Genomic DNA, 111,673 nt, shown 5'->3' with positions numbered 1-111,673 from the left:
CGTTTCGGTCGACAACCGCGTGGTCTCGGTGAAGGGCCCCAAGGGTGAGCTCACCCTCACGGTGGCCAACCCCATCGAGGTCGCGGTCGAGGAGAACCAGGTTCTGGTCTCCCGTCCCGACGACGAGCGCGAGTCGCGGTCGCTTCACGGCCTGACCCGCACGCTCATCAACAACAACATCATCGGCGTGACCCAGGGCTACACCAAGGGTCTCGAGGTCGTCGGCACCGGTTACCGCGTGCAGCAGAAGGGCAGCTCGGTCGAGTTCGCCCTCGGCTTCTCGCACCCGGTCCTGATCGACCCGCCCGCCGGCATCACGCTCACGGTCGAGGGAACTACCAAGCTCACCGTCAGCGGGATCGACAAGCAGGCTGTCGGTGAGGCAGCTGCGAACATCCGCAAGATCCGCAAGCCCGAGCCGTACAAGGGCAAGGGTGTGCGCTACGCCGGCGAGAACGTGCGTCGCAAGGCCGGAAAGAGTGGTAAGTAACCATGGCTCTCAAGTCAAAGTCTGACGCCCGCGCGCGTCGTCACGCCCGCCTTCGCAAGAAGGTCGTCGGCACCGAGGCGCGTCCGCGTCTCGTCGTCAACCGTTCGGCCCGCCACGTCTTCGTGCAGCTGGTCGACGACAGCAAGGGTCACACCGTGGCGTCGGCTTCGACGCTCGAGACCGACCTGCGCTCGCTCGAGGGTGACAAGACCGCCAAGGCCCGCAAGGTCGGCGAGCTCCTCGCCGAGCGTGCGAAGGCCGCTGGCGTTTCCGAGGCAGTGTTCGACCGTGGCGGCAACCGCTACGCTGGTCGTGTCGCCGCCATCGCCGACGGCGCCCGCGAGGGGGTCTGGCACTGTGGTGACAACAAGGAGAACGAAGTGACCGAAGCGGCTGCTGCCACTTCCGAGACGGCTGCCGGCACCACGCAGGCAGAGCCGGCTCGCGATCAGCGTGATGGCCGCCGCGGTGGCCGCGGTGACCGCAACCAGGGTGGCCGCGACCGCAACTCGCGCGACCGTGGAGACAACCAGTTCCTGGAGCGCGTCGTCACCATCAACCGCGTCTCGAAGGTCGTGAAGGGTGGTCGTCGCTTCAGCTTCACCGCCCTCGTGGTCGTCGGTGACGGCAACGGTCTGGTGGGCGTCGGCTACGGCAAGGCCCGTGAGGTCCCCCTGGCGATCTCGAAGGGTGTCGAAGAGGCCAAGCGCAACTTCTTCCGCGTCCCGCGCGTCGGTAGCACCATCCCGCACCCGGTGCAGGGTGAGGCCGCCGCAGGCGTCGTCCTGCTCCGTCCGGCCGCTGCCGGTACCGGTGTCATCGCCGGTGGTCCGGTCCGCGCCGTGCTCGAGTGCGCCGGTATCCACGACGTGCTGTCGAAGTCGCTCGGCTCGTCGAACACGATCAACATCGTGCACGCGACGGTCACCGCCCTGAAGCAGCTCGAGGAGCCTCGTGCGGTCGCCGCTCGTCGTGGCCTCGAGTTCGATCAGGTCGCCCCTGCACGCCTCGTGCGCGCAGAGGCCGACGCCATCGCCGCACAGAAGGTAGGTGCCTGATGGCCGCGCGACTGAAGGTCACGCAGATCAAGTCCAAGGTGAGCGAGAAGCAGAACCAGCGCGACACGCTGCGCAGCCTCGGTCTGAAGCGGATCGGTGACACCACCGTCCGCCCCGACGACGCGCAGACGCGCGGTTACGTCAAGACCGTCGCACACCTCGTCAAGGTTGAGGAGATCGACTAATGGCTGAGAAGAACGAGGCCGTCGAGGCTGAGAAGGCCACGAAGAAGGCTGCAGCTCCCAAGGCTGCCGCCGCGAAGAAGCCGGCTGAGAAGAAGCCGGCCGCGAAGAAGGCTCCGGCCAAGACCTCCGCGGCCGACGCCAAGGCTGAGGCTCCTGCTAAGAAGCCCGCCGCCAAGAAGGCAGCGCCGGCGAAGGATGCTCCCGCGTCCCGCCCCGGCGTGCTGAAGGTGCACCACCTGCGTCCGGTCCCCGGATCCAACACCGCCAAGACTCGCGTCGGCCGTGGTGAGGGCTCCAAGGGCAAGACCGCGGGTCGTGGTACCAAGGGCACCAAGGCGCGCAACACCGTTCGCGTCGGCTTCGAGGGTGGGCAGATGCCGCTGCACATGCGCACCCCGAAGCTGCGCGGGTTCAAGAACCCGTTCCGCGTGGAGTACCAGGTCGTGAACCTGGAGAAGCTCGCGGAGCTGTACCCGAAGGGTGGCGAGGTCACCATCGGTGACCTGGTCGCCAAGGGTGCCGTTCGCAAGAACGAGAAGGTCAAGGTTCTCGGAGGCGGCGACATCGCCGTGAAGCTCACCGTCTCGGTCGACAAGGTCTCGGGTTCTGCCGAGCAGAAGATCGTGGCGGCAGGCGGATCCGTCAAGTAACCGCAGCACAAGAGGGGCCGGAGATTCTCCGGCCCCTCTTGTGGTTGCACACCTCGAGCCCAGGCTCCGGCGCCGCATCCCGCGGCCTGGATATCGGTGACGCGATTCGGCAACCCCGGTTTGCGTTACCCTGGTCTTTCAGCCGTCCTTCGGGAATCGGCAACCTTTTCAGGAGGAACGTCCTTGTTTAGCGCCATCGCGCGGATCTTCCGCACTCCAGACCTGCGTCGGAAGATCGGTTTCACCCTCGCCATCATCGCGATCTACCGACTGGGCTCCAACGTCCCGGCTCCGTTCGTGAACTTCCCGAACGTCGAGGCATGTCTCGCCGAGAACGCGGGCACCGAAGGTCTGCTCGGACTCGTCAACCTCTTCTCCGGTGGCGCACTGCTGCAGCTGTCGATCTTCGCCCTCGGTGTGATGCCTTACATCACCGCGACGATCATCACGCAGCTCCTCCGCGTGGTCATCCCGCACTTCGAAGCGCTGCACAAAGAGGGTCAGGCCGGCCAGGCTCGTCTGACCCAGTACACGCGCTACCTCACCATCGCCCTCGCGCTGCTCCAGTCCACGACCCTCGTGACCGTGGCGCGCAGCGGGCAGCTGTTCGGGTCGACGGATCTCGCCGCCTGCCAGCAGCTGCTCACGAACGACGTCTGGTGGGCACAGCTGCTCATCATCATGGCGATGACCGCCGGTACCGGCCTCATCATGTGGTTCGCCGAGCTCGTCACCGAGCGCGGCATCGGCAACGGCATGTCCCTCCTCATCTTCACGTCGATCGCTGCGACGTTCCCCGGCGCGATGGGCCTCATCTGGCAGACCAAGGGCTTCGAGATCTTCCTCCTCGTGCTCCTCGTCGGAATCGTCGTGATGGGACTGGTCGTCTTCGTCGAGCAGTCGCAGCGCCGCATCCCCGTGCAATACGCCAAGCGCATGGTCGGTCGTCGCACGTACGGCGGCACGAACACCTACATCCCGATCAAGGTGAACATGGCCGGCGTGATCCCCGTGATCTTCGCCTCGTCGCTGCTGTACATCCCGGCTCTCATCGCGCAGTTCAACACTCCGCAGGACGGTTCGACGCCGCCCGAGTGGGTCACCTGGATCAGCACGCACTTCACGACGGGCAACAGCCCCGTCTACATGGCGGCGTACTTCCTGTTGATCATCGGCTTCACGTACTTCTACGTGGCGATCACCTTCAACCCGGTCGAGGTCGCCGACAACATGAAGAAGTACGGTGGGTTCATCCCCGGCATCCGTGCCGGGCGTCCGACCGCTGAGTACCTCGACTACGTGCTCACCCGCATCACGCTTCCCGGTTCGCTGTACCTCGGTCTGATCGCCCTCATCCCGCTGATCGCGCTGGCCACGGTCGGCGCCAACCAGAACTTCCCGTTCGGCGGCGCGTCGATCCTCATCATCGTGGGTGTCGGTCTCGAGACCGTCAAGCAGATCGATGCTCAGCTGCAGCAGCGTCACTATGAAGGGCTTCTCCGATGACAGCTACCGCACGTCTTCTCATCGTCGGCCCGCAGGGCTCAGGCAAGGGCACGCAGGGCGTGCGCATCGCGGAGTCCTACGGCATCCCGGTCGTCTCGACCGGCGACATCTTCCGCGCGAACATCAAGGAGGGGACGCCGCTGGGCCAGCAGGTCACGGCCATCCTCGACAAGGGTGACCTCGTTCCGGACGAGCTGACGAGCGAGATCGTGCGCGACCGGCTCTCCCAGCCCGATGCGGCGCAGGGCTTCCTGCTCGACGGGTACCCGCGCAACACCGCGCAGGTCGAGCACCTCGAGTCGTTCCTCGCCGAGCGGGGGGAGGCGCTCGACGCCGTCATCCTCCTCGACGTACCGCGCGAGGAGAGCCTCTCCCGCCTGTCGCTCCGCGCGACGGAGCAGGGGCGGTCCGACGACACCCCCGAGGCGATCGGCCATCGACTCGACATCTACGAGCGCGAGACCGCGCCGATCCTCGAGGTATACGGGGCCAAGGGCATCGTCGACCGGATCGACGGCGTCGGCAGCCTCGACGAGATCACCGAGCGGATCGCCAAGGCTCTCGCCGCGCGCGGTCTGCGCCTCGCAGCCTGAGATGTTCCGGCGGTCGATCTACAAGACCCCGGCTCAACTGCGAGCTATGGTCGAACCCGGACTCATCACCGCGGCAGCGCTCGACGCGGTGCGACCGCTGATCACCGCCGGGATCACCACGCTCGAGCTGGATGCGGTCGCCAACCGGACGATCCTCGAGCGCGGGGCGGAGTCGAACTTCCAGCTCGTGCGGGGCTATCACCACACGACGTGCATCTCGGTCAACGAGCAGGTCGTCCATGGGATCCCCGGCGACAGGGTCCTGCAGCCTGGCGATATCGTCTCCGTCGACTGCGGAGCGCAGTACCACGGGTGGAACGGTGACAGCGCGATCACGGTGGTCGTGCCCGACCCGGAGCGACCTGAGCTCGTGGCGCAGCGCGAGGAGCTCTCGCGTGTCACCGAGGGCTCCATGTGGGCCGGTATCGCCGCGATGGCATCCGTGGCGCACATCGATGAGATCGGGGCCGCGATCCAGGACTACATCGAAGCTCAGGGCCCCTCGGCGGTCTCGGGCGAGCCGTACGGCATCCTCCGCGAGTATGTCGGCCACGGCATCGGTCGGAAGATGCACGAAGCACCCAGCGTCTTCAACTACCGCACTCCGGACCGCGGCGAAGAGGTCAAGCCGGGCCTGGTGCTCGCCATCGAGCCGATGGTGACAGCAGGCGGCGATGCGACGTTCATCGAAGACGACGACTGGACGGTCACGACCGTCGACGGCACAGACGGCTCTCATTGGGAACATAGCGTCGCCCTGCATGATGGTGGTATCTGGGTGCTCACCGCGCCCGATGGTGGAAGAGCCGGACTCGCCCCGTTCGGGGTCGAGCCTCGAGAGATCGGAAAGTAATGGCAGCGGCGAAGAGCAACACCAACTGGTTCGCGATCGGCGTCTCCATCGCCGTGGTCGTGGTGCTGGTGGCGATCGGTGGACTCGTGGTGTTCCTCAACAACCAGGCGACCGCGCCCGGCGCTGCCCCGAAGAGCGACATCATCAACGAGGACACCGGCGCGATCTCCTTCGGCGACGGCGAGGATGAGGTCGACACGTTCGTCGACTTCATGTGCCCCATCTGCGGTGACTTCGAGAAGCAGTACGGCGAGCAGCTGCAGGCCGCGGCCGCCGACGGCAAGATCACGCTGAACCTGCACCCGATCTCGATCCTCGACCGCTACTCGCAGAACACCAAGTACTCGACGCGCGCGGCCGCAGCCGTGTACTGCGTGGCGGAGAAGGCGCCGGAGGCGGCGCTGGACTACTTCAACCTCCTGTTCGCGAACCAGCCGGAAGAGAACACCGCAGGTCTCACCGACGACGAGCTTGCGGCCTTCGCCGAGCAGGCGGGCGGGGGAGCCGCCGCGGACTGCATCGCGGACGGGACCTACATGGACTTCGTCGGTGACCAGACCAAGGCCAACGACATCGCCGGCACGCCGACCGTCGAGGTCAACGGCAAGCGCCTCGACCTGCAGGCCGGCGAGATCACCGAGATGGAGAAGCTGCTCGGCTGAGCCGGGCAGCTCGCACCGGCGTTCGAGTTGCCGGATGCCTCCAGAGCGTCTAACATAGATCTTTGGTGCTTTGTGCCTTGATTCGGCGTGTCCGTCGGCGCAGCACCACAATCCAATCACCCACCGCAGATCGACCGGTCTGCAGAAGCGTCAGCGAGGCTATGGCTAAGAAAGACGGTGTCATCGAGATCGAGGGCGTGATCTCCGAGGCTCTGCCCAACGCGATGTTCCGCGTTGAGCTCAGCAACGGACACAAGGTCCTTGCAACGATCTCCGGCAAGATGCGGCAGAACTACATCCGCATCATCCCCGAGGACCGTGTGGTCGTGGAGCTCAGCCCCTACGACCTGACCCGCGGCCGTATCGTCTACCGCTACCGCTGATCGGTCGAGAAGTAACGGCCTGCCCCGGACCGGGGCGGTACGAAGACAGCGAACAGGAAACATCATGAAGGTCAACCCCAGCGTCAAGCCCATCTGCGATCACTGCAAGGTGATCCGCCGTCACGGCCGCGTCATGGTGATCTGCAAGAGCAACCCGCGTCACAAGCAGCGCCAGGGCTGAGTCCCCCGCTGCGCGGCATCGCTCGCGCACATCTCACAACTGAATACATAACGGCAGGATCAGAACCCGCGCAAGCGGGGGACACCTCGGGCGGAGGCCCGGGCACCGATCCTGTTCCACACCTCCACAACACCCAGGAGAACCGCATGGCACGTCTTGCCGGCGTTGACATCCCGCGCGACAAGCGCGTGGTGATCGCCCTTACCTACATCTACGGCGTCGGCCGTACCCGCTCGGTCGAGATCCTCAAGGCGACGGACATCGACGAGAGCATCCGCGTGAAGGACCTCAGCGACGACCAGCTGATCGCCCTCCGCGACCACATCGAAGGCAACTACAAGGTGGAGGGTGACCTGCGCCGCGAGGTCGCCGCAGACATCCGCCGCAAGGTCGAGATCGGCTCCTACGAGGGCATCCGCCACCGTCGTGGTCTCCCGGTCCGTGGTCAGCGCACCAAGACCAACGCCCGTACCCGCAAGGGCCCGAAGCGCACCGTCGCAGGCAAGAAGAAGGCCCGCTAAGCGCGGCCCCAGGGACTAGGAGAACACTTTCATGGCTGCACCCAAGGCCGCCGCGCGCAAGCCGCGCCGCAAGGAAAAGAAGAACATCGCGCTGGGCCAGGCCCACATCAAGTCGACGTTCAACAACACGATCGTCTCGATCACCGACCCGTCCGGCGCGGTCATCGCCTGGGCATCGTCGGGTGGCGTGGGCTTCAAGGGCTCCCGCAAGTCGACCCCGTACGCCGCCGGCATGGCCGCCGAGTCGGCTGCCCGCCAGGCTGCGGAGCACGGCGTCAAGAAGGTCGACGTCCTCGTGAAGGGTCCGGGCTCCGGCCGCGAGACCGCGATCCGCTCGCTGCAGGCCGCAGGCCTCGAGGTCGGTTCGATCCAGGACGTCACCCCGCAGGCGCACAACGGCTGCCGCCCGCCGAAGCGCCGCCGCGTCTGATACGCGTGCCGAGCCGCTCGACCCCTCGGGGTTCGAGCGGCTCGTCGCCCGCGTACGGGCATCGACTTCCACAACTCAAAACCTCACCCCACCACATGTCATATAGCGGGCATGTGATCGAAAGGAACACAGAGTGCTTATTGCACAGCGTCCCACACTGACCGAGGAAATGATCGTCGAGAACCGTAGCCGGTTCATCATCGAGCCTCTGGAGCCCGGCTTCGGTTACACGATCGGCAACGCGCTGCGCCGCAGCCTGCTGTCGTCGATCCCCGGTGCTGCTGTCACCAGCGTTCGCATCGACGGCGTGCTGCACGAGTTCAGCACCATCCCCGGCGTGAAGGAGGATGTCACCGAGATCATCCTCAACATCAAGCAGCTCGTCGTCTCGTCGGAGCGCGATGAGCCCATCACCGCGTACCTGCGCAAGACCGGTGCGGGCGAAGTCACCGCGGCAGACATCTCGGCTCCCGCCGGTGTCGAGGTGCACAACCCCGAGCTCGTCATCGCGACGCTGAACGACACCGCGAAGTTCGAGCTCGAGCTCACGATCGAGCGTGGCCGTGGCTACGTCTCCGCGACGCAGAACCGCAACGAGTACGCCGAGGCCGGTCAGATCCCGATCGACTCGATCTACTCGCCGGTCCTCAAGGTCAGCTACCGCGTCGACGCGACCCGTGCCGGGGAGCGTACCGACTTCGACAAGCTCGTCCTCGACGTCGAGACCAAGTCGGCGATCAGCCCCCGCGACGCCGTCGCCTCGGCTGCCAAGACGCTCACCGAGCTGTTCGGCCTCGCCCGCGAGCTGAACGTCGAGGCCGAGGGCATCGAGATCGGCCCGGCGCCGGTGGAGGCTGTGAACTCCAGCGAGCTGTCGATGCCGATCGAAGACCTCGATCTGTCGGTCCGTTCGTACAACTGCCTGAAGCGCGAGGGCATCAACACCGTTTCCGAACTCGTCGCCCTCTCGGAGACGCAGCTCATGAACATCCGCAATTTCGGCCAGAAGTCGGTCGACGAGGTGCGCGACAAGCTCATCTCGCTCGGTCTGTCGCTCAAGGATTCGGTGCCCGGTTTCGACGGCGCCCACTTCTACGGCGGCAGCGAAGACGAGTCCTTCTGAAACCCGACATCCTGACCAGGAGTTAGACGATTATGCCCAAGCCCACCAAGGGTCCCCGCCTCGGAGGCGGCCCCGCACACGAGCGCCTCATGCTTGCCAACCTCGCAGCGGCGCTCTACACCCACAAGTCGATCAAGACGACCGAGACGAAGGCCAAGCGCCTCCGCCCGCTCGCCGAGCGTCTGATCACCTTCGCCAAGCGTGGCGACCTGCACGCGCGTCGTCGCGTGCTGTCGGTCATCGGTGACAAGGAAGTCGTGCACGTCCTGTTCTCCGAGATCGCGCCGCTCGTCGCCGACCGTGAGGGCGGCTACACCCGCATCACGAAGGTCGGCAACCGCAAGGGCGACAACGCTCCGATGGCCGTGATCGAGCTCGTCCTCGAGCCCGTCACCCCGAAGGCGAAGTCGACCAAGAAGGCTGCTGCTCCGAAGGCCGAGAAGGCGGACAAGCCCGCCGAGGTCGTCGAGGAGGCTCCCGCAGAGGAGGCTCCCGCCGCTGACGAGGCTCCCGCCGAGGAGGCTGCCGACGCCGGTGCCGAGTCGCAGGCCGAGGGCGAAGCAGCTGAGGCTGCCGCCGAGGACGCTGTCGAGAAGAAGTCCGAGTAAGGATCTCACTCACGAAGAAGCCCGCCGCCCCTTTCGGGGTGGCGGGCTTCTTCGTGTTCCTGCGGTGTGAACCTCGAGGGATCAGGGCGACGGGGGAGTGACGGACACGACGATCGAGGTCGTGTCATCGCTCGCGTTGAGGTAGCGGTGGGGCTGACGGGAGTCGAAGGTGATCGACTCACCGGCGGCGATCGTGTGCGTCTCGCCGGCGATCTCGACGGTCAGCTCGCCGCTGATCACATAGGCGCACTCCGTCGACGGGTGCCCCCACGGATGCTCGGAGCTCGCGGCTCCCGGAGGGATGTCGGCCGTCAGCACCTCGAGGTCGCCGCGACCGGGCGTGAGCCGCTCGTAGACGAAACCGGCATCCGATCCGCTGAGGCGGTGGCGTGCGCCCGGTCGGCTCACGGCGACATTGGGTGCGTCCGGATCGCTGAAGAGCGTCGCGATCGAGGCCTCGAACACCTGCGCGAGTCTGCGAAGGGAGCCGAGGCTCGGATCCGCGGATCCGCTCTCGATCTGGCTGAGCATGCTCACCGACAGTCCGGAGAGGTCGGAGAGCTGCCGGAGGGTGAGACCCTTGGCGGCTCTGAGGGATTTGAGGCGTTCGCCGAGCACGTGGTTCATCGGTCCTTTCGATCGAACGGGGTCCGTCTTGCGCGTTCGATTTCAATGTGATTGTATCTTTTAATCGCATTGAAAATCTCGATCAGATTGAAATCCGCTCCCGAAGCGCACGAGCCACCGGACCAACACTCCAGCACTCTACTGCGTCTTTCCCCTTGATCACAGGAAGTATCGACGATGAACTCATCCTTCGCGAAACCCCTTGCCGTGGCGTCCTCGCTCGTCGTGGCTGCGCTCGCCCTTTCCGGTTGTTCAGCTTCATCGAACAACGCTGCTGCAAGTGGGGGAGGCACGCTCACGGTCGACACCTCCTTCGTCCTGAAGACGCTCGACCCCGGATTCGTCTACGAGCAGACCGGGAACATCATCGTGCATGCACTGTACGAGACGCTCGTGACCTACGAAGGCTCCGACGTCACGACCGTGGTGCCCGAACTCGCGAGCGAATGGGAGCAGTCCGAAGACGGCACCGCCTGGACGTTCACGTTGAACCCCGACGCCACCTTCGCCGACGGCTCCGCGGTCACGGCTGACGACGTCGTCTTCAGCCTCACCCGCCTGCAGAACCTGCAGGGCTCGTCGTCGCAGACGGTGCAGGGTCTGAGCTTCGCCGCCGAGGGCGACGACACCGTGGTCGTCACCAGCCCGACGCCGAACCCGAACGTCCCGGTCGTCCTCGCGATGCCGGCCGCCAGCATCCTCAACGCCGAGGCCGCCGAGAAGCTCGGCGCCACCGATGCAGCGGACGCCGCGACCACCGATGGGATCGGCACGCAGCTCGACGAGTTCAGCCTCGGCTCCGGTCCGTACGCGATCAAGAGCTACGACGCGAGCTCCAAGGTCGTCCTCGAAGCCAACGAGGACTACTGGGGCGACGCTCCGGCGTACTCCCGCGTGGTGGTGCAGAACGTCGACGTGCAGAACCAGAAGCTCACGATCTCGCGGGCCAAGGCCGACGAGATCGCGCTCGACCTCTCCGGCCCCCAGGCAGCCGAGCTCTCCGACGACCTGCAGGTCTCCGGCGTCGCCGACACCTCGTACTTCCTCAGCCTGAACCAGGACCCCGCGGTATCGGAGATCAGCTCCAACCCCGCCTTCGTCGCCGCGCTGCGCGCGACCGTCGACGGCGCAGGCATCGCGGAGCTCTTCGGCGAAGGGGCCACCGCCGCCGCAGGTCTGGTGCCGCCCGCCTTCGGCGGCGCCCTGGACGAGTCCGAGGTGCAGCCACAGGACATCGACGCCGCCGTGTCGCTCCTGGAGGAGGCCGGCATCAGCGCCCCGAAGGTCGACCTGATCTATCCGGCCATCACCTACCGCGGTGTCGATCTGGGCACCATCGTCACGAAGGTGCAGCAGGACGCGAAGAAGGCGGGCATCGAGATCGAACTCCAGCCGCAGCCCATCAACGTCTTCCTGCAGTCGCAGTCCGAGGGCAAGAACGAGATCAACTTCTCGCCGAACAGCCTGAACTACCCGGCATCCGACTCGCTCGTGAACAACATGGCACCGGGGGCCTCGACCTCCACCCGCGTCGGCTGGACCACGGAGCGTGCCGACCCGCGTGCCGTCGAAGCGAGCGACGCCGTCAACGCCGAGGTGACGCCCGAGGGACGCACCGAGGCGATGATCGAGTGGCAGAAGGTCATGAACGAGACCTCGCCGTACGTCGTGCTCGCCAACAACGCGGGGATCGTGGTCGCCACCGCCAACCTGGTCGGCGCGGACTACACGCCCGCCGGATGGACGGTCGACCTCGCGGCCATCGCCGCGAAGTAACCCGCCCCGGTCGGCCGCCCGTCGCTCCTTTCGGGCGGCCGACCTCCGGTTCTCTCCCTCACCGAAGGCGAACGAGCAATGCCAGCTCTCCTGCACATGATCGGCCGACGGCTGATCAGCGCGATCATCCTGCTCTGGGGCGTCACCGTGGTGACCTTCGCGCTCATGACCATCGTGCCCGGCGACCCCGCGGCGGCCAACCTGTCCCAGCAGGCGTACGACGATCCCGAGCTGCGCGCCGCATTCGAGCGCAAGTGGGGCCTGGATCAACCCGTCTGGGTGCAGTACGGCCGCTACATGATGAACCTGTTCCAGGGCGACCTCGGCGTCTCGCAGCAGACGCATCGGCCGATCACCCAGGACCTCGCGCAGTACATCCCCGCGACGCTCGAGATCGCGTTGCCGGCGATGATCCTCGCGATCGTCATCGCCGTCGCCCTCGGCATGATCGCCGCCACCCGCAAGGGATCGGCGGTCGACGGCGGCATCCGCGGAGTGTCCCTCGTCGGTCTGTCGACCCCTCCGTTCTGGCTGGCTCTGGTCGCCCTGTACGTCTTCTTCTACGTGCTGGGCGTCGTGCCCAACGGCGGTCGCCTGAGCAACGAGTACGACCCACCGCCCACCGTCACCGGGATGTACAGCCTCGACGCCGTCCTGGCCGGGCAGTGGGACGTGTTCGCCGACGCGGTATGGCACCTCGTGCTCCCGGTCGGCATCCTCACAGCGCTCACCGTCTCCGGGCTGCTGCGGTTCGTGCGGTCGGCGATGATCGAGGTGCTGGACGCCGAATACATCCGCGCCGCCACCGCGAAGGGCCTGCCGCGTCGCACCATCACCTGGCGGCACGTCTTCAAGGCGGGCCTGCTGCCCGTGCTCACCGTGACCGGCCTGATGTTCGCCTCGCTGCTCGGCGGCGCCGTCCTCGTCGAGCAGGTGCTGTCCTGGCCGGGGCTCGGGCAGTACGCCTACAAGAGCGCACTCTCGCTCGACCTGCAGGCGATCCTCGGCGTGACGCTCTTCATCGCCGTGGTCTACACGGTGATCAACCTCCTCGTCGACGTGCTGTACACGATCGTGGACCCCCGGATCGGAGCGAAATGACCATCCTGTCCTCCGACCGGCTCGCCGTGGCGAAGGAGCCACGCCGACGCGGCTTCTTCCGCAGCCGCAGGTTCACTCCGCGGACCTCGTTCTGGACCCCGGTGACCGTGGTGTCGACCGCTGTCATCGCCGCGTGGGTGCTCGCAGCGCTTCTCGCGCCCGTGATCTCGCCGTACGACCCGCTCGAGACGAGCGGTCCGTTCCTGCAGGAGCCCACCGCCGAGCACTGGATGGGCACCGACGACCTCGGTCGCGACGTGCTCACCCGCGTCATCTACGGCGCGCAGCTCTCGCTCCCGCTCGCCCTCGCCATCGTCGTGTTCTCGCTGCTCGTGGGCGGCACCGTCGGGCTCGCGGCCGGCTACTTCGGCAAGGCCGCCGACAACGTGCTGATGCGTGTGGCGGACCTCGTGCTCGCCTTCCCGCAGATCATCCTCGCGATGGCGGTCGCCGCCGCGTTCGGGCCGAGTGTCGGCAACGCCGTGCTCGCGCTCGTGATCGTGTCGTGGCCGCTGTACGCCAGGATCATCCGCAGCTCCGTGCTCAGCGTGCGGGAGCAGGAGTACGTGTTCTCGGGGCGCCTTCTCGGGTCGACGACGATGAAGTCGATCGTGAAGGACGTCATCCCCAACAGTGCAGGTCCGGCGCTGGTCATGGCCACGATCGAGCTGGGGAACGCGATCCTCATGCTCGCGGCGCTCTCGTTCCTCGGCCTCGGGCCTCGACCCCCGGCAGCGGAGTGGGGCGCGATGATCGCTCTGGGGTCGCAGAACCTCGCCAACTGGTGGATCAGCCTGTTCCCCGGCCTCGCGATCCTCACGATCGTGATGGCCTTCAACCTGCTCGGCGACGCGATCCAGGACTACCTCGACCCGCGCTCCCGGAATGCGAGGAAGCGATGACCGCCGCGCCCCTCCTCTCGATCGAGGACCTCTCCGTCGTGATGCCGACACCCGACGGGCACGTCGAGCTCGTGCACGACACGAACATCCGCATCGCCGAGGGCGAGGTCGTCGGCCTCGCGGGCGAGAGCGGCTCCGGCAAGAGCATGACCGCGTCGGCCGTGATGGGGATTCTGCCCGAGGGCGCGACCGCGTCAGGGAAGGTGATGTTCGAGAGGCGCGACCTGCTGACCCTCAGCACGCGCGAGCTCGACGAGGTGCGCGGAAACCGCATCTCGATCGTCTTCCAGGACCCGACGGCGGCGCTGCACCCGCTGCTGCGCATCGGCACCCAGATCACCGAGCACCTGATCCACCACACCGGTGTGAGCAAGAAGCAGGCGACGGCGCGCGCGATCGAGCTGCTCGACCTGGTGCGCATCCGCGACCCGCGTCAGGCGATCACCGCCTACCCGCACCAGTTCTCGGGTGGCATGCGGCAGCGCGCCGCCATCGCGATCGCCCTCGCGTGCGAGCCGAGGCTGCTGATCGCCGACGAGCCGACCACGGCGCTCGACGTCACCGTGCAGGCCGGCATCCTGCGCCTCTTCGACCGGCTCGCCCGCGAGACAGGGGTGTCGATGCTCTTCATCACTCACGATCTCGGCGTCATGAGCGCGATCGCGGACCGCACCTACATCTTCAAGGACGGAACGGTGGTCGAGCACGGCGCCACCAACGAGATCCTCAACACCCCGTCGCACGAGTACACCAGGGCGTTGATCGCCTCGCGCGCGCAGTCGCTCGCGGCCGAGCGGACCCATCGAGGAGAGGCACGATGAGCGCGCTGGAGATCGAGGACGTCGTCGTCACCCATCGTCGGCGAGGCGCGCCCCCTGTGCACGCCGTCAAGGGCGTCTCGCTGACCGTCGAGCGCGGTCAGATCGTCGGACTCGTCGGCGAGTCGGGGTGCGGCAAATCCTCGCTCGCCCGGGTCGCCGTCGGCATCGATCGCCCCACCTCCGGTGCAGTGCGCTTCGAGGGGGAGTCGCTGCATCCGCTGACGATGCGGCGTCGTCCTCGCAGGGACCGCGGCCTGCAGATGGTGTTCCAGAATCCATACGCCTCGCTCAGCCCGCGCCGCTCGATCGGCGCGCAGCTGCTGGACGGTGCCCCCACCGCACTCGACCGCGCGGCCGGTGCCGCGGAGGTGGCACGTCTGCTGCGTCTGGTCGGCCTCGACGAGTCCGCGGCGTCGCGCTACCCCGCGCAGTTCTCGGGCGGCCAGCGCCAGCGCCTCGCGATCGCGCGCGCTCGCCGCGAAGCCCAGCGTGGTGGTCGCCGACGAGCCCGTCACCGCACTCGACGCCTTCTCCTCGGCGCAGATCGTCGAGCTGCTGCAGGACCTCGTGCGCGACCTCGGCATGGCGATGCTGTTCATCTCGCATGACCTGTCGCTCGTGCGTGCGATCGCCGACGAGACCGCGGTCATGTACGCGGGTGAGATCATCGAGCGCGGACCGAGCGAGCAGCTGTGGCAGAACTCGCAGCATCCGTACACGCAGCGTCTCATCGAGGCGATCCCGGAGATCGGGACCACGAAGAAGCTGCCCGGCCGAGAAGAAGACCTGGCGGGGACCGGAACGGTTCCCACCCGAGGAGGAGAAGCATGATCGCCATCGACCAGGACCGCCGCATCCTCCTCACCGGGGCGCGGATCTTCGACGGACGCTCCGACCGCCTGCACGACGACCTCGACGTGCTCGTCGACGCCGAGGGCAGGATCGCGGCCGTCGGAGCCACCGGCACGCTGGACGCGGGCGACGCCCGTGTCGTCGACCTCTCGGGGCGCGTGCTCAGCCCCGGGCTCATCAACATGCACGTGCACCTCGGCCTCGCGCTGCCCGGCACCGCCGGTGCGGCGATCGCCTCGAAGGGCGACCCCGACCTGCTGCTCGTGATGGCGGACAGCGCGCGGCGCACCCTGCACGCCGGCGTCACCACCGCGCGGCTCGTCGGCGAGAGCCGTTACCTCGACTTCGCCTTGCGCCGAGGCATCGACGCGGGCATCGTCGCCGGACCGCGCCTCTACACGGCGGGCCACGCCCTGTGCTGCACCGGTGGACACGGCTGGGAGTCGGATGCGCTCGAGGGCGACGGTGCCGACGACCTCCGGCGCCTGACGAGGCTGCAGATCCGGCACGGAGCCGACCTGATCAAGGTCTGCATCTCAGGCGGGATCGCCGGAGAGCACGAGCAGATCGACACCCCGCAGCTGACCGACGACGAGATGGCTGCCGTCATCCAGACCGCGCACGACTGGGGTCGCAAGGTGACTGCGCACGTGGGGCCGTCCGAGACTCTCCGCCGCGCGATCGAGCTGGGACTGGACTGCGTCGAGCACGGGTACGAGCTCACCCGCGAGGTCACCGACCTGATGAGCGAGCGCGGCGTCTGGTACGTGCCGACCATCACGGTGAGCCGCTGCGAGGAGTTCTTCGACGCGCAGGGAGTGCCCGCCTGGATGAAGGAGCGTGCGCTCGGCGCGGGGCCCCGGCACTGGGAGAGCCTGGAGAACGCGATCGCCAGCGGTGTGCGCATCGCGATGGGGACGGACATGCCCCGGCCGCGGCCTTCGACGGGACGACCGCCACGGTGCGCGAGATGGAGTTCATGGTGGACGCGGGCATGACGTCGCTCGACGTGATGCGGTCGGCGACCTCGCATGCCGCGGAGCTGCTCGGCGCCGACGACCTCGGTGTCATCCGCGAAGGTGCCCGCGCGGACTTCATCGTCACTGCGGCCGACCCGACGTCGGACGTCGCCGCGCTCCGCGGGATCGACTGGGTGATGCAGGGCGGCGTCGTGGTGCGAGACGACCGGGCCCCGCGATGACTCGTCCGACCATCCGCATCGCGGACGCCTACGTGGCTGCCCTCGCGGCGCACGAGCCGACCGCCGCACAGGCGCTCGGCGTCGCCGCGGGCGACCGGTTGCCGGACTTCAGCGCTGCCTGGGCTGTCGAGCGACGAGACCTGGCCGCGCGCACTCGGGCGGAGCTCGCCGCCGTGGAGCCGGCACCGCAGGACGCGGGGCTGCATGCCGCTCTGCGCGAGCGCATGGACAGCGACGTCGCGCTGTTCGACACCGGGTTCTCCGCCCGACTGCTCGCCCCGCTCGCGACACCGGTGCACCAGATCCGCGAGGCCTTCGACGACGTCGAGGTCGCCGACGATGCCTCGGGCGACGTTGTGATCGAGCGGCTGGCCGCTGTGCCCCACGCGATCACCCAGCTGCAGGAGCGACTGCGATGGGCGCGGTCAGCGGGGAGCGGGGAGAATTCTCCGGGACGGGCGTCGCTGCCGCCCGGCAGGTGCACGAGGTCGCAGATCAGGTGGCCGGGTGGATCGACCCCGACGGCGTCGACTACTTCGGCTCCCTCCGCAGGGCAGCGCTGTCTCCTGCTCGACGGTCCGCGCTCGACCGGGCGGCGCAGGCCGCCACCGCGTCCATGGCGGAGTTCGAACGGATGCTGCGCGAGGAGCTGCTCCCCGCCGCGCCGCAGCAGGATGCCGTGGGGAGACCGTCTACCGCGCCACGGCGCAGAGCTTCCTCGGCACCACGCTCGATCTCGACGAGGTGTACGACTACGGCTGGAGCGAGCTGGAACGCCTGTGGCGCGCCGCCCGCACGGTCGCGGGAGAGATCGTCGGGGTCTCCGGTCAGGCCGACGTGGTGGAGGCGGCCCGCATGCTCGCCACCGACACCGGCAGCCGTGTGGATGCGGACGACGTCGTCGGCTGGCTCCGGGACCGCCTGGACTGGACGCTGGAGCGGGTGGACGGCACCGCCTTCCTCCTTCCGGCCGACATCCGCGAGGTCGACATCGTGGTGCCGCGGGCGGCCAAAGGCGTGGTGTACTACACCCCAGGCGCACCAGACGGTTCGGTCCGCAGCAAGATCGTATGGACGCTCCCCGCCGGTGCGACTTCGGTGCCGACCTGGCAGGAGCTCACGAGCCTGCATCACGAGGGCGTGCCGGGGCACCACCTGGAGCACGCGGTCAACAGGGCGAACACGTCGCTGCACCCGTGGCAGCGCTACCTGTGCGAGATCCACGGCTACGCGGAGGGGTGGGCCCACTACTCCGAGGCGCTGTCGGACGAGCTCGGGCTGCTGCGCACCCCGGCCGAGCGCCTCGGGATGCTGCTGGGTCAACTGTGGCGCACCGTGCGGATCGTCGCGGACATCGGGCTGCACACCGGTCGTCCGGTACGTCGCAACGAGGTCACGGACCGCACCGAGTGGACGCCCGAGATCGCGCGGGACTTCCTCGTGCACTACGGCCTCGTCGACCCGGCGACCGCGCGCTTCGAAGTCGACCGCTACCTCGGTTGGCCCGGTCAGGCGCTCGCGTTCAAGGTCGGGGCCAAGCTCTGGGACGAGGCCCGCACCGCGAGCGGGGCCTCGGCGCTCGACTTCCACACCCGGGCTCTCGCGCTCGGGCCGATGGGCCTCGCGCCGCTGCGCGACAGCCTGCTGCACGACTCGATGAAGGAAGACGCATGACCACCCAGACGGACCTCGAGCGCTTCGTCCTCGACCTGTACCGCGACCTCGCCGATCGCGCGGCCTTCGACGCGCGACTCGCCGCCGACGTGACCGTGTGGGAGACGCCGTGGCCGACGCTCATGCACGGCATCGCCGAACTCGACCAGCTGCGCGGACCCGCCGTCTCTCCCGAAGAGCGACGTGCAAGCCTGCCGCGCGTCGTGCCCACCCGGATCGTGACGAGCGACTTCGGCGACACCGGAGTGATCCGCTACGAGCTGGAGGTGCGCCCGGCCGACGACGATCGACTGGTCGAACGGGTACGCGTCACCGACGTGGTGCGCCGCGACGTGGGCGGCTGGCGGATCGTGCACCACCACGCCCAGGACATGCCCGTCGCTTAAGCGGCCGAGTCGGAGAAGGAGACACAGATGGACCGCAACACCGTCGACTGGCACGGGTACATCCCCGCGATCACCACGCCCTTCACCCGTGAGGGCGCGTTGGACGCGACCGCGTTCGAGGGGCAGATGCAGTGGCTCGCGGAGCAGGGGATGCACGGCGTCATCCTCGCGGGGACCTCGGGCGAGTGGTTCAGCATGACCGAGGCCGAGCGGGCGGAGCTGTTCGCGCTCGGCGGCCGCTTCCGCGCGGACATGCGTGTGATCGGCGGATGCAACGCGTTCACGGCGGCCGAGGCCATCCGGCACGCGCACGCCGCCGAAGAGGCGGGGCTCGACGGGATCCTCGTGACCCCGCCGCCGTACATGGTGCCCACCCGCGAGGAGATCGTGGCGTTCTACCAGGAGATCTCCGACGGTACGACGCTTCCCCTCACGGTCTACAACTGGCCGCGCGGATGCATCGTCGACCTGAGCCCCGATCTGCTCGGTGAGCTCGCAGACATCGAGAACGTCGTGGCGATCAAGAACTCCACGGGGGACTTCCGGGCGTTCCTCGACGCGATGTACCTCGTCGAGGATCGGGTCCGCTACTTCGGCGTCCCCACGAACGCGCTGGGCGCCGACCTCGTGTCGCTCGGGCACGGGGACGGACTGATGGGCTCCGGCGCTCCGCTCGGACGCGATCACCCCGGATTCTGGGACGCGCTCGCCGCAGGAGACCGTGCGCGCGCGATCGAGCTCGGCGCGCGCGACCGGGTGGTGATGACGAGCTGGTTCGGCCCCGACTACGGCGCGCAGTTCGGAAACCAGCAGGCGATCATGAAGACCGCACTGCGGTTGCAGGGCGTGCCGGCGGGCTTCGTGCGCCGCCCCCTTCTCGAGCTCTCGGAGGAGCAGGTCGACCGGGTCCGCGCGACGCTGGAGGGGCTCGGCATCACGACCGTGCCGTTGTCGTGACCGTGCGGTACGACGCGGTCGTCATCGGCGGCGGTCTGCTGGGCGGCGCGCTGAGCTGGATGCTGGCGGGCGAGGGCGCCTCCGTGCTGCTGCTCGAGAAGGATCAGCTGAACCAGCACGCCTCGGGGCAGAACGCCGGGAGCCTGCACTTCCAGCTCGAGTACCGGATGGTCGAGAACGGCTGGGAGTCGGCGCGCACGGCTGCCGCGGCCATGCCGTTGCACCTGCACGCGGCGGAGGCATGGACGCGGCTGGGCGATGAGCTCGGCGAGTCGGTCGGCGTCGTGCAACGCGGTGGTTTCATGCTTGCGGAGACCGCGGAGCAGGTCGCGGTGCTCGAACGCAAGGTCGGCCTCGAGCAGGAGTGGGGCCTGGATGTGTCGCTGCTCGACGGAGACGAGTCTCGTCGGGTCGCGCCGTACCTGTCCGACTCGGTCGTCGCCGCCGCCTACTGCCCCTTGGAGGGCAAGGCCGAGACCCGCATCGCCGGTCCCGCTCTCGTCCGCGGCGCCGTGCGGCGAGGGGCGCACGTCCGCACGCACACCCGGGTGACGGCGCTGGAGCGCGACGCCGGCGGCTGGAGGGTCACCGCGCGCGGTCCGGAAGGCGAGCTGCACGTCCATGCCACGACCGTGATGATCGCGGCGGGCGTGTGGACCACCGAGGTGGGGGAGATCGCCGGAGCGCAGCTGCCGACCATCCCGCTCGCCCTGATGATGAGCGTGACCGCGCCCACCGCGCCGTTCATCGACCACCTGGTGCAGCACGCCGGGACGAAACTGTCGCTCAAGCAGACCAAGGAGGGGACGGTGCTGATCGGGGGCGGTTGGCCTGCCGCCCTCGGCCGGAGGGCGGGAGCGCCGGATCTCGAGGTGCGCCCGCGGCTGCTGGCGGAGTCCATCGTCGGAAACGCCCGCGCAGCGATCGGCGTGGTCCCCGGTACCGCGCGACTCCCGGTCGTCCGCTCCTGGGCGGGGACCACGACCATCACGCCAGACCAGCTCCCGCTGGTCGGGAGGTGCCGGGGTGCCCCGGGATGTTCGTGGCCACCGGGGGTCGGCGTTCACTCTCGGACCGAGCTTCGCCCGCGCGCTGTGCGATCTCGCCGCCGGGCGGGCGCCCCAGGTCGACCTCCGGCCGTACGCGCCGGACAGATTCGGAGTCATGGCATGAAGAACGAACCCCTCGCCGAACGCACCGCACCCCGTCGGTGCGACGTGGCCTTCACCGTCGACGGTCGCCGTGTGATCGCGGCTGCCGGCGAGACCGTCGCCGGGGCCATGCTCGCGGCGGGTGAGCGGACCTTCGCCCGGAGGTACGGCGAGCGGCGTGCGCCGCTGTGCAACATGGGGACCTGTTTCGAGTGCGCCGTCACCGTCGACGATGCGCCCCTCACCAGGACATGCCTGACCACGGTCCGCGAGGGCATGGACGTGCGGACGGACGTATGAGCTCCGAGCCGTACGACCTCGTCATCGTCGGGGCGGGACCGGCGGGTCTCGCCGCCGCCGTCGAAGCCTCCGCGCAGGGTCTGCACACGCTCGTGATCGACGAGCAGCGCGCCGCGGGCGGACAGATCTTCCGGCAGCCTCCGGCGGAGTTCGGCGAGCCGGTGCGCTCACCGGTGGGCTATCCGTGGGCAGCTCGGCTGCTCGCCGACGCCGCCGACGCGCCAGGGGTCGAGTGGTGGTTCGAGTCGACCGTGTTCGGGATCCTCGACACCCGGTCGACCGGCCGCGACGAGTTCGAGGTGCTCGTCGCGGGGCCGCAGGGCGCACGGCGCGCACCCGCCAGGCGACTGCTCATCGCGACAGGTGCGTACGACATGCCGGTCGCGTTCCCCGGGTGGACGCTGCCGGGGTGCTGATGGCCGGTGCGGCGCAGGGGCTCCTGAAGTCCCAGCACCTGCGTGCCGCCGGGCCCGTCGTGCTGGCCGGGTCGCATCCGCTCATGCTGATCGTGGCTGCCCAGTTGGCGCGTGCGGGGGCCGAGGTGACGGAGGTGGTGTTCGCCAGGGGACTGCCCTCGTTGCGTGAGCTGTTCCTCGCCGCTCCGGCCGTTCCCGGGCATGCGCGACTTCTGGCCGAGCTCGCCGGCTGCGTGCTCACCCTCGTGCGACGCGGCGTGCGGATCAGGACGGCGACGGTTCCCACCGCGATCCTCGGCGACGGGGGCGTGGGCGGCATCCGTGTCGCGAGAGCCGATCGGGCGTGGCGTGTACGCGGCCCCGAACGTGAGGTTCCGGCCAGGACCGTCGTGCTCGGCTACGGCTTCCACGCCTCCACCGAGCTCGCGCGTCAACTCGGGTGCGCGGTGCGCTGGGATTCCGCCGCGGGGGATGGCTCGTGGCCGTGGACCGCGACTTCGAGACGGATGTCCCCGGGGTCTTCGCCGCGGGCGAGCCCACCGGGGTGTCCGGCGCGGAGCAGTCGCGCGCCGAGGGGGCCGCAGCGGCGGCGGTCATCGCCGCACGTCTGGGCCGCCCCGTGACCGCCGTACGGTCCAGGGCCCTCGAGCGTGACCTGCGGAGATCGCGGAGATTCGCGGCGGTCGTGCAGCGGATGTTCGCCCCGGAACGCCCCGGCCTCACGGCCCTCGCCACACCGGCCACCACGGTGTGCCGGTGCGAGGCGATCCCGCGCTCCGACATCGACGGTTTCCTGCAGGCGAACCCGCATGCCGACACCGTCGATGCGGTGAAGCTCAGCTGTCGCACCGGAATGGGCCCTTGTCAGGGGCGGTATTGCGAGACGACCGTGGCTGGTGCCGTCGCCGCGGCGCGCGGGACGACGGTCGCCGCTGCCGGTCGCTTCGCCGCACAGCTGCCGGTGAAGCCGGTTCCGCTGCAGACGTACGCCGAGCTCCTCGACGGCGACTGAGCGCAGTCCGGTCCGGACCCGCACGTCCGACGTCAGCGGAGGCGCAGGTCCTTGCGGAGGATCTTCCCGGAGCTCGACTTCGGGATCACGTCGATGAACTCGACCTGTCGCACCTTCTCGTGCGGCGCGACGTGGGCGGCGACGTGCGCCATGACCGCATCCGCGTCGAGGTCGGCGTCCGGCTGCCGCACCACGAACGCCTTCGGAACCTCCTGGCCGTCTTCGTCGAGTGCGCCGATCACAGCGGCGTCGGCGATGGCGGGGTGCTCGAGCAGCACGGCCTCCAGCACTGCGGGGGCGACCTGGTACCCCTTGTACTTGATGAGCTCCTTGAGCCGGTCGACGATGCGGTAGATGCCGTCGGGGGTGACGGTCGCGACATCGCCGGTGTGCAGCCAGCCGTCGGCGTCGAGCATCTCGGCCGTGGCGTCGGGGCGGTTGAGGTACCCCACCATGACCTGCGGACCGCGCACCCACAGCTCGCCCGGCTCGCTGGCGCCCTCCGTGGGCGTCGCCACGTCTTCGCCCGATTCCGGGTCGACCAGTCGCGCCTCGGTGTTGGGCACGAGGGGACCGATCGCCGAACGGTCGACGTCGTCTCGCGTCTCGGAGGTGAGATTCACGGCGGGGCTCGTCTCTGTCATGCCGTAGCCCTGCGTGACGATGCAGCCGAGCCGGTTCGCCACGGCGGCCGCGAGGGTGCCGTCGAGAGGGGCGGCGCCCGAGAAGATCACTTTGACGGACGAGAGGTCGAACTGATCGACGATCGGATGCTTCGCCAGAGCGACCGCGATCGGGGGAGCGACGAACACCCAGGTCGTCCGGTGCTCGGCGATGATGCGTAGGAACTCCGGCAGGTCGAACTTGGGCATTGTCACGAGTCCTGCACGCTGGCGCAGGGCGAAGTTCAGCAGCACCGTCATGCCGTAGATGTGGAAGAAGGGGAGCACGGCCAGCACGCGGTCGCTCGCCTCGACGCCGAGCACCGGACGGCACTGCGAGACGTTGGCCACCAGGTTCCGGTGGGTGAGCATGACCCCCTTGGGGCGCCCGGTGGTGCCCGAGGAGTAGGGGAGGACGGCGAGATGGGTGGCCGGGTCGAACGTCACATCGGGAGCAGGCCGTCCTTCCCCCAACAGCGCCGGCAGCGAGGGGTGTCCCTCGGCGCCGTCGAGCACGATGAGGTGGTCGGCCGGGAGGCCGAGTTTCTCGGCGGCAGCGCGTGCTCCGGGAAGCAGTGGAGAGACCGTCACGAGCCAGGTGGCATCCGCGTCGGTGAGCTGATTCGCGATCTCCTCCGCGGTGTAGAGGGAGTTGATCGTGGTGGCCGTCGCCCCGGCGCGGAGGATGCCGTGGAACACGGTCGCGAACGCGGGGATGTTCGGGCACAACACCCCGACCGTGGTGCCGACGCCGACGCCCCGGGCGGCGAGGGCGCCGGCGAAGAGGTCGATCTGGCCCACGAGCTGTCGGTACGTGGTGGTGGCTCCGCTCGCGCCGTCGACGAGGGCGACCGTGTCGAGCTCGGCGTCGTCGAGGTCGCCGAAGAGGAAGTCGTGGATGGAGATGTCGGGGATCTCCACGTCGGGATAGGTGCTGCGAACCATGAGATCTCCTTCGATCCGGGTGGCCGACGTCGTCGTCGAATGCGATCCAGTGTCGCACAGAACGGGACTGCGTCCCATAGTCGGATGACCCTCAGACGGCGTCGATGGAGCCGTATCGGGTGCTCGGTCGGCCCTTGGTCGTGTAGTCGAGGGAGCGCGTGGCCCTGCCGGAGCTGGCCAGGTGCTCGAGGTAGCGACGCGCACTGACCCGGGAGATGTCGAGGTCGTCGCCGATCTCGGTCGCCGTGGCGTCGGTGCGTGCGGCCAGCGCGGAGGACACCCGCTCCAGCGTCTCGGCGCTGAGGCCCTTGGGGATGCCGAAGCGCTGGCGGAAGGCGATGATGGCGTCGGCGGCCTCGACGCGGCGCACGACGTCGTGGAGCTCCGTGTGGTCGCGGAGCAGCAGCGTCGCCCCGACGCCGCCGTCCTCGGCTTCGCTTCCGGTGCTCCGGGCGACCAGCACGTGCGAGCCCACGATCACCGGGCGCCCCGCGGCTTCGCCTTCGCGCAGCACCGTCGCCAGCTCTTCTCCCAGGACCTCGGCGGCGGAGGCGCCGTCGAGGTCGGCCGCGTCGGTGCCGAGGAAGCGCGCGGCCGCATCGTTGACGAGGGTGATCCGTCCCCTGTCGTCGACCGTGATCACGCCCTCGCTGAGACCGTGCAGCGTGGTCTCCTGGTTCTTCACGAGCGCGGCGATCTGGTGGGGCTCGAGCCGGTAGATGCGGCGCCGGATCACGGACGTCACCCACGCCGAACCGAACACCCCGAGCACGGCGGCGGCCAGCATCGCCGAGATCAGCCACACGAGGTTCGCGCTGAACTCCTCGTTGAGCTCGGACTCCAGGATGCCGACGGATGCGGTGCCGATCACCGTGCCCTCGTCGTCGCGGATGGGGACCTTGACGCGCCAGGAGGTGCCGAGGGTCCCCGTCTGCGTGCCCACGTAGATCTCGCCCGAGAGCGGTATCGACGGGTCGGTGGAGACCTTCTCCCCGATGCGCGCCGGGTTCGGGTGGGAGTACCGGATGCCGTCTTCGTTGGCCACGACGACGTACGCGAGGTCGGATGCCTCACGGATGACCTCGGCGATGGGTTGGATCGCGGCGGCGGGATCGGCGTCGTCGAAGGCCGACTGCACGGCCGGAAGGGCGGCGATCGACTGTGCGACCGCCTGCATCCGGTCTTTGTAGGCCTCGCGGAGCGCCTGCTCCTGGAACGCGCCAGCCACGATGCCGGTCGCGAGGGTCACCAGGAACACGATCAACGCCTGCAGCACCAACAGCTGCACACGGAGCGTCATCTTCGAGGCCACCTGACCATTGTCGTCGTCCGACGCAGGGGGTGCGAGCAGGGGAGGGCACTGCTCGCGACCAATAGTTCCGTAACTGCGACCAATGGTTTCCGAAGCTTGAGCGCGACGTCACCGCCTTCCACTGTTGATCCACAGCATTCACGAACGCTCAAGGAGGAGCGCACATGAAGAACGCACGCATCGGAGCCCTGACCGCCCTGGCGGCGGTGGCCGCACTCACCCTCACCTCGTGCGCCGGGGGCGGCGCAGCAACGGACGGTGGTGGGGACGAGGCCGAGACCGCGACCGTCACGGATGTGTCGATCGTCGTCCCCGCCGATCCGGGTGGCGGATGGGATCAGACCGGCCGAGCACTCTCCCAGGTGCTCACCGAGGACGAAGTGGTGAACTCGGCTCCCGTCACGAACGTGGGCGGCGCGGGCGGCACCGTGGGGCTGGCACAGCTCGCGAACGAGAACGACCCGGCCACTCTCATGGTCATGGGACTCGTCATGGTGGGTGCGGTGGAGACCAACGCCTCCGCCGTGCGGATCGAGGACACCACGCCCATCGCCCGGCTCACGGACGAGCCGCTCGTGGTGGTCGTCCCTGCCGATTCGGAGTACGACACGCTCGAAGACCTCGTCGAGGACATCGCCGACAACGGTCAGGCGGTCACGATCACCGGGGGCTCCGCGGGCGGCGCAGATCACATCCTCGCCGGGCTCATGCTCGAGGAGGCGGGCCTCGACGGGGCGGAGATCGCGGAGAAGCTGAACTACACCCCGAACTCCGGCGGTGGTGAAGCCGTGCCGCTGCTCATCGGCGGCAAGGTCGCGGCGGGCATCTCGGGTGTCGGAGAGTTCGCGCAGCACATCGAGAGCGGTGCGCTCCGGGCGCTGGCCGTATCGAGCGAGGAGCAGGTGCCGCAGCTGCCCGACGTCCCGACCATCACCGAGGAGGGCTACGACGTCGTCCTCACGAACTGGCGCGGTGTCATCGCCCCTGGCGGCATCTCCGACGGGGAGAAGGCGGAACTGGTGCGCGTGATCACCGAGCTGCACGACTCGGAGGCGTGGACCGAGCAGCTCGAGACGAAGGGGTGGACCGACGCGTTCCTCGTGGGTGAGGAATTCGACGGATTCCTCACGGGGAACATCGACGAGGTCACCGCGACGCTGAAGAACATCGGGCTGGTGCAGTGACATGACGGTCCCCACCTCACCGGGGACCGAGGAGCAGGGGGTGCGGGTCGGCCTGGACGGCCGACCCGCACGATCAGCGTCCTCCGTCCCCGTCGGCGAACTGGTGTTCGCCGCCATCATGGTCGCGCTCGGCGTCTTCGCCGTCGTCGGCATCTTCCTGATCCATGTCCCGGTCGGCATGAAGGCCGGCCCGACCGTGTTCCCGATCTTCGTCTCGGTCATCCTGCTCGCCTCCGCCGTCGCGGTGCTGGTCGGTGTCCTGCGCGGTGAACGCGGCGGCGCGGAGGAGGCGGAGGACATCGACGAGACCCTTCCCACCGACTGGGTCACACTCGCCAAGCTGGCAGGGCTCGTCGTCGCTCACCTGCTCCTGATCGAGCCGCTGGGGTGGGCGCCCGCGGCCGCTCTGCTGTTCGGCGGCGTCGCCTGGTCGCTCGCCGCCAAGCGCTGGTGGATGGCCTTCATGATCGGTATCGCCGTGGCCCTCGTGATCCAGGTCGTGTTCGGCGGGCTGCTCGGCTTGTCGCTGCCGTGGGGTCCTGCTCTCGGCTGGCTCGGAAGGATGTTCTGATGGACAGCTGGACCCTGCTCCTGGAGGGCTTCGCGACGGCACTGCAGCCGCAATACCTCGCGTTCGCGTTCCTCGGCGTCTTCGTCGGCACGGCGGTCGGAGTGCTGCCGGGCATCGGACCGGCCATGACGGTCGCGCTGCTGCTTCCGCTGACGTACACGCTCGATCCCGCCGCGGCGCTCATCACCTTCGCGGGCATCTACTACGGCGGTATGTACGGCGGTTCGACGACGAGCATCCTCCTCAACACCCCGGGAGAGTCGGCCTCGATCGTCACGGCGATCGAGGGCAACAAGATGGCCAGGCTCGGGCGCGGAGCCGCCGCGCTCGCCACCGCGGCCATCGGTTCCTTCATCGCCGGCACCCTGGCGACGTTGGGGCTGACGCTGCTGGCCCCGCTGCTCGCGCAGTTCGCGGTGAACCTCGGACCCGCAGACTACGTCGCCCTCATCGTCATCGCCTTCATCACGGTCGGCGCCCTCATCGGCAGCTCGATCTCACGAGGCATGCTCTCCCTCGGCGTCGGCCTGTTCCTCGGGCTCGTCGGCACCGACTGGCTCTCGGGCCAGCAGCGGTACACGCTCGGGCTCCCCGCGTTGTCGGACGGCGTCGACATCGTCCTCGTCGCGGTCGGCCTGTTCGCGGTGGGTGAGACGTTCTACATCGCCGCGCGGCTGCGGCACGGCGGCGTCGACGTGATCCCCGTCACACGTGGATGGCGGTCCTGGATGACGAAGGCCGACTGGCGGAGGTCGTGGAAGCCGTGGCTGCGCGGCACGGCGATCGGCTTCCCGATCGGCACGATCCCGGCTGGGGGAGCCGATGTCGCCACGTTCCTGTCGTATGCGACCGAGCGCAAGCTGTCGAAGCACCGTGACGAGTTCGGACGTGGAGCGATCGAGGGCGTGGCCGGCCCGGAATCCGCCAACAACGCGGCGGCGGCGGGCGTGCTCGTCCCGCTGCTCACGCTCGGGCTGCCGACCACCGCGACCGCGGCGATCATCCTCACGGCGTTCCAGTCGTACGGCATCCAGCCGGGACCGCTGCTGTTCGAGAGCCAGTCGAATCTCGTGTGGGCGCTGATCGCGAGCCTGTACATCGGCAACGTCATCCTGATCGTGTTGAACCTGCCGCTCGTGGGCATGTGGGTGAAGCTGTTGCAGATCCCCCGTCCGTATCTCTATGCGGGCATCCTGCTGTTCGCCGCCTTCGGCGCATATGCGCTGCACAGCTCGCCGTCCGACATCGTGATCCTGCTGGTCGTCGGCATCCTCGGTTACTTCATGCGGAGGTACGGCTACCCGGTCGCGCCTCTGGTGGTCGGGATGATCCTCGGGCCGATGGCGGAGGAGCAGCTGCGCAAGGCGCTGCAGCTCAGCCAAGGAGACCTCAGCACTCTGGTCATGCAGCCGTTCGCGGCGATCGCCTACGGGGTGCTCGCGCTCCTGATCGTCGGCGGGCTGTGGCTGCGGCGCCGGCAGCGTCGGTACGAGCAGGCTCTGACCGAGTCGATCGCCGTACCGATCAAGGCCGACTCCGAGGTGTGAGTTCGAGCGGGGAGGAGGCCGCGAGTAGGCTGATCCGGTGAGCGACGTACAGGCCCCCGCACGAGGGCCTCGCGCCTACACGGCATTCATCGGGATCGGCCTCCTCGCGGGCCTCCTGTCCGGGCTGTTCGGCGTCGGCGGCGGCACGGTCATCGTCCCCCTGCTGGTGCTCCTGCTCCACTTCGACCAGCGGCTGGCGGCCGGAACCTCGCTCGCCGCGATCGTGCCGACCGCGAGCGTCGGGGTGATCTCCTACGCCACGACCGGTTCGGTGGCCTGGATCCCGGCGATCATCCTGGCAGCCGGGGCCGTGGTCGGCGCGCAGATCGGGACGCGACTGCTGCCGCGCATCTCGCAGACCGCTCTCCGCTGGGGCTTCGTCGGCTTCCTCCTCGTGGTGATCGTCAGTCTGTTCCTGGTGATCCCCTCGCGCGATGCCGCCTTCGAACTCACCTGGTTCACGGGTGTCGCGCTCGTCGCCGTCGGCGTCGGCACCGGCATCCTCGCCGGCCTCATCGGCGTCGGCGGCGGTGTGATCGTCGTCCCGGTGCTGATGCTGGCCTTCGGCACGAGCGACCTGGTCGCCAAGGGCACCTCGCTGCTCATGATGATCCCCACGGCGATCTCCGGCACCGTCGGGAACCTCCGCAACCGCAACGTCGATCTGCTCGCCGCCCTGCTCATCGGGGTCTCCGCCTGCACCACGACCGCCCTCGGCGCCTGGCTCGCGACGATCGTCGACCCCACGCTCGGCAACATGCTGTTCGCGGCATACCTCGTGGTCATCGCCGTCCAGATGGCGATCAAGGCGGTTCGCGGACGCACCCGCGGCTGAACGAACCGTGCCGGCGAGAGCGGCCTGAGTCCTCGCGCGATCGCACGTTCCCCTCAGCGGAGGGGGGAGCGCTGATGTGCCACGATCACCCGTGTTCCCGCCTCTCGGAGATGACCGATGTGGCGCCGGTCGGTCCCCTCGTCGACGATGACGGCATCGAATGCTGCAAGCGGGAGCATCGCGTGCAGGGCCCGCTTCTCGAACTTCGTGTGGTCGGCGAGGAGGATCCGCGTCAGGGCGGCGTCGAACATGGCGCGCTTGACGTCGATGGTCTTCGGCGTCTGATGGAAGGCGATGTCGTCGATGATCGCCGAGGTCGACATCACCACGGTGTCGGCGCGGTGAGCGGCGATCGCGTCGGTGGTCGCTCGTCCCATGTACGCGCTGCACCAGTTGTGGAACTCCCCGCCGAGGCCGATCACCGTGATCCCTCCGGCTGAGCGGAGGGCATTCATGATCGTGAGGGAGTTGGTGATGACGGTGAGCGGCCGCTTCGCCGCCAGATGGGGCACCAGATGCAGGGAAGTGGTCGAATCGTCGAGGAAGATCGCCTGGCCGGGATGGATGAACTCGAGGGCCGACATCGCGATGGCCTCCTTCTCCGCGAGCTCTCGTCCGGCTCGATAGAGATCGCTCGACTCGACGAGGGCAGTCGACGTCACCGTCGCGATCCCGCGGGACTTGCGCAGCAACCCCCGTCGTTCGAGTTCATCCAGATCACGATGCGCCGTCATCGTGCTGATGTCGAATCGTGCCGCGAGTTCATCTATCCGGATCGTCCCGGCGGTCACGACGGCGTCGGCGATCGCTCCCTGTCGCGCGCTCCGACGACTCACGCGGGCGCGCGTGCCGTGCAGGAGCGGCAGCTCGAGGTGCTCGACCGGGGTCACGATCTCCGGCCTCCGCGCGGTGTGCACGCCGCAGCTTCGTCGACGATCCGCGCGAGCGCGGCGGGGTCGTGGGCGAAACGTCCGAGGAAGAGTCCGTCGACGATGGTTCCGAGTTCGGTGAGGGTGCCCGGTTTCGCGCTTCCTCCGTAGAGCAATCGGAAACGGTGGACTCTGGCCTCGGCCGTCAGCATCTCGCGCAGCGCGCCGAGGACGACGGCCACGTGCGCGGCGTCGGCAGCGTCTGCACGTCCGATCGCCCAGACGGGTTCGTAGGCGACGAGGATCTCTGCCCCTTCATCTTCGGCGAGGGTGGCCAGACGGCTGCGGAGTTGTCGTGTACATGCTGCCGCCGCGTCGTGCGGTGTGCCCCGCGCAAGCTCGCCGATGCAGATCAGGGGATGAGGTGGTTGCGCACCGCCGCGGACACCTTGCGGGCAGCGATCGTGTCGTCCTCTCCGAACACACTGGTCCGCTCCGCGTGCCCGACCGCGACGACACGGCAGCCCGCATCGGCGAGATCGGCACCGCTGACTCCTCCTGTGACGGCGCCGTGATCCGTCCAGTGCAGGTCCTGCGCGCCGACCTCGACGGCGGTCCCGCTCAGGGCATCCACCGCGACCGCAAGCGAGGGGAGCGAGGGGAGCACGAACAGTCCGACCCGCCCACTGCGGAGTGCGGGGGTGTCGCGGGAGATCTGCGCCACGGCGCGGAGCCACTCCCTGCTCTCGGCCGTGTCCATGTACAGCTTGAGGTTCACCCCGAGGAGCACGGGAGGAGCGAAGAGCCCGTCGTCAGTCACAGCGTCCTGACTGCTCGTAGTCATCGAGGATCGCGACCTTCGCCGCGGACGGCGAGGAGTCGTCGAACACGTATCCCAGCCATTCCCTCGTGAGCCGACGGGCGAGCTCCAGGCCGATGACCCGCTGTCCGACGGTGAGCACCTGGGCGTTGTTGCTGAGCACACTGCGTTCGACGCTGAAGCTGTCGTGGGCGGTGACGGCGCGGATGCCCGGCACCTTGTTCGCCGCGATCGCGACTCCGAGTCCTGTTCCGCACACCAGCACGGCACGGTCCGCGTCGCCTGCTCGCACGTACTCCGCCGCGGCGATCGCCACCTGAGGGTACGGCGTGTGCCCGTCGGCGTCCACGCCGACATCGATGACCTGGGCCACTCGGGGTCACGCTCCAGGTCGGCCTTCAACGCCTCCTTGTAGGTGAACCCCGCATCGTCACTGCCGATCACCACGCGCCATGCGGTCATGATGTTCGTCCCTTCTTCTTGTCGATGACGGCCGACACCGCGGCCATCGCGTGAGCGAACGAGATCGCTCCGGGGTCGGGCGACCCCACGCTCTTCTGCGCGTGCGGCCTCGCACGGCCGCGGCGCGGCTGCAGATTCGCGGTGCCCTGAGCGGCGGTCTCGGCAGCCTGCACCGCCTCGGTCCAGCAGCGGGCGACGCCTCGACCGGCGGCGGCGCCCGCGCGCAGGGTGGTCACGAACGGCACCAGTGCGTCGACGAGGGTCTTGTCTCCGAGCACAGCGTGCCCACGCTCCTGAACGACGGCGCGCGCAGCGTCGAGGGCGTCGGCCAGCCTCGCGGCATCGGGGAGGGCGTCGTCGCCGAGCGACTCGCCCGCTGCCCGCATCCCCGCACCCCACAACGCTCCTGATGTGCCTCCGCCGCGGAGCGCCCACGCATCGCCTGCGCGAGCGAGGAGCGTACCCGCGCCCGCTCCGCGATCGAGAGCGAGTGTCGCGGCCTCATCGGCGGCGCGAGAACCTCGCTGCATCCCGATTCCGTGGTCACCGTCGCCGGCGACCGCGTCGAGGCGTCCGAGGGCGTCCGCCTCGGCGTCGATGCGACACCGGATCGCGTGGAGGGCTTCCTGCAGGAGCACCGCTGCGCGTCGTGACCTCGCCGTCGCGGGTGGGATCTCCTCGGAAGCGCCGGCGGCACCTCCGCGTGGGGTCTCGTCGTCGACGTCCGTGGATGCGGGCAGCGACTCCTTGCGATACGCGGGTGTGGATGCGGGGGAACGCCACGCCTCCTCCAACTCCTCGTCGAGCCAGGCGAGGGTGAGGGACAGGCCTGCCATCTCGAAGCTGGTCGCGTACTCGCCGATCTCGGGGTCGATGATCCGGATGCCGCTGCCCTCGAGCAGTCGGACGACGTCGGCGTACACGACGAACAGCTCCTCCGCCTTGACGGCGCCGAGTCCGTTCAGCACCAGCGCCACCCGTTGGTCGTGGACCTCCTCGATGCCCTCCGGTCGTTCATCGAGCAAGCCGGCCACGAGGAGTTCAGCGAGTTCTCGCGCCGTGGGGAGTGGCCGCACGTCGATTCCGGGCTCGCCGTGGATGCCCATGCCGATCGCCATCCACCCATCCGGCACGGTGAAGAGGGGTTTGCTCGCACCCGGGAGACGGCATCCGCTGAATGCGACCCCGAAGGAACGAGTGCGGTCGTTCGCGCGCGCCGCCAACTCCGCCACGGCATCGAGATCACGCCCCTGTTCAGCGGCCCAGGCCGCCGCCCGGAACACCACCAGATCGCCGGCGATGCCGCGGCGTCGTCCCCGTTCTGCCGGTGGGGCGCTGCACACGTCGTCCGTGACGACGACGGAGCGGCAGGGGATGCCCTGCGCGCGCAGCTCCTCTTGGGCCTGGTCGAAGTTGAGCACATCGCCCGCGTAGTTGCCGTAGCAGAGCAGCACTCCCGCCCCTGCGTGCGCAGCGACCGCGACGGAGCGGACCTGCGGTGCACTCGGCGACGCGAAGACGTTGCCCATCGCGGCGCCGTGTGCGAGACCTGGTCCGACGAGTCCGGCGAATGCCGGGTAGTGGCCTGATCCGCCGCCGATGACCACGGCGACCTGATCCTGAGGTGTGCCCGAGCGGCGCACGGCGCCGCCCTCGACCGCTCGCACGCGGTCACGATGTGCGGCGAAGAACCCGATTGCCGATTCCTCCGCGAAGTCGGTCGGGTCGTTGACGATGTAGCTCATCTTGCCTTCCTTCCGGATGCGGGGCGGAGTGTGACTCCGTCCCGCATCCGCGATCGAACGGACTGTCTCACTCCGTGTAGGTGAACGGCCCGGTCATCTTGTCGACGTTGTCGCTGGTGATGAGGATGCAGTCGAACGACTGCTTCTCTGTCTTCGGGGCCTTCCCGGTCTTCAGGAAGTCGTCGGCGAGCTCGACGGCTTTCGCGGCGAAAACGGTGACAGGCTGCAGCACCGTGTAGGCGAGTTCGCCCGACTCGACAGCGTCGACGGCGTCTGGGCTGCCGTCGAAACCGCCCACCACGACACCCTTTTCGCGGCCGGCCTCCTTCAGTGCTGCGATCGCGCCGAGCGCCATCTCGTCGTTGCCGGAGATGATGCCCTTGATATCGGGGTTCGCCTGCATCAGCGCTTGCGTCTTGTTCCGACCCTCCGTCCGATCCCAGTTGGCGACGTCTGAGCCCACCTTCACGAGGCCCGGGTACTGCGACAACACCGTCCCGAAGCCGTTGGATCGGGTCTGCGCGTTGTTGTCGGACGGCGCACCGAGCAGCTCGATGTACTTGCCGGCCTGCTGCATGCGAGTGGTCCACTCCTGCGCGCCCAGCGCGGCGCCCTGCGCGTTGTTGGAGACGAGCTGAGCCTTCGCCAGCCCCGACTGGTTGATCTCGGCGTTGACGAGGAAGACGGGGATTCCGGCCGCATCGGCCTTCTTCACCGCCGCGACGGAGCCGTCTGCATTGGCGGGATCGAGGATGATCGCGGCCGACTTGTTGGCGATCGCGGTGTCGATGAGGGTGTTCTCGGTGTTCGTGTCGCCCTTGTGCGCGCCCACCACGGAGGTGTACCCGAGGTCTTTCGCTTTCGCGGCCGCGGCATCGCCCTCCGCTTTCCAATACGGGTTCGCCGGGTCGTTGACGATGACGGTGATGAGGCCGCCCTTGCCGTCAGTGGATACCGGTCCGGCCTGCTTCTGGTCGGACGTGCACGCGGATAAGCCGAGCGCGAGCGTTCCGGCCACGGCCAGGGCGGCGAGAGCCTTCTTTCTCATCATGGGGTGTGTCCTTTCTGGTTGGGGCCGACAGCGCAGGCGGATGCCGGTTCGGTCGATCAGGGGTTCGAGACGGATCGCGTCGCGGAATCCTGACCGGACGGAGAAGCGGGCGGTTGCGGCGAGACGCTGTTCGTCCGGCGCCGCCGCCCGTACTGCAACGTGTTCAACAGCACCGCGACGACGATCACGGCGCCCATGAAGACCATCTGCCAGTACGCGGAGACGCCGACGATCACGAGGCCGTCCGAGAGGAACCCGATCACGAAAGCGCCGAGGAGGGTTCCGCGAACCGTCCCGCGGCCGCCCGTGAGCGCGGCGCCGCCGATGACGACCGTGGCGATCGCCGTGAGCTCGTACGACTGCCCAGCGGTCGGCCCCGCACTGGTGAGCGTCGAGGCGAGGATCAAGCCGGCGATCGCAGCGCACACGCCGGAGATCACGTACACGCGCACCTTCACGCTTCGCACCGGCACGCCCGAGAGCTCTGCGGCCCGCTCGTTGCCGCCCGAGGCATACAGCCAGCGGCCGAACCGGGTGCGTCCGAGGACGAAACCGAGCACCAGGGCGAGGACCGCCATGATCACCACGCCGACCGGGATGCCGAGGATGCGGTTGAAGCCCAGCCAGTCGAAGCCGGTGTTACCCCGCTCGGCATCTCCGCCGAGATCGTTGATCGTGAGGCCGTTCGTCATGAGGAGCGCGAGCCCGCGCACCACGTAGAGCATTCCGAGTGTGGCGACGAAGGGTGCGACCTTGAACCGCGCGATGAGGATGCCGTTGACGAGACCGGCGAGCGCGCCGACTCCGCACGCGAGGAACACGGTGACCGGGACGCTCGGGTAGAGGACCACTCCGAACAACGTCAGCGGAACGCCGCTGAGGAGGAACCCCGCGATCACGGCAGAGAAGCCGAGCGTCGACCCGACCGACAGGTCGATCCCGCCGTTGAGGATGACCACGAGCATGCCGAGGCCGAGGATCGCGTAGATGGCGACATGGGAGGCCATGGTGAGCAGGTTCGCGACGGTGAGATAGTTCGGCGTCAGCGAGGAGAACACCACGATGACGAGAAGCAGCGCCAGAAACGCCCTGCCCTCGAGGAGCAGCTTCGGGAGCGAGAATGCACGCGCATTCCGGATGATGGTGGTCGTCATGGTCGGATCCGATCGAGTGGTTCAGGTCAGTGCTTCACCGGAGGCGGCCATGATCATGTCCTTGGTGGCCTCCGGCGTGAACTCGGCGGAGATGCGGCCGCGACGCATCACGATGATGCGGTGCGCGATGCTGAAGCACTCGCCGACCTCGGAAGTGGAGTAGACGACCGCGAGTCCTTCACGCGCCTTGCCGGCGAGGAGGCGGAAGACCTCGCCCTTCGCGCCCACGTCGATACCGCGGCTCGGTTCGTCCAGGAGCATCACGGTCGGTCGAGTGGCGAGGATCTTGCCGATCACGACCTTCTGCTGATTGCCGCCGGAGAGGGCTCCGATGGGCAGGTCGGGCCCGGGCGTCTTGACCGTGACGGCGGCGATCAGCGCGTTGGCACGCTCGGTGTCGAGTCGGCGTGAGATCGTTCCGCGTGACATGCTGCGCTGCACGCTGGCGAGCGTGAGGTTGGCGCCGACGTCGAACGTCTGGACCAGGCCGTCCCGCTGGCGGTCTTCGGGCACCAGTCCGATGCCCGCGGCGATCCGCTCGGCGATGGACAGGGGCAGGACGGAGCGCCCGTGCAGCAGGATGTCCCCGGATGCCATGGGCTCTCGGCCGGCGACGGCCTCGAGCATCTCGGTGCGACCTGCCCCCATCAGACCGTAGAGGCAGACGATCTCGCCGGATCGCACCTCGAGGTCGACTCTGTCGACGGCCGCGCGATCGCTGTTCTCCCTGTCGCGCACGACGAGACCGTCGAGACGCAGCGCGACATCGCCGAACGCGTAACCGGTGGGCGGCGTACCCAGGTCGAATCCGTCGCCGACCATCGTCCGTACGATCCACGCCAGGTCGATGTCCGCGCGCTCGCCGCGAGCGGTCATCACACCGTCGCGGAGGACCACCGCGTGATCGGTGATCTCCAGCGCCTCTTCGAGATGGTGGGAGATGTACACGATCGCGACATCGCGCGCCAGCAGGCTGTTGATGATGCCGAAGAGCACTTCGACCTCGGCCGCGGTGAGCGCCGAGGTCGGCTCGTCCATGATGAGGATGCGCGCGTCGATCGACAGGGCGCGAGCGATCTCGATGATCTGCTGCTGGCCGACGCGCAGGTCCGATACGAGCGTGTCGGGATCGACGCCGATGCGCATGTCGTCGAGGAGCGCCTTCGTCTGCCGCTCCTCTTCGGCATAGTCGACCCCGAAGGGCCCGTGAAGTTCGCGCCCGAGGAAGATGTTGTCCCGCACGGAGAGGTTGGGGGCGAGCGACAGCTCCTGGTGGATGATGGAGACGCCGAGATCCCGGGCCTCGGCCGCGGAGGACAGCACGACGGGCTTCCCATCGAGGAGGATCTCGCCGGAGGTCGGCTGCTCGACCCCGGAGAGGATCTTCATCAGCGTCGACTTGCCGGCGCCGTTCTCGCCGAACAGCGTGGTGACCGTGCCCCGGCGGACGGTGAAGTTCACGCCCTTGAGAGCTTTCGTGCCGCCGTAGGTCTTGGTGATGTCGCGTGCTTCGAGCACGACACCGTCGGTCTCAGCGCTCATTCGGTCTGCACCTCGACCGGCGTGACGAACCAGGCGGTCGGGCTCACGAAGGTGAAGGCTCCGACGACGGTCACGGTCTTTCCGGATAGCGACGAGACATCGATCGACGAGAGAGTCTTCGCCTTCAGCTCGTCGTTGATGGCGGCTGCGGCGTTCTGATACTCGATCTGGTTCCTGAACTGTCCGAACTCGATGTCGCCGGCGACGTCGCGGAGGTCGGTGCCGTTCACGGCGGGTCCGAACTGCACGCGGATCTGAAGGTCCGGCGACAGGCCCGTCACCGCGATCGGGGCGATCCCAGCGTCGGCCTGGCCGACGACGCCGGTGATCTCGACGCTGTACACGGGACCGCTCGGGCCCGTCGTGGCGTACTTCTCGGCGGCGTCCGCCAGGTCGGCGGCTATCGCGTCGGCGAGCTCCTTCGCCTCGACGGCGTGGGCGGATACGAAGTCCTCGATTTTCGGGAACTGCGTCGCGCCGAAGGTCGCGGGGTCGAATGCCGAGGGGCCGGGCGCGCTGTCGCCGTCGATCGGCAGCACCTTCGTGCCTACGGCGACGAACGCGATGAGGGCGACGACGATCACGGCCTGCACGATCTTGCGCATCCCCCGATCGCGCGTCCTTCCACGGGGTGCAGCGGGCAGCGTCACCGCAGCACTCGGGAGGCGGTGTCGTTCGGGCGGATCTGGAGCTTGCGTCCCTCGCCGCGCCGGAACATGTCGAGGGCCGACTCGTAGTCGTCGAGGGTGAAGGAGTGGCTGATCATCGCGGCGGCGTTGATGGCACCGGCTTCGAAGAGCTCCACCGCGCGTCCGAAGGAGTTCAGCACGGCCATCGTGCCGACGATGGAGATCTCGTCGCGGTAGACGCGGAACGGGGAGAACCGCGCCGAGCGGTCTGCGGGCGCGACGCCGAAGTCTTGGAAGAAGCCGGCCGGCTTGACCCGCGTGAGAGCGTCTTCGATCGCGGCGATACTGCCGGTGCAGTCGATCACCACGTCCCACTTGTCACGTCGGGCGTGATCGGCGCTCGTGTAGCGCAGCTCGATGCCGCACTCCGCCGCCGTCTGCAGCCGCGCCTCGTTGAGGTCGACGATCGTCACGGTCGCTGCCCCGGCACGGTGCGCCAACTGCGCCATGAGCAGTCCCATGGTTCCGGCGCCGTAAACGAGCACGTGGTCACCCAGACGGCGGGGGAGCACGTCCCATCCTCTGATCGCGCAGGCGAGCGGCTCGATGAGCGCCGCCTCGAACAGGTCGGTGTCCGGTCGCAGTCTGTGGACATTGCCCGCCGGGGCGGTGAAGAACTGCTGTGCGGCTCCGTCGGAGGCGACGACGCCGAGCCCGTTCCAGAACCGGCAGAGGTTCTGGTGTCCGTTCTGGCAGTACTCGCACTCGCCGCAGGTCGTGCTGGGATTCACGGCGACGTGGTCGCCGATCTGAAAGTCGAAGACGCCGCTGTTGACGCCTTCACCGAGAGCCACGATGGTGCCGGTCGCCTCGTGTCCCGGTACGAGCGGGAAGATCGTCCCCTCGAACTCGCCGTCGAGGACGTGAGTGTCGGTCCCGCAGATCCCCACGGCAGCGGTGGCGATGAGTATCTCCTTGAAGCCGGGGGTCGGAGTGGGCCGTTCCTCGAGAGACAGCTGCCCCTCCGCCGTGAAGACGACTGCGCGCATCCGTGCTCCCGTTCGTTGTCTGGGCGAGGAGTCGATCCTCGATGTCCGTGTGATGTGGGTTCACTTTACGACAGCTGACATGTTACATGTCACAGATATTCCAGCATGGGATCGCGTCTCCTCCTCGGAGGCGGGCGGACGCCTTCGCGGCGGACTGTCGGTCGGGCCTCGGTAGGATCGAGGGGTGGCAGTGAACCAAGAACTGGTCGGCCGGGAGTTCCCGTCGACGGCCCCGTACCTCGTCGGCCGTGAGAAGGTGCGCGAGTTCGCGCGCGCCGTCTTCGCCGACGCCCCGCAGCACTTCGACGTCGAGGCGGCACGCGCGCTGGGCTTCGACGACGTGGTCGCTCCACCGACCTTCGCGATGGTGATCCAAGACCTCACGCTCCAGCAGCTGCTGGCGCAGGAGGATTCCGGCATCGTGCTCGCGCGGACCATCCATGCCGAGCAGCGCTTCACCTACAGCCGGCCCATCGTCGCGGGAGACGAGCTCACGGGGCAGCTGCGCGTCACCGGCATCCGGATGATGGGCGGCAACGCGATGATCACGAGTGAGGCCGAGATCTCCGACGTGGCGGGCGCTCACGTCGTCACCGCGACGAGCGTGCTGCTCGTCGGGGCCGAGGAGAACACCGTCGAAGGGCAGGCCGCCTGATGGGGTACACCGTCGGAGACGTGCTCGCGGAGCGCACCGTGCACGTGACCCGCGAGTCGCTCGTGCGCTACGCAGGAGCTTCAGGAGACTTCAACCCCATCCACTACCGCGACGACGTGGCCGCGTCGGTCGGCCTGCCGGGTGTGCTCGCGCACGGCATGCTCACGATGGGCATCGCCTCGTCCGTGGTGATCGCGGCGCTCGACCCCGCGACGCGCGTGCTCGACTACGGCGTGCGCTTCACGAAGCCGGTCGTGGTCGATCCCGTCCACGGCGCCGACATCCACGTCACCGCCACGGTGGGTGCGGTGGACGACGAGGTGGCGCGCATCGACCTCAAGGTCACATTCGACGAGACGACCGTGCTCGTCAAGGCGCAGCTGCGCATCGCCGTCTGATGAGGGCGCTGTGATGCAGGAGATCGAACCCGTACGGCTCTCCGAGCTGACCACGCTCCGCACGGGTGCGGCGCCGGAGCGGATGCTCGACGCGACGACGACCCCGGCGCTGATCGAGGCTCTGCGCGAGACCTGGCGACGCGGCGACGAGTGGTTCGTGCTCGGCGGCGGATCGAACCTCTTCGTGGGGGACGATCCCTTCGAGGGCACCGTCATCCGCGTGCGCACGGAGGGCGTCGAAGAGCTGCCGTCCCCGCATCAGGGGCGGATCCGCCTGCGCGCTCAGGCCGGGCACGGGTGGGACGACCTGGTCGCCTACGCCGTCGCGCATGGCTACGCGGGGCTCGAGGCCATGAGCGGCATCCCCGGGACGGTCGGGGCGGCGCCCGTGCAGAACATCGGCGCATACGGGCAGGAGATCCAGGAGACCCTGGTCGAGGTCGAGCTGATCGACGAGGCGACCGGCGAGATATCCACCGTTCCCGCCGCCGAACTCGGACTCGGATTCCGCACCTCGGTGCTCAAGCATCACCACGGAAGCGTGCCGCTGCGCCGCGCCGTGATCCTCTCCGCGACGGTCGACCTCGTGGTCGCGAACGAGCGGATCGTGCGCGGCGAGCAGCTGCGTCGTGCGCTCGGTCTCGTCGACGAGGCCCCGGTTCCGCTGGCGTGGGTGCGCGAGCGCATCCTCGCGACTCGCGCCTCCAAGGGCATGCTGCTCGACGAGCGACCCCGACACCCACGGTGTCGGCTCGTTCTTCCAGAATGCGATCGTGACGGCCGCGGTGGCGACGGCGCTCCCTCCGGAGTGCCCACGGTGGCCGGTCGCCCCGGACCTCGACGCGGTGACCGTGATCCCGCTCGCCTCGTACGACGGGCAGGTGCCGCTGTCGAAGCCCGCCACTGTCTCCGATGTCAAGGTGAGCGCCGCCTGGCTGATCGAGCAGGCCGGCATCCGCAAGGGATTCAAGCTCCCGCGGTCCCGTGCGTCGGTGTCGACCAAGCACGCGCTCGCACTGACGAACCGCGGAGGGGCCACGTCCGCCGAGGTCGCCGAGCTGGCCCGCTTCATCCAGAGCCGCGTCCATGCGGAATTCGGTCTGGTGCTGCAGCCGGAGCCCGTGCTGGTGGGCGTCGACCTGTGACCAAGGTCGAGCGGGTCTCGCGGACGCAGGCCGTCGTCGACGGTCTGCTCGACGAGATCATCGCCGGCCGGCTCGAGGCGGGCCAACCGCTGCCCCCGAGGGGAGCTCGCCCAGCAGTTCGGGGTGTCGCGCCTCACGATGCGCGAAGGGGTGCGGCTGCTGCAGGCGCAGGGCGTCATCGTCGCGGTGCCCGGGACCAGGCATCGCATCGCGCCCACTGACGAGTGGACGGGCCTCGACGCGGTGGTCCGGCACGCACAGAGCGCCGGCGCCCGCGAGCGCTCCTCCGTGGAGATGCTCGAGATGCGCATGATGTTCGAGACCGGCGCAGCGGAATTCGCGGCGGGTCGGCGGTCGGACGCGCACCTCGCGGAGATGGAGTCGCTGCTGGAAGAGATGCGTGCAGCGCACGATCGGGCCGACGTCGAGGGATTCGTGGCCGCCGATCTGGCCTTCCACGACGTGATCATCCGGGCGGCGGACAACCGCATCCTGGTCGCCTCGATGCGCCCGCTGACGACCATGCTGCAGGCGACGCGCAGCGAGACCAGCGCCGTCCCCGACATCCGCGAGCACGCCCTGGCCGAGCACGCCGCGGTGCTCGAGGCGATGCGCACGGGCTCCGGCGCGGCCGCCCGTCAGGCGATGCGCAGCCACATGAGGCAGACCCGCGACGACCTGCTGCACTACGTGCACGGCCGCTGACAACGCGCCATCCGCGTCGCTGTGCCGTTTTGGCGATGGGCGCGATGCTGAGGTACGCTCATCGATATCTGATATCGGATAACGATGCAGATCCCCCAGGTCCGTGGTCCCCAGCCACGGACCATCTCCCGGAACGAAGGAGTTCGAGTGCACATCGACGACCTGCTGGCGCCCCTGCCCGCACCGCTCGAGGTCACCGCCGCCGACGTGCGCGCCGAGGTCGATCCCACCGACGTGCTCATCGTGCTCGACGACGACCCGACCGGAACGCAGTCGGTCGCGAATCTCCCCGTGCTCACCCGATGGGAGCGCGCCGATCTCGACGAGGCTCTCGCGACAGGCGCATCCGCCGTCTACGTGCTCACGAACACCCGATCGCTCGACGAAGACGCCGCGGCTGCGCGCAACCGGGAGATCGTCGCGGTGGCGCTCGACGCCGCCGACGCCCAGGGCCGCCACGTGACCTTCGTCTCCCGAAGCGACTCCACTCTCCGGGGGCATTTCCCACTCGAGACCGATGTCCTCTCGGCAGAGGTCGCGGCGCGCACCGGGCGGACTCCTTCGCTTACGCTGCTCATCCCCGCGTTCCCCGACGCCGGTCGGCTCACGGTCGACTCCGTCCACTACTGGGTCACCGACGGCGAGGCCACCCCGGTCGGCGAGACCCCGTTCGCCGCGGATGCCACCTTCGGCTACCGCTCTTCCGATCTGCGCGACTGGGTGGCGGAGAAGACCGGCGGACAGATCCCGGCCTCCGTGGTGGCAGGCCTGCACATCGGCACCATCCGGGCGGGAGTGGACGCCGTCATCGCGTTCCTCGGCGCTCTGCCCGAAGGCGCCGTCGTCGCCGTCGACGTCGTCGAGGAAGCGGACATGAGCACCGTCGCCCTCGCACTGCATCGCCTCCGCGAGAAGAACGTGCTGCTCCGCGTCGGACCGCCCTACGTCCGTGCCCACATCGGGCAGGAGATCGCCGCGCCGATGCGCGCGAAGGACATCCCCTTCGCCCACGACCGCGGCGGGCTGGTCGTGGTGGGCAGTCACGTGCCGCTCACCACCGCACAGCTCGACGCGCTGAAGGCCGCGCGCCCGAACACGCGCACGATCGAGCTCGATGTGCGGGCGCTCATCGGCCCCGACCGCGAGGCGCATCTCGAGGAGCAGGCGCATGCCGCCGCGGCTGCGCTGGACGAGGGAAGCGTGATCGTGCACACGACGCGCGAGCTCGTCACCGGTGCCGACGGGGATGAGAGCCTCGCGATCGCCCGTCGCGTCTCGAGCGGAGTGGTCGACCTCGTGCGCCGCGTGCTCGCGATCGCCCCTCCCCGTTTCGTCATCGCGAAGGGCGGGATCACCTCGAGTGACGTCGCCAGCGAGGCCCTCGAGATCCGTCGCGCGACCGTATTGGGGCCCATGCTCCCTGGTCTCGTCTCGCTGTGGCAGCCGGAGACCGGCCCCGCCGTCGGCATCCCCTACGTCGTGTTCGCCGGAAACGTCGGCGACGCGGACTCCCTCGTCACGGTCGTCGCCACTCTCGCAGGCGACGATGGAACCCACCCGGAAGGACAATCATGACAACCACCGTCGCTGTCATCGGACTCGGCGCCATGGGGCTGCCGATGGCCGTACGCCTCGCCCAGCGCTTCACGGTACGCGGCTTCGACATCGCCACCGAACGCATCGCCCTCGCCGCGGAAGCGGGCGTCACGCCCGCCGCATCGGCGGCCGAGGCCGTCGACGGTGCCGACGCCGTGCTGGTCGCCGTTCGTACCGGTGCCCAGCTGGACGAACTGCTCTTCGGAGACGATGGACTCGCCACGCATCTCGCCGATGGTGCGGTCGTGATCCTCACCAGCACCGTCGGCACCGAGGGCATCGAGGCGATCGCCCGGCAGCTCGCCATCCATGGCGCTGAGCTCGTCGACGCACCGCTGTCCGGCGGCCCCGTGCGTGCAGGCGAGGGAGATCTGCTCATCGTCGTCGGCGCGACCCCCGCCGCCGTGGAGACCGCGCGCCCCGTGCTGGAGCAGCTCGCGTCCACGCTGTCCATCGTGGGGGACAAGCCCGGCGACGGGCAGGCTCTGAAGACCGTCAATCAGCTGCTGTGCGGTGTGCACATCGCCGCTGCCGCCGAAGCGCTCGCCCTCGCCGATGCGCTGGGTCTCGACCGCGCCCGCACGCTGGATGCGCTCACCGCGGGAGCGGCGAACTCCTTCATGCTCGGCAACCGCGGCCCCCGTGCGCTCGAGGCGTACGACCCCGAAGGCGCCGAGGTGCTGAGCCGCCTCGACATCTTCGTGAAGGACCTGGGCATCGTGGGCGATGCCGCCCGCCGTGCACACCTTTCCACGCCGGTCGCCGCCGCGGCCGAGCAGCTGTTCCTCCTCGGCGAAGCGCAGGGCCTTGGCGCCCTCGACGACTCTGCCGTCATCCGCGTCGTCGCACCCGAACGACTGTCCTGAGCGCGACGTCGCGCCCTCACTGAAAGAAGAGATCCAGAGATGCTTCCTCTTCCGATCCTCATCCTGATCGGCCTCGCAGGCCTCGGCTTGCTGCTCCTGCTCATCATCCGGTTCAAGATGCAGGCGTTCTACGCCCTCATCCTGGTGTCGATCATCGTCGGCATCGCGGCCGGTCTGCCGCTCACCACGATCCCCGCCGACGGCGATACGCCCGAGCAGCTCGGCGTCATCCAGGCGATCATCGCCGGTGTCGGCGGCACTCTCGGCTCGGTCGCCGTGCTGGTGGCCCTCGGGTCCATGCTCGGCAAGATCATCGAGCTTTCCGGCGGCGCCGAGTCGCTCGCCGGGCGATTCACGGGTTGGCTGGGCCCGAAGCGGGTCGGCATCGCGCTCGTCATCGCCGCCGGCATCCTCGCCATCCCGGTGTTCTTCGACGCCGGCTTCATCATCCTCATCCCCATCGTGTTCGCCTTCTCGAAGGTGGCAGGGCTCAACCCGATCAAGTTCGGGCTCCCGGTCGCTGGCATCATGCTCGCCGTCCATGTCGCGGTGCCCCCGCACCCCGGCATCGTCGGCGGATCCGCGATCCTCGGCGCCGACATCGGCTGGGTGACGATCTTCGCGCTCGCGATCTCCGTGCCGCTCGGCGTGCTGTCGTATCTCGTCGCCAAGTGGATCAACACCCGTGAGTTCGCGATGCTCGCAGCCACGAAGGAGATGTACGACAACTTCGGCACCGACCGGTCCACGCTCAGCGGCGGGCTCGGCGAGGGCGAGAAGGCTCCGGGCGCGGGCACGGTCCTCGGCCTCATCCTGCTGCCGCTCGTGCTCATCATGCTCGGCACCGCCGTGGCCCCGTTGTTCGAGAAGGGGTCGTTCTGGAACGGCTTCCTCAGCATGATCGGTCAGCCGATCTTCGCCCTCATGGTCGCGATCGCCGCAGCCATGTACCTGCTCGGCATCCGGCGTGGCTGGTCGGCGGCGCACCTCGGCGAGGTCATGGAATCTGCTCTGCCCGCCGCCGCCGTCATCATCCTGGTGACGGGAGCCGGAGGAGCCTTCGGCCGCGTCCTCACCGAGACCGGCATCGGCGGCGCGGTCGCCGATGTGCTCGCCTCGAGCGGGATGCCGCTGCTCCTGGCGGCCTTCCTGATCTCGCTCATCATGCGCGCCGCTCAGGGGTCGGCCACCGTCGCCATCGCCACGACCGCAGGGCTTCTGCTGCCCTCGGTCGCCGCGATGGGGCTCGACACCGTGCACACCGCGCTTCTCGCCGTCGCGATCGGCTACGGCGCGCTCGGCCTCAGCCACGTGAACGACTCGGGCTTCTGGGTGGTCACGCGGTACCTCGGCCTCTCGGTCAAGGACGGCCTGCGCACCTGGACTCCGCTCACCACGGTCCTGGGCGTGGCAGGCTTCGCGCTCACATGGGTGCTGTACGCGGCGATCCCCGTCGCCTGATCGCGTGCCAACGGACGGCCGTCACCTTCGGGTGGCGGCCGTTCGTCGTGCTGGTCTCGGTGGCCGACGTCGGCCGGTGGCGCTACGCTCGCGGCATGAGCGGACTGATCCCGTACCTGCTGTTCCCCGGCAACGCCGCGGAGGCGCTGCGTCATTACCAGTCGGTGTTCGGCGGTGAGCTGCAGCTGCTCGACTACGCGACGGCCGGCCGGCATGATGGGCCGGGCGATGCCGTCGCGCACGGACAGCTGAGCGGACTCGTCGAACTCGCCGGAGCCGACGCCGGCGCCGACGACGACGCGGTGCAGATGGGCGGCATGTTCCTGTCGCTGCTCGGCACGGCCGATGCGCTGACGCTGACCGACTGGTACGACGCGCTCGCCGCCGACGGTCGCGTGATCGACGCGCTGCAGAAGCGCCCGTGGGGCGACTACGACGGCACGCTCGTCGACCGCTACGGCATCCGCTGGCTGATCGGCTTCCACCCCGAGGACTGAGGCATCCCGCTGCCGAAGTGGGGACGAGAAGACGGGAGGAAGATCAACACGACCGCCGCAGTGGTGAGAGCGAGGGCCGCGAGGCCGACCGGGAACTCCCAGGTCGTGGCCGTTGCCGCCGGAACGTAGAGCGCGAGCGGGAGCGGGAACAGCAGGGTCGCGTATCGGGCCCACGATGTTCGTCTTGCGACGAGCACGGTGATGGTCGTGTAGACGACCACCGGGACGAAGGGGAGCACGCTGAGCAACTGTCGCCACTCTCCTCCCCAGTACCAGAGGAAGGAAGCGACCACGAGGGAGAGGAAGAAGACCAGAACGGTCACCGTGATCAGGATGGCGAAGGCCACCCGCAGAGTCACCGGCATCCGCTCACCCTCTGCCTCGCCGTCGTCCATGCCTCCAGTATCGTCGATGCGCCCCTCGCACGGGTCTCGGGCGAGGTGCAGCAGCTCAGGCGAACAGCTGCTGCAACCGATGCACGCCCTCGAGGAGCTGGTCGTCGCCGAGCGCATACGACATACGGATGTAGCCGGAGGGGCCGAACGCCTCGCCGGGGACGACCGCGACCTCCGCCTGGTCGAGGATGAGGTCGGCGAGCTCGAGCGAGGTGGTCGGCGTCACACCGCCCCAGGTGCGACCGAGAAGGCCCTGCACGTCGGGGTACACGTAGAACGCGCCGAGCGGGTTCGGCACCACGAGGCCCTCGATCTTCGACAGCTCCGAGACGATGAGGCGGCGGCGACGGTCGAAGGCCTCGCGGAACTGCTCTGCCTCGGTCTGCGGACCGTTGAGAGCGGCGATCGCGGCCTTCTGGGCGACGTTGTTCACGTTGCTCGTGAGATGCGACTGCAGGTTGCCTGCGACCTTGATGGCGTCGGCGGGTCCGACCATCCAGCCCACACGCCATCCGGTCATGGCATAGGTCTTCGCGACGCCGTTGACGAGGATCGTCTGACCGGCGACCTCGGGGACGGCTTCGACGATCGAGGTGGCCTTGACGCCCTCGTAGGTGAGGTTCTGGTAGATCTCGTCGCTGATGATCCAGATGCCGTGCTCGAGCGCCCACTCGCCGATGGCCTTGGTCTCGTCGGCGGTGTACACCGAGCCCGTGGGGTTCGACGGCGACACGAAGACGAGCGCGGTGGTGCGCGCGGTGCGCGCGGCCTCGAGCTGCGCGACCGTGACCTTGTACTCCTGGTCCGCTCCGGCGAACACCTCGACGGGGGTGCCGTCGGCGAGGCGGATGGCCTCGGGGTAAGTGGTCCAGTACGGCGCGGGGAGCAGCACCTCGTCGCCCGGGTTCACCACGGCCTGGAACGCCTGGTACACCGACTGCTTGCCGCCGTTGGTGACGATCACCTGACTGGGAGAGACCTCGAGACCGGAGTCGCGGAGGGTCTTCGCGGCGATCGCCTCGCGCAGCGCAGGCAGTCCGGGCGCGGGGGTGTACCGGTAGCTCGCCGGGTCGGCCAGGGCCTCGGCCGCAGCATCCACGATGAACTGCGGTGTCGCGAAGTCGGGCTCGCCCGCGGCATACGAGATGACGTTCTTGCCTTCGGCCTTGAGGGCCTTGGCCTTGGCGTCGACCTTGAGGGTCGCGGACTCGGCGATGGCGGACAGCTTGCGAGAGAGAGGAGCGCGTTCGGTCACGGTTACGAGCGTACTCGGGTCGCTGGGTACGGCGAGGTGTGGGATGCCGCCAAGATCCGAGGTTCTTTCGGGTTCGGAAGGTCAGCCCGCGGAGAGGCCGTGCGCCTGCGCGACGGCGTCCAGGGTGATGCGTCCCCCCTGCACGTTCAGGCCCTTCGCGAGCGCCGCGTCCTCGGACGCCGCGCGCTCCCAGCCCTTGCCCGCGATCGCCGATACGTAGGGCAGCGTCGCGTTGGTGAGCGACCGCGTCGCCGTCTCGGGAACCGCGCCGGGCATGTTCGCGACGCAGTAGTAGATCGAGTCGTGCACCGCGAACGTCGGATCGTCGTGCGTGGTGGGCTTCGACCCCTCGAAGCATCCGCCCTGGTCGATCGCGATGTCGACGAGGACGGAGCCGGGCTTCATCGTGGCGACCATGTCGTCGGTCACGAGCTTGGGGGCGGCCGCGCCGGGGATGAGCACGGACCCGATCACGAGGTCGGCCGTCTTGAGCTCCTCTGCGATGTCGTAGCGGCTCGAGGCGCGCGTCTCGAGCGCGCCGCCGTAGCGGTGCTCGAGCTCGCGCAGGCGCGGCAGCGAGACATCGATCACGGTGACCTTCGAGCCGAGGCCCAGCGCGTTCGCCGCGGCGTGCTCGCCTGCGACGCCGCCGCCGATCACGACGGTCTTGGCGCGGGGAGTTCCCGCGATGCCGCCGAGCAGCATCCCGCGACCGCCCTGGGAGCGCAGCAGCGAGTAGGACCCCATGGTGACCGAGAGCCGCCCGGCGATCTCGCTCATCGGCACGAGCAGAGGCAGGCTGCGATCGGGCAGCTGCACGGTCTCGTAGGCGACGGCGGTGGTGCCCGCCGCGACGAGGGCCTCGGTGAGCGCGCGGTCGGCGGCCAGGTGCAGGTAGGTGAAGAGCGTGAGGTCATCGCGCAGGAAGCCGTACTCCTGGGCGATGGGTTCCTTGACCTTGATGACGAGGTCGGCCTCGCCCCAGGCCTCGGCTGCGGTTCCGACGATCTCGGCACCGGCGTCGCGGTAGTCGTCGTCCGTGATGCGCGAGCCGAGACCCGCACCGGACTGCACGAGCACGCGGTGGCCCTCATGCACCAGGCGGTCGGCGCCGGCGGGAGTGAGGGAGACGCGGTTCTCGTTGTTCTTGACCTCGGTGGGGACGCCGATCTTCATTGATCCTCCAGGGTGATGTGCGCGGGTCGGCACCCAGGATCGCAGAAACATCGATGGAACAACAGAATCAGTGAAGATCATTCGTCAGGGCGAAAGATCCTGAATAATGCTTCGTATGGAGACGACCTCTGACGCCGCGGAGCCGAACACCGTTCGGGCCCCGGCCCTCGATGCGATCGACGCGAGGATCGTGCAGCTTCTCACAGCAGACGGACGCATGACGAACGCGGAACTCGCCGGTCGCCTCGGCGTCGCGCCGTCGACCGCCCATGCCCGGCTCCGGGCCCTCGTCGACCGGGGGTCATCACGGGGTTCCACGCGAGCGTGGACGAGCGGATGCTGGGCGCTGGACTCCAAGCCGTCATCGGCGTCACGCTGCGTCCGAGTGGCCGGCGGGAGAGCATCGTCGAGTTCGCGGACCGCGTGCGGGTGCTGCCCCAGGTGATCCAGGTGTTCTTCCTCGGCGGAGACGACGACTTCCTGCTGCACATCGCGGTCGCCGACTCTTCGGAGATGCGCGAATTCGTGCTCGAGCACCTCTCGGCGCAGAGCAGCGTCGCCTCCACGCGCACGAGCATCGTGTTCGACTACCACCGCAACTCGGTGGCCGCGTCGTTCCGGTGAACGTCGCGGGAGTGCGTCAGGCGCCGTACGAGGCCGGCAGCGCGCAGTAGTCGGCGAACCGACGCTTCGGGTGGGCCGGGTCGGAGACATCGACGATCGAACCCGCGACGGTGTGCGGCGGCTCGTCGCCCGCCAACTGCCACAGCGCGTAGTTCCACATGCCCCTGGTGCGTTCGCCGATCAGGGCGGCCGGGCCCGAGACGAGCAGGACGTCGTCGCTCTTCGGTCCTTCCCGGAACGCGCTGACCACGGTGCGCAGCTCGCCCTCCTCGCCCTCCGGAGAGTGCTCCCGGACGACGTGCTGTCCCGACGCCGTCAGTGCGGTGGCGAGTTCGTCGGCCGCCTGTCGCGAGCGCTCGGCATCCGCCCCGGCCACCGTGAGCAGCCGCCGCCCGCGCGGGTAGAAGTGCAGGAACTCGGTGGCGATGTCCGCCCAGACGTCGGTCATGCTTCCAGGCTACGCCCGCGTGCCCGCGCCGGCTCCGGACACGGAAGAGCCCCCGGGTCACAGCATCAGCCATGGCCCGGGGGCTCTTCCGCGCGCTCAGTCCTCGTCGACCAGGAACCGGCTGTATGCGCCCAGGGTGAGGAACGTGGGGAACTCCTCTTGCAGCGCGACCTCGCGGAAGATCTCCGCCGCGTCGTCATAGCGGTCGCCGTGGCTGCGGGTCGCCTGGGCGAGCACCTGGGCGATCAGCCCCTCGATGTACTCCGCCGTGATCGGGGTGCCGTCCTGCGTGGTGCGGTCCTGGTGGATCCACTGCCACACCTGCGAGCGGCTGATCTCGGCCGTCGCCGCATCCTCCATCAGGTTGTCGATCGCCACGGCGCCGAGTCCGCGCAGCCAGGCCTCCAGGTAGCGGATGGCGACCGACACGTTGTCGCGCACGCCCTGGGCGGTGATCGGACGGCCGATGTGCAGGTCGAGCAGGTCGCGCGCCTCGACGTGGACATCGTCCCGCTGCCGGTCGACCTGGTTGGGGCGCTCGCCGAGCACCGCGTCGAACTCGGCCTGAGCTGTGGGGATCAGGTCGGGGTGCGCGACCCACGTGCCGTCGAAGCCGTCGCCGGCCTCGCGCTTCTTGTCGGCCGAGACCTTCTCGATGGCCCGCGCCGTCACCTCGGGGTCGCGGCGGTTCGGGATGAACGCGCTCATGCCGCCGATCGCGAAGGCTCCCCGCTTGTGGCAGGTCTGCACGAGCAGGTCGGTGTACGCCCGCATGAACGGCACCGTCATCGTGACCTCGCTGCGGTCGGGAAGCACGAAGCGCGCTCCGCGACCTCGGTAGTTCTTGATGATCGAGAAGATGTAGTCCCAGCGTCCGGCGTTGAGGCCGGCGCAGTGGTCGCGCAACTCGTAGAGGATCTCGTCCATCTCGAACGCCGCAGGCAGGGTCTCGATCAGCACGGTCGCCCGGATCGTGCCGTGCGGGATGCCGATGTACTCCTCGCTGAACGAGAAGACGTCGTCCCACAGCTTCGCCTCTTCGCTCGACTCGAGCTTGGCGATGTAGAAGTACGGCCCGCGGCCGGCCTCGATCAGCGCCTGCGCGTTGTGCAGGAAGTACAGACCGAAGTCGACGAGGGAGGCGGATGCCGAGGTGCGACGGCCGGCGCGGTCCGTGAAGGCGATGTGCTTCTCGGGCAGGTGCCAGCCGCGAGGGCGCATCACGATCGTGGGGTGCGCTCGGCCGTGACGTGGTACTCCTTGCCCTCCGGTGACGTGAACGACAGCTCGCCGCGGATGGCGTCGTGGAGGGAGAGCTGACCCTCGATCACGTTCTTCCAGGTCGGACTCGTGGCGTCCTCCTGGTCGGCCAGCCACACCCGCGCACCCGAGTTGAGCGCGTTGATCGTCATCTTCGGGTCGGTGGGCCCGGTGATCTCGACGCGGCGGTCCTCGAGCCCGGGGCCGGCGCCGGCGACGCGCCAGTCCCGGTCCTCGCGGATGTGCGCGGTGTCGTCGCGGAAGCGGGGGTCGTGTCCGTTGCCGATCTCGAATCGGCGGCGCATCCGGTCGGCGAGCCGGTCGTGACGGCGGGACGCGAACCGGTGGTGCAGCTCGGTGAGGAAGGCGATCGCCTCGGGGTGAGGATCTCGTCGTAGCGGTCGCGGAGGGGTCCGGTGACCTCGATCGCCGGACCCTGCTGGGTCGTCTGGATGGGAGCCGTGGTCGGGGGAGCGGTGGGAGTGGTCATGATCTGAAGTCCTTCGGTGTGCGTCGCGATGCGAAGAAGGCGGCGGGGATCAATGGAACTGCGCGGCTTCGGTGGAGCCGGCGAGGGCGAGCGTCGCGCTGTCGGGGTTGAGCGCGGTGGAGATGACGTCGAAGTAGCCGGTGCCCGCCTCGCGCTGGTGCTTGGTGGCGGTGTAGCCGTCCGCCTCGGCGGCGAACTCGGCTTCCTGCAGCTCGACGTACGCGCTCATGGCGCGTTCGGCGTAGCCGCGGGCGAGGTCGAACATCGAGTGGTTCAGGGCGTGGAAGCCGGCCAGGGTGATGAACTGGAACTTGTAGCCCAGATCGGCCAGCTCCTGCTGGAAGGTCGCGATCTCCGCGTCGGAGAGGTGGCGCTTCCAGTTGAAGCTCGGTGAGCAGTTGTAGGCCAGGAGTTTACCGGGGAACTGCGCGTGGATCGCGGCGGCGAACTCCCGGGCGAGGGCGATGTCGGGCTCGCCCGTCTCGACCCACAGCAGGTCGGCGTAGGGGGCGAAGGCGAGTCCGCGGCTGATGACCGACTCGATGCCGGGGCGGATCCGATAGAACCCCTCGGTGGTGCGCTCACCGGTGGTGAACTGCTGGTCGCGCTCGTCGACGTCGCTGGTGAGCAGGTCGGCGGCGAGGGCATCCGTGCGGGCGATGATGACGGTCGGCACGCCGGCGACGTCCGCCGCGAGGCGGGCGGCGTTCAGGGTGCGGATGTGCTGCTGCGTCGGCACGAGCACCTTGCCGCCGAGGTGGCCGCACTTCTTCTCGCTGGCCAGCTGGTCCTCCCAGTGGATGCCTGCCGCACCGGACTGGATGAGCGACTGCGCGAGCTCGTAGGCGTTGAGAGGTCCGCCGAATCCGGCTTCGGCATCGGCGACGATCGGCGCGAGCCAGTCCTGCGTCGTCTCGCCCTCGGCGTGCTCGAGCTGGTCCTGGCGGATGAGGGCGTTGTTGATGCGGCGCACGACGGCCGGAACGGAGTTCGCGGGGTAGAGCGACTGGTCGGGGTAGGTCTGACCCGCGAGGTTGCCGTCTGCGGCGACCTGCCACCCGGAGAGGTAGATGGCCTTGAGCCCTGCGCGCACCTGCTGCACGGCCTGGCCTCCGGTGTAGGCGCCGAGCGCCCTGACGTAGTCCTCGGTGTGCAGGAGATTCCAGAGGTTGTCGGCGCCGCGGTGCGCGAGGGTCGACTCCTCCCTGACCGAGCCGCGGATGCGGATGACGTCTTCGGCGCTGTAGGTGCGCTCGACGCCGTCCCAGCGGGGGTCGGTGTCCCAGACCTCCCGGAGTTCGGCGGCCGTCTGAACCTGGTCGCCGGCTCGCAGACCGGCGGGGCGGGGCGTCGGGGTGTTGGCGGTGTTCGTCATGGTGTCTCCTCGGTGGATCCGGCGGCTGTGCCGGAGTGGCGTGGTTCCACTGTGGGTGAAGATCTGAGGCCTTGGCGACCGATATCACAGAGAAGATCGCTCGAAATTCTGTTTCTGTGACAGAATCGGCCCCATGAGCACCGTCGACGTTGCAGAAGAGACCGATGCCCTCACGATCGGTCGCCGCATCCGCCAGCTCCGGACGGCGAAGGGCATGACCCTGGATGACCTCGCATCGGCCGTGGACCGGGCACCCAGCCAGCTGTCGATGATCGAGACCGGCAAGCGCGAGCCGAAGCTCACGCAGCTGCAGGCGATCGCCAGGGCGCTCGGCGTCACGATCGAGGCGCTGCTGGAGGGCGAGCCGCTCGACGAGCGCAGCGCGGTCGAGATCGCCCTGGAGCGTGCGATGAAGGGGCAGACCTTCCAGGCGCTCGGAATCGAGCCGTTCCGCATCGCGAAGAGTCTGCCGATGGATGCGCTGAAGGCGCTGCTCGCGCTGCACGGAGAGATCGACAGGCTCAAAGACGAGCGCGCCGCGACCCCGGAGGAAGCGCGGCGGGCGAACGTCGAACTGCGACACCTGATGCGGCGGCAGGACAATCACTTCGCCGACCTGGAGGAGAAGGCCGCCGAGATCCTCGCTGCGGTCCGACACCCCGGTGGCCCGCTGACCCAGCGCACGGCCTCCGAGATCGCGGCCTATCTGGGTTTCACCCTGCACTACGCCCCCGACCTGCCGCAGACGACCCGGAGCGTCGCCGACCTCGCGAACGGGCGACTGTATCTGTCGAGCAGCGTGCCGGCGAAGGGCGATGCTCGCACCGCGGTGCTGCAGGCCCTGTCGAGTCGCATCCTCGGGCACTCCGAGCCGCGCAGTTACGCCGAGTTCCTTCGGCAGCGCGTCGAGACCAACTACCTGACCGGTGCGCTCCTCATCCCGGAGTCGCATGTCGTGCCTGCGCTGAAAGACGCCAAGCAGCGGAGGGCGATCTCGATCGAAGATCTACGAGACGCCTACTCCGTGTCGTATGAGACGGCCGCGCACCGCTTCACCAACCTCGCCACCCGCCACCTCGACATCTCGGTGCACTTCCTCAAGGTGCACGAGTCGGGGACCATCACGAAGGCGTATGAGAACGACGACGTGAACTTCCCGACCGACCGCCTCGGTGCCATCGAGGGGCAGATGTGCTGCCGCCGGTGGACCTCGCGGGTCGTGTTCGACGAGGACGACCGGTTCAACCCGTACTACCAGTACACCGACACCGGCAACGGCACGTACTGGTGCACCGCCCGGGTCGAGTCCTCGAGCGAGGGCCTGCACTCCGTGAGCGTCGGCGTGCGCTTCGACGACACGAAATGGTTCGTGGGGCGCGACACCCCGCATCGCGGCGTCTCGAAGCACTCGGTCGAGGTGTGCTGCCGCCGGGCCCCGGCCGACCTGGAGGAGCGCTGGCGCGAGAACTCCTGGCCCAACGTGAAGACTCCGCGGACGCTGCTCGCGACATTGCCGACCGGCGCCTTCCCCGGTGTGGACACCACCGACGTGTACGAGTTCCTCGAGGCGCACGCCCCGAGCTAGTCCGCCCGCGCCCGCCCCCGCGCGAGTGCACGGGGTGCTGCCGAGCGCACGGGAAGACGACGGGAACACGCCGTGCACCCGGCAGGATGCCGTGCACCCGGGGGAGGGGCGCGGGTCAGTCGCGGGCGGTCTGCAACACGGTCCAGAGCTCGGCCCTGGCGGGGAACGTCGACAGGTCGACGTCGAGCAGCGTGCCGGCCTGCGTGATGCGGGAGCGCAGGGTGTGCCGATGGATGCCGAGCGCGGCGGCCGCGGACTCAGCCCTCGCGTCGTGCTCGAGCCAGGTGCGCAGCGACCGTTCGAGTTCGGCCCCGGTGCGCGCGTCGTGTTCGCGCACGGGGGCGAGCCGAGACTCCGCGACCAGACGCGCCTCATCCGTGGCGAGCGCCGTGAGGATGCTCGACCCCACCGTGTCCGCGTACCGGGCGACGCCGTGCACCCCCTGCTGCCGCAACGCCGTGAGCGCCTGTGCGTGCGCGCGGCCGAACGAGTCGTACGTGTCGGGGTCGGAGGCGCCGATGCGGACGCCGAACCGCGCGGCCACCTCGTCGAGCAGGGTTTCGTCGTCGGCCGACACGCACATCGTGACGCCGTCCTCGGACTCGGCGAGGAACACCGCGGTCCCGTGCTCGGCGCGGTGTCTCTCCCACCAATCGGTGAGCGGACCGGCCGGGGCGTCTGCGGCGACGGCGACGACGATCGGGGCAGGGGGCAGACTGCCCAGCACCCTTCTGGCGAGAGCGGGGTCGTCGGCGAGCAACGACCCGAGCAGCTGCGAGTGCAGGCGTCGACGGCTCCTCGCGAGCTGCTCGCTCTGCTCCATCGCGAGTCCGGCCATGGCGATCACCGAGGTGACGACGGATCGCGCCTCGGGGTCGAGCGCATCGATGGCCAGCGCGATCACTCCGCGGAGGTGGCCGCCGCGTCCCACGGTGAAGAGCATGAACGTGTCCTCGCCGAGGGTGAGCGACTGCCCGGCCTCCAACCCGCGGGTGAGGATCTCCATCACCCGCTCGCCGAGCGCGTCGAGCACGTCCGCGTCGAGCCTGTCGCGCGGGTGCGAGGTCACGGCGGCCCCCGCGGCATCGAACATCCCGGCCCAGACCCCGAGTCGCCGCCCGAGCTCGGCGATGGTGGCGTCGAGTCCGCTCGGACGCAGCGCCGCGAGCGCGAGGGCACGCTGGGTGTCCAGCGCCCAGGAGCGCCGCGCATAGGCCTGAGCGGCGATGGCCTCGGAGTGGGCGCGGGCCACGGCGATGAAGGGAGTGCGGTACGGCACGGCGAACAACGGCATCTCGTGGGCGTCGCATGCGGCGACGAGTTCGTCCGGGATCCCGGAGCGATGCACGTCGGTGCCGAATCCGAGCCCGAGGACACCCCGGTCGGCGAGGCGACCGACGTAGGTGTCGACGTCGACCGCCTCGTCGAACTGGGTCCCCGTGGTCAACAACGCCAGGTCTTCCGACAGGAAGGGCGTCGGGTCCGCCAGGTCGGAGCTGTGCACCCAGCGCAGCGGGCGGTCGAGCGCTCCCTCCGCCAGGTCGCTCTCGCGCGGCACGAGCGTGAGGCCGAGATCTCGTCGACGGAGCAGGGCGCGCAGGGTCGGCTGGTCGGTGGTGACCATCGAGATCCTCCCGAATGTACAGAGTGGCGAAACCGTCTCCTAGATTGTACGGGTCGGTGAGTGCGAGGGCCTCGGCCCCGGACGTACGCTCGCGAACATGGCACTCCTCGACACCGCAGCCCCCGCAGTCCCTCTCGGCGGACCCGACCTCCCGCAGGAGCGTCGCCTGGTCACCGACCTCCCCGGACCCCGCTCGGCCGAGATCCTGGCGCGCAAGGCGGATGCCGTGGCCGCCGGTGTCGGCCACACCGTGCCGATCGCCGCCGTCGCGGCGGGCGGCGGAGTGGTCGTCGACGCCGACGGCAACTCGCTCATCGATCTCGGCTCCGGCATCGCCGTGACCACGGTGGGCAACGCCCACCCCAAGGTCGCCGCGGCCGTCGCCGCCCAGGCCGCGCAGTTCACGCACACCTGCTTCATGATCTCGCCGTACGAGTCGTACGTCGGCGTCGCGGAAGCACTCAACCGCGTCACGCCCGGCGACTTCGCGAAGAAGAGCGCGCTGTTCAACTCGGGTGCCGAGGCGGTCGAGAACGCGATCAAGATCGCCCGCAAGCACACCGGTCGCCAGGCGGTCGTCGCTTTCGACCACGGCTACCACGGCCGCACCAACCTGACCATGGCGCTCACCGCCAAGTCGATGCCGTACAAGAGCGGTTTCGGCCCGTTCGCCCCCGAGGTCTACCGCGCGCCGATGTCGTACCCGTTCCGCGACGGGCTCGAGGGCGGCGAAGCCGCGGCCCGCGTCATCCTCCAGCTCGAGAAGCAGATCGGCGCCGACAACCTCGCTGCCGTCATCATCGAGCCGATCCAGGGCGAGGGCGGCTTCATCGTCCCAGCCGACGGGTTCCTCCCGGCGATCGTGGACTGGTGCCGCGCGAACGGCGTGGTGTTCATCGCGGATGAGGTCCAGACCGGCTTCGCCCGCACCGGCCACATGTTCGCGAGTGAGATCTTCGGCATCGAGCCCGACCTCATCACCACCGCCAAGGGCATCGCCGGCGGCCTTCCGCTCGCCGCCGTGACCGGACGCGCCGAGATCATGGACGCCTCGCACTCCGGTGGTCTGGGCGGCACCTACGGCGGGAACCCGATCGCCTGTGCGGCGGCGCTCGCCGCGATCGATGTGTTCGAGAACGACGGCGTGATCGAGCGGGCGCGTGAGATCGGCAGCATCCTCACGGACCGTCTCGCGGCGATCCAGCAGGACGACCCGCGCGTCGGCGACGTCCGCGGTCACGGCGCGATGATCGCCGCCGAGTTCGTCGACCCCGAGACCAAGGCACCGGACGCCGCACTCACGGCCGCGGTCGCGAAGGCGTGCATCGCCCAGGGCGTCATCGTGCTCACCTGCGGAACGTACGGCAACGTCATCCGCTTCCTTCCTCCGCTGTCGATCGGCGACGACCTGCTGAACGAGGGTCTCGACGTCGTCACCGCTGCGCTCGCCGCAGCCTGACCCCTTACGTCCGGTCGCGACCCTGATCGGGGGATTTCGGGTCGCGACCGGCACTACCTCCCCCAACGAAGGAGTTGCAGATGGCTGAGATCACTCGCGACGTGCTCATCGTCGGCGCCGGAGCCGCAGGGCTCACGGCGGCGAACGACCTGCGGAAGGCCGGCCTGTCGGTCGCCGTGCTGGAGGCGAGGGACCGTGTCGGCGGGCGCCTGTGGACCGATGTCATCGACGGCGCCATGCTCGAGATCGGCGGCCAGTGGGTATCGCCCGATCAGGACGCGCTGAAGGAGGCGATCGAGGAGCTCGGGCTCGAGACCTACAGCCGCTACCGGGAGGGCGACAGCGTGTACGTCGGTCCGGACGGACAGGCGCACCGTTTCACGGGCGAGATGTTCCCCGTGGCGCCGGAGACCGAGGCGGAGATCGCCCGGATCACCGACATCCTCGACGCGCTGGTCGCGGAGATCGACCCGGACAAGCCGTGGGAGCACCCGAACGCCGCCGACTGGGACTCGATCTCGTGGGATGCCTGGCTGCGCCAGCAGACCGACGACGACGAAGCGGTGCGCAACCTGGCCTTCGCGACGGGATCCGCGATGCTCACCAAGCCGACCCACGCGTTCTCGCTGCTGCAGTCGCTGCTGATGGCGGCGTCGGCCGGGTCGTACTCGAACCTCGTCGACGCGGACTTCATCCTCGACGAGCGCGTCGTCGGGGGTCTGCAGCAGGTGCCTCTGCGCCTGGCCGAGCGTCTGGGCGACGACGTGCTGCTGAATCAGCCGGTCCGCAGCCTCGAGTGGTCGGACGCCGGCGTGGTGGCCACGACCGACGAGATCACGGTCCGCGCCCGCCACGCGATCCTCGCCCACGCGCCCATCCTGTATAACCGCATCTCGTTCGTGCCGCCCCTCCCGCGCCGCCAGCACCAGTTGCACCAGCATCTCTCGATGGGCTTCGTCATCAAGGTCCACGCGGTCTACGACCGGCCGTTCTGGCGTGAACAGGGCTTGAGCGGCACCGCGTTCAGCCCGTACGAGCTCTCGCACGAGGCGTACGACAACACGAACCACGGCGACGAGCGCGGCACCCTGGTGGGCTTCGTGTCCGACGCCAACGCCGACGGCGTGTTCGAGCTGTCGGCGGAGGAGCGCAAAGAGCGCATCCTCGAGTCGCTGTCGCACTACTACGGCCCCGAGGCCAAGAACCCGGTCGTGTACTACGAGAGCGACTGGGGCAGCGAGGAATGGACCCGCGGGGCCTATGCCGCGAGCTTCGACCTCGGCGGCCTCCACCGGTACGGACCAGACCTCCGCACGGCGGTCGGCCCGATCCACTTCGCCTGCAGCGACATGGCCGGTGCCGGGTACCAGCACGTCGACGGGGCCATCCGCATGGGGCACCTCGTCGCCTCCCAGATCGTCGACGCGAGTCGCGACGCCGGCGCCGTCGAGAGCATCGGCTGATGACCGGCTCGATCGTCGTGGGATACACGGCGACGGACGCGGGAGCGGATGCCGCGGCCCTCGGCGCCCGGATCGCGCGCAGCATCGGAGCCACGCTCCACCTGGTCATCGTGCTGCCCAACGAAGGCACACGCAGCGCGGCCGTCCCGCCGGAGCGCGCCTACGAGGAGCACATCAAGGCGCAGGCGCGGACATGGCTCTCCGACGCCGTCGTCCGCCTCCCGCAGGAGCTGACGCGCAGCGGCCACGTGCGATTCTCCGAGTCGTTCGCCGAGGGGCTCATCTCCGCGGGCGAGGAGTTCGATGCGAGGCTGATCGTGATCGGTGCGGCCGGGGAGGGATCCTCGGGCGTCACCGGCTCGGCAGCGTCGCATCCGAGCTGCTGCACTCGTCGACCATCCCGGTCGCGCTCGCGCCCGTCGGCACCGCCCAGGAAGACGACCACGTGATCCCGCGGGTGACCGTCGCGGTCGGTTCCCGCCCGGGCGCCGACGCCCTGCTCGACGAGGCGGTGGCGCTCGCCGGCGACAGCGGGGTCGATCTCCGGCTCGTGTCGCTGGTGCCGTTCGACGTACCGCCCGGTCTCGACACCGGCGCGATCCGCACGGTCGGCGACACGCATGCGCAGGAGGTCCTCGCGGTCGCATCCGAGCTGCTGCCGGACGGACGCAGCGCCGCCGTCGAGAAGGCGCCGGGCGACTCCGTGGAGGACGCCGTCGCACATCTCTCCTGGCTCCCCGGTGAAGTCGTGCTCGTCGGATCCAGTCGGCTCGCCCAGCCGCGTCGCCTCTTCCTCGGTTCCACGGCGGCGAAGATGCTGCACGAGCTCCCCGTACCCATGATCGTCGTCCCGCGCACCCGCAACGAAGCAGGAGACCGCTGATGAGCAGCACCAACCGGGCGACGGAGCCCGAATCCGGCGTCACGACCGGCATCTCCACGAAGGGTCTGAGCGCCGGCACGGTCGGCCTGATCGGCGCCGTCGTGATCGGCATCTCGTGCATCGCGCCTGCGTACACGTTCACCGCTGCCGTCGGACCCGTGGCCTCCACGGTCGGTGCGCAGATTCCGGCGATCATCCTGGTCGGCTTCATCCCGATGCTCCTGGTCGCCTTCGGCTACCGCGAGCTGAACAACCGGATGCCCGACTCCGGAACATCCTTCACCTGGGCCGCGCGGGCGTTCGGACCCTGGGTGGGCTGGATGGCGGGCTGGGGACTGGTGGTCGCCACCATCCTGGTGCTGTCGAATCTCGCCGGCATCGCGGTCGACTTCCTCTTCCTGCTGATCTCGCAGATCACCGGCAACCCCGACATCGCCGGGTTGGCGAGCGTCACCTGGATCAACATCGGCGTCTGCCTGTTGTTCATGCTCGGCGCGACCTGGATCTCGTACCGCGACATGCAGACGACGCAGAAGCTGCAGTACTGGCTCGTCAGCTTCCAGATCCTCGTGCTCGTGTTCTTCGCCATCGCCGCGATCGTGCAGGCGGTGGGCGGGAACGGATTCGACTACCAGCCGTTCGACCTGAACTGGTTCAACCCGTTCGCGATCTCGTCCTTCAGCGCGATCGCGGCCGGACTCTCCCTCTCGATCTTCATCTTCTGGGGCTGGGATGTCACCCTCACCATGAACGAGGAGACGAAGGATCCGGAGAAGACCCCGGGCCGCGCGGCCACCGTCACCGTGCTCACGATCGTCTCGCTGTACCTGCTGCTCGCGGTCGCGATGATCATGTTCGCCGGCGTCGGCACGGGTGCCCTCGGCCTCGGCAACGAGGACATCCAGGAGAACGTGTTCTTCCACCTCTCCGGTCCGATCCTCGGCCCCCTCGCCTTCCTGGTCTCGCTCGCGGTGCTCACCAGCTCGGCCTCGTCACTGCAGTCGACCTTCGTCGGACCGGCACGCACGCTGCTCGCGATGGGACACTACGGCGCGCTGCCGAAGTCGTTCGCGAAGGTCAGCCCGCGCTTCTTCACCCCCGGATATGCCACCATCGTCTCGGCGATCGTCGCGTCGGCGTTCTACGCCGTGATGCGCGTCGTCAGCGAAGACACGCTGTGGGACACGATCCTCACGCTCGGCATGATGATCTGCTTCTACTACGGCATCACCGCCTTCGCGTGCGTCTGGTACTTCCGCAAGCAGTGGTTCGACTCCACCAGGAACTTCTTCTTCACGTTCCTGTTCCCGCTCGTCGGCGGAGCGATCCTCGCGGTGCTCTTCTTCACCACGCTGATCGACTCCATGGACCCCGCCTACGGTTCGGGTTCGCAGATCGGGGGTGTCGGCATCGTCTTCATCCTCGGGATGCTCATCATCGTCGTCGGCATCGCGGTGATGATCTGGAACGCGGTCCGACGCCCCGCCTTCTTCCGCGGCGAAACGCTGAGCATCGATGCCCCGCCCAGCCGACGCCGCCGCTGACCCGACCCCCAGCCCCATCCTCCTCACGGAAAGAGAACCCATGAGCACTCAGACCGAGCAGGCGCTGCTCGACAGCATCCCCACCGGCCTCTTCATCGGCGGCGAGTGGATCGACGGCGAGACCGGCGGCACGTTCGACGTGCAGGACCCGGCGACCGGCGCCGTGATCCGGACCATCGCCGACGCGACCCCCGCCGACGGCATCCGCGCCCTCGACGCCGCGGTCGCCGCTCAGGATGCGTGGGCTGCGACGGCGCCGCGCGTGCGCAGCGAGATCCTCCGCCGGGCGTTCGACCTCGTGCAGGCGCACAAGGAAGACCTCGCGCTGCTCATGACGCTCGAGATGGGCAAGCCGCTCGCCGAGGCCCGTGGCGAGGTCGTCTACGGCGGCGAGTTCCTGCGCTGGTTCAGCGAGGAAGCCGTGCGCATCTCGGGCCGGTACGGGATCAACCCGGAGGGCACCGGCCACATGGTCGTGTCGCAGCGTCCGGTCGGACCGTCGTTCTTCGTGACGCCGTGGAACTTCCCGTTCGCGATGGCGACGCGCAAGATCGCGCCCGCGCTCGCTGCCGGCTGCACCGTCGTCATCAAGCCCCCGGCACTGACCCCGCTGACGACGATCTACTTCACGAAGCTCCTCGAAGAGGCCGGGCTCCCCCGCCGGTGTCGTGAACGTCGTGCAGACCTCGAAGTCGAGCGCGCTGTCGGCGCCGATCATCGCCGACCCGCGTCTGCGCAAACTCTCCTTCACCGGATCGACCGAGGTCGGCCGCAAGCTCATCGCCCAGGCGGCGGAGGGTGTGCTGCGCGTGTCGATGGAGCTCGGCGGCAACGCGCCGTTCGTGGTGTTCGACGACGCCGACCTCGACAAGGCCGTGGAGGGTGCGCTGGCCGCGAAGTTCCGCAACATCGGACAGGCCTGCACAGCCGCCAACCGGTTCATCGTGCACAAGGACGTGGCCGGCGAGTTCGCCAAGCGCGTGACCGAGCGCGTGAACGGCATGAAGATCGGCCGCGGCACGGAAGAGGGCGTGGCGATCGGTCCGCTCATCGACGCGGATGCCGTGGCGAAGGCCGGCGAGCTCGTCGACGATGCCGTCGAGCGCGGCGCCACGCTGCTCGCTGGCGGCAAGGCTGTCGAGGGCACGGGGTCGTTCTACGAACCCACCGTGCTGACCGACGTCGTGGCGGGCAGTGCGATCCTCCGCGAGGAGATCTTCGGACCGGTCCTCGCGATCGCGACCTTCGAGACCGAGGAGGAGGCGGTGCGCCTCGCGAACGACACCGAGTACGGTCTCGTCTCCTACGTCTTCACCGAGAACCTGCAGCGCGGTCAGCGGATGATCGACGGCCTCGAGACGGGCATGATGGGTCTCAACGTCGGTGTGGTCTCCAACGCGGCGGCTCCGTTCGGCGGCGTCAAGCAGTCGGGTGTCGGTCGCGAGGGCGGCTTCGAGGGCATTCACGAGTACCTGTCCACGAAGTACACGCTGATCCCGATCTCCTGAGAGGACACGTCATGACCGACTACGCCGTCATCAACCCCGCCACCGGAGAGACGCTGGCGTCCTTCGACACCTTCACCGACGAGCAGATCGAGGAGGCCGTCGCGGCAGCCGACGAGGCGCACCGCGAGTGGTCGCGTTCCACCACGGTCGCCGACCGGGCTGCCCTGCTGCGGCGCGCGGCCGAACTGCACCGTGAACGGCGCGAGGAGTTGGCCGACATCTTCGTGCGTGAGATGGGCAAGCCCCGCGAGGCCGCGCTCGGCGAGGTGGACTTCGCCGCGGACATCGCCGAGTACTACGCCGACCAGGCCGAAGACATCATGGCCGACCAGCCCATCAAGATCCTCGGAGACGGGTCGGCGATCATCCGACGCTCGTCGCTCGGACCGCTCGTCGGCATCATGCCGTGGAACTTCCCGGCGTATCAGATCGTGCGTTTCGCGGCGCCGAACCTGATCGTCGGCAACACGATCCTGCTGAAGCCCGCGCCGCAGTGCCCGGAGTCGTCGAGCGCGATCGAGGCGATCTACCACGATGCGGGCTTCCCGAAGGGCGCGTACCAGAACATCCTCGCCACGAACGAGCAGATCGCCGACATGATCGCCGACCCGCGCGTGCAGGGCGTCTCGCTCACCGGTTCCGAGCGCGCAGGTGCCGCTGTCGCCGAGGTCGCCGGCCGCAACCTGAAGAAGGTCGCGCTCGAGCTGGGCGGGTCCGACCCGTTCATCGTGCTCTCCACGGACGATCTCGACGCCACGGTGCAGGCGGGGGTCGATGCGCGCCTCGACAACAACGGGCAGGCGTGCAACGGGGCGAAGCGCTTCATCATCGTCGACGAGCTGTACGACGCCTTCGCCGAGAAGTTCACGGCGGCGATGGCGGCGGTCGAGGCGACAGACCCCATGCTCGACGACACGGTGCTCGGTCCGGTCTCGTCCGAGGCGGCCGCCGAGAACCTGCAGAAGCAGATCGACCAGGCCGTCGAGCAGGGCGCGACGCTGCTCACCGGCGGCACGCGGAAGGGCGCTTTCTTCGCGCCGACCGTGCTGGCCGACGTCACCCCCGAGATGAACGTGTACCGCGAGGAGCTGTTCGGACCTGCTGCGGTCGTGTACCGCGTCGCGGACGAGGACGCCGCGGTGGCTCTCGCGAACGACACCACGTTCGGCCTCGGGTCGTACGTCTTCACGACCGACGCCGAGCAGGCCGAGCGTGTGGCCGACCGGATCGAGGCGGGCATGGTCTACGTGAACCTCGTCCTGGCGGACAGCCCCGAGCTGCCCTTCGGCGGCATCAAGCGCAGCGGCACCTCCCGTGAGCTCGGGCACCTGGCCGCGGACGAGTTCGTGAACAAGAAGCTCATCCGCGTCGGCTGAGGCTCTCGCCCTGAAGAGTCGAAGAACGCCGCCTCCCGGTCTCAGGAGGCGGCGTTCTTTGGCTCCTCACCTGCTGCATGTCTCCCTCTGCACGGCAGCACGCGTGGGGAGGGTGTCCACAGCACGCGGGGCTGGCGCATGCCGCAATCACGCGCAGAGGCGAAGAGCCGCACGCGTTTCGTCTGCGGCACGACGGCCGCCTGCCTGCGGGGTCTGCCATTGGCGGCGCAGCAGGACGCAGAGGCATGGGCAGCCCCGCCCTGCACGAGCGCACCGGGCGTAGGGTCGGAGCATGGCCAACGTCGCTGAGAACATCGTCAAGACTCTGCACGCCAACGGGATCGACCGTGTCTACGGCATCCCGGGTGACTCGCTGAACGGTTTCACGGATGCGCTGCGCAAGGACGGCACCATCCGCTGGGTTCACGTCCGGCACGAGGAGTCCGCCGCGTTCGCCGCCGCGGCGGATGCCGCCACCACGGGAGAGCTCGCGGTCGTCGCCGGCTCCTGCGGTCCCGGCAACCTGCACCTCATCAACGGCCTGTACGACGCGCAGCGGTCGCGCGTCCCCGTGCTGGCGATCGCGGCGCACATCCCCACGACCGAGATCGGCACCGGGTACTTCCAGGAGACGCATCCGCAGGAGCTCTTCCGAGAGTGCAGCGTCTACGTCGAGTACGTCGCCGATCCGAAGCAGATGCCCCGGCTGCTGGAGATCGCCATGCGGGCGGCGATCGAGGAGCGCGGTGTCGCCGTGCTCGTCATCCCCGGTGACGTCGCGCTGGCCGAGATCGCCGACGACCGCGCCGTCGTGATCGAACGCGCTCGCCCCGTGATCGTCCCCAGCGGTGCAGAGCTCGAGAAGGCGGCGACGCTCCTGAACGCGGCGAAGAGCGTCACGATCCTCGCCGGTGCCGGGGTCGAGGGCGCGCACGACGAGGTCGTCGCCCTGGCCGACAAGCTCGGCGCACCGATCGTGCATGCCCTGCGCGGCAAGGAGTTCATCGAGTACGACAATCCCTTCGACGTCGGGATGACGGGCCTGCTCGGCTTCGCATCCGGATTCAGAGCCATGGAGGCGTCCGATGCCCTCCTGGTGCTGGGCAGCGACTTCCCGTACGAGCAGTTCTATCCGGACGGCGCGACCACGATCCAGGTCGACATCCGCGGGGCGCAGCTGGGCAAACGGCATCCCCTCGACCTGGGGCTGGTCGGCGACGTGCGTGCCACCGCGGAGGCACTGCTGCCGCGGATTGCGAGGAACGACGACCGTGGGCATCTCGACGACGCGGTCGCGCACTACCGCAAGACGCGCAAGAAGCTCGACGAGCTGGCGGTCCCGGCCAAGTCCAAGCGCCCGATCCACCCGCAGTATCTTGCGCGGCTGCTGGATGAGCACGCCGCTGACGACGCGATCTTCACCGCAGATGTGGGCTCCCCGACGGTGTGGGCAGCGCGCTACCTGTCGATGACCGAGGAGCGCCGCCTGATCGGGTCGTTCACGCACGGATCCATGGCCAACGCCCTGATGCACGGCATCGGCGCCCAGGTCGCGCATCCGGACCGGCAGGTCGTCGCCCTGGCCGGCGACGGCGGACTCGCGATGATGCTCGGCGAGCTGCTCACGCTCACGCAGAACGCGCTCCCGGTGAAGACGATCGTCGTGAACAACTCCTCGCTGAACTTCGTCGAGCTCGAGATGAAGGCCGCGGGCTTCGTGACCTACGGCACCGGCCTCGACAACCCCAGCTTCGCGGCGATCGCCGAGGCGATGGGCATCTTCGCACGGCGTGTGGAGCGCAGCGAGGATCTTCCCGATGCGGTGCGAGAGGTGCTCGCGCACGACGGCCCCGCCCTGCTCGACGTGGTCACAGAGCGGCAGGAGCTGTCCATGCCGCCCGCCATCGAGGCCGCCCAGGTCAAGGGCTTCGCGCTGTATGCGATCCGCACCGTGATGTCGGGCCGCGGTGACGAGCTCCTCGACCTCGCCAAGGCGAATTGGCGGCAGCTGTTCTGAGCGGGCGCTCAGCTCTCCACGACGGCACGCACTTCGGCCGCCTCGCTGTGGCGCCCGAGTGCTTCGAGCACGTTGCCGAGCTCGAGCGAAGCGACCTGGTGCAGCGGAGGGTGGCCTGCCGCGTGTTCGATCGCGCTGCGGTACACGGGTACGGCGTCGGCTGAGCGCTCGTTGCCGGCGAGGACGCGCGCGGCGAAGAGCTCCGAGCCTCCCGCGGAGCCCAGGTCGCCGAGTGCCGCGAATCCGTCGGCGGCCGTGAGGGCAGCGGAGACGCCCTCGTCCACGCGGCCGAGTTCGGCCAGGGCGCGTCCGCGAGAGTCGGTCACATCGGCGAGCAGCCATTCGGCCTCGTGCTGCCGTGCGAGGGCGGCGACCTCGTCGAAGAGCGCGAACGCCCGCTCATCGCCGCGTCCGCCGTACGCCTGTCCCAGGCTGTGCAGAACCTCGGTGAGTGCGCCGACCGCGTCCGGCGCGCGCCGCACGATCTCCGCAGCCGACTCGAGCAGGGCGATCGCATCGTCGTGCTCCTCGAAACGCGCGAGGATCTTGGCCTGCTCGGTCATCGACATCGCCTGATCCGCGTGCTCCTCCGCTTGACCGAACAGTTCGGAGGCATAGCCGTGGGCCCCGACGGACTGCCCGAACTCGCCGGCGGCGCTCAGGGCACGGGCGAGCATAGACGCCGTCATCGCGCGAGAGCCGGCAGGAGCCTCGGCCTCCTCCTCGCGTTGCAGCACGTCACCGAAGAGCTCGGCCGCCTCCTCCGCGTCGCCGACGCGCAGCATGGCGCGCGCGAGGCGGAAGTCCACGCCGGTCGCATCGCCTCCCTCTTCACCGGCGATCCTGGTGGCGAGGCGGTAGCGGGAGACCGCCTTCTCCGGGTCGTCCGCGTCTTCCCACAGGGCGCCGGCGAGGAGGTGCGCCTCACCGAGCGCCCGCGTCGCGCCGAGGTCGGCCAGCAGACGGCAGGACTCATCGGCGTCGACCGCGCCCTCGCTGTACGAACCCGTGCCGCCGCGGACTCTGGCGCGCGTCTGCAGCGCCTGCGCGCGATGCCCCCTGCTGAGGTCGTCCTGCGCGAGAAGGCGATCGAGGAGCGAGGATCCTGCCTCGAGGTCGCCCTTGCTGAGCACCGCCGAGATGGCCAGCAGCGTCGTGGTGTTGGTCAGTCGTGCGTCTTCCGCCTCGGCGAACGATCGGGCCGCGACCTCGGCGTGATCCAGTGCGGCATCCGGCTCGCTCGAGCGCAGGTGCAGGGCTGCGCGGCTGATCGCGAGGTCGCCGCGTGACCAGGCGGGAGGTCGTCGGCGGCGGCGATGGCCTCTTCCAGAGCGGCCGTCGCCTCCGGTGTGTCGAGGCCGAAGGTCGCCAGCCCCAGGCGCTGCTCGAGGTCGGCCTGCGCGTCGAGGCCGGCCGCCCGCAGCGCGGCGATGCGCTCGGGGAGCAGCTGGAGGGCTTCGTCCGCCCGCTCCAGTGCGATCAGGATGCCGAGGCGCATGGACAGCAGTTGAGCCCGCTTCGCCGGGTCCTCGACCTCGAGCGCGTGCGGGAGAGCCTGGAGCGTTTCGTGCTCGGCGCCGAACTGCGCGAGCTGCATCGCGCGCTCGAACCACGCGTCCGCATCGGTGGGGACGGCGGAGGTGGTGGGGGCGACGAAGGCGTCGGACCGGATCGGCACGTCGTACTGCTCGCCGGCGAGGGCCCGCATCCGCTCCAGGCTGCGCGCATGTCCGTCGGTGCCGTCCCTCTCGTCGAACGCCGCGCCGATGCGCTCGGCCGCGGTCCACGCCGTCGCTGCGAGTTCGGAGGCGCTCCACGCGCCGTCGTGCGCGCCGAAGAACGGCACCAGCGCCGGGGACTCCGCGCCGCGCACCGGTGTGTCGCCGTGTCCGGCAGCGGTGACGCGGTCCAGTGCCACGGCGAGGGCCGCGAGGGCGGCGAAGTGCGCGTCGACGTTCAGCCCGTCGTGCGCGAGCCAGGCGATGTGCTTCTCCACCAGCGCGAGGGCGCGTGCCTCGTTGCCGGTGACCGCGGCGAAGACGATGTTGTTCGCGACGATACGCAGGTTGTCCGGGTTGTCCTTGGCCAGACGGTAACTGCGCAGATGTGCGGTCTTCGCCTCGTCGAAGCGTCCGGCGCGGAGGTAGGGGAGCAGTGCGCGGGAGAGCGCGTGCTCGGGTTCCTCGCCACAGGAGAACCCGCCCTCGATCATCTCCTCGACGAGCACGATCGCCTCGGCGTCGCGGTCCGTGTCCGCGTAGAACCCGGCGATCTGACTGCGTCCGCACGCATCGCAGTGGCTGTGGTCGTCGCGAGGCGTGGTCTCCAGCTGCACGCGCAGCGCTTCCGCGTCGTCCATGCGCCCGGCATCCCAGGCGTCTTCGAACCGGGCTGTGAGCACACCGCTCACGCCGAGTCCCGCGGCACGGTAGTGCGCCTCCATGTCGTCGAGCACGGCGGCGATCTGCTCCTGCGAGAACGCGGGGGAGGAGCGCAGCGAAGACGCCATCCACTTGAACTGCCACATCAGGTCGGCGCCGCCGTTGTCGAGGTCCGCGGGAAAACGCTGCGGGTCGGCGTCGTGATGTGCCAGGCACCATGCGAACGAGTTCAGCATCACGTCGGTCGCGCCACCCATGTTCGCCGAGGCGGTCTGCCGCATGCGCGCCTCGTACTCGAGGCGCTCATCGCCGATCTCGACGGCGAGCGCCACCGCGTCCGCGACGAGGGCCTGCTCGGCCCGTCCCCAGGGCGTGCGATCGATCTCCTCGATCAGCTGCTGGAAGCGCTTCTTCGGACGTGCCATGGACGGAACCCTTCGGTGGAGAGTGTCAGCGGGCGTCCCCGAAAGGGAGCTGATCCCCTTCGAGCCCGGCCGAGAGCGAGACGAGGTCGGCGAGCGCGGTGGTCATCAGTGCGCGATCGGCGTCGGAGAGGGGATGATGCCCCGCGAGCAGGGCCTGGATGTAGAGGAGCTGCACAGTGCGGGCGAACACGGCGTCGTCCTGCACGCGGACGAGTGCGCGGACGACCCGGTTCGACCAGTTCAGGCACAGTCGCGCGCGCAGGTCTTCCTCGCGCGCCGAGGATCGCGTCTGGTCGATGCGGTCCAGGACGCCGCCCCACAGGGCGCCGGTGATGCCCTTGGTGCGGCTGCGGTCGATGGCCCGGAGCACTTCGGGGTCGGCGACGTAGAGCCCCGAGAGGTCGGGGCGGTCGATCGAGCGCACCACGACGGAGCACTCGGATGCCGCGAGCACGGCGCCGGCCCGGGTCTCCAGGGCGACGGCGGCATCGCGGTCGTCGAGGGGAGGCGGATCGAGACGGTCGAGCTCGCCGGTGACGTCGACCTGCTCCACCGTGACATGCGGGTACAGGTCCGGCAGCATCCTGATCAGGTCGGCGTCGTAGAGGTACCCGCCGTTGACGAGCACTTCGTCGGACGGCGAGATGCCGGCGACCTGCCGGAACTCGTCGACGCTCTGTGCGTAGCGGACGTGGGGGTAGCGCTGCACGAGGTCGCCGATGCGCACGGTGCCGTGCGTCGTCTCGACGGTCAGCCAGCGCGAGATGAAGTGCGCGAGCTCCTCGTCGTGTCGCACGAGCGATTTGAGCCCGACCTCGTGCACCGCGACGAACTGCGCGAGGCGATGCGGTTCGCGCAGCCCCAGTTCGAGGACCCAACGGCGGATGCCGGCGCCGAGCTGTTCGCGCACGCGTTCGAGCGCTGCGTCCTCGACGAGGGACTCCCTGCTGGCAGTGGGGGCGAGGCCCGCGGAGTCGATGACCGCGCGCACGAAGAACGCCCACTCGGGGAGCACGTCGTCGACGCGTTCCGCCAGCAGCATCCGCCCCAGGTACATGCGCGACGCCTGGCGTGCGCCGGGCGGAGGGGCATAGGGGAGGACGTAGGCGAGACCACGGGTGCCGGTGGCCGGTTCGCTCAGCTCGATCACGTCGAGCGGGCTCGCGCCGAGGAGATCGCGTCCGTACTGCACCGCCGCATCGGGGTCGGTCGCGGCGTCGAGGAAGGGAGGATCCCTGGTGATGTCGATGTCGCCCGCAGCGGTGTCGACCGTCAGGCGGACCGGCAGGAACTCGCCGAAGGTGGTCGCCAGCTCGTGCACCGCGGCTGGACGCAGCAGCTCGTCGGCGTCGAAGCGCGGCACGAGGTGGACGCTGGTGCCGATCGGCAGCTCCTCCTCGATCTCGACCACCTGGAAGGTGCCGTCGGCGCTCCCGGTCCACTCCACCGAGGCGCCGCCACGGGCGCTGCGGGAGCGGATCACGATGGTGTCGGCGACCATGAAGCAGCTGAGCAGCCCGATGCCGAACTGGCCGAGGTAGTCGCTGCGCGGGAGGTCGAAGATGTCGCGCTTGGAGCTGCGACCGACGGTCGCCAGCAGGTCGGCGACTTCTGAGGAGGTGAGACCGACGCCGTCGTCTCGCAGCACGAATTCGCCCGTCTCGGCGGTCAGCGGGGTGATCCGGATGCATCCGCCTCCGCCGTCGACCTCGCGGCGGGCGGTGATCGCGTCACGGGCGTTCTGCAGGAGCTCTCGCAGGTACACCCGAGGACTGGAGTAGATATGCCTGCTGAGCAGGTCGACGACTCCGCGCAGATCCACCTGGAACTGCTGCACATCCGCGCTCACACGCGCCCCTTCCCCCTGTTTCCCGCTCGCCGAGCCTAGCAACAACGCGTATTCCGGTTCCGGTTCGGCAGCATCGGATCGATGCCGTATGCTTGTGGAGCAGTTGTTTTCTGCATTCTTTCGCCGTGCCTGGGGTCTCCCGATCGCAGATTCGGTGGCAGAGTGGAAGACACCCACGAGGCCTTCCGGCCTCTAGGGCGGTAGCTCAATTGGCAGAGCAGCGGTCTCCAAAACCGCAGGTTGCAGGTTCGATTCCTGTCCGCCCTGCGCGTCAGCGCAACGCTGACACACGAAAGGTACATTCAGGATGGATCAGGACGAACCGCGCGGCGAGGTCGTCGCGGCCGGCGCCACCCGCGAGAAGAAGGGCAACCCCTTCTCCCGGTTCTTCGGGGGCATCGCCCTGTTCATCCGCCAGGTCATCGCCGAGCTCCGCAAGGTCGTCACCCCGACTCGCAAGGAGCTGTTCAAGTTCACCCTGGTGGTGCTCGTCTTCGTGATCATCGTCATGGGCATCGTCTACGGCTTGGACACTCTGTTCGCATTCGTGACGCACTGGGTGTTCGGAATCCCTGGCTGATGACCCCCGCGGCTCGCGCCGCAGCTATGGAGAAGAAGCAACGTGTCTGAACGATATTCCGACGACGCCGACTGGGCGACCGCCGCAGAGCAGTCCAGCGAGGAAGACGAAGCCCAGGAGGGCAACGTCCTCGCCGAGGAAGAGCTCTCGGCCACCTCGGCCGAACACGTCGCGGTCCACGTCGAAGACGAGGACGGCGATGAGGATGACACGGAAGACATCGACATCGACATCGACGACCCGGAGGCGGACGCCATCGTGAACGACGCTCTCAACCTGGACGAAGCGGCTGAGTCTGAGGCCGCCGCTGAGGTCCTCAACGAATCGGTGGCCGAAGAGGCCGCCGACCTCGACGCGGCCGCGGCCGAAGAGGTCACCCCGTACGACGGACCCGAGCTGGGTGCCGATGACGAGCAGAACGGCGAGGACTCCTCGGACGACGAGTCCGACGAAGACGCGGAGGAAGACCCGTACGAGGCCTTCCGCATGGACCTGCGCATGCTCCCGGGCAAGTGGTACGTCATCCACTCCTACGCGGGCTTCGAGCGCAAGGTGAAGGCCAACATCGAGCAGCGCAAGTCGACGCTCGAGGTCGAGGACGAGATCTACCAGGTCGAGGTCCCGATGGAAGACGTCGTCGAGATCAAGAACGGCCAGCGCAAGATGGTCACCCGCGTGCGCATCCCCGGCTACGTGCTGGTGCGCATGGAGCTCACGGAAGACACCTGGTCGGTCGTGCGTCACACCCCGGGTGTCACGGGCTTCGTGGGCAACGCGCACAACCCGACGCCGCTGCGCTTCGAAGAGGCCTTCAACATGCTGAAGTCGCTCGTCGAGGTCAAGGACGTTCCGACGGCCAAGAACATCGCATCGAAGGGCGGCGTCGCCGTCGCCCGTCCGCTGCCGGCCGAGGTCGACTTCGAGGTCGGCGAGACCATCACGATCAAGGAGGGCTCCTTCGCGGGGCTTCCCGGTTCGATCAGCGAGATCAAGCCCGAGAGCGGCAAGCTCACGGTCCTCGTCTCCCTGTTCGAGCGCGAGACCCCGGTCGAGCTGTCGTTCGACCAGGTCACCAAGATGGTCTGACACCAGTCCTCACGAGAACGGCCGTCCCTATCGGGGCGGCCGTTCTCATGTCTGCGGCCCTGGTGAGGGGTCAGGAAACGCCGTGTTGCATGCGACAGACGGGGCGTGTCTTGGCCCCTCATGGGGAGCGAGTGAGGGCGGGAGGCGGCGCGCGAGCACGTCGCTCCGATCGGGTATACTTGTGTGGTTTGTGCGACGTTTCGGCGTGTGCAAGCGACCACGGTCCGGAGATGCCGGACTCGTGGGAGAAACGGATGCTCCGGCATCCGATTCGACGAAAGGAAAGAGAATGGCACCGAAGAAGAAGGTGACCGGCCTGATCAAGCTTCAGATCAACGCCGGTGCAGCCAACCCGGCGCCGCCGATCGGCCCCGCGCTCGGTCAGCATGGCGTCAACATCATGGAGTTCTGCAAGGCGTACAACGCCGCGACCGAGTCGCAGCGCGGCAACGTCATCCCCGTCGAGATCACCGTCTACGAGGACCGCAGCTTCACGTTCATCCTGAAGACCCCGCCGGCTGCGGAGCTCATCAAGAAGGCCGCAGGCGTGCCGAAGGGGTCCTCGACCCCCCACACCGTCAAGGTCGCGAAGATCACCAAGGACCAGGTCCGTCAGATCGCCGAGACCAAGCAGGCCGACCTGAACGCGAACGACATCGAGGCCGCCTCGAAGATCATCGCCGGCACCGCCCGTTCCATGGGCATCACGGTCGAGGGCTGAGGAGAATAATCATGGCTACCAAGTCCAAGGCTTACAAGGCTGCCGCCGAGAAGATCGAGGCAGACCGTTTCTACACCCCGACCGAGGCCGTCGCCCTCGCGAAGGAGACCGGCTCGTCGAAGTTCGACTCGACCGTCGAGGTCGCGCTGAAGCTCGCCGTCGACCCCCGCAAGGCCGACCAGATGGTGCGCGGCACCGTCATCCTGCCGCACGGCACCGGTAAGACCGCTCGCGTCATCGTGTTCGCCACCGGCCCCGCCGCCGAGGCCGCGATCGCCGCAGGTGCAGATGAGGTCGGCGGCGCCGAGCTCATCCAGAAGGTCGCCGACGGTTGGACCAACTTCGACGCCGCCGTCTCCACGCCGGAGCTCATGGGTCAGGTCGGTCGTCTCGGAAAGGTGCTCGGACCGCGTGGTCTGATGCCGAACCCGAAGACCGGCACCGTGACTCCGAACCCGGCCAAGGCCGTCGAGGAGATCAAGGGCGGAAAGATCGAGTTCCGTGTCGACAAGCACGCCAACGTGCACTTCGTCGTGGGCAAGGCCTCCTTCACCGCAGAGCAGCTGAACGAGAACATCGGCGCTGCCCTCGAGGAGATCGTCCGCCTCAAGCCGTCGAGCTCCAAGGGCCGTTACATCCAGAAGGGTGCGGTGTCGACCACGTTCGGCCCCGGCATCCCGCTGGACGTCAACTCCATCTGAGTCTGACTCGCTGAAACGCCCCCGGGTTCACCCCGGGGGCGTTTCTGCGTCCGCGCGACCCTCGGAAACGAATCGTCATCGGATGCGTCGAACCGCCGCGATCCCGCGTACTGTGAGGGGGTTCCCGCGGCCGTCGCGTAAACTCGCACCCGCGCATCTCACCCCAGGAGGGTCCATGTCCCGTCGTCTCATCGCCGTCACCGCACTCGTCGTCGCTGCAGCCGCGCTCACCGCCTGCAGCGGGTCGAGCACCCCCGCGAACACTTCCGGCAGCGAAGAAGGCCCCGATTTCGGGCTCGTGCAGGACGGTACGTTGACGGTCGCGACCGAGGGCACCTACCGCCCGTTCAGCTTTCACGACGACGGCGGCTCCGGTGACCTCACCGGCTTCGACGTCGAGATCATCCAGGCCGTCGCCGACAAGCTGGGTCTCGAGGTGAAGTTCCAGGAGACACAGTGGGATGCGATCTTCGCCGGCCTCGATGCCGGACGCTTCGACGTCATCGCGAACCAGGTCTCGATCAACGACGAGCGTGAGGAGAAGTACCTCTTCAGCGCGCCCTACACGGTCTCGCCCGGCGTGATCGTCGTGGCAGACGATGACGACTCGATCTCGTCCTTCGACGACCTCGAGGGCAAGACCACGGCCCAGTCGCTCACGAGCAACTGGTACGAGCTGGCCACCGACTCGGGTGCCAAGGTCGAAGCCGTCGAGGGATGGGCACAGGCGGTGGAGCTGCTGCGTCAGGGGCGCGTCGACGCGACCGTGAACGACAAGCTGACGTTCCTCGACTACGAGACCACGAACAGCCCGACCGGTCTGAAGATCGCGGCCGAGACCGATGAGGCGGGCGAGCAGGCCTTCGTGTTCACCAAGGACAAGGAGGCGCTCGTCGAGGCGGTCGACGGCGCGCTCGAGGAGCTCCGCGCCGACGGCACGCTGGCGGAGATCAGCGACAAGTACTTCGGCGAAGACGTCACCCAGTAGTCGATGGAGAGCCCCTGGCAGCTGTTCTTCGATTCGCTCGGGCCGATCGCCTGGGCGGGTCTGACGGCGACGGTTCCACTCGCGCTGCTGTCGTTCGTGCTGGGGCTCGTGATCGCGGTCGGTGTCGCGCTGATGAGGATCTCGGTGCATCCGGTCGTCTCGGGCGTCGCCCGGTTCTACATCTCGGTGATCCGCGGAACGCCGATGCTCGTGCAGCTGTTCGTGATCTTCTACGGCATGCCGTCGATAGGGATCACGCTCGATCCGTGGCCGAGCGCGATCATCGCCCTGTCGCTCAACGTCGGCGGTTACGGCGCCGAAGTCGTCCGCGCCGCCATCCTCTCCGTCCCCAAGGGGCAGTGGGAGGCCGCGTACACGGTCGGCATGAACCGCACGCGCACCCTCACGCGCATCATCCTGCCGCAGGCGGCGAGGGTGTCGGTGCCGCCGTTGTCGAACACGTTCATCTCGCTCGTCAAGGACACGTCCCTCACATCGCTGATCCTGGTGACGGAACTGTTCAAAGTCGCGCAGCAGATCGCCGCGACGACGCTCGAGTTCATGATCGTGTACCTCGCCGCCGCGCTGGTCTACTGGGTGTTCTGTCTCGTGCTGTCGTTCGGTCAGAGCGCCCTCGAGAGGAGGCTCGACAGCCGTGTCGCCCACTGAGAACACCACGGATGCGCTGCTGACCGCCCGTGGCCTGCGTAAGAGCTTCGGTGACAACGAGGTGCTGCGCGGCATCGATCTGACACTGCACCGTGGCGAGGTCGTCGTGCTCATCGGTCCGAGCGGTTCCGGCAAGACGACCGTGCTGCGCGCGCTCAACGGCCTCGAGACCCCGGATGCCGGGAGCATCGTGGTCGCCGGCGGGCCCGACCTCGACTTCTCATCGGACGCCAGGCCGCGACCCCGCGAGCAGAAGCAGAAGCGGCTCGCCCTGCGGGACCGTTCGGCGATGGTGTTCCAGCACCACAATCTCTTCCCCCATCTGACGGTCCTCGAGAACGTGATCGAGGGTCCGTGGCGGGTGCAGGGGCGGCCCAAGGCCGAGGTCGTGAACGAGGCGCTCGCCCTGCTCGACAGGGTGGGACTCGCCGATAAGGCCGATGCCCGCCCGCATCAGCTCTCGGGCGGACAGCAGCAGCGCGTCGGCATCGTACGCGCGCTCGCCCTGAAGCCCGATCTGCTGCTCTTCGACGAGCCGACCAGCGCGCTCGACCCCGAGCTCGTCGGCGAGGTGCTCCTGGTGATCAAGGAACTCGCCGACGAAGGGTGGACGATGGCCGTCGTCACTCACGAGCTGAGCTTCGCCCGCGAGGCCGCCGATCAGGTGCTGTTCATGGACGACGGCGTCGTCGTCGAGCAAGGCCCTCCGGACGAGCTCTTCCGCGCGCCGCAGCAGGAGCGCACCCGACGGTTCCTCACGCGCATCATGCGTCCGCTCGACGGCGCCTGATCCGCCGGGACCCTCGACCTGCTCGACGAACAGTGCCAGGATGCGATCGTGGGAACCATCGACGACTACCTCGCAGAACAGAACCAGGCAGATCGCGAAGCGATCGATCGGGTCTACGCGATCGCGCGCCGGGAGGCGCCGGATGCGGAGCAGGGCAAGGGCTACGGCATGCCAGCCCTCGTGCACCGGGGCAAGCCCCTCTTGTCGGTGATGCGGGCGAAGAAGCACATCGGCGTCTATCCGTTCAGTCAGGATGCGGTCGCCGCGGTGACCGGCGCCCTCGAGGAGCATCCGGGGATCGGGATCGACAAGGGGACGATCCGCTTCCAGCCCGAGCATCCGATCCCGACCGAGGCACTCGAGAGCCTCATCCGGGCGCGTCTGTCCCAGATCGACGACGCCTGACGTCCGTCACCCGCCGAGGACCGGGACGACCAGACTGATCGCGATCGAGATCATGATGACCGCGATCACGGCGTCGAGGATCCGCCACGACCGAGGAGTGCGCAGCCACCGGCCCAGGTAGCGGGCGCCGAAGCCCAGCGCCGTGAACCAGAGGATGCTGGCCGCGATCGCCCCTCCGGCGAACAACCAGCGCTCGTCTCCGTGAGTGGCCGCGATCGAGCCGAGCATCAGCACGGTGTCGAGGTAGACATGCGGATTGAGCCAGGTGAGTGCCAGCGTGGTGAGGATGACCGGTGCCAGCCTCGTGCGGGGGAGCGTCGTCGTCGGGCTCTGGAGCGTCGATGAGCCGGTGTCCGCGACGTCGGTTCCGTCCACGCGGAGCTCTTCGCCACCACGCCAGGCGCGACGCGCGGCCAGGATGCCGTAGACCGCCAGGAACAGCGCACCCGCCCACCGGGCCACGACCACGAGCCAGGGCGCCGCCGACAGCACGAACCCGAGTCCGGCGACGCCCGCCGCGATCAGGGCGGCATCGGACAGCGCGCAGATGATGACGACGGCGACCACGTGCTCTCGGCGAATCCCCTGCCGCAACACGAACACGTTCTGCGCGCCGATGGCGACGATCAGGGAGAGGCCGAGGCCGAGGCCGGCGAGGACGGTGAGCATGACTCCAGCCTAGGAACCGAGACGCATCAGCAGAAGCAAAGATTCCTACCGAACCATTAGCATCGCTTATGTGAGAATCGATCCGCATCTGGCCGCCACGCTCGCCGCGATCGTCGACGAAGGCACCCTGGATGCGGCGTCTCGGCGGCTGCGGATCACCCCTTCGGCGGTGAGTCAACGGCTGAAGACGCTCGAGCAGCAGCTCGGTCGCATCCTGGTCGTCCGCGCGAAGCCGGCACGCCTGACGGAAGCAGGGGAGGCCGTCGTCCGCTTGGCGCGGCAGGTCGCCCTGCTCGAACACGACGCGCTCGTCGGTGTGGGGATCGACGATGCCGACGGCGCCCGTCGGATCAGCATCCCCCTCGCCGTGAACGCCGATTCGATGGCGACGTGGTTCCTCGCCCCTCTTGCCCGGCTGTCGGCCGGGCACGGCATCGACTTCGATCTGCACCGCGACGACCAGAACTTCACCGCTCGGCTGCTGGAATCGGGTACCGTGATGGCCGCCGTCACCAGCGAGGAGACTCCGGTGGCCGGGTGTTCCGTGACACCCCTCGGCGTGCTCGAGTACCGCGCGATGGCAGAGCCCGCCTTCGCGGAGCGCTGGTTCGCGGACGGAGTCACGGCGACGGCGCTGTCATCCGCGCCGTTCGTCGACTTCGATCGGCGGGACACCCTGCAGCACGAATGGCTGCGGGCGATGTCGGTCAACCAGGACGGCGTGCCGCGACACTACGTCCCGGCCTCCCACGACTACGCGCTCGCCGTCGAGCTCGGGCTCGGATGGGGGATGCTTCCCGTGATGCAGGAGTCCGCCGGACTCGTGCCGCTGGGGGACCGGCGCTTCGGGTCGAACTCTTCTGGCAGCAGTGGAATCTGCGCTCGGAGCTGCTCGACACGATCGCGGAGGAGATCGCGGCCGAGGCTCGTCAGGTGCTCGGTCGCCGGCCGGTCACTCCGCCGCGGAAGAGGCGGGCGTCACGCCGGCCGCAAGGGCGTGCAGCAGCCGGGTGAGATTGCCGATGTCGGTGAGACTCCAGTCCTCGAGCGTGCGGAGGAGCTTGCCCTCCTGAGGCAGGCGCGCAGCCGCGAGCCGCTCCTCGCCCAGGGCAGTGACCTGGAGGGGGAAGGAGCGGCCGTCGACCGGGTCGGTGGAGCGTTCGACCAGGCCGAGCTCCGCGAGTTCGCGCACGGTGCGACTGACCTGCCCCTTGTCCATGAGCATCCGCTCCGACAGGGTCGAGACCGTCGCCTTCTCGCAGCGCGCGATGGTGGTGAAGATCTTGTAGGCGCCTGGAAGCATGCCGGGACTCACCCTGTTCGCGTTCTCGGTGATCACGCGGCGGAAGTGCGTGATCAGCTCGCCGAACTCCGCCTCGAGGGCGCGGACCGCAGCGGCCCGCGCCTCGGGTGTGTCGGAGACGTGCTCAGCGTCCGGCATCGGACGCCGCATCCGTGCGGCCGTCGCCGGACCGGCCGACCGCAGCCACGCTCCCGGTCGTCGCACCGGAGACGGCCGCCGCATCAGCGATCGCCACGTCGGCGGCATCTTCCACCGTGCTCTTCTTCGCGGCATCCGCCTGTGCGCGCTCGGTCGTGGTCATGGTCGTGAGGGGGCGGTTCGGCAGGAACAGGATCGCGACCAGGCTGATCACGGCGAGCGGGATGCCGATCAGGAACGCGTGCGAGATGGCCTGCGCGTAGAAGTCCTCGACGATCGAGCGCACGGGTTCCGGCAGGAGTCTGACCTCGGGGAGCGTTCCGCTGGAGAGCTGGGCGGCGACCTCCGCGCCCTTCTCGCCGAGCTTCGCGATCGCCGCTCCCAGGCGCTCCTTCCCGTCGGAGAAGAGGCCAGTGAGGCTGTTCGCGAGCACGGCGCCCATGACGGAGACGCCGATCGTGCCGCCCAGGCTCCGGAAGAACGTCACGCCCGAACTCGCGACACCCATCTCGCTCGGCTTCGCGACGTTCTGGACGATCAGGACGAGGTTCTGCATCGTCATGCCGACGCCGGCGCCCATCACGAACATGTAGATCGAGACGAGCACGAAGTTCGTGTCGTAGTGCAGTGTCGACAGCATGACCGACCCGGCGATCAGCAGCACGGAGCCGAGGACCAGGTAGCCCTTCCATTTGCCGAAGCGGGTCACGAGCTGCCCGATGACCATGGAGGAGATCAGGAGTCCGGCCATCATCGGCAAGGTCATGAGGCCGGCCTCGGTCGGCGTGGCGCCGCGGGAGAGCTGCATGTACTGCGCGAGGTACACCGAGGTGCCGAACATCGCGACGCCGATGGAGATCGACGCGAGCACGGAAAGGGTGAACGTGCGCCCACGGAACAGCGTGAGCGGGATGAGCGGCTCGCGCACCTTGAGCTCGACGATCACGAAGGCGATTGCGGCGACGATCGCGCCGCCCACCATGAGCGCGGTCTCGGTGCCCCACCAGTCGAAGGTCGATCCGGCGTTGGTGATCCAGATGAGGATCAGCGAGACGGCAGCCGAGAGCAGCACGATGCCGAGATAGTCGATCGACACCCTGCGGGTGCGTTCGGTGCTGATGTGCAGAGTCTTCTGCAGGATGATCAGGGCCGCGACGGCGAAGGGCAGCGCGACGAAGAAGTTCCAGCGCCAGTTCGCGACGTCCGTGATCCATCCGCCGAGCAGCGGGCCTCCGACGGTGGCGACCGCCATCACGGCGCCGAACAGCCCCATGTACCTGCCGCGTTCGCGGGGGCTGATGATGTCGGCCATGATGACCTGACTCAACGCCGCGAGGCCGCCACCGCCGATGCCCTGGATGGCGCGGAAGGCGATGAGCGTGTTCGTGTCCTGCGCGAATCCGGCCGCGGCGGTGGCACCGACGAAGATGACGATCGCGATCTGGATGAGCAGCTTGCGGTTGAACAGGTCGGCGAGCTTGCCCCAGATCGGCGTGGAGATCGCGGTCGTGAGGAGCGTGGCCGTGATGACCCAGGTGTACGCGGCCTGGTCGCCGCCCAGGTCGTGCACGATGACGGGCATCGACGTGGAGACGACCGTGGTCGCGATCATCGACACGAACATGCCGAGCAGGAGGCCCGTGAGGGCCTCCAGCACCTGGCGATGCGTCATCTTTACGGGAGAGTCCGTGGGCATGCGGGACCTTTCGTGAGTCGCGGGGAGGATGCTGCGACAGCTCTGGCGCGCACACAGGATGGTTGAACTGGGTCAACTATACGGCGATCGTTGATTAACGTCAACAATCGGGAGAGTGCGTCGAACTGCGCGCGATGGACGAAGGTCGTGCGCGAAATCGCCTTGTTCTGCGCGAGGGCCGGGGAGAGGATGGCGCAAACACGCGGATGCGAACCGTCGAGGAGCGACCCGGAACACAGGCATTCACGTGGTTCACGGATTCCTGAGGGGGAAGCGACATGGCAACCAAGGCAACCCAACGCAAAGTCCTGGCGGTGCTCGCCGGAGGACTCGTGCTCGGGGTCGGCACCGCCGTCACCCTCGCGGTGTGGAACGACTCCGAGTTCGCGAACGGCACGTTCACGGCCGGCGCGTTCAACCTGCAGGGCTCGACCGACGGCACCACCTATGCCGATCACAACACCGACGACGGCGACACGGCGGCGACGCTCGACTTCAGCCTCCCGGCGGACGTGGTCGACAACATGTCGCCCACCGACTCCGTCTACGCCGGGTTCTGGGTGCGGCTTGCTGCAGGCACCACATCCGGGGCGGATCTCGTCGCCGACGGCACCACGGCCGACGCCGCCGCCTCGTCGAACTCCGACCACCTCTCCTATGCGATCTACCAGCTCGCGCCAGGGGCGACCTGCGATGCGACGACGGCGACGGGCACCCCGATCGCCAGCGGTGCGACGCTGGACGCCCAGACCGGAGCCACCACGGTGCCGCTGACCGCAGGCGCCACCGCGACGGCCCCGGGGACGGCGGTGCAGCTGTGCATCGCCGTGACGGCGGATGCCGCGCTGGAGCCCAGCCTGGTGACCAACGCCACCTGGAAGTTCACGGCGACCTCGACGAACTGAGTCCGCGATGGTCACCCGCAGAGAGGGGCGGGAGAGACGTCGGCTGCACTCCCTTCGGCTGCGAGCCGTCCTCGCGGGCGGACTCGTGCTCGGGATCGGCGTGGCCGCGACTCTCGCCGCATGGAACGACTCCGAGTTCGGTTCCGCGAACTTCATCGCGGGGAAGTTCGACATCGTCGGTGCGGTCGACGGGACCACGTTCTCGAGTCACGCCACCACCGGTACAGCGGCCGCGCTGAACTTCCAGCTCGCTCCGACCGCGATGGCGCCTGGCAACACGACCTACGCGTTGTTCAGCGTCAAGACGGCCAACCCGTCGGTTGCCGGGACGCTGCAGCTGACGGCGGGAACACCGACGGGCACGGGGCTCGCGACCTACCTGACCTACGGGGTGCGCACGATCTCCGGCACGAGCTGCACGTCGACCAGTTACGCCGGGGGAACCTCGGTGGTCGCCGACGGCTCGGCGATGACGGCAGCCGGATCGACGGCGCAGGTCGTGACCGCGAACGGGGCGGCCCAGGTCAACTACTGCTTCGCTGTCACGCTCCCGAGCACCGCACCCAATGGGGCCCAGGGGCTCACGATGGCCCAGACCTGGCAGATCCAGGGAACCTCGTCGTAGCGGGGTGCTTCATCGACAGGAGCGCGGACGCCGAGGAGAGGAGGAGGAGATGACGATCCCGACGACACGGCGGAGCCTGCGGGAGTCCGCGCCATCGCCCGCCATGGGTCCCGGCGCCGGTTCGGCCCCCGTCCGTGCTCAGGTGCGCCCCGGCCGGATCCTCGGTGACATCCTGCTCTGGTTGGCTGCGATCGCCGGCACCGTGTGCATCCTGCTCGTCGTGCTCGCCTTCACCGCGCAGATCACGCTCATCATGTTCCGCACCGGCTCGATGTCGCCGACGATCCCCGCCGGTGCCGTCGCGGTCGTGCAGCGTGTGCCCGCGAGCGAGATCGAGGTCGGCGACGTCGTCACCGTGGATCGCGACGGCGAGCTTCCGGTGACGCACCGCGTCACGACGATCGCGCCCGGTGCGGCCGCCGACGAACGCATCATCACGATGCGAGGGGATGCGAACGCCGCCGACGACCCCTTCCCGTACCCCGTCACGTCCGTGCGCACGGTGCTGTTCGCGGTTCCCGGCATCGCGCTGATCGTCGCGGGCATGGGCAACCCCGTCGTGCTGGGTTCGTTGACGGTGGCGGCCACGACGCTGGTGGTGTGGGCGTTCTGGCCGCGCCGATCCGGTCGGAGCGGGGTCGATGTCGACGGGAACGGGCCATGAGACGCGTGCTCGCAGCCGCATCGCTCGCCGTCGTCCTGGCGGCGCTGCCGACGACCGCATGGGCGGCGCCGTCGACGCAGGTCATCCAGGGATCCGTGCTGCGTCTCGTCTCGGTCGCCGACTGGGAGGCGGCAGCCGGTCTCCTCCCTGGTCAGCCCGTGCGCTGGGACGTCGCGGTGAGTGCGAGCGCCCCGGATCCCGGAGTGGTGCGGATCGCCGTCAGCGCCAGGGGAGACGCCCGACTCCTCCTGGACATCTCCCTGTGCTCGCAGGCGTGGACCCCGGCGGGGTGTCCGGGCGGCGCGGACGAGCTGCGCACCGGATGGAGCATCCCGCGTGACGGTGTCGAGGTGCCGCTCGCCGAGATCGCGGACACCGAGACCGCGCACGTCCGGCTCGACATCGTCCTCGATCCTGCGGACGGTTCCGGCAGCACCGACGTCCGTGTGCTCGCACAGGGCGCGGGGGAGACGGTCAGCATCGGGGCGGACGGAGGCCTCGCGACCACCGGAATGCCACCGGGCGCCCCGTGGGCCGTCGCCGCCGGTGCGGCACTCGTGCTCTGGGGGCGTCCCTGCTGCTACGGCGTCGCGGAAGAGCGGCACCCGACGAGGAGCGTGCACCATGAGCCGGCCGACACGCGCACGTCTGGCTGCGGGCCTGGTGGGAGTCGCCGTGCTCGTCGGCATCGCGTCCGCGCCTTCTGTGCCGCTGACGGATGCCGCCTTCACCGACAGCGAGTACGCCTCCGGCTCCTTCACCGCGGCGACACTCTCGACGCCCACGGTGACCTCGTGCACGGTCACGAACTTCCTGGGCACCTTCACGGGCTTCACGATCACGTGGACGTCGCCGTATCAGAAGGTGCAGCAGCGGCTGTCGATCAACAATGTGGTGGTCGACAACACCAATGTCACGCAGACCGGGACGGGGCCGTACACCTATTCGGCCACCATCAGCTCCGGGCTGCTCAACACGCTCCTGGGCAGCCTTCTCGGTTCGACCAACACGGTGCGCGTCGACAGCATCTACTCCGGGACGTCATGGGCATCGCCGGCTGTGACGCGCACGCTGTCGGTCGGTGGCCTGCTGGGTCTCGGCGGCAACAACACCTGTACCTGAGCGGGGTGCGGTGCCGGTCGGGCGCTCGATCAGTCGGCGAGGGCCAGCGCGCGGAAGGCATCGCGCTCACGGAGCTGCTCGCGACGGCTCGCCGCGGCATCCACGATCCGGCTCGGGACCTGCTGGCCGGTGGTGCGGCGGTAGAGCTCGTCGATCAGGTCGGTGGCGAGGGCCACGAGTTTCGCGATCTCACGGTCGTCGCGGTCGATCCACACGCAGCGCGGCTCGTCGTGGACCGGGGCGAAGTCGACGTGCTCCTCCCAGACGAACAGCGTGCGTTCGGCTCCCAGTACATGCTGCTGCCACCACACCTGGCGGAGATACGTGCGGGGGATGCCGCGGAAGGCCTTGTTCGTGGTCTTGATCTCGGCGAGCTTCACACGTCCGTCCGCGTCGACCGCGATGCCGTCGGGCGTGGCGAGGTGACGATGCTCGACCTCGGCGCGGAAGAGGGCGGACGAGGGGAGGATGCCGTGCGTCGCCGCGACCCAGGCCGCGATCTCGGGCTCACGCCGTCGACCGTGATCGGTGTACGCGTTGCCGCCGAAGCGGGGGCCGCCGCCGAGCTTCGAGTCGGCCGCCCTGGCGATGGACTTCTCGGAGGTGAGACCCGCGACGTCGGTCGCGGTGATGCCCCGAGATCGCGCCCGCAACCACGCCACGCGGTCGCGTGAATCCGCGACGATGCGTGCTGCGAGTTCCGGGTTCACTCTTCGACCCTAACCCCGTCCGCCGACCCTCCTTCCCTCACACGCCGCCCCCGCCCTTCCCGTTCCGCTTGCCGCCCGCTTCCTGTCGAGCGCACGGCTTCCTGTCGAGCGCACGGTGTATTCGCGTGCGTATCCCGTGCGCTGGGGAACATCCGGTGCACTCGGGGCGTGGCCACTCGTCCTCCACGGACGAGGCTGGAGCGCGAGAAGATCGGGAGGTTGGGGACGACGTGAGACGGAACGGCGGCGAGAGGCACCATGAGGCATGACCTCGTCTGCGCCCGTCCTGTCCGAGCTCGTCCGCTCGCGGAGAGACCTTCTCCGGAACGGATGGACGGACCGGCGGATCGCGGCCGCGCTGGCGGACGGTTCACTCGTCGGCATCCGGCGCGGATGGTTCATGCATGCCGTCGACCGGACGGCGCTCTGGGCAGAGGAGAAGCATCTCGCGCATGTGATCGCGGTGGCCCGTGACGCGCGGGGTTCGGCGGTCATGTCGCACTCGTCGGCTGCCGTGCTCTGGGATCTGCCGCTTCACGGGGTACGGCTCGCGCGGGTGCACATGACGACGCCGACGCCGAGGCGGATATCGAGCGCACCCGATGTGCTCCGCCATGTCGCGCCGCTCCCGGCATCGGATGTGGTCGTGCGCGCCGGCATCCGATGCACCTCGCTGTCACGAACCGTTTTCGATGCCGTGCGCTTCCTGCCCGTGGGGGCCGCCGTGGCGCTCGCGGATGCCGCAGAACGACAGATGGCCCTGCGGCAGCGGGAGTGGGACATGGATGCCGTCCTGTCCTGGCGCCGTGGCCTCGCGGGCAGGCTGGAGGAGGCGACCGGAGCGCGAGGGATCCGTCGGGCCCGTTGGGTGGCGGCGTTCGCCGACGGGCGGGCGCAACTCCCGGGCGAGAGCGTGAGCCGGCTGCACCTGCACACGCTCGGGTTCGCTGCGCCCGAACTGCAGGTGCCGATCGATGGCCCTGATGGCAGTCGCTATCTCGTCGATTTCGGGCTCGCCGACGTCAGAAGCTTCGGGGAGTTCGACGGCAAGACGAAGTACCTCGACGAGGCGATGCGATCGGGGCGCTCTCTCGACCAGGTGCTGCTCGCCGAGAAGCAGCGGGAGGATTGGATCCGCGGTCGAACACAATGGCGCTTCGCCCGATGGGGAGCCGAGCACATCAGGACGCCCGCCGCCCTCGCCGCTCGTCTCGCTGCGTTCAACATCTCCCCGCCTTGACCCTGTTCCTATACCCGTCCCCGAGCTTCCCGTCTTCGCCGCACCCCCCTCGGCGCCGAGTCTCTCGCCGAGCACTTCGTACTGCGCACCGAAACGTCTCGCCGAGCGCACGACTTGTTGCCGAGTGCACGGGGAGTCGACGTCGATACCCCGTGCGCTCGTCAATACCCCGTGCACTCGGCGGGGAGGGGCGGGGGAAGGGAGGGACGGGACGGGGCGGGGATTTGGGGGAAGGAAGGGCGTGGGGTAGAGTATGGGTAACCGAAGACCGCTGGTCATCGTGCGTGCGCGAGCACGCAGGATCGAAGCTCTGCTCAGCAGGGGCCCGCGCAGGACACGAACTTTCCAAAGCTCCGTGCGCTTGCGCCGGAGCTTTTCTGTTGTGCAGGTGGTCCAGGTCGGCGCCACACCACCGTGCGGCGCCTCGTACACACCAAGGAGTGACCATGGCGCAGAAGGATGCATCGGTCGCCGAGCTCACGAAGTCATTCGAGAACTCGACTGCCGTTCTGCTGACCGAGTACCGCGGTCTGACGGTTGCCCAGCTCAAGGAGCTGCGCAACAGCATCCGTCAGGACGCTGAGTACGCCGTGGTGAAGAACACGCTGACCAAGATCGCCGCCAACAAGGCTGGCATCTCCGCGCTGGACGACGACCTCAAGGGTCCGTCGGCTGTCGCGTTCGTGCACGGCGACTTCGTCGCCACCGCCAAGGCTCTGCGTGACTTCGCCAAGGCCAACCCGCTTCTCGTGATCAAGGCCGGCATCTTCGAGGGCAACGCCCTCACCGCCGACGAGGTCAACAAGTACGCCTCGCTCGAGAGCCGTGAGGTTCTGCTGGCGAAGGCTGCGGGCATGATGAAGGCGACGATGGGCAAGGCTGCGGCCACCATCGACGCGCTTCGCGAAAAGCTCGAGACCGCCGAGGCCGCGTAAGCGTCCGACGTTCTCGTACAACAACCCCATCTATCTAGGAGATACATCATGGCGAAGCTTTCCACCGAGGAGCTGCTCGAGCAGTTCGCTGGCCTGACCCTCGTCGAGCTCAACGACTTCGTGAAGGCGTTCGAGGAGAAGTTCGAGGTCACCGCTGCTGCACCCGTCGCCGTCGCCGGCGCTGCGGGTGGCGCAGGCGCTGCCGAGGCTGAAGAGGAGAAGGACTCCTTCGACGTCATCCTCGAGGCTGCTGGCGACAAGAAGATCCAGGTCATCAAGACCGTCCGCGAGCTCACCTCGCTGGGTCTCGGCGAGGCCAAGGCTGTCGTCGACGGTGCTCCCAAGGCCGTGCTCGAGGGCGCGAACAAGGAGACCGCCGAGAAGGCCAAGGCTGCTCTCGAAGAGGCCGGCGCGACGGTTACCCTCAAGTAATCACGCTTCAGCGTTCTTCACGAAGGCCCCGGGTTCGCCCGGGGCCTTCGTGCATTCCCGCCCCGGAGTCAGCGCGGGGGAGCGGTCGAGTTGCGCACCACGAGAGCGGATGCCGCGGCGACGTGTTCCAGTGGAGCCTCCGGCTGCTCCATGCGCCGCACCAGCAGCCGGACGGCTTCGTGTCCCTGCTCCCTGGGTGACTGGCCGATCGTGGTCAGCGCGAACATGTCGGCATGCTCGTGGTCGTCGATGCCGACGACGCTGAGCTCGGTCGGCACCGCGATCCCGAGTCGACGAGCCGCGATGATCGCGCCGATCGCCGCCTCGTCGCACACCCCCACGATCGCGGTGGGGCGATTCCGGCGGTCCCCGAGGAGTCCGGCCGTCGCCGTGTAGCCGCCGGGCATGGTCGGGGCGGACCCGGCGACCCGTGCGTGATCGGAGAGGCCGGCCGCGTGCATGGCGCCGTGATATCCATCGAGCCGCCTGGCGTCGCCGAAGCTCAGCTCTGCCGCATCCGTCGATCCGCCGACGAAGGCGATGTGGCTGTGCCCGAGCTCGATCAGGTGCTCGGTGGCGATACGGGCGGCAGCCGTGTCGTCGATGGAGACGGCGCTCGACCCCTCGCTGTACGGGCCCACGCTCACGAGAGGGCGCGCCGTGCGCTGCAGGCGCTCGAGTTCGTGCGCACTCGGCTGGATTCCGACGGCGATGATCCCGTCGAAGCGTCGACCGGGCAGCACGCTCTCGAACATGCGCTCCCTCGTCTGCGAGCCCTCGGGGACTCCGTAGAGCGCGAGGTCGTAGTCGAGTGCGAACAGGGAATCCTGGATGCCGGCGAGCAACTCCGCGAAGAACCATCGATCCACCGGCGGCATCACCACGCCCACCGTCTGGGTCCGCCCGGTCGCGAGGCTCGTGGCGGAGGAATGGGCGACGTAGGAGAGGTCGCGCGCCGCACCCTCGACCCGCGCACGGGTGTCTTCCGAGACGTAGCCTCGTCCGCTCAGGGCGCGACTCGCCGTGGCCTTCGACACCCCGGCGCGCGCCGCGACATCCGCGATCGTGCTCATCCGGTCCTCCTCGACCTGATCACGCCTGCGTGGGGCGGCGCTGAGCGCGCCGGGTGACAGCGTAGTCCGTGGTGCGCGAAAAAGGAACCGGTTCCACACGGCTCTCGAGGGAGCGCTCCCATCGGAGCTCGAGAACGGCGCCGAATGGTTGTGAGCTTGTGACCCTCGCGTGTTGTGCCGGGCGGCGGTACAACAGTATGTTGGCCTGGAATCGGTTCCCGAACGATGCCGCGGGGTGGCGTCAGACGCACGGGACCCTGTACTCGAAGAGGAGAATTCACATGGCTCTGTCACAGCGTTCCCGGCGTTACGCGCCACTTGCCCTGCTGGGGGTCGCGGGCATCGCGCTCGCCGGATGCGGAGCTCCCGGAGGGGCGCCGGAAGGGGGCGGTGGAAGCGGCGGCGGAGACAACACCGTCACGATCTACGGCACGATCGTCGATGACGAGGCGAAGCTCCTCGCGGAATCCTGGGCGGATTTCGAGAAGGAGAACGACATCACGATCAAGTACGAGGGCAGCCAGGACTTCGAGACGCAGCTCGGCACGCGCGCACAGGGTGGGAACCCGCCCGACATCGCGATCTTCCCGCAGCCGGGTCTGTTCGCGGACTACGCGTCGCGTGACCTGTTGAAGCCCGCTCCGGAGGCCGTCAAGAAGAACGCCGAGGAGTACTGGACCCAGGGATGGGTCGACTTCGGCACCTACGACGACACGTTCTACGGCGCGCCGCTGATGGCGAGCGTCAAGGGCTGGGTCTGGTACTCGCCGAAGAAGTTCGCCGAGTGGGGCGTCGAGCAGCCGACCAGCTGGGAAGAGCTGCTGACCCTCACCCAGACGATCGAGGAGAAGAGCGGTGCCGCACCGTGGTGCGCCGGCTTCGAATCGGGCGTCGCCACCGGGTGGCCTGGCACGGACTGGATCGAAGACCTCGTGCTGCGCAACTCCGGCGCCGACGTGTACGACCAGTGGGTGAAGAACGAGATCCCCTTCACGGACCCGCAGATCAAGTCGGCCTTCGACGAGACGGGCAAGATCCTGCTGAACCCGGCGTACGTGAACGGCGGCTTCGGTGACGTGCGCTCGATCAACTCCACGGCTTTCGGTGATGTGGCTCCCAAGGTGGCCAGCGGCGAGTGCGCGCTGACCCACCAGGCGTCGTTCCTCTCTGGCTTCTTCCCTGAGGGCACGGATGTCGCCGAAGACGGCGACGTGTGGGCGTTCCTCCTGCCGAGCAAGAGCCCGGACGAGACGTTCATCACCGGTGGTGGCGAGATCGTGGGCGCGTTCAGCGACTCCGAGGCGACGCAGAAGGTGCTCGAGTACCTCTCGAGCCCGGAGTGGGCGAACAGCCGTCTGGCACTGGGCGGGGTCACCTCCGCGAACAAGGGTGTCGACCTGGACGTCGTCGAGAACCCGATCCTGCAGGAGTCGATCAAGCTCCTCCAGGACGACTCGGTCACCTTCCGCTTCGACGGCTCCGACCAGATGCCGGGTGCGGTCGGCTCCGGCACCTTCTGGAAGGGCATGGTCGCCTGGATCAACGGCACCTCCACCGACGAGGTCCTCACGCAGATCCAGACCGGCTGGCCGTCCAGCTGATCGGATGAGGAGGGCCGCCCGGACGGGCGGCCCTCCTTCTCACACCCGGTCAGCGCATCGTCGCGCCGACCGCTGATCAGCTCCGTCTCCTGAAGGGGAATCCATGAACGCGACTGTGTTCTTCCAATGGATCGGGACACTCCCGCCGATCCTCCAGGCCCTCGCCGTGGTCATCGCGTTCGCGGTGGTCGTCGTGGTGATCCTGCTGCTCGTCGATATCGCACCGCGCAGCGGTGCTCTCTACACCGGCATCCGCCTCGCGATGTGCCTGCTCATCCCGCTCGCGGTGATGTGGTTCTTCAACTCCTACTACTGGGCGATGGGAGTGGCGGTCGCCGTCGGAGCACTGTTCTTCTTCCTCGACTACCGATCCCGTCAAGGCGCGGGATACCTGATCCAGCTCGTCGCCTTCATGGCTCCCGCGATGCTGCTGCTGCTCGCCGGACTGATCCTCCCGTCGATCCAGACCGTGTACGCGTCGTTCTGGAACTCGACCGGCAGCGACTTCGTCGGCTTCTCCAACTATCTCTGGATCTTCACCCAGTCCGACGGCGTCACGGCCGTGATCAACACGATCGTGTGGGTGCTGCTCGTGCCGACGCTCTCGACGATCATCGGCCTCGCCTACGCCGTCTTCATCGACCGGACCCGCGGCGAGAAGATCTACAAGCTGCTGGTGTTCATGCCGATGGCGATCTCGTTCGTCGGCGCGAGCATCATCTGGCGATTCGTGTACGCGTACCGCGGCCCGGAGTTCGAGCAGATCGGTCTGCTCAACCAGATCCTGGTCTGGTTCGGCGGCGAACCTCAGCAGTTCCTGCTGAACGGTCCCTGGAACAACCTCGCCCTCATCGTCGTGCTGATCTGGGTGCAGACCGGATTCGCGATGGTCGTGCTCTCCGCGTCGATCAAGGGTGTGCCCGCCGAGCTTCTCGAAGCCGCAGAGCTCGACGGCGCGAATGCCTGGGAGCGTTTCAAGTCGGTGACGATCCCGGCGATCCGTCCGGCGCTCATCGTCGTCCTCACCACCATCTCCATCGCCTCGCTGAAGGTCTTCGACATCGTCCGCACGATGACCGGCGGAAACTACGGCACCTCGGTGCTGGCGAACGAGATGTACACGCAGTTCTCGAAGTTCGAGGCGGGGCGCAGTGCCGCGCTCTCCGTCATCCTGTTCATCCTGGTGCTGCCGATCGTCATCTACAACGCACGCCAGATCAAGAAGCAGCGGGAGATCCGATGACTGACACCGTGAACTCAGACACCGCAGCCAGCACTCGGTCGATCACCACCGCCGGCCGGTTCGAGGCCTCAGCAGGCCGCGCGCGCAAGCGTCTCAGCCGGCCGTGGGCGTCGGTCGCCTCGATCGTGATCGCGGTCGTGTGGACCATCCCCACGCTCGGGCTCTTCATCTCGTCGTTCCGCGAGAGGGATGCGATCGAGACGACGGGTTGGTGGACGGTCTTCACCAACCCGCAGCTGACGCTGGACAACTATGCGGCCGTGCTGCAGTCCGGCACCACGCAGCTGACGATCCTGGAGTCGTTCTTCAACTCGATCGTCATCACGATCCCCGCGACGCTCATCCCGCTGATGATCGCCGCGATGGCCGCCTATGCGTTCTCATGGATCGAATTCAAGGGGCGCAACGCCCTGTTCATCTTCGTGTTCGCACTGCAGATCGTGCCGATCCAGATGGCCCTGGTCCCGCTGTTGTCGTCGTTCTCGCGGGGTATCAACCTGTTCGGCGTGCAGGTGACGCTGGGGCTGGATGTCGCCGGTGGCTACGCGCAGGTGTGGATCGCGCACACGATGTTCGCCCTGCCGCTGGCCATCTACCTGCTGCACAACTTCATGTCGGAGATCCCCGGCGAGATCATCGAGGCCGCGCGCGTCGACGGCGCCTCGCGCGGGCAGATCTTCTTCCGTGTGGTGCTGCCGTTGACGATGCCCGCGATCGCGTCCGTCGCGATCTTCCAGTTCCTCTGGGTGTGGAACGACCTGCTCGTGGCGCTGGTGTTCGCCGACGGAGCCGCGTCGCCGATCACGAAGGTGCTCGCCGAGATCACCGGCCGTGGCGAAGGCTGGTACCTGCTCACGGCAGGCGCCTTCGTGTCGATCATCGTGCCGCTGATCGTGTTCTTCGCGCTCCAGCGCTACTTCGTCCGCGGTCTGCTGGCCGGATCGACGAAGGGATAGCGAGTCGGGATCCTCGACGACGACGCCGCGACGACTCGAGATGGTCGTCGCGGCGTCGTCGGTGTCAGCGGGTGTGCTTCCTCTTCCACGCCACCGCATCTCGGGGGGAGTCCACGAGCACGGCATCCACGTGGAGGCGTGCGAGTTCTCGATATCGTGCCTCATCCGCCACCCCGATCGCCATCGTGTTCACGCGGTTCGCCGGGTCGACACAGCGAACGGCCTCGCGATCCCACGGGGTGATCTCGACATCGCTGCTCGCGGTGCCCAAGGTGAAGGTCTCGCTGACGGTGACCTTTCGACGGTCCTCGAACGCCAACCAGGTGCCCGGAGCCGGTGGCGACGGGCATTCGTGGGCCAGTGCGATGTCGAGAAGGCGTTCCCGTGTCGTGTCGCGGTCTTCGGCGACCTGGACGTCGCCGGCCAGGCGAGCTCGTCCCGTCGCCGTGGCATCCGTGGAGGAGATGACGGTGTTCTCCGTGCGGCCGACGCTCCGCAGGACGGCGACGACCGCGTCGGCGAGCGGGGCCGGGTCGGCCTGCTTGAGGTCGAGGAAGACGAGACGGTCTGCGGGGATGTCGTCCAGTGCCTGTCGGAGCGTCGGGAGAAGCGCAGGGGCATCGCGGTAGGGGGTCTCCTCCGACCCGCGAGGATGGAAGTTCCAGCCTGCATTGAGCGTGGTCAGCTCGGCGGCGGTCTTCTCGGAGACGGTTCCCGACCCGTTCGTGTTCGCCGCCAGGTCGATGGGCCGGTACAGCACCGGCACGCCGTCTCGGGAGAGCTGCACGGTGACCCAGATGGCGTCGGCACCGTCGCGCAGAGAACCTCGGATGCCTTCGACGGTGTTCTCCGGATAGTCGGCCGTTCCGGCCCGATGAGCCACGATCAGGGGTTCTCCTCGGCCGTCGTGCGGGGCTGCGGCGATGCGTCTGGCCGGTCCCGGGTCCGGTGCCGCGGCAGATGCCGTGGTCGACCCGGCGGCGAGCACGAGCCCGACCGCTCCGACGGCCGCTGCTCGTATCCAGAACGGATGATGATTCGAGAACATGGGGACGCACTCCTTCGCGAGCTTGCGCTCGGTGTGATTCCCGCCACCCGATCACGGTAACATTTCACTTTTCACGCTCGTGTTCGCGGCTGGCGCAACACAGCCCCGGTCGCGGCATCCGCGCGTCTACCCTGAAGTCATGAAGTACGCAGACTCCATCGTCGATCTCGTCGGCGACACGCCCCTCGTGAAACTCCGTCACGTCACAGAGGGCATCGCGTGCACCGTGCTCGTGAAGCTCGAGTACCTGAACCCCGGCGGCTCGTCGAAGGATCGGATCGCGGCACGGATCATCGACGCCGCAGAGGCCGCGGGAGATCTGAAGCCCGGCGGCACGATCGTCGAACCCACCAGCGGCAACACGGGCGTCGGGCTGGCGCTGGTGGCGCAGCAGCGCGGCTACAAGTGCGTGTTCGTGCTCCCTGACAAGGTCGGCGAGGACAAGATCGATGTGCTGCGGGCCTACGGCGCGGATGTCGTCGTGACGCCGACCTCGGTCGCCCCCGAGAGCCCGGAGTCGTACTACAGCGTGAGCGACCGTCTCGCGCGGGAGATCCCCGGTGCGTTCAAGCCGAATCAGTACGAGAACCCGAACGGTCCGCGCAGCCACTACGAGACCACGGGTCCGGAGATCTGGCGTGACACCGACGGACAGATCACGCATTTCGTGGCCGGAGTCGGCACCGGCGGCACGATCACCGGGACGGGGCGGTTCCTCCGCGAGGTGTCGGACGGACGGGTGCGCATCGTCGGCGTCGACCCCGAAGGCAGCGTCTACAGCGGCGGCACGGGACGCCCGTATCTCGTCGAGGGCGTGGGGAGGACATCTGGCCCGGCGCCTACGATCCGACCGTGCCGCACGAGATCGTGGCGGTGGGCGACGCCGAGTCGTTCGCGATGACGCGCCGGTTGGCCCGTGAGGAGGGCATCCTCGTCGGCGGATCGAGTGGCATGGCCGTCGTCGGCGCTGCGCGTGGCACGTGGGCTGCCGGCCGACGCCGTGATGGTGGTTCTCCTGCCGGACGGCGGACGCGGCTACCTCGGCAAGATCTTCAACGACGGATGGATGCGCTCGTACGGCTTCAGCGACGTGGAAGAAGGGGAGACCGTCGCCGACGTGCTCGCCGCTCGCGCTCCTCGGCGGGAAGCCGGCATGCCGGATCTGGTGCACGCCCATCCCACAGACACCGTGCTGGAGGCGATCGGCATGATGACCGAGTACGACGTCTCGCAACTGGTCGTGCTCAGTGCGGAGCCGCCCGTCATGATGGGCGAGGTCGTCGGAACGGTCGACGAGAAGGGGCTGCTCGATCTGTTGTTCCGCGGAGAGGCGAGTGCCACGGACGCGGTCGGATCGCACGTCGGCGAGCGGCTTCCGCTCATCGGCATCCACGCCACCGTCGGCCAGGCCAGGGCCGCGCTCGCCGATGCCGATGCGCTGCTGGTCACGGAAGACGGCAAGCCGCACACCGTGCTCACCCGACAGGATCTGCTGGCGTACCTGTCGCGCTGACATCGGCGGCGGTGCGGGTGCCGCGCTCGACGCCGGGCGTAACAGGGGCGGTCGCCGTGGTGGTCGCAGACGTAGGCTGAGACTCATGTCCGACCACGCCTTCGCCACTCGTGCCATCCATGCGGGACAAGCCGCCGACCCGACCACGGGCGCGATCATCCCGCCGATCTACCAGTCGTCCACGCATGTGCAGGACGGCATCGGCGGTTTCCGCGAGGGCTACGAGTACAACCGTGCGGGCAACCCCACGCGCTCCGCGCTCGAGACGCAGCTCGCGGCTCTGGAAGGTGGAGCGAGCGCCCTGTCGTTCGCATCGGGCCTCGCCGCCGAAGACGCGCTGCTGCGCGGCATCCTGAAGCCCGGCGATCACGTGCTGCTCGGCAATGACGTGTACGGCGGCACCTATCGGCTGCTCACCAAGGTGCTGGCGCCTTGGGGCATCGAGACCACGACGGTCGAGCTCTCCGACGTCGACGTGCTGCGCGCGGCGATCCGGCCGGAGACGAAGATCGTGTGGCTCGAGACGCCGAGCAATCCGCTGCTGAAGGTCGTCGACATCGCGCTGACGGTCGAGATCGCGCACGAATCCGGTGCGCTCGTGGTGGTGGACAACACCTTCGCGTCACCCGCACTCCAGCAGCCGCTCGCGCTCGGCGCCGACCTGGTCGTGCACTCGACCACGAAGTACCTCGGCGGGCACTCCGACGTGCTCGGCGGCGCCGTCGTGTTCCGCGACGACCGGTTCTTCGATCAGGTGAAGTTCCAGCAGTTCGCGGTCGGCGCCGTGTCGGCGCCCCTCGACGCCTGGCTCACCACCCGCGGCATCAAGACGCTGGCGCTGCGGATGCGCCAGCACTCCGAGAACGCGCAGGCGATCGCCGAGTGGGCGGCGGCTCGCCCCGAGTTCGCGCAGGTGTTCTTCCCCGGCCTCGCCTCGCATCCCGGCCACGAGATCGCCGCGAAGCAGATGAGCGGATTCGGCGGGATGCTCTCGCTCGGACTGGCCGCGGGCGCCGATGCCGCACGCGCCTTCGCGGAGAGCACGACCCTCTTCCAGCTGGCCGAGTCGCTGGGCGGCGTCGAGTCGCTCATCGGCTACCCGCCGGACATGACCCATGCCTCGGTGCGCGGCACCGAACTCGCGGTGCCGGAGAACGTGGTGCGGCTCTCCGTCGGCATCGAGGACATCGGCGACCTGATCGCCGACCTCGAGCAGGGGCTGGACCGCATCGCGCGCTGAGGATCGCCTCCGTGGACCGGGGGAGAGGGTGAGACGGCGGTAGCATGGGGTCTTCCCCGCGGCGAATCGATTCGAGCCGTGGATCCCCGACCTCTGGAAGGACGTCGTGTCCGACGCTCCCCGCACTGACTCCACCCCTGCCGTACCGTCGGAGCCCTCCGTCGACGCAACCGCGATCCCGCCGGTCGAGCGCACCGCGACCGGCAGCATCCGCACCTCGACGCCTACCGGCGCGATCCGCACTCTGGGCGCGAACCCGGCCACCGCGCCGATCATGCTGCACCCCGGAGACGCGATCTCCCTGGGCCGCCGGACGCTCTACATCATCCTGCTGGGCGCGCTGACGGCGCTCGGTCCGTTCACGATCGACCTGTACCTTCCGGCTTTCCCCGTGCTCGAGGAAGACTTCCAGACCACGGCGGCGGCCATCCAGCTGACCCTGACCGGCACGATGATCGGCTTCGCCCTCGGTCAGCTCGTGGTCGGTCCGCTGAGCGACAAGGTCGGCCGTCGGGTGCCGCTGATCGTGGTGACGGCCCTGCACGTCCTCGCGAGCGTGGGCGCGGCATTCGCTCCTGACCTCGGTCTGCTCAGCGCGGCGCGGGTGCTGATGGGCGTCGGCGCGGCCGCCGGTGGCGTGGTGGCCATGGCCATCGTGCGCGACCTGTTCGGAGGTCGGCGTCTGGTCGTCATGCTCTCCCGGCTCGCTCTGGTCTCCGGTGTCGCGCCGGTGATCGCACCGCTCATCGGATCCTGGCTGCTGACACTCATGCCGTGGCGCGGCATCTTCGGTGTGCTCGCGGCCTACGGCATCGTGATGCTGCTGAGCACGATCCTGTTCGTCCCGGAGACGCTGCCCGTGGCGCGCCGACAGGACCGCGGTGGGGCGACCATGCTCCAGCGGTACCGCTCCGTGCTCACCGACCGGGTGTTCCTCGGCGTGCTCGTGATCGGCGGCATGACCTTCTCGGGTCTGTTCTCGTACCTCTCCGCCTCGCCCTTCCTGTTCCAGGAGACGCACGGACTCGATGCCCAGCAGTACGGTCTGCTGTTCGCCGTGAACTCGCTCGGCGTCGTGGTCGGGGTGCAGACCGCGTCCCGACTCGCCGCCCGATTCGGTCCGCAATGGGTCATGGCCTATTCGACCGCCGTGCTGCTGCTCGCCGCCGTGGCGATCATCGTCACCGATCAGCTCGGGCTCGGGCTCTGGGGAACGGTCGTGCCCCTGTTCGTCTTCATGACCGCATGCGGTTTCACGTTCCCGAACGTGCAGGTGCTCGCCCTCGATCGACACGGCAAGGCCGCTGGTACCGCGGCATCGATCATCGGCGCCACGAACTTCGGCGTCGCAGGACTCATCTCGCCCGTCGTCGGCTGGCTCTCCCACGGCGCAGGGATCACGGCCACGACCATGGCGTCGGTCATGGTCGGCTGCGCGGCGATCGGCATCCTCTCGCTGTGGCTGGTCGTGCGCCCCCGCACGGTGGGCATGCTCACTCCCTGACCGTTCAGGGGTCATCCGACAGAATGGGACGATGAACAGGCGCGCGCTGCTGTGGTGGGGGGTGGGCCTCCTCGCGCTCGCGACGGCTCTCGGCGCCGTGGTGGTGTTCGCCTACCCGGAGACGCCCGGGTTCGACCACTGGTGGAACGAGACCATCGCCGGTGCGCGGGCCGAGTGGATGCTCGACTTCGCTCTCGCGCTGAACTGGGTCGGCGGCGGCTGGGTCGCGATCCTCGGCGTGCCGCTGCTCACGATCCTCGTGCTCGTGCTCGCCCGGCGGTGGCGGGGTGCGGTGTTCGCCGCCGTGTGCTTCGCTGCGAGTGCGGGAGCCGTGCAGTTGCTCAAGACGATCTTCGGCCGCGCCCGACCGGACGACATGCTGGTCGTGAGCGACTACGGCTCGTTCCCGTCGGGGCACACGGCGAACGCCGCCACGATCGCGCTCGTGCTGTGGGTGCTCTTCCCCCGCGTGTGGATGGCGATCGCGGGGGCGGTGTGGGTGCTGGCGATGGCGCTCTCGCGCACGTTCCTGTCGGTGCACTGGGCGAGCGACACCGTCGGGGTGCCCTCGTCGGCGCCGGCGTCGTCCTGGTGCTCGCGGCCTGGCTGCTGCCCTGGGTGCAGCGCACGAAGTCCGAGGTCGAAGCGCCGATAGGCTGATCGGACCCGTCCAGCCAGAGGAGTTCGTCGTGTCGCGCATCCGTCCCTATCGCCCCGCCGACCGCGCCGCGTTGTACGAGATCTGCGTGAAGACGGCCGACGCCGGGGGAGACGCGACCGGCATCCTCTCCGATGACGAACTCTGGGGCGACCTGTTCGCCGTGCCATACGCCGAACGGCATCCCGACCTCGCCTGGGTGGTCGAGAGCGACGACGACCGCACGATCGGCTACATCGTCGCGACCGACGACACGGATGCGTTCTACACATGGTTCCGCGACGAATGGTGGCCGACGCGGCAGGAGCGCTACCCCCGACCCGGCGACCTCGTCACACGCGAGGACCGCATGGTGGACTACGGCTACGGGCGCGCGCCCGGCATCGAGCCGAACGCTGCGGACTATCCCGCCCACCTGCACATCGACCTGCTCCCCGAGACCCAGGGCCAGGGACTCGGGCGCGCTCTCATGGACACGCTGTTCGCCGAGCTGACCCGGCGGGGTGTGCGCGGCCTGCACCTGGGCATCGACCCGAACAACGCCGGAGCCGCCGCGTTCTATGAGCGCCTCGGCATGACGCGTCTCCCCGCCGAGCCGGGCGGGCAGATCTACGGCGTGCGCTTCGACGACTGACGGCGGGACGGCCGACAAACGAGAAGGGCCTCCGCTGATGCGGAGGCCCTTCTCGACTTTCTGGCGGTGACGGCGGGATTCGAACCCGCGGTTGCTTGCACAACACACGCTTTCCAAGCGTGCTCCTTCGGCCGCTCGGACACGTCACCAAGGAACAACCTGTCCATCCTATCCGATCGCCCGGGCGTGACGTGACAGGGCCCCGAGACGGCCGCCCCGGACCCTCGCGCCTGCGAGATGTAACATATTGCATGTCGGACGCAGACGTTTTAACCTCACACGAGGACGATGCGCGAGCATCGGGACCTTCGGGGGGACGCATGCAGGGAAGTTCGACGACGACGTCGCGGCCAGGCCATCGCACGACGACGGCATTCGAGCAGTACGTCAGCGGAAGACGCGCGCTGCTGGACGGAACGGCCTTCTTCCTCGAATCGGTCGCGCACGCGGAAGCGGTGCTGCAGATCGCCGAACCCGCCGACGTGATCTTCGCGCCCTCCCACACGGCGCAGCAGGAGGACCCGAGGATGGTCGGATATCTCGGAGGGTTCCGGCGTCCGGGCGACATGATCGCCGTCGACGGCCGTCTCGCGGTCGAACTCCAGGATTACGTCGCGACCCCGTTCCTGTCGATCGGCGGTCCGACCGTGATCCGGCAGCGCAGCGCGGAGGGCGTCGCTGCATTCCTCAGCGATGCCGACACCGCGAGGGAATGCGGGATCTTCGTCGATCAGCTACTCGACCGTCACGTGCTCCTGGACGCGCGGGCGCTGTTCGTCGGCGCCGACCCCGCACGGGATGCGCTGGTGCGGGTCCATGTGTCCGCCGCCGGCGAGTACCGGGACGGGGTGGACGGGTTCCCGCTCGGCCGGGTCGGCGATGAGCGGGCAGACATCGAGGCGTCCGCAGCCGTCGGCGCCGGGCCCGGCCGGGCGTTCGCACGGATCGTCGATCCGGCCATGCTCGCGGCAGACCTCGACGACCGGCCGTGGATCGGACGGTACGCCGCGCTCCTCGAACTGCTGCGACGGTGGGACGATGCGCCGCGGCGACCGATCGTCTCGGGGTTCGGCGGGCACCTGGTGCGGGCGCTCGACCACGGTGCGGCCTCCCCTCCGTCCTGTCTCCCGAGGCACCCTTCCTCCTCGCCGCCGACACGGGGAGTACTTACTGGCCGACCCCGTGAGCGGCAGACGCTTCCCCTCGATTCCGGCACGGCTCGCGCGGCCGAATGTCTCATCGCGACGGCCGACGAGTCCGCGGCATCGGCACTGCTCGCATCCGAGCTCGACACAGGGGTGGGCAGCGTCGCTCAGATGGTGCACGATGTGCGGGACGGCTTCGCGGCGGCGGGACTCGACCTCGTCCAGCGCCGGCGGGACGCTGCCTGATGCGCTCAGACGGGCGTGCGGTCGAGACTGAACGACAGGGTGCGCGGGCGCTCCGCGAGTGGATCACGGGAGAGAGGCGCGACTACGCGCGGGTGTTCCTCCTCGAGCCCGGAGCCGCGACGGAGAATGTCGAGGGCGTGGCCGGTCCCGACGACGCGGTGCTCCTGCCGGTGGAGTGCGGCGCGTATGACGGGCAGGGTGCCGCGATCCGCTACAGCGGGATCCTGAGCGACGCCGGGGACGAGCTGTTCATCGGTGATCGCGGCGTCGAGCTGCAGGACTACGTCGCGGCGGCTTTCGTCCAGATCGTCGGTCCCACGGCGGTGAGCATGGTCGACGAGACCGGCTGGCAGGCCTTTCTCGCCGACGCGGACCTCGCTCGTCGCACGGGAGTCTTCCCCTCGGCGCTGCTCGATCCGCGGGTGCTCCTCGCGGATCGCAGCGCCCTCACGAACCCGACGGAACTCGTGACGCCCAGCGCCATCAGGGTGCATCGGGACGGCGCCATCGGCCTCGGCATCGGCGGCGAGGTCGTCGGCAGGGTCGATGACCTTCCCACCCTGCTCGCCACCCCCGTAGCCCGCTCCGCCTCACTGGCGGGTGCCGTGCCCGCCGATGTGCTCGCCTCCGATCTGGCGGCGCGCGAGTGGGTCGGACGGTACCTGCTCGCGACGGACCTCATGAAGATGCTCCGCCTGGCGAACGGGGCCGCCACGATCTCCGGCTTCGGCGGGGCGTTCTTCGAAGATCACCTCGCAGACGCCGAACCACTCACCGCGGATCCGTTCCTCATCGAGACCGCAGACGTGTTCGTGCTCGCAGACACGACGACCCTGCGCCGCCGCTTGCTGTCACGACCGACAGCCATGGTGGTCGCCGCCACTCAGACATCGAGCACTCTGGAGGTCGCAGCAGAGCGGACGGCGCGACAGCTCGGCGTGTCGGCGTCTGAGGCGCGCAACCTCTGCCGTGAGGCCCTCACCGCGCTCGACGTCCACCTCGGCCGACGAACAGGCGCTTCGTATCGGGCGGACGGGGTCGAGCAGTGAGCGCTCCGCACACACTCTGGACGTCGATGCTCCCCGCCGACTCGACCTTCTCGCCCGACCGGATCGCCGTGGGTGCCGCCGGACACCGCATCGAGTTCGCCGACGGGTCCACGCGGCTCTGCGCCACGAGCGGGCTGTGGAACGTGCCGCTGGGCTTCGGCAATCCGGCCGTCGCCGAGGCCGTGTGCAAGGCGACGCACGACGCGTCGTACCTGTCGCTGTTCCGTGCACCGCATCGATATGCAGAGGCTGCCGCCGAGGCACTCATCGAGCTCGCGAACCCGCGTCGGTACAGCCGCATCATCTTCTCCACCTCGGGCGGAGCCGCCAACGACGCCGCGATGAAACTGGCACGACAGTACTGGGCGCACCAGGGCGCCGGATCCCGCACGATCGTCGTCGGACTCCGAGGCAGTTACCACGGGACCATGTACGGCAGTCATGCGTTGAGCGGCGACGACCTCCTCCAGTCCGCGTACTCCGTCGACCGCCGATCCATGCGGCACGTGACTCACACCGACGACGGAGACGAGCTCGAGACGCTGCTGACGCGCGAAGGATCCAGGGTCGCGGCGGTCGTCGTCGAGCCTGTCCTCGGAAGCGGGGCGTACGCGTTGTCCGACACCTTCATCCGCCGTCTCCTCACGTTGCGGGAGCAGCACGGATTCCTGGTGGTGGCCGACGAGGTCGCGACGGGCTTCGGACGGACCGGGACCATGTTCGCCACCGACGGATGGGAGGCCGCACCCGATGTCCTTATCCTCTCGAAAGCGCTCACGAACGGTGTGATGGGGGCGGCGGCGCTCCTCGTGGGACCCCGCATCGCGTCTGCGTTCGTGCGCGGCGGATGGACGTTCGTGCACGGCGAGACCCAAGCGGGGACACCGGCATGCGCGGCGGCCATCCTCGCGGTGATCGACGAATTGCACCGCATCGACGTGACGGCGACCACTCGCGCGCTCGCGACCGAGCTGCGGGACCTGGCCATGTCGTTGACCGCGGACGGCATGGTCACGGAGGTGACAGGACGCGGCTGTTTCGTGGGGCTCGGACTGCGCAATGCCGATGAAAGCCCGCTCTCCGGAACCCAGGTGCTTCGCGTCGTTTCGGCCATCGCAGACAACGGCGTCCTCGTGCAGCCGGGTCCCAGCGCCATCGAGCTGATTCCGCCGTACGGCTTCACGGCGAGCGAGCTGCGCGACACCGAGGCTGCCGTGCGCGCCGGGCTCTCGCGCGTGCGGGAGGCGTCCGTATGAGCACGGCGTTCGGGGGACGAGTGCCGACGCTGTGGCACGGCGCCGGTGTCGCGCGTCGTATGACGAAGAGGTTGACTGCGGGTCGCGAGACGCTCGTGGTCGCGGACGCGGCCCTCCCTCTGGCGTCTCTCGTCGCACATGCGACGCGAGTCGTGAGTGGACGCGTCATCGGTCGATGCGACGACCGTGGTCGCGATCGCACGGGAGATCGCCCACCGGCCGCCCGCCGTGATCGTGGCTGTGGGAGGAGGCAGCGTGCTCGACGCCGGCAAGATCGCCGCGCTCGCGGCCGCCAGGGGACGCCTGCTGGACTACACCCTCGGACACGCATCGAGCGCCGCATTGACGTTCGTCCCCGATGCTCCGCCGCCCGTGGACATCGTCGCGGTGCCGACGACGCTCGGCACCTCGTCGGAGACGAACAGCGTGGGCATCCTGAAGAACGAACACGGTCACCGTCTCATCGTCGGACGCGCGCTCACGCCGCGCCACGCCGTTCTCGATCCGTGCGCCCTGGCCACGCTCGCACCCCTCGCGGTCGGCGAGGGGGTCATGGAGGCCTTCCTCCGTCTGGCCGGCGCATCGACGAGTCCGCGGAGGAGCATCAGGCAGCACACGGATGCCGTCGCCCTGGGGAGGGCGCTGCTGGAGTCGGCCACCCGCGACACGAGTTCCGCGGCGGGAAGACTGCGCCTCGCGCGCCTGAGCGCAGCCACCCAGCGCACTGCCGCGTTGCGAGGACCTGATCCGTACAGCGCCAGACATTGGTACGCGGCGAACGAGGTGGCGTCTCACCTGGAGGTGCGGAAGATGGTCGCCACGGCGACCGTCATCGCTGCGGTCTGGCGTCGGATCTGCGCGGGAGACGTGCGGTGGGGCGACCGGGACAGCCTCGAACTCTTCTGGCGGAGCGTCGCGTGCGGGATGGCGGCACCCCTCGACCCGCCGTCGGGCATCGCGACCCTCATCGAACGCTGGGGGATCCCGCGTGCGCCGCGACCGACGGCATCCGAGATCGATCGCATCGCCGAGGCCATGGAGAGGGCGTGGGGAGACCGTCACCCCATGCTCCCTGGTCTCGTGGCGGACGATTTCGGCGATCTGCTTCGCGACTCCGACTGGAGCCCACGACCGGTCGGTGGCGATCGCCGGCCTTCGATGAATCTGCGAGGAGGTGAAACGAATGAACACGAAGGGTGAGAAGCGGATCCGCTTCCAAGAACTCGACGAGATGGAAGCCCTCAGCTGGGAGAGCTTCTATCAAGGCGTGATCGGTGCGCTGGTACTCATCGGCATCGGTGCCGCCGCCGCCACGTGACGCCGTCGCCCGGCGGGAATCGATAGAGGGAAGGAGGTACACATGCACGCCGAGATGTCGACGCTCGAGTTCACCGAACTCGAGGCCATGGAAGCGCTGAACGACACCGACGACTACATCCGGGGCTTTGCCGTGGGCGTGATCATCGGAATCCTCGCCCTGACGTAGGAGCGAGACCGGAGAAGTGACCGAGGAGGTTCACAGTGCAGACGATGACGCTCGAGTTCCAGGAGCTCGAACAGATCGACGCGCCCCTCGAATGGTGGCAGCACGTCAGTTACATCATCGCCATCATCGGCGGTGCGGCCGCGATCGCGACCTGAGAGAAGGGGTGCGGGTGCCCCATGCGCCCGCACCCCGTTCCACACAGAGAGGCGAAATGCGAGTTCCCGATTCGATAACCCGAACCGTAGCGGCGCGCCTGGGAAGGGAGGGGGCATCTCCCCGAGCACAGGACCTGTACGCCGGTGCGGGCACCGACTTCTATGACCGGCTGGTCGGTCCCGACCGCGCAGAGATCCGAGAGATCCTGGCGCTCGCACGCGACGCGGCGGGACCGATCCTCGATCTCGCCGCTGGCAGCGGGAGGGTGACCATTCCGCTGGTGAGGTCCGGCAAGGATGTGACCGCCGTCGACCTCTCCGACGACATGCTCTCCCACCTTCGTCGCGCTCTGCCAGACGACGACAGAGTGCAGTGCGTCGTCGCGGACATGCGCGACTTCTCGCTGCCGCAGCGATTCGGGCTCATCGTCATCGGTGCGACATCCATCACGCTGCTCGACCGTGCCGGGAGGTCGCTGCTGTACGCGAACGTACGACGTCACCTCGCGGCCGGAGGAGTGTTCGCCTTCACCGTCGCAGGAGGCGCCTCTGCACAGAGCCTCCTGACGTCGGCAGACCAGGAGGTCGTGGTGCCCGGGCCCGCCGGAGACGACACCTATCTCTTCTCGCAGCAGATCGAGGAGGGCGGTGCGGCGCGACTGGTCAACTGGGTGCGCGTCTCCGACGTGGTGCCCGGGGGTGAGGTGACGGTGTTCACCAGCCGTCTGCGACTGCTCGATCACGAACGTCTCACGCGCGAGCTCGTGGATGCGGGCTTCGCCCACCCGGAGGTGTCGCCGGTCCGGACCCCGCACGGCGTGGACATCCTCCTGCTCACGACGTCGTGGGCGGGGTCCGCGGAAGGGGAGGGGTGACCGTGCCGGGGATCGGGTTCGCTCGCCGTCGGGCGTCCGCCGAGGCGCCACCCCTCACGGCCGACGCGCGCCCGCGCCTCGCCCCCGGTGTCGTCTTCGAGGAGGCTGCGCAGGGAGAGGGGTGGATCGCGACGCTCCACGGCGTGCCCTCGGCGAGAGTATCCGGCGCGATGGTCGAGATGTTGACGGCGATGGACGGCGACACCGCGCTCCGTGATCTGCACGCCCGTTTCGCCGCGTCGGAGTCGGAGGAGAGCTTCGGGGACCTGATCCGACGCCTCAGCGCCGCGGGGTTCCTCGGGGCTGAGGCGAAACTCCCACCCGGTCGGCTGAGCTATCGACCACCCTTCACCCTCCAGGTCGCGACCCTCCGTGCTCCGGGCCTGTTCCGCGGCATGAACCGCCTGCTCGTCCCGGTCCCACCCCGCGTGCTCCTCTGGGCGGTCGCCGTGCTCCTGGGCGGGGAGTCTTCGCCGCGATCGCTCAGGCGGCGGAACTGCGGAACGTCCTCACCCGGCCGATCGCTCTCCCCGGCCTTGTGGTCGTCGTCGTCGTGCTGTCTCTCCTGACGCTGCTCCACGAGTGCGCCCACGGACTCATGCTCACGAGGTTCGGCGGGACGGCGCGCAGGGCGGGCTTCATGCTCTTCTACCTCACGCCCGCCTTCTTCGTCGATGTGACGGACGGCTGGCGTCTGCGCGACCGGAGGCAGCGCGTCGCGGTCGCGCTCGCGGGTCCGGCGGTGCACGCCGTCGCGGCCGCGGTCGCGCTCCTCGTCGCCGTCATGCTCCCGCAACCCGCGGTCCACGAGGCGCTGCTGCTCGTCGCCGTCTCCTGCGTCGGCGTGGTCCTCCTCAACCTGATCCCGTTCGTGCGCTTCGACGGGTACATCGCGCTCATGAGCGCCGTGGACGAACCGAACCTCCGCGTCCGCGCGATGCGCGACGGCACGGATCTCCTGGCCCGTGTCCTGTTCGGCGCGCGTCGGTCGAACCTGCGTCTGGAGAGGTGGTGGAGCATCCCGTTCGGACTCGCCAGTCTCGTCGCACCCGCGGTGCTGGTGCTGTTCGCGGTCGCCCGTGCGGTTCGGGCGCTCGCCGGGGGCGGGCCGATCCTCGGAGTGCTGGTGGTCGCGCTGGAGTCCGTGGTCGTCCTGGCGGCGGTCTCCCTCCTCGCCAGGGCGTTGCTCCGTGTCCTCCGATCGGGCGTCTCGCGGCTCCGCGTGATCTCGGTGAGCGCCCTGCTGGTCGCGAGCGTCGTGACGGCTGGCGTCCTCATCCCTGTTCCAGTGACGGCCACGCTCGGCTTCGTCGTACGCGACGACCATGTGGTCCTCGTGCAAGCCGCGCAGAACGTCGACGTCGAGGTGCCGGCGGGCGCGCACGTCGTCCTGATGAGCAGCGGCATCCTCGCGAACGATCAGGTCGGCACGGCGATCGCTCGACCCCGGCGCCCGACACCGACGAAGGTCCCGCTCGATGCGCTGCTCCCGGTGACGGCCGCGGGGGTGTCGGTCCCGGCGGTGGTCGTCGCACGGCTGGAAGTCGCGGAAGAGAACGACACCCTGCCGTCCGCCGGTCAGGCACGGATCGGACTCGGCGTGCGCAACCTGTGGCAGACCCTCTGGACGACGGGCGTCACGATGCCGCTGTCGCTCCCGGGGAGTGAGAAGTAGGAAGGGATGAGGATGAAGGATCACGCAATCGAAGTCAGAGGGCTCACGAAGAGGTACGGGCGCCGGATCGCGGTCGACGAGCTGTCGTTCGCCGTACCGCGGGGCACGATCGTCGGGCTCCTGGGGCCGAACGGCGCAGGCAAGTCGACGACGCTGCGGGCGATCGTCGGTCTGCTCGCGCCGACGAGCGGCGAAACCCTCATCGACGGCGTGGCGTTCTCGGCTCTCGCCGACCCGGCATCGCACGTCGGTGTGCACATGGACGGGTTCGGTTTCGAAGCCGGTATCTCGGCGCGGCGCCACCTCGAGATCTGCCGGCTCGCGTGCGGTGCACCTCGCAGCCGCGTCGACGAGGTGCTCGAGGAAGTGGGGCTCACGGCGGACGCCCGACGTCGGGTGAAGACCTTCTCGACGGGCATGGCCCAGCGGCTCGGGCTGGCGACCGCCCTCATCGGTTCGCCGCGGACGCTCGTGCTGGACGAGCCGGCGAACGGCCTCGACCCCGACGGCATCCGCTGGCTGCGTGCTTTCCTCCGCGACTTCGCCGAACGTGGTGGCACCGTGCTGATCGCCAGCCACCAGCTCGCCGAACTCGAACACGTGGTGGACGAGGTCGTCATCATCCGACGGCGTGTGCTCTTCTCCGGACGCCTCGATGACCTCGTCACGCGAGACACCGACACGCTCGAGAGCAAGTACTTCGAGCTCGTCGAAGGAGCGTCCGCATGAGGGGCGCGGTCCGCAGCGAGGTTCTGCGCGCCGTGAGCGGGACCTCCGTCATCGCGGTCTACTTCATCGCTCTCCTCATGCCCCTCTTCGTGCTCTTCTCCGACGGGTCGCGGTTCGACCTCGCCGGCCTCGACTCCGCTGCGGCCACCACCCGACTGCTGGAGCCCCTCGCCTGGTCCGTCATCTCCGCAGCGTTCGTCGGTGCGTACGCCGTGACCCGCGAGTACTACTACGACTCGATGGACCGGACGCTCACGGGGGTCGGCTTCCGTCGGGCCTTCTCCGCGAAGCTCATCGCGGGCGCTCTCGTGGCCGTCGCGCTGTCGGTCGGCATCTTCGCGCTGTGGACGGTCCTCGTCCTGTTCCTCCTGATCCCCGAGGGGTCGACGCTCGTGCTCACCCCCCTCGCGTGGCGCATCTATGTCGGCGCCGTGTGCGGTGCGGTGCTCGGCGCTCTCATCGGAGGAGCCATCGGCTGGATCACCCGGAACTACTATCTGACCGCCGGCATCGTCCTGGTCTTTCCGATGGCCGTGGAGTTCGCGATGATGCGCACGGCCCCGGACGTGGCGAAGTTCTCGCCGGGGCTCGCCCTCGTCGCTCTGAGCGTCCCCGGCTACCAGGGTCGCCTGCTCGAGTTCGTGCCTGCTCTCGGCGTCGGACTCGTGTGGACGATCGCGCTGGTCCTCGGCGCGTGGGTTCTGGGACGCAGGAGAGTCGCGTGATCGGTCGGGCGCTTCGTGCGCAGGCCGCTGGCTTCGGCGGCGACGTCGTGCTCCTCGGGGCAGCCGCGGCGGCGTTCGTGGTGTCGCTGTCGGTGGCGGCCGGTATCCCTCCCGAACTCGCTGGTGCGCCGGCCGACCTCCGCGAGGCGCTCGCCGCCCCGTTCGGCGTCGTGCTCGCGACCTACGGCGCCGTGCTCGCGGCGGTCTACGGCTCTTTCCGCTACACGATCGACCGGCGCGACGGCGTGATCGCGCAGCGACTCACAGTGCAGCCGCGCTGGGTGCTCCTCCTCGCCAGGCTGCCGGCTGTTGCGGTCGGGGGCGCACTCGTCGCTCTCGCGGGCGTGGTCGGCGGGCATGTGGCGTTGGCGGTCGCGATGGGCGGGGTCCCGGTGAACTGGTCATCCGTCGGATCCACCCTCGTGGTCGGCGCGGTCGCGGGCCTGTGGGGGATGGGCATCGGACTCGTCGTGCAGTCCCACCTCGTGGCACTCTTCGTCGCCGCGATGTCGATGGCGGTGGCGGTGCTCCTGGCGATGCTGTGGGGGGCGGGGGCCGTCTATCTGCCCCTCCTCTCGATGCTCCAGGCCTTCCCGTTCGATGTCACCGCCGTGGGCATCGCGCCGGAGGTCCGCCTCGACGGCTCCCTGGCTGCGCTGGTGGCCGGCGGGTGGGTGGCCTCGGCTCTGCTCGGCGGGGGAGTCCTCTTCCTGAGACGCGATGTCACCTAATCGCCCCGAGCGGCTCCGATGCGCATCTCGGCGGGCGCATGCCGACCGTCACGGAGACACGACGTAGGATCCCTAGGTGGCAACCCCCAAGATCGTCCTCTTCTACGCGTTCACCCCTCTCCCCGACCCCGAGGCGGTCCGTGTCTGGCAACGCGACCTCGGCGAGGCGCTCGGACTGCGTGGGCGCGTGCTCATCTCGAAGGACGGGATCAACGGCACGCTCGGCGGTGACCTCGACGCGGTGAAGAAGTGGCGCCGGTCGTTTCGCTCGTATGCCCCCTTCGCTGACGCCGACATCAAATGGAGTGAAGGGACGGGCGTGGACGCCGAGGGGCGCAGCGTCGACTTCCCCAAGCTCAGCGTCAAGGTGCGTGAAGAGATCGTCTCCTTCGGCGCCCCGGGTGAACTGCGCGTCGACGAGCACGGAGTGGTGGGCGGCGGCGCGCGACTGACCCCGGAGGAGCTGCACGGCCTGATCGAGGAGCGCGGCGACGAGGTCGTCTTCTTCGACGGACGCAACGCCCTCGAGGCGCAGATCGGTCGGTTCCGTGGCGCGGTGGTTCCCGACACCGACACCACCAGAGACTTCGTGCGGCTTCTCGACTCCGGCGCCTATGACGACCTCAAGGGCAAGCCCGTCGTCACCTATTGCACCGGCGGAATCCGCTGCGAGGTGCTGTCGAGCCTGATGACGTCGCGCGGCTTCGGCGAGGTGTACCAGCTCGAGGGCGGCATCGTCCGGTACGGCGAGAAGTACGGCGACGACGGTCTGTGGGACGGGTCGCTGTACGTGTTCGACGGCCGCGGTTCCGTCGATTTCTCCGACCATGCACGGGTCATCGGGGAGTGCGCAGGGTGCGGAGCGGCGACGAAGCGCACCGCGAACTGCCCCGACCCGTCGTGCCGTTCGCAGTTCGTGGTGTGCGAAGCCTGCGACGCCGTCGCGTGCACCGCACACGCGGCCTGAGCGCCGCGACCGTGAACGCTCGCTGACGGGCAGAGGTCACACCGCGACGCCGGGTTCGGCGGCGCGGGGTGCGTACAGCGATCGGGGAAGCAAGGTCGCCCGCACACGCGTCGGACGATCCACACTGTGGCGCAGCTGCACGATCACCTCGCGCAACGCCGGGGAGAGGTCGGTCGGGGTGTCACCGGATCTGGCGTAGTTCGCCCGCTCGACAGCATCGGTCAGGCGACGCATCGCCCCGGGATCCACGTGACTGTCGTCGACGAGCCCGGCGGCCCGCACCCGCGGGGTCTCCGCATCGGACACGGGCAGCTGCAGGTCGATCAGCGTGTCGCGGATCTCGGCCCAGGCAGCTGCCGGGTCGCCGCGGCGCGCCCTGCGCATCCGCCCCCGACGTTCGACGACGCGGATGGCCGCCGGGAGGAGCAGCAGCGCCACCGCGCCGAGCGTCGTGAACAGCACCGGTGCCGGATCGAGTGTGCGCAGTTCGTCGCCGCTGGCGGAGTCGCCGCCCGCATCGTTCCGATCGATCTCCGGACCCGAGGTCTCTTCCGTCTGCGGCGCCGTGGTCGGTGCGGGCGTGGCGGGGCTCCCGGGGTCGCTGCCCTCGGTGGTGCCAGGGCTGAAGGCGGTCGGAACGCCCAGCGAGGCGGTGGGTTCGAACGGGATCCAGCCGATGCCGGGGAAGCGGACCTCGGGCCAGGAGTGCAGCTGGTCGCTGGTCACCGAGAAGACGGATTCGGTGCCGCGCTTCTCGTCGGTGAGCGAGCCGGGAAGGTAGCCGACGACGATGCGCACCTGCATGCCGAGGCTCTCCGCCATGAGGGCGAACGCTCCCGCGAAGTGCACGCAGTACCCCGAACGTTCCTCGAGGAACGCGCCGACCGCCTCGGCCCCCGTGCCGTCGAAGCCTTCCTCCACCGGGGTCTCGAGGGAGTAGGTGAAGTCCGAGCGGAACCAGTTCTGCAGGGCGATGAGCCGGTCGTAGTCGGTGCTCGCGGCCGCGGTCACCTCGGCGGCGAGTTCATCGACGATTCCGGGCAGCTCGACCGATTCCGTGTCGGGGTCGCTCACCGGAGCTGCGGCATCGACGGCACGGATCTGCTCCAGGGTGGGGGCGAGCCGCGATGAGGTGACCGTGTAGTCGTTGCCGACGGCATCCGCACTGCGGGAGAAGAGGGTGCGGTTGTCGGGCGAGACCCGCCAGGAGCCGCTGAGCCCCTGCACATCCGTGGCGGGATACGGCACCGGGAGCCAGGAGCTCGACATGCGCAGCACCCGGATGGAGGTGTTCTCCTCCTCCGTCGCGACGTCCTCGGTCCATTCCGGTGCGCCGAACCCGTCGTCCTGCGACTGCAGATCCCCCTGATCGGGCTGCCACACGCGTCCGTCGAAACGCGAGAGCGTCGTGAGCCGCAGGTACGGAGCGGTGTCGGTCTCCGCCGCGACGGTCAGCACCTCCACCGGATTGGGCTGGCGCAGGTCGTCGCCCAGACGCAGCGACGCGTCGACCGTCACACCGACCCCCG

At 68.7% G+C, this 111,673-nt stretch carries 110 protein-coding genes, 2 tRNA genes and 10 pseudogenes (2 of these 122 only partly in view); 92 read left to right on the top strand and 30 right to left on the bottom strand.

All coding sequences use genetic code 11. From position 1 onward, the window contains the following. The 15 genes and pseudogenes from rplF to rplQ all read left to right on the top strand — a co-directional run. A protein-coding gene (gene rplF, locus K1X59_RS15865; RefSeq protein ID WP_183150772.1) for a 50S ribosomal protein L6 crosses the window boundary here: on the top strand, positions 1-490 show its 3' portion. The gene continues 47 nt to the left of window position 1, outside the view; 490 of the gene's 537 nt are visible here — the last part of the coding sequence; its start codon lies off the left edge, out of view; it ends in the stop codon at positions 488-490. A gap of 2 nt (positions 491-492) precedes the next feature. Further along, positions 493-822: pseudogene (gene rplR / locus K1X59_RS15860) on the top strand (50S ribosomal protein L18); the annotation flags it as partial. Between the two features lie 48 nt (positions 823-870). Further along, positions 871-1,548, top strand: a complete 678-nt coding sequence (gene rpsE / locus K1X59_RS15855) for a 30S ribosomal protein S5 (protein ID WP_220174217.1) — start codon at positions 871-873, stop codon at positions 1,546-1,548. Then, a complete protein-coding gene (gene rpmD, locus K1X59_RS15850; protein WP_017201575.1) occupies positions 1,548-1,733 on the top strand; it encodes a 50S ribosomal protein L30 in 186 nt (61 codons plus the stop codon). The genes rpsE and rpmD overlap by 1 nt, the downstream gene beginning before the upstream one ends. Continuing rightward, entirely contained in the window at positions 1,733-2,383 is a 651-nt protein-coding gene (rplO, locus tag K1X59_RS15845) for a 50S ribosomal protein L15 (protein ID WP_210274183.1), read from the top strand. The genes rpmD and rplO overlap by 1 nt, the downstream gene beginning before the upstream one ends. 183 nt (positions 2,384-2,566) lie before the next feature. Continuing rightward, positions 2,567-3,889: a preprotein translocase subunit SecY gene (gene secY / locus K1X59_RS15840; RefSeq protein WP_183150769.1), complete on the top strand. Its 1,323-nt coding sequence runs from the start codon at positions 2,567-2,569 to the stop codon at positions 3,887-3,889. Further along, complete coding sequence (locus K1X59_RS15835; RefSeq protein ID WP_183150768.1) at positions 3,886-4,482, top strand: adenylate kinase; 597 nt, start codon at positions 3,886-3,888, stop codon at positions 4,480-4,482. The genes secY and K1X59_RS15835 overlap by 4 nt, the downstream gene beginning before the upstream one ends. 1 nt (position 4,483) lies before the next feature. Further along, on the top strand, positions 4,484-5,335 hold the full coding sequence (gene map, locus K1X59_RS15830; RefSeq protein ID WP_183150767.1) for a type I methionyl aminopeptidase: 852 nt from the start codon (positions 4,484-4,486) through the stop codon (positions 5,333-5,335). Then, positions 5,335-5,997 carry a thioredoxin domain-containing protein gene (locus tag K1X59_RS15825; RefSeq protein ID WP_183150766.1) on the top strand — a complete coding sequence of 221 codons (663 nt, stop codon included), beginning with the start codon at positions 5,335-5,337 and terminating at the stop codon, positions 5,995-5,997. Before map ends, K1X59_RS15825 begins: the two co-directional genes overlap by 1 nt. Before the next feature lie 161 nt (positions 5,998-6,158). Beyond that, complete coding sequence (gene infA / locus K1X59_RS15820) at positions 6,159-6,380, top strand: translation initiation factor IF-1 (RefSeq protein ID WP_017201569.1); 222 nt, start codon at positions 6,159-6,161, stop codon at positions 6,378-6,380. Between the two features lie 64 nt (positions 6,381-6,444). Beyond that, positions 6,445-6,561, top strand: coding sequence for a 50S ribosomal protein L36 (rpmJ, locus tag K1X59_RS15815; RefSeq protein ID WP_005050492.1), 117 nt, complete (start codon positions 6,445-6,447; stop codon positions 6,559-6,561). A 146-nt stretch (positions 6,562-6,707) separates the two neighbouring features. After that, positions 6,708-7,082, top strand: a complete 375-nt coding sequence (gene rpsM, locus K1X59_RS15810; protein ID WP_017201568.1) for a 30S ribosomal protein S13 — start codon at positions 6,708-6,710, stop codon at positions 7,080-7,082. A 31-nt stretch (positions 7,083-7,113) separates the two neighbouring features. Next, positions 7,114-7,512 (top strand): 30S ribosomal protein S11, encoded by a 399-nt coding sequence (rpsK, locus tag K1X59_RS15805; RefSeq protein WP_017829189.1) that lies wholly within the window; start codon positions 7,114-7,116, stop codon positions 7,510-7,512. Positions 7,513-7,645: 133 nt separating this feature from the next. Beyond that, a complete protein-coding gene (locus K1X59_RS15800; protein ID WP_183150765.1) occupies positions 7,646-8,635 on the top strand; it encodes a DNA-directed RNA polymerase subunit alpha in 990 nt (329 codons plus the stop codon). Between the two features lie 32 nt (positions 8,636-8,667). Further along, positions 8,668-9,243: a 50S ribosomal protein L17 gene (gene rplQ / locus K1X59_RS15795; protein WP_183150764.1), complete on the top strand. Its 576-nt coding sequence runs from the start codon at positions 8,668-8,670 to the stop codon at positions 9,241-9,243. A gap of 81 nt (positions 9,244-9,324) precedes the next feature. On the opposite strand, the gene K1X59_RS15790 is transcribed toward rplQ, so the two are convergent. Beyond that, positions 9,325-9,870 carry a helix-turn-helix domain-containing protein gene (locus tag K1X59_RS15790; RefSeq protein WP_202045305.1) on the bottom strand — a complete coding sequence of 182 codons (546 nt, stop codon included), beginning with the start codon at positions 9,868-9,870 and terminating at the stop codon, positions 9,325-9,327. Between the two features lie 177 nt (positions 9,871-10,047). Between K1X59_RS15790 and K1X59_RS15785 the strand changes: the two genes are divergently transcribed. The 16 genes and pseudogenes from K1X59_RS15785 (at position 10,048) to K1X59_RS15715 (ending at position 22,419) form a co-directional block, all read left to right on the top strand. Further along, positions 10,048-11,646, top strand: coding sequence for an ABC transporter substrate-binding protein (locus K1X59_RS15785; protein ID WP_183150763.1), 1,599 nt, complete (start codon positions 10,048-10,050; stop codon positions 11,644-11,646). Between the two features lie 78 nt (positions 11,647-11,724). Further along, positions 11,725-12,747 (top strand): ABC transporter permease, encoded by a 1,023-nt coding sequence (locus K1X59_RS15780; RefSeq protein WP_183150762.1) that lies wholly within the window; start codon positions 11,725-11,727, stop codon positions 12,745-12,747. Beyond that, positions 12,744-13,649, top strand: coding sequence for an ABC transporter permease (locus tag K1X59_RS15775; RefSeq protein ID WP_183150761.1), 906 nt, complete (start codon positions 12,744-12,746; stop codon positions 13,647-13,649). The genes K1X59_RS15780 and K1X59_RS15775 overlap by 4 nt, the downstream gene beginning before the upstream one ends. Continuing rightward, positions 13,646-14,470, top strand: a complete 825-nt coding sequence (locus tag K1X59_RS15770; RefSeq protein WP_220173570.1) for an ABC transporter ATP-binding protein — start codon at positions 13,646-13,648, stop codon at positions 14,468-14,470. The genes K1X59_RS15775 and K1X59_RS15770 overlap by 4 nt, the downstream gene beginning before the upstream one ends. Continuing rightward, positions 14,467-15,078, top strand: coding sequence for an ATP-binding cassette domain-containing protein (locus K1X59_RS15765; protein ID WP_258566879.1), 612 nt, complete (start codon positions 14,467-14,469; stop codon positions 15,076-15,078). Before K1X59_RS15770 ends, K1X59_RS15765 begins: the two co-directional genes overlap by 4 nt. After that, a complete protein-coding gene (locus K1X59_RS21730) occupies positions 15,038-15,301 on the top strand; it encodes a hypothetical protein (protein WP_258566878.1) in 264 nt (87 codons plus the stop codon). The genes K1X59_RS15765 and K1X59_RS21730 overlap by 41 nt, the downstream gene beginning before the upstream one ends. Next, the gene (locus K1X59_RS15760; RefSeq protein ID WP_220173569.1) at positions 15,298-16,320 is read left to right on the top strand and encodes an amidohydrolase family protein; all 1,023 of its coding nucleotides are present in this window, start codon (positions 15,298-15,300) and stop codon (positions 16,318-16,320) included. The genes K1X59_RS21730 and K1X59_RS15760 overlap by 4 nt, the downstream gene beginning before the upstream one ends. Beyond that, positions 16,293-16,523 (top strand): amidohydrolase family protein, encoded by a 231-nt coding sequence (locus tag K1X59_RS15755; RefSeq protein WP_220173568.1) that lies wholly within the window; start codon positions 16,293-16,295, stop codon positions 16,521-16,523. The genes K1X59_RS15760 and K1X59_RS15755 overlap by 28 nt, the downstream gene beginning before the upstream one ends. Then, a pseudogene (locus tag K1X59_RS22930) lies at positions 16,520-16,945 on the top strand (DUF885 family protein); the annotation flags it as partial. The gene K1X59_RS15755 and the pseudogene K1X59_RS22930, both read left to right, overlap by 4 nt. An 85-nt stretch (positions 16,946-17,030) precedes the next feature. Further along, entirely contained in the window at positions 17,031-18,197 is a 1,167-nt protein-coding gene (locus K1X59_RS15745) for a DUF885 domain-containing protein (RefSeq protein WP_183150759.1), read from the top strand. Next, positions 18,194-18,583, top strand: a complete 390-nt coding sequence (locus K1X59_RS15740; RefSeq protein WP_183152864.1) for a nuclear transport factor 2 family protein — start codon at positions 18,194-18,196, stop codon at positions 18,581-18,583. The genes K1X59_RS15745 and K1X59_RS15740 overlap by 4 nt, the downstream gene beginning before the upstream one ends. Positions 18,584-18,610: 27 nt before the next feature. Then, positions 18,611-19,540: a dihydrodipicolinate synthase family protein gene (locus K1X59_RS15735; RefSeq protein ID WP_183150758.1), complete on the top strand. Its 930-nt coding sequence runs from the start codon at positions 18,611-18,613 to the stop codon at positions 19,538-19,540. Continuing rightward, positions 19,537-20,991, top strand: coding sequence for an FAD-dependent oxidoreductase (locus tag K1X59_RS15730; RefSeq protein WP_220173567.1), 1,455 nt, complete (start codon positions 19,537-19,539; stop codon positions 20,989-20,991). Before K1X59_RS15735 ends, K1X59_RS15730 begins: the two co-directional genes overlap by 4 nt. Beyond that, positions 20,988-21,407 (top strand): FAD-dependent oxidoreductase, encoded by a 420-nt coding sequence (locus K1X59_RS15725; protein WP_220173566.1) that lies wholly within the window; start codon positions 20,988-20,990, stop codon positions 21,405-21,407. The genes K1X59_RS15730 and K1X59_RS15725 overlap by 4 nt, the downstream gene beginning before the upstream one ends. Next, positions 21,386-22,030, top strand: a complete 645-nt coding sequence (locus K1X59_RS15720) for a hypothetical protein (RefSeq protein WP_220173565.1) — start codon at positions 21,386-21,388, stop codon at positions 22,028-22,030. Before K1X59_RS15725 ends, K1X59_RS15720 begins: the two co-directional genes overlap by 22 nt. Further along, positions 22,027-22,419 carry a (2Fe-2S)-binding protein gene (locus tag K1X59_RS15715; RefSeq protein WP_183150754.1) on the top strand — a complete coding sequence of 131 codons (393 nt, stop codon included), beginning with the start codon at positions 22,027-22,029 and terminating at the stop codon, positions 22,417-22,419. Before K1X59_RS15720 ends, K1X59_RS15715 begins: the two co-directional genes overlap by 4 nt. A 32-nt stretch (positions 22,420-22,451) precedes the next feature. Here the strand turns inward: K1X59_RS15715 and K1X59_RS15710 are convergent, their stop codons facing one another. Next, positions 22,452-24,026, bottom strand: coding sequence for an AMP-binding protein (locus tag K1X59_RS15710; protein WP_220173564.1), 1,575 nt, complete (start codon positions 24,024-24,026; stop codon positions 22,452-22,454). A gap of 91 nt (positions 24,027-24,117) precedes the next feature. Continuing rightward, positions 24,118-25,338 carry a PAS domain-containing protein gene (locus K1X59_RS15705; RefSeq protein ID WP_183150753.1) on the bottom strand — a complete coding sequence of 407 codons (1,221 nt, stop codon included), beginning with the start codon at positions 25,336-25,338 and terminating at the stop codon, positions 24,118-24,120. A 164-nt stretch (positions 25,339-25,502) separates the two neighbouring features. Here K1X59_RS15705 and K1X59_RS15700 point away from each other — a divergent pair, with 164 nt between their 5' ends. The 4 genes from K1X59_RS15700 to K1X59_RS15685 are packed head-to-tail and all read left to right on the top strand — an operon-like array spanning position 25,503 to position 29,475. Beyond that, a complete protein-coding gene (locus K1X59_RS15700; RefSeq protein ID WP_183150752.1) occupies positions 25,503-26,522 on the top strand; it encodes a tripartite tricarboxylate transporter substrate binding protein in 1,020 nt (339 codons plus the stop codon). A 1-nt stretch (position 26,523) separates the two neighbouring features. Continuing rightward, on the top strand, positions 26,524-27,093 hold the full coding sequence (locus tag K1X59_RS15695; protein WP_244632084.1) for a tripartite tricarboxylate transporter TctB family protein: 570 nt from the start codon (positions 26,524-26,526) through the stop codon (positions 27,091-27,093). Beyond that, positions 27,093-28,640 carry a tripartite tricarboxylate transporter permease gene (locus K1X59_RS15690; protein WP_220173563.1) on the top strand — a complete coding sequence of 516 codons (1,548 nt, stop codon included), beginning with the start codon at positions 27,093-27,095 and terminating at the stop codon, positions 28,638-28,640. The genes K1X59_RS15695 and K1X59_RS15690 overlap by 1 nt, the downstream gene beginning before the upstream one ends. A gap of 37 nt (positions 28,641-28,677) precedes the next feature. Then, complete coding sequence (locus tag K1X59_RS15685) at positions 28,678-29,475, top strand: sulfite exporter TauE/SafE family protein (protein WP_183150751.1); 798 nt, start codon at positions 28,678-28,680, stop codon at positions 29,473-29,475. A 53-nt stretch (positions 29,476-29,528) separates the two neighbouring features. On the opposite strand, the gene K1X59_RS15680 is transcribed toward K1X59_RS15685, so the two are convergent. From K1X59_RS15680 to K1X59_RS15640, 9 genes and pseudogenes are all read right to left on the bottom strand, one after another. Next, positions 29,529-30,365: a DeoR/GlpR family DNA-binding transcription regulator gene (locus tag K1X59_RS15680; RefSeq protein ID WP_183152862.1), complete on the bottom strand. Its 837-nt coding sequence runs from the start codon at positions 30,363-30,365 to the stop codon at positions 29,529-29,531. Beyond that, a pseudogene (locus K1X59_RS15675) lies at positions 30,362-31,104 on the bottom strand (triose-phosphate isomerase family protein). Before K1X59_RS15675 ends, K1X59_RS15680 begins: the two are co-directional and overlap by 4 nt. Before the next feature lie 52 nt (positions 31,105-31,156). Continuing rightward, positions 31,157-31,626 (bottom strand): annotated as a pseudogene (locus K1X59_RS15670) (ribose-5-phosphate isomerase). After that, complete coding sequence (locus K1X59_RS15665; protein WP_220173562.1) at positions 31,623-33,371, bottom strand: dihydroxyacetone kinase family protein; 1,749 nt, start codon at positions 33,369-33,371, stop codon at positions 31,623-31,625. Before K1X59_RS15665 ends, K1X59_RS15670 begins: the two are co-directional and overlap by 4 nt. A gap of 67 nt (positions 33,372-33,438) precedes the next feature. Further along, positions 33,439-34,422, bottom strand: a complete 984-nt coding sequence (locus K1X59_RS15660) for a D-ribose ABC transporter substrate-binding protein (protein ID WP_244632082.1) — start codon at positions 34,420-34,422, stop codon at positions 33,439-33,441. A 56-nt stretch (positions 34,423-34,478) separates the two neighbouring features. Beyond that, complete coding sequence (locus tag K1X59_RS15655) at positions 34,479-35,576, bottom strand: ABC transporter permease (RefSeq protein ID WP_183150748.1); 1,098 nt, start codon at positions 35,574-35,576, stop codon at positions 34,479-34,481. 21 nt (positions 35,577-35,597) lie between these two features. Then, positions 35,598-37,118: a sugar ABC transporter ATP-binding protein gene (locus tag K1X59_RS15650; RefSeq protein WP_183150747.1), complete on the bottom strand. Its 1,521-nt coding sequence runs from the start codon at positions 37,116-37,118 to the stop codon at positions 35,598-35,600. Then, on the bottom strand, positions 37,115-37,723 hold the full coding sequence (locus tag K1X59_RS15645) for a DUF2291 family protein (protein ID WP_183150746.1): 609 nt from the start codon (positions 37,721-37,723) through the stop codon (positions 37,115-37,117). Before K1X59_RS15645 ends, K1X59_RS15650 begins: the two co-directional genes overlap by 4 nt. Positions 37,724-37,764: 41 nt before the next feature. Further along, on the bottom strand, positions 37,765-38,796 hold the full coding sequence (locus tag K1X59_RS15640) for a zinc-dependent alcohol dehydrogenase family protein (RefSeq protein ID WP_183150745.1): 1,032 nt from the start codon (positions 38,794-38,796) through the stop codon (positions 37,765-37,767). Positions 38,797-38,980: 184 nt separating this feature from the next. Between K1X59_RS15640 and K1X59_RS15635 the strand changes: the two genes are divergently transcribed. From K1X59_RS15635 to K1X59_RS15600, 8 genes and pseudogenes are all read left to right on the top strand, one after another. After that, positions 38,981-39,451 (top strand): MaoC family dehydratase N-terminal domain-containing protein, encoded by a 471-nt coding sequence (locus K1X59_RS15635; RefSeq protein ID WP_183150744.1) that lies wholly within the window; start codon positions 38,981-38,983, stop codon positions 39,449-39,451. Continuing rightward, complete coding sequence (locus tag K1X59_RS15630) at positions 39,451-39,849, top strand: MaoC/PaaZ C-terminal domain-containing protein (RefSeq protein ID WP_183150743.1); 399 nt, start codon at positions 39,451-39,453, stop codon at positions 39,847-39,849. Before K1X59_RS15635 ends, K1X59_RS15630 begins: the two co-directional genes overlap by 1 nt. A gap of 13 nt (positions 39,850-39,862) precedes the next feature. Continuing rightward, positions 39,863-40,994, top strand: a pseudogene (locus K1X59_RS15625) (UDP-N-acetylmuramate dehydrogenase). 123 nt (positions 40,995-41,117) lie between these two features. Beyond that, a complete protein-coding gene (locus tag K1X59_RS15620) occupies positions 41,118-41,699 on the top strand; it encodes a FadR/GntR family transcriptional regulator (RefSeq protein ID WP_183150742.1) in 582 nt (193 codons plus the stop codon). A gap of 147 nt (positions 41,700-41,846) precedes the next feature. Next, positions 41,847-43,274: a four-carbon acid sugar kinase family protein gene (locus K1X59_RS15615; RefSeq protein ID WP_220173561.1), complete on the top strand. Its 1,428-nt coding sequence runs from the start codon at positions 41,847-41,849 to the stop codon at positions 43,272-43,274. Then, positions 43,271-44,161 (top strand): NAD(P)-dependent oxidoreductase, encoded by an 891-nt coding sequence (locus K1X59_RS15610; protein WP_183150741.1) that lies wholly within the window; start codon positions 43,271-43,273, stop codon positions 44,159-44,161. Before K1X59_RS15615 ends, K1X59_RS15610 begins: the two co-directional genes overlap by 4 nt. Positions 44,162-44,200: 39 nt before the next feature. Continuing rightward, the gene (locus K1X59_RS15605; protein ID WP_220173560.1) at positions 44,201-45,622 is read left to right on the top strand and encodes a GntP family transporter; all 1,422 of its coding nucleotides are present in this window, start codon (positions 44,201-44,203) and stop codon (positions 45,620-45,622) included. Beyond that, the gene (locus tag K1X59_RS15600) at positions 45,589-46,119 is read left to right on the top strand and encodes a VOC family protein (RefSeq protein WP_309491591.1); all 531 of its coding nucleotides are present in this window, start codon (positions 45,589-45,591) and stop codon (positions 46,117-46,119) included. The genes K1X59_RS15605 and K1X59_RS15600 overlap by 34 nt, the downstream gene beginning before the upstream one ends. On the opposite strand, the gene K1X59_RS15595 is transcribed toward K1X59_RS15600, so the two are convergent. The 3 genes from K1X59_RS15595 to ald all read right to left on the bottom strand — a co-directional run bounded on the left by K1X59_RS15595 (position 46,077) and on the right by ald (position 48,945). Further along, complete coding sequence (locus tag K1X59_RS15595; RefSeq protein WP_183150740.1) at positions 46,077-46,514, bottom strand: hypothetical protein; 438 nt, start codon at positions 46,512-46,514, stop codon at positions 46,077-46,079. The two genes, K1X59_RS15600 and K1X59_RS15595, sit on opposite strands and share 43 nt — an antisense overlap. Before the next feature lie 55 nt (positions 46,515-46,569). After that, positions 46,570-47,769, bottom strand: a complete 1,200-nt coding sequence (locus tag K1X59_RS15590) for a pyridoxal phosphate-dependent aminotransferase (RefSeq protein ID WP_183150739.1) — start codon at positions 47,767-47,769, stop codon at positions 46,570-46,572. An 81-nt stretch (positions 47,770-47,850) separates the two neighbouring features. Then, complete coding sequence (gene ald / locus K1X59_RS15585; RefSeq protein ID WP_183150738.1) at positions 47,851-48,945, bottom strand: alanine dehydrogenase; 1,095 nt, start codon at positions 48,943-48,945, stop codon at positions 47,851-47,853. A gap of 106 nt (positions 48,946-49,051) precedes the next feature. Here ald and K1X59_RS15580 point away from each other — a divergent pair. Beyond that, a pseudogene (locus K1X59_RS15580) lies at positions 49,052-49,569 on the top strand (Lrp/AsnC family transcriptional regulator). A gap of 16 nt (positions 49,570-49,585) precedes the next feature. On the opposite strand, the gene K1X59_RS15575 reads toward K1X59_RS15580, so the two are convergent. The 3 genes and pseudogenes from K1X59_RS15575 to aceA form a co-directional block, all read right to left on the bottom strand. Beyond that, entirely contained in the window at positions 49,586-50,017 is a 432-nt protein-coding gene (locus tag K1X59_RS15575; protein ID WP_183150737.1) for a hypothetical protein, read from the bottom strand. 96 nt (positions 50,018-50,113) lie between these two features. Further along, positions 50,114-51,767 (bottom strand): annotated as a pseudogene (aceB, locus tag K1X59_RS15570) (malate synthase A). Positions 51,768-51,816: 49 nt separating this feature from the next. Continuing rightward, complete coding sequence (aceA, locus tag K1X59_RS15565) at positions 51,817-53,142, bottom strand: isocitrate lyase (RefSeq protein ID WP_183150736.1); 1,326 nt, start codon at positions 53,140-53,142, stop codon at positions 51,817-51,819. 133 nt (positions 53,143-53,275) lie between these two features. On the opposite strand from aceA, the gene K1X59_RS15560 reads away from it, so the two are divergent. After that, the gene (locus tag K1X59_RS15560; RefSeq protein ID WP_183150735.1) at positions 53,276-54,727 is read left to right on the top strand and encodes a helix-turn-helix domain-containing protein; all 1,452 of its coding nucleotides are present in this window, start codon (positions 53,276-53,278) and stop codon (positions 54,725-54,727) included. A 115-nt stretch (positions 54,728-54,842) separates the two neighbouring features. Here the strand turns inward: K1X59_RS15560 and K1X59_RS15555 are convergent, their stop codons facing one another. Beyond that, positions 54,843-56,351 (bottom strand): PucR family transcriptional regulator ligand-binding domain-containing protein, encoded by a 1,509-nt coding sequence (locus K1X59_RS15555; RefSeq protein ID WP_220173559.1) that lies wholly within the window; start codon positions 56,349-56,351, stop codon positions 54,843-54,845. A gap of 97 nt (positions 56,352-56,448) precedes the next feature. Between K1X59_RS15555 and gabT the strand changes: the two genes are divergently transcribed. The 8 genes and pseudogenes from gabT (at position 56,449) to poxB (ending at position 66,601) form a co-directional block, all read left to right on the top strand. Further along, the gene (gabT, locus tag K1X59_RS15550; RefSeq protein ID WP_183150734.1) at positions 56,449-57,810 is read left to right on the top strand and encodes a 4-aminobutyrate--2-oxoglutarate transaminase; all 1,362 of its coding nucleotides are present in this window, start codon (positions 56,449-56,451) and stop codon (positions 57,808-57,810) included. An 80-nt stretch (positions 57,811-57,890) separates the two neighbouring features. Beyond that, entirely contained in the window at positions 57,891-59,273 is a 1,383-nt protein-coding gene (locus tag K1X59_RS15545) for an NAD(P)/FAD-dependent oxidoreductase (RefSeq protein WP_220173558.1), read from the top strand. Further along, positions 59,273-59,722: a universal stress protein gene (locus K1X59_RS22530; protein ID WP_309491590.1), complete on the top strand. Its 450-nt coding sequence runs from the start codon at positions 59,273-59,275 to the stop codon at positions 59,720-59,722. Before K1X59_RS15545 ends, K1X59_RS22530 begins: the two co-directional genes overlap by 1 nt. Further along, positions 59,719-60,156 carry a universal stress protein gene (locus K1X59_RS22525; RefSeq protein WP_309491589.1) on the top strand — a complete coding sequence of 146 codons (438 nt, stop codon included), beginning with the start codon at positions 59,719-59,721 and terminating at the stop codon, positions 60,154-60,156. The genes K1X59_RS22530 and K1X59_RS22525 overlap by 4 nt, the downstream gene beginning before the upstream one ends. Then, positions 60,156-61,700, top strand: coding sequence for an APC family permease (locus K1X59_RS15535; RefSeq protein WP_183150733.1), 1,545 nt, complete (start codon positions 60,156-60,158; stop codon positions 61,698-61,700). The genes K1X59_RS22525 and K1X59_RS15535 overlap by 1 nt, the downstream gene beginning before the upstream one ends. A gap of 40 nt (positions 61,701-61,740) precedes the next feature. After that, a pseudogene (locus tag K1X59_RS15530) lies at positions 61,741-63,208 on the top strand (NAD-dependent succinate-semialdehyde dehydrogenase). An 11-nt stretch (positions 63,209-63,219) separates the two neighbouring features. Further along, positions 63,220-64,584, top strand: a complete 1,365-nt coding sequence (locus K1X59_RS15525) for an NAD-dependent succinate-semialdehyde dehydrogenase (RefSeq protein ID WP_220173557.1) — start codon at positions 63,220-63,222, stop codon at positions 64,582-64,584. A gap of 292 nt (positions 64,585-64,876) precedes the next feature. Beyond that, positions 64,877-66,601 (top strand): ubiquinone-dependent pyruvate dehydrogenase, encoded by a 1,725-nt coding sequence (poxB, locus tag K1X59_RS15520; protein WP_183150732.1) that lies wholly within the window; start codon positions 64,877-64,879, stop codon positions 66,599-66,601. Between the two features lie 8 nt (positions 66,602-66,609). Here the strand turns inward: poxB and K1X59_RS21720 are convergent, their stop codons facing one another. Genes K1X59_RS21720 through K1X59_RS15510 form a run of 3 tightly spaced genes read right to left on the bottom strand, consistent with a single transcriptional unit; the run spans position 66,610 to position 71,256 of the window. Then, positions 66,610-67,734, bottom strand: a complete 1,125-nt coding sequence (locus K1X59_RS21720) for a hypothetical protein (protein ID WP_258566877.1) — start codon at positions 67,732-67,734, stop codon at positions 66,610-66,612. A gap of 32 nt (positions 67,735-67,766) precedes the next feature. Then, positions 67,767-69,407 carry a hypothetical protein gene (locus K1X59_RS21715; protein ID WP_258566876.1) on the bottom strand — a complete coding sequence of 547 codons (1,641 nt, stop codon included), beginning with the start codon at positions 69,405-69,407 and terminating at the stop codon, positions 67,767-67,769. 25 nt (positions 69,408-69,432) lie between these two features. Continuing rightward, a complete protein-coding gene (locus K1X59_RS15510; RefSeq protein ID WP_220173556.1) occupies positions 69,433-71,256 on the bottom strand; it encodes an HSP90 family protein in 1,824 nt (607 codons plus the stop codon). A gap of 194 nt (positions 71,257-71,450) precedes the next feature. Between K1X59_RS15510 and K1X59_RS15505 the strand changes: the two genes are divergently transcribed. The 9 genes from K1X59_RS15505 (at position 71,451) to K1X59_RS15465 (ending at position 77,196) form a co-directional block, all read left to right on the top strand. Continuing rightward, positions 71,451-71,523, top strand: a tRNA-Trp gene (locus tag K1X59_RS15505). 40 nt (positions 71,524-71,563) lie between these two features. Next, positions 71,564-71,836, top strand: coding sequence for a preprotein translocase subunit SecE (secE, locus tag K1X59_RS15500; RefSeq protein WP_183150731.1), 273 nt, complete (start codon positions 71,564-71,566; stop codon positions 71,834-71,836). Between the two features lie 42 nt (positions 71,837-71,878). Further along, a complete protein-coding gene (gene nusG, locus K1X59_RS15495; protein WP_183150730.1) occupies positions 71,879-72,922 on the top strand; it encodes a transcription termination/antitermination protein NusG in 1,044 nt (347 codons plus the stop codon). Between the two features lie 289 nt (positions 72,923-73,211). Further along, the gene (gene rplK, locus K1X59_RS15490; protein WP_053097443.1) at positions 73,212-73,643 is read left to right on the top strand and encodes a 50S ribosomal protein L11; all 432 of its coding nucleotides are present in this window, start codon (positions 73,212-73,214) and stop codon (positions 73,641-73,643) included. Positions 73,644-73,654: 11 nt separating this feature from the next. After that, positions 73,655-74,344: a 50S ribosomal protein L1 gene (gene rplA, locus K1X59_RS15485; protein WP_017829144.1), complete on the top strand. Its 690-nt coding sequence runs from the start codon at positions 73,655-73,657 to the stop codon at positions 74,342-74,344. Between the two features lie 175 nt (positions 74,345-74,519). Further along, positions 74,520-75,332, top strand: a complete 813-nt coding sequence (locus K1X59_RS15480) for an amino acid ABC transporter substrate-binding protein (protein ID WP_183150729.1) — start codon at positions 74,520-74,522, stop codon at positions 75,330-75,332. A gap of 3 nt (positions 75,333-75,335) precedes the next feature. After that, on the top strand, positions 75,336-76,001 hold the full coding sequence (locus K1X59_RS15475; protein WP_183150728.1) for an amino acid ABC transporter permease: 666 nt from the start codon (positions 75,336-75,338) through the stop codon (positions 75,999-76,001). After that, on the top strand, positions 75,988-76,791 hold the full coding sequence (locus K1X59_RS15470) for an amino acid ABC transporter ATP-binding protein (protein WP_274601184.1): 804 nt from the start codon (positions 75,988-75,990) through the stop codon (positions 76,789-76,791). Before K1X59_RS15475 ends, K1X59_RS15470 begins: the two co-directional genes overlap by 14 nt. Positions 76,792-76,839: 48 nt before the next feature. Further along, a complete protein-coding gene (locus tag K1X59_RS15465) occupies positions 76,840-77,196 on the top strand; it encodes an iron chaperone (protein WP_183150727.1) in 357 nt (118 codons plus the stop codon). 6 nt (positions 77,197-77,202) lie between these two features. On the opposite strand, the gene K1X59_RS15460 is transcribed toward K1X59_RS15465, so the two are convergent. Then, the gene (locus tag K1X59_RS15460; RefSeq protein WP_183150726.1) at positions 77,203-77,865 is read right to left on the bottom strand and encodes a LysE/ArgO family amino acid transporter; all 663 of its coding nucleotides are present in this window, start codon (positions 77,863-77,865) and stop codon (positions 77,203-77,205) included. Between the two features lie 70 nt (positions 77,866-77,935). Here K1X59_RS15460 and K1X59_RS15455 point away from each other — a divergent pair. Then, a pseudogene (locus tag K1X59_RS15455) lies at positions 77,936-78,613 on the top strand (ArgP/LysG family DNA-binding transcriptional regulator); the annotation flags it as partial. Between the two features lie 204 nt (positions 78,614-78,817). Here K1X59_RS15455 and K1X59_RS15450 read toward each other — a convergent pair. Next, positions 78,818-79,306, bottom strand: coding sequence for a MarR family winged helix-turn-helix transcriptional regulator (locus tag K1X59_RS15450; protein WP_183150725.1), 489 nt, complete (start codon positions 79,304-79,306; stop codon positions 78,818-78,820). After that, positions 79,293-81,002 (bottom strand): MDR family MFS transporter, encoded by a 1,710-nt coding sequence (locus tag K1X59_RS15445; protein ID WP_183150724.1) that lies wholly within the window; start codon positions 81,000-81,002, stop codon positions 79,293-79,295. Before K1X59_RS15445 ends, K1X59_RS15450 begins: the two co-directional genes overlap by 14 nt. Before the next feature lie 278 nt (positions 81,003-81,280). Here K1X59_RS15445 and K1X59_RS15440 point away from each other — a divergent pair, with 278 nt between their 5' ends. The 4 genes from K1X59_RS15440 to K1X59_RS15425 all read left to right on the top strand — a co-directional run bounded on the left by K1X59_RS15440 (position 81,281) and on the right by K1X59_RS15425 (position 84,318). Continuing rightward, positions 81,281-81,907 (top strand): SipW-dependent-type signal peptide-containing protein, encoded by a 627-nt coding sequence (locus tag K1X59_RS15440; protein ID WP_183150723.1) that lies wholly within the window; start codon positions 81,281-81,283, stop codon positions 81,905-81,907. 7 nt (positions 81,908-81,914) lie between these two features. Then, entirely contained in the window at positions 81,915-82,532 is a 618-nt protein-coding gene (locus K1X59_RS15435) for a SipW-dependent-type signal peptide-containing protein (protein ID WP_183150722.1), read from the top strand. A gap of 49 nt (positions 82,533-82,581) precedes the next feature. Beyond that, on the top strand, positions 82,582-83,196 hold the full coding sequence (locus K1X59_RS15430; protein WP_183150721.1) for a signal peptidase I: 615 nt from the start codon (positions 82,582-82,584) through the stop codon (positions 83,194-83,196). 624 nt (positions 83,197-83,820) lie between these two features. Further along, positions 83,821-84,318, top strand: a complete 498-nt coding sequence (locus K1X59_RS15425; RefSeq protein ID WP_220173555.1) for a hypothetical protein — start codon at positions 83,821-83,823, stop codon at positions 84,316-84,318. Between the two features lie 29 nt (positions 84,319-84,347). Here K1X59_RS15425 and K1X59_RS15420 read toward each other — a convergent pair whose 3' ends face one another. After that, positions 84,348-85,028 carry a YqaJ viral recombinase family protein gene (locus K1X59_RS15420; protein ID WP_183150719.1) on the bottom strand — a complete coding sequence of 227 codons (681 nt, stop codon included), beginning with the start codon at positions 85,026-85,028 and terminating at the stop codon, positions 84,348-84,350. A gap of 265 nt (positions 85,029-85,293) precedes the next feature. Between K1X59_RS15420 and K1X59_RS15415 the strand changes: the two genes are divergently transcribed. The 3 genes from K1X59_RS15415 (at position 85,294) to rplL (ending at position 87,635) form a co-directional block, all read left to right on the top strand. Continuing rightward, a complete protein-coding gene (locus K1X59_RS15415) occupies positions 85,294-86,268 on the top strand; it encodes a hypothetical protein (RefSeq protein ID WP_220173554.1) in 975 nt (324 codons plus the stop codon). Between the two features lie 446 nt (positions 86,269-86,714). Further along, entirely contained in the window at positions 86,715-87,203 is a 489-nt protein-coding gene (gene rplJ / locus K1X59_RS15410) for a 50S ribosomal protein L10 (protein ID WP_183150716.1), read from the top strand. Positions 87,204-87,251: 48 nt separating this feature from the next. Beyond that, the gene (gene rplL, locus K1X59_RS15405; RefSeq protein ID WP_017201501.1) at positions 87,252-87,635 is read left to right on the top strand and encodes a 50S ribosomal protein L7/L12; all 384 of its coding nucleotides are present in this window, start codon (positions 87,252-87,254) and stop codon (positions 87,633-87,635) included. A 68-nt stretch (positions 87,636-87,703) separates the two neighbouring features. Here rplL and K1X59_RS15400 read toward each other — a convergent pair whose 3' ends face one another. Further along, positions 87,704-88,708: a LacI family DNA-binding transcriptional regulator gene (locus tag K1X59_RS15400; RefSeq protein WP_183150715.1), complete on the bottom strand. Its 1,005-nt coding sequence runs from the start codon at positions 88,706-88,708 to the stop codon at positions 87,704-87,706. A gap of 281 nt (positions 88,709-88,989) precedes the next feature. Between K1X59_RS15400 and K1X59_RS15395 the strand changes: the two genes are divergently transcribed. The 3 genes from K1X59_RS15395 to K1X59_RS15385 all read left to right on the top strand — a co-directional run bounded on the left by K1X59_RS15395 (position 88,990) and on the right by K1X59_RS15385 (position 92,508). Further along, positions 88,990-90,309 carry an ABC transporter substrate-binding protein gene (locus K1X59_RS15395; RefSeq protein ID WP_183150714.1) on the top strand — a complete coding sequence of 440 codons (1,320 nt, stop codon included), beginning with the start codon at positions 88,990-88,992 and terminating at the stop codon, positions 90,307-90,309. 103 nt (positions 90,310-90,412) lie between these two features. Then, positions 90,413-91,552, top strand: coding sequence for a carbohydrate ABC transporter permease (locus tag K1X59_RS15390; RefSeq protein ID WP_202045291.1), 1,140 nt, complete (start codon positions 90,413-90,415; stop codon positions 91,550-91,552). Beyond that, the gene (locus K1X59_RS15385) at positions 91,549-92,508 is read left to right on the top strand and encodes a carbohydrate ABC transporter permease (RefSeq protein WP_183150713.1); all 960 of its coding nucleotides are present in this window, start codon (positions 91,549-91,551) and stop codon (positions 92,506-92,508) included. Before K1X59_RS15390 ends, K1X59_RS15385 begins: the two co-directional genes overlap by 4 nt. Before the next feature lie 64 nt (positions 92,509-92,572). Here K1X59_RS15385 and K1X59_RS15380 read toward each other — a convergent pair whose 3' ends face one another. After that, positions 92,573-93,556, bottom strand: coding sequence for a glycerophosphodiester phosphodiesterase family protein (locus K1X59_RS15380; protein WP_183150712.1), 984 nt, complete (start codon positions 93,554-93,556; stop codon positions 92,573-92,575). A 139-nt stretch (positions 93,557-93,695) separates the two neighbouring features. On the opposite strand from K1X59_RS15380, the pseudogene K1X59_RS15375 reads away from it, so the two are divergent. The 5 genes and pseudogenes from K1X59_RS15375 to K1X59_RS15355 all read left to right on the top strand — a co-directional run bounded on the left by K1X59_RS15375 (position 93,696) and on the right by K1X59_RS15355 (position 99,105). Beyond that, positions 93,696-95,069, top strand: a pseudogene (locus K1X59_RS15375) (cystathionine beta-synthase). Between the two features lie 85 nt (positions 95,070-95,154). Beyond that, positions 95,155-96,309 carry a cystathionine gamma-synthase gene (locus K1X59_RS15370; protein WP_183150711.1) on the top strand — a complete coding sequence of 385 codons (1,155 nt, stop codon included), beginning with the start codon at positions 95,155-95,157 and terminating at the stop codon, positions 96,307-96,309. Positions 96,310-96,415: 106 nt separating this feature from the next. Then, positions 96,416-97,813 (top strand): multidrug effflux MFS transporter, encoded by a 1,398-nt coding sequence (locus K1X59_RS15365; protein ID WP_183150710.1) that lies wholly within the window; start codon positions 96,416-96,418, stop codon positions 97,811-97,813. Between the two features lie 31 nt (positions 97,814-97,844). After that, positions 97,845-98,468: a phosphatase PAP2 family protein gene (locus K1X59_RS15360; protein WP_244632075.1), complete on the top strand. Its 624-nt coding sequence runs from the start codon at positions 97,845-97,847 to the stop codon at positions 98,466-98,468. Positions 98,469-98,502: 34 nt separating this feature from the next. Then, the gene (locus tag K1X59_RS15355) at positions 98,503-99,105 is read left to right on the top strand and encodes a GNAT family N-acetyltransferase (protein ID WP_183150709.1); all 603 of its coding nucleotides are present in this window, start codon (positions 98,503-98,505) and stop codon (positions 99,103-99,105) included. A 61-nt stretch (positions 99,106-99,166) separates the two neighbouring features. On the opposite strand, the gene K1X59_RS15350 is transcribed toward K1X59_RS15355, so the two are convergent. After that, positions 99,167-99,254 (bottom strand) — tRNA-Ser (locus K1X59_RS15350). A gap of 171 nt (positions 99,255-99,425) precedes the next feature. Between K1X59_RS15350 and mpaB (K1X59_RS15345) the strand changes: the two genes are divergently transcribed. The 14 genes from mpaB (K1X59_RS15345) (at position 99,426) to K1X59_RS15295 (ending at position 110,144) form a co-directional block, all read left to right on the top strand. Next, the gene (gene mpaB / locus K1X59_RS15345) at positions 99,426-100,496 is read left to right on the top strand and encodes a daptide biosynthesis RiPP recognition protein (protein ID WP_244632074.1); all 1,071 of its coding nucleotides are present in this window, start codon (positions 99,426-99,428) and stop codon (positions 100,494-100,496) included. Then, the gene (gene mpaB, locus K1X59_RS15340; protein WP_220173553.1) at positions 100,496-101,545 is read left to right on the top strand and encodes a daptide biosynthesis RiPP recognition protein; all 1,050 of its coding nucleotides are present in this window, start codon (positions 100,496-100,498) and stop codon (positions 101,543-101,545) included. Before mpaB (K1X59_RS15345) ends, mpaB (K1X59_RS15340) begins: the two co-directional genes overlap by 1 nt. After that, complete coding sequence (mpaD, locus tag K1X59_RS15335; protein WP_183150708.1) at positions 101,542-102,801, top strand: daptide-type RiPP biosynthesis aminotransferase; 1,260 nt, start codon at positions 101,542-101,544, stop codon at positions 102,799-102,801. The genes mpaB (K1X59_RS15340) and mpaD overlap by 4 nt, the downstream gene beginning before the upstream one ends. 156 nt (positions 102,802-102,957) lie before the next feature. Then, on the top strand, positions 102,958-104,001 hold the full coding sequence (gene mpaC, locus K1X59_RS15330) for a daptide-type RiPP biosynthesis dehydogenase (RefSeq protein ID WP_183150707.1): 1,044 nt from the start codon (positions 102,958-102,960) through the stop codon (positions 103,999-104,001). Continuing rightward, entirely contained in the window at positions 103,985-104,119 is a 135-nt protein-coding gene (gene mpaA1 / locus K1X59_RS21710; protein WP_258566875.1) for an MpaA1 family daptide-type RiPP, read from the top strand. Before mpaC ends, mpaA1 begins: the two co-directional genes overlap by 17 nt. 42 nt (positions 104,120-104,161) lie before the next feature. Next, on the top strand, positions 104,162-104,287 hold the full coding sequence (gene mpaA2, locus K1X59_RS21705) for an MpaA2 family daptide-type RiPP (protein ID WP_258566874.1): 126 nt from the start codon (positions 104,162-104,164) through the stop codon (positions 104,285-104,287). Between the two features lie 44 nt (positions 104,288-104,331). Continuing rightward, entirely contained in the window at positions 104,332-104,442 is a 111-nt protein-coding gene (gene mpaA3 / locus K1X59_RS22520) for an MpaA3 family daptide-type RiPP (RefSeq protein ID WP_309491588.1), read from the top strand. A 56-nt stretch (positions 104,443-104,498) separates the two neighbouring features. Next, entirely contained in the window at positions 104,499-105,317 is an 819-nt protein-coding gene (gene mpaM / locus K1X59_RS15325; protein WP_183150706.1) for a daptide-type RiPP biosynthesis methyltransferase, read from the top strand. Beyond that, positions 105,314-105,886, top strand: a complete 573-nt coding sequence (locus K1X59_RS15320) for a hypothetical protein (RefSeq protein WP_183150705.1) — start codon at positions 105,314-105,316, stop codon at positions 105,884-105,886. The genes mpaM and K1X59_RS15320 overlap by 4 nt, the downstream gene beginning before the upstream one ends. After that, positions 105,871-106,992, top strand: coding sequence for a site-2 protease family protein (locus tag K1X59_RS15315; RefSeq protein ID WP_183150704.1), 1,122 nt, complete (start codon positions 105,871-105,873; stop codon positions 106,990-106,992). The genes K1X59_RS15320 and K1X59_RS15315 overlap by 16 nt, the downstream gene beginning before the upstream one ends. A gap of 12 nt (positions 106,993-107,004) precedes the next feature. After that, complete coding sequence (locus K1X59_RS15310; RefSeq protein WP_183150703.1) at positions 107,005-107,721, top strand: ATP-binding cassette domain-containing protein; 717 nt, start codon at positions 107,005-107,007, stop codon at positions 107,719-107,721. Beyond that, positions 107,718-108,446, top strand: coding sequence for an ABC transporter permease (locus K1X59_RS15305; protein ID WP_183150702.1), 729 nt, complete (start codon positions 107,718-107,720; stop codon positions 108,444-108,446). The genes K1X59_RS15310 and K1X59_RS15305 overlap by 4 nt, the downstream gene beginning before the upstream one ends. Continuing rightward, complete coding sequence (locus tag K1X59_RS15300) at positions 108,443-109,177, top strand: hypothetical protein (protein WP_220173552.1); 735 nt, start codon at positions 108,443-108,445, stop codon at positions 109,175-109,177. Before K1X59_RS15305 ends, K1X59_RS15300 begins: the two co-directional genes overlap by 4 nt. A gap of 76 nt (positions 109,178-109,253) precedes the next feature. Next, positions 109,254-110,144: a rhodanese-related sulfurtransferase gene (locus K1X59_RS15295; RefSeq protein WP_183150701.1), complete on the top strand. Its 891-nt coding sequence runs from the start codon at positions 109,254-109,256 to the stop codon at positions 110,142-110,144. A 36-nt stretch (positions 110,145-110,180) separates the two neighbouring features. On the opposite strand, the gene K1X59_RS15290 is transcribed toward K1X59_RS15295, so the two are convergent. After that, positions 110,181-111,673 carry the 3' portion of a DUF3488 and transglutaminase-like domain-containing protein gene (locus K1X59_RS15290; RefSeq protein ID WP_258567230.1) on the bottom strand. 109 nt of this gene lie beyond the right edge of the window, so the window shows 1,493 of its 1,602 coding nt (coding positions 110-1,602); its start codon lies off the right edge, out of view; its stop codon occupies positions 110,181-110,183.

The sequence above is a fragment of the Microbacterium sp. Se5.02b genome (assembly GCF_019464375.1).
GTDB lineage: Bacteria > Actinomycetota > Actinomycetes > Actinomycetales > Microbacteriaceae > Microbacterium.
Note: the sequence above shows the minus strand (reverse complement) of the source record. Positions and strands in the feature narration are given on the sequence as shown.

Excerpts from the sequence above, each read along its gene's own strand:
- rpmD (WP_017201575.1), top strand. The coding sequence starts at position 1,548 with ATGGCCGCGCGACTGAAGGTCACGCAGATCAAGTCCAAGGTGAGCGAG.
- rplO (WP_210274183.1), top strand. The coding sequence starts at position 1,733 with ATGGCTGAGAAGAACGAGGCCGTCGAGGCTGAGAAGGCCACGAAGAAG.
- K1X59_RS15835 (WP_183150768.1), top strand. The coding sequence starts at position 3,886 with ATGACAGCTACCGCACGTCTTCTCATCGTCGGCCCGCAGGGCTCAGGC.
- map (WP_183150767.1), top strand. The coding sequence starts at position 4,484 with ATGTTCCGGCGGTCGATCTACAAGACCCCGGCTCAACTGCGAGCTATG.
- K1X59_RS15825 (WP_183150766.1), top strand. The coding sequence starts at position 5,335 with ATGGCAGCGGCGAAGAGCAACACCAACTGGTTCGCGATCGGCGTCTCC.
- infA (WP_017201569.1), top strand. The coding sequence starts at position 6,159 with ATGGCTAAGAAAGACGGTGTCATCGAGATCGAGGGCGTGATCTCCGAG.
- rpmJ (WP_005050492.1), top strand. The coding sequence starts at position 6,445 with ATGAAGGTCAACCCCAGCGTCAAGCCCATCTGCGATCACTGCAAGGTG.
- rpsM (WP_017201568.1), top strand. The coding sequence starts at position 6,708 with ATGGCACGTCTTGCCGGCGTTGACATCCCGCGCGACAAGCGCGTGGTG.
- rpsK (WP_017829189.1), top strand. The coding sequence starts at position 7,114 with ATGGCTGCACCCAAGGCCGCCGCGCGCAAGCCGCGCCGCAAGGAAAAG.
- rplQ (WP_183150764.1), top strand. The coding sequence starts at position 8,668 with ATGCCCAAGCCCACCAAGGGTCCCCGCCTCGGAGGCGGCCCCGCACAC.
- K1X59_RS15790 (WP_202045305.1), bottom strand. The coding sequence starts at position 9,870 with ATGAACCACGTGCTCGGCGAACGCCTCAAATCCCTCAGAGCCGCCAAG.
- K1X59_RS15785 (WP_183150763.1), top strand. The coding sequence starts at position 10,048 with ATGAACTCATCCTTCGCGAAACCCCTTGCCGTGGCGTCCTCGCTCGTC.
- K1X59_RS15780 (WP_183150762.1), top strand. The coding sequence starts at position 11,725 with ATGCCAGCTCTCCTGCACATGATCGGCCGACGGCTGATCAGCGCGATC.
- K1X59_RS15775 (WP_183150761.1), top strand. The coding sequence starts at position 12,744 with ATGACCATCCTGTCCTCCGACCGGCTCGCCGTGGCGAAGGAGCCACGC.
- K1X59_RS15770 (WP_220173570.1), top strand. The coding sequence starts at position 13,646 with ATGACCGCCGCGCCCCTCCTCTCGATCGAGGACCTCTCCGTCGTGATG.
- K1X59_RS15765 (WP_258566879.1), top strand. The coding sequence starts at position 14,467 with ATGAGCGCGCTGGAGATCGAGGACGTCGTCGTCACCCATCGTCGGCGA.
- K1X59_RS15760 (WP_220173569.1), top strand. The coding sequence starts at position 15,298 with ATGATCGCCATCGACCAGGACCGCCGCATCCTCCTCACCGGGGCGCGG.
- K1X59_RS15755 (WP_220173568.1), top strand. The coding sequence starts at position 16,293 with ATGGAGTTCATGGTGGACGCGGGCATGACGTCGCTCGACGTGATGCGG.
- K1X59_RS15740 (WP_183152864.1), top strand. The coding sequence starts at position 18,194 with ATGACCACCCAGACGGACCTCGAGCGCTTCGTCCTCGACCTGTACCGC.
- K1X59_RS15735 (WP_183150758.1), top strand. The coding sequence starts at position 18,611 with ATGGACCGCAACACCGTCGACTGGCACGGGTACATCCCCGCGATCACC.
- K1X59_RS15725 (WP_220173566.1), top strand. The coding sequence starts at position 20,988 with ATGAGCTCCGAGCCGTACGACCTCGTCATCGTCGGGGCGGGACCGGCG.
- K1X59_RS15710 (WP_220173564.1), bottom strand. The coding sequence starts at position 24,026 with ATGGTTCGCAGCACCTATCCCGACGTGGAGATCCCCGACATCTCCATC.
- K1X59_RS15700 (WP_183150752.1), top strand. The coding sequence starts at position 25,503 with ATGAAGAACGCACGCATCGGAGCCCTGACCGCCCTGGCGGCGGTGGCC.
- K1X59_RS15695 (WP_244632084.1), top strand. The coding sequence starts at position 26,524 with ATGACGGTCCCCACCTCACCGGGGACCGAGGAGCAGGGGGTGCGGGTC.
- K1X59_RS15690 (WP_220173563.1), top strand. The coding sequence starts at position 27,093 with ATGGACAGCTGGACCCTGCTCCTGGAGGGCTTCGCGACGGCACTGCAG.
- K1X59_RS15665 (WP_220173562.1), bottom strand. The coding sequence starts at position 33,371 with ATGAGCTACATCGTCAACGACCCGACCGACTTCGCGGAGGAATCGGCA.
- K1X59_RS15660 (WP_244632082.1), bottom strand. The coding sequence starts at position 34,422 with ATGATGAGAAAGAAGGCTCTCGCCGCCCTGGCCGTGGCCGGAACGCTC.
- K1X59_RS15655 (WP_183150748.1), bottom strand. The coding sequence starts at position 35,576 with ATGACGACCACCATCATCCGGAATGCGCGTGCATTCTCGCTCCCGAAG.
- K1X59_RS15650 (WP_183150747.1), bottom strand. The coding sequence starts at position 37,118 with ATGAGCGCTGAGACCGACGGTGTCGTGCTCGAAGCACGCGACATCACC.
- K1X59_RS15645 (WP_183150746.1), bottom strand. The coding sequence starts at position 37,723 with ATGCGCAAGATCGTGCAGGCCGTGATCGTCGTCGCCCTCATCGCGTTC.
- K1X59_RS15640 (WP_183150745.1), bottom strand. The coding sequence starts at position 38,796 with ATGCGCGCAGTCGTCTTCACGGCGGAGGGGCAGCTGTCTCTCGAGGAA.
- K1X59_RS15630 (WP_183150743.1), top strand. The coding sequence starts at position 39,451 with ATGGGGTACACCGTCGGAGACGTGCTCGCGGAGCGCACCGTGCACGTG.
- K1X59_RS15610 (WP_183150741.1), top strand. The coding sequence starts at position 43,271 with ATGACAACCACCGTCGCTGTCATCGGACTCGGCGCCATGGGGCTGCCG.
- K1X59_RS15605 (WP_220173560.1), top strand. The coding sequence starts at position 44,201 with ATGCTTCCTCTTCCGATCCTCATCCTGATCGGCCTCGCAGGCCTCGGC.
- K1X59_RS15600 (WP_309491591.1), top strand. The coding sequence starts at position 45,589 with ATGGGTGCTGTACGCGGCGATCCCCGTCGCCTGATCGCGTGCCAACGG.
- K1X59_RS15595 (WP_183150740.1), bottom strand. The coding sequence starts at position 46,514 with ATGGACGACGGCGAGGCAGAGGGTGAGCGGATGCCGGTGACTCTGCGG.
- ald (WP_183150738.1), bottom strand. The coding sequence starts at position 48,945 with ATGAAGATCGGCGTCCCCACCGAGGTCAAGAACAACGAGAACCGCGTC.
- K1X59_RS15575 (WP_183150737.1), bottom strand. The coding sequence starts at position 50,017 with ATGACCGACGTCTGGGCGGACATCGCCACCGAGTTCCTGCACTTCTAC.
- aceA (WP_183150736.1), bottom strand. The coding sequence starts at position 53,142 with ATGACGAACACCGCCAACACCCCGACGCCCCGCCCCGCCGGTCTGCGA.
- K1X59_RS15560 (WP_183150735.1), top strand. The coding sequence starts at position 53,276 with ATGAGCACCGTCGACGTTGCAGAAGAGACCGATGCCCTCACGATCGGT.
- K1X59_RS15555 (WP_220173559.1), bottom strand. The coding sequence starts at position 56,351 with ATGGTCACCACCGACCAGCCGACCCTGCGCGCCCTGCTCCGTCGACGA.
- gabT (WP_183150734.1), top strand. The coding sequence starts at position 56,449 with ATGGCACTCCTCGACACCGCAGCCCCCGCAGTCCCTCTCGGCGGACCC.
- K1X59_RS15545 (WP_220173558.1), top strand. The coding sequence starts at position 57,891 with ATGGCTGAGATCACTCGCGACGTGCTCATCGTCGGCGCCGGAGCCGCA.
- K1X59_RS22530 (WP_309491590.1), top strand. The coding sequence starts at position 59,273 with ATGACCGGCTCGATCGTCGTGGGATACACGGCGACGGACGCGGGAGCG.
- K1X59_RS15535 (WP_183150733.1), top strand. The coding sequence starts at position 60,156 with ATGAGCAGCACCAACCGGGCGACGGAGCCCGAATCCGGCGTCACGACC.
- K1X59_RS15525 (WP_220173557.1), top strand. The coding sequence starts at position 63,220 with ATGACCGACTACGCCGTCATCAACCCCGCCACCGGAGAGACGCTGGCG.
- poxB (WP_183150732.1), top strand. The coding sequence starts at position 64,877 with ATGGCCAACGTCGCTGAGAACATCGTCAAGACTCTGCACGCCAACGGG.
- K1X59_RS21715 (WP_258566876.1), bottom strand. The coding sequence starts at position 69,407 with ATGGCACGTCCGAAGAAGCGCTTCCAGCAGCTGATCGAGGAGATCGAT.
- secE (WP_183150731.1), top strand. The coding sequence starts at position 71,564 with ATGGATCAGGACGAACCGCGCGGCGAGGTCGTCGCGGCCGGCGCCACC.
- rplK (WP_053097443.1), top strand. The coding sequence starts at position 73,212 with ATGGCACCGAAGAAGAAGGTGACCGGCCTGATCAAGCTTCAGATCAAC.
- rplA (WP_017829144.1), top strand. The coding sequence starts at position 73,655 with ATGGCTACCAAGTCCAAGGCTTACAAGGCTGCCGCCGAGAAGATCGAG.
- K1X59_RS15480 (WP_183150729.1), top strand. The coding sequence starts at position 74,520 with ATGTCCCGTCGTCTCATCGCCGTCACCGCACTCGTCGTCGCTGCAGCC.
- K1X59_RS15475 (WP_183150728.1), top strand. The coding sequence starts at position 75,336 with ATGGAGAGCCCCTGGCAGCTGTTCTTCGATTCGCTCGGGCCGATCGCC.
- K1X59_RS15460 (WP_183150726.1), bottom strand. The coding sequence starts at position 77,865 with ATGCTCACCGTCCTCGCCGGCCTCGGCCTCGGCCTCTCCCTGATCGTC.
- K1X59_RS15450 (WP_183150725.1), bottom strand. The coding sequence starts at position 79,306 with ATGCCGGACGCTGAGCACGTCTCCGACACACCCGAGGCGCGGGCCGCT.
- K1X59_RS15445 (WP_183150724.1), bottom strand. The coding sequence starts at position 81,002 with ATGCCCACGGACTCTCCCGTAAAGATGACGCATCGCCAGGTGCTGGAG.
- K1X59_RS15440 (WP_183150723.1), top strand. The coding sequence starts at position 81,281 with ATGGCAACCAAGGCAACCCAACGCAAAGTCCTGGCGGTGCTCGCCGGA.
- K1X59_RS15435 (WP_183150722.1), top strand. The coding sequence starts at position 81,915 with ATGGTCACCCGCAGAGAGGGGCGGGAGAGACGTCGGCTGCACTCCCTT.
- K1X59_RS15430 (WP_183150721.1), top strand. The coding sequence starts at position 82,582 with ATGACGATCCCGACGACACGGCGGAGCCTGCGGGAGTCCGCGCCATCG.
- K1X59_RS15425 (WP_220173555.1), top strand. The coding sequence starts at position 83,821 with ATGAGCCGGCCGACACGCGCACGTCTGGCTGCGGGCCTGGTGGGAGTC.
- K1X59_RS15415 (WP_220173554.1), top strand. The coding sequence starts at position 85,294 with ATGACCTCGTCTGCGCCCGTCCTGTCCGAGCTCGTCCGCTCGCGGAGA.
- rplJ (WP_183150716.1), top strand. The coding sequence starts at position 86,715 with ATGGCGCAGAAGGATGCATCGGTCGCCGAGCTCACGAAGTCATTCGAG.
- rplL (WP_017201501.1), top strand. The coding sequence starts at position 87,252 with ATGGCGAAGCTTTCCACCGAGGAGCTGCTCGAGCAGTTCGCTGGCCTG.
- K1X59_RS15400 (WP_183150715.1), bottom strand. The coding sequence starts at position 88,708 with ATGAGCACGATCGCGGATGTCGCGGCGCGCGCCGGGGTGTCGAAGGCC.
- K1X59_RS15395 (WP_183150714.1), top strand. The coding sequence starts at position 88,990 with ATGGCTCTGTCACAGCGTTCCCGGCGTTACGCGCCACTTGCCCTGCTG.
- K1X59_RS15390 (WP_202045291.1), top strand. The coding sequence starts at position 90,413 with ATGAACGCGACTGTGTTCTTCCAATGGATCGGGACACTCCCGCCGATC.
- K1X59_RS15385 (WP_183150713.1), top strand. The coding sequence starts at position 91,549 with ATGACTGACACCGTGAACTCAGACACCGCAGCCAGCACTCGGTCGATC.
- K1X59_RS15380 (WP_183150712.1), bottom strand. The coding sequence starts at position 93,556 with ATGTTCTCGAATCATCATCCGTTCTGGATACGAGCAGCGGCCGTCGGA.
- K1X59_RS15370 (WP_183150711.1), top strand. The coding sequence starts at position 95,155 with ATGTCCGACCACGCCTTCGCCACTCGTGCCATCCATGCGGGACAAGCC.
- K1X59_RS15360 (WP_244632075.1), top strand. The coding sequence starts at position 97,845 with ATGAACAGGCGCGCGCTGCTGTGGTGGGGGGTGGGCCTCCTCGCGCTC.
- mpaB (WP_244632074.1), top strand. The coding sequence starts at position 99,426 with ATGCAGGGAAGTTCGACGACGACGTCGCGGCCAGGCCATCGCACGACG.
- mpaB (WP_220173553.1), top strand. The coding sequence starts at position 100,496 with ATGCGCTCAGACGGGCGTGCGGTCGAGACTGAACGACAGGGTGCGCGG.
- mpaA1 (WP_258566875.1), top strand. The coding sequence starts at position 103,985 with ATGAACACGAAGGGTGAGAAGCGGATCCGCTTCCAAGAACTCGACGAG.
- mpaA2 (WP_258566874.1), top strand. The coding sequence starts at position 104,162 with ATGCACGCCGAGATGTCGACGCTCGAGTTCACCGAACTCGAGGCCATG.
- mpaA3 (WP_309491588.1), top strand. The coding sequence starts at position 104,332 with ATGACGCTCGAGTTCCAGGAGCTCGAACAGATCGACGCGCCCCTCGAA.
- mpaM (WP_183150706.1), top strand. The coding sequence starts at position 104,499 with ATGCGAGTTCCCGATTCGATAACCCGAACCGTAGCGGCGCGCCTGGGA.
- K1X59_RS15310 (WP_183150703.1), top strand. The coding sequence starts at position 107,005 with ATGAAGGATCACGCAATCGAAGTCAGAGGGCTCACGAAGAGGTACGGG.
- K1X59_RS15305 (WP_183150702.1), top strand. The coding sequence starts at position 107,718 with ATGAGGGGCGCGGTCCGCAGCGAGGTTCTGCGCGCCGTGAGCGGGACC.